Consider the following 96,323-nt stretch of genomic DNA (forward strand, 5'->3'; position numbering starts at 1 on the left):
GCACAGGAAGAGGTCCGTAACCATGGCCACCCGAAGAAACAGCGCTGAGGACACCGATTCCGCAAACCGCATCAGCGGTTGTAACTGTTTGTTTTTAAAAATCGAGAGACTTATCTTAGTGCCATTCGGGCCAAACCCCCATTTGCTATCTATTATTGAATGAGATCCGTGCGGATCATCACCCGTATCATGAACAATTCCAGTGTGCATGGGATTTCCCTTTTTGTCAAAATACACTACGAGATCGCCTGGCATAATGTTCCAGTTATTTGGTAAGTGTAAAGAACCGTTTATCTCATCCCAAATCGAGTTATCCCACCCATGGGTGACTTGTATCCAATCGGTCAAGGTGTTATCGATAATATCGATCAAGCTATCCTTATCCCCCATTCCGCCATGCCATGCATATGAAATACAATTTCCACCCGTAGCTGGCCCAATCTCTTCTTTAAGGCCAGAAGAATCAACAAAGTTGACCCCATCATTATGCGAATAAACGTAAATACTGCTATTTTCCCCGCCAAATAATATGGGATCTTTCTCCAACCATCTCCCTAAGTCCGGGTTATAATCTCTCGCCCCAAACCTCACCAACCCCGTCTCCCGGTCATACAACCCACCCGCAAACCCAAACGGCTGGAACCCCGGATTGGTATCGACAAGTACATTTCCGAATTCGTCATAAGCCATCTCCTGCGCGACCGTATTGTTCGTCACATCCACGACCAGTCGCGGACTCCCGAGATGATCCTTGATGATCCGATAAGTCACCCCACCCTTGACCATGTAATCCGGCACATTAACCCCGGTCGCATAGACAAAGCGGCTGACGACATTTCCGCTACCGTCCAGCTCGGCGATGGGCTGTAGCTGCCCTTGCCAGAGGAAGCCCTGGGTCAGGACGCCGTTGACCTTCTTGCAGACCCGACGATTGCGCCCGTCGGTCAGGTAGTCGATAACGGTGCCATTGGGCAAGACGACCTGTTTTAGATTGCCGAGCACGTCGTAAGCGTACTGGGTGGTCTGACCGCCCTCGGTCTTGGTCGCCAGCTCGCCGTTTGCGGTGTAGTCATAGCTCGCATCGCCGTAGGTCAGCAGCCGATCCTGGGCGTCGTAGGTTCCCGACTGAGTGCCGGTCGGAGTCGTCCGGCTCAACCGGTTGCCGTTGTCGTCGTAGACGTAGCTCGATTGCAGGGCGCCATCGTGCTTGACCTCGATCAGGCGGCCAGTGGTGTCATAGCTGTAGTCGAAGGTGTGCAGCGCCATGCTGCGGGTCTCCTGCTTCTGGGTGATCCGCCCCAGCTTGTCCCGGGTATAGCCAAGCGTCAGAAGTGCGTTTGCCCCTGACGTGGCTTCATAAGCAGACAGTTCACCGAAGCCGGTGTAACTGTAGGTTTCGGAGACTTGACCCAGACTGGTCCCGGTCAGGAGGCCATTCTGCGCATTGCGCGTCAGCGTCAGATTACCCGCCTTGGTCAGAAGACTGTCCGCATCGTAGCCGTAGGTCACGGGATCGGTCCCGTTGAGGCTGACCGAGGTGACGCGGAAGTCGTTGTCGTAGCCATAGCCGACACGGCCGCTGACCACGCCGGTCCATTGGGTACCGGTCAGCAGGGCGCCATGATAGTTATAGGTCAGACCGCCATCGGGCACGTCGATGCCGATCAGCTTGCCGGTGGTCGGCTCATAGGCATAGCTGGAGAGGATCTGGTTGCCGGGCTGCAAGGTCAGGGAAGACGCCCGCCCAACCGTGTCGTAGTGGATCGCCACCGTCTGACCATCGGGTCGGGCGACTGAGGTCAGTTTCTTGTCCAGATCGTAGGTATAGAGGGTGTCATTAGTGCCGGCACCGACGTCCGGGGGTACATAGTCAGCCGTCTGATCGATGGCCGTGTAACGGAAGCGATGCGCCGGCTGTCCAGGCGGTGTGAGCGAGGTCAGATTGCCATAGGCGTCGTAGCCATAGAGGATCTGCCGCCCGTCGGGCAGGGTCTGGGTGGTGACACGGCCGGCGAGGTCGTACTGGAAACTCGCCTCGCGCCCGAGCGGATCGGTCACGCTGGCGAGATAGCCGTTCGCGTCATAGGCATAGCTCAGTGCGCGCGCGTCCGCCCCGGTGCCTTGACTGACCGAAGCGAGGCGCCCCTGCGCGTCATAGGCCGCGTTGAGTGGGACAATCCCCGGCATCTGTGCCTCGACAACTCGACCGAGTGGATCGAGCCGCGCACTGGATGAGCGTCCGGCAGGACTCGTCGACGTCAAGGTTCGGCTCGTCGCGTCATAGTGGCTGATTGCCGGGCGGCCGTTGAGTGTGCTCGTTTCGGTGAGGCTGAGCAGACTTAAAGGATCACCCGCTGTCGCCAGCGATACGGCCCGACTGGCGGTGCTGGTGGCGGTCAAGCCCCCGGTGCTCAGGCTGGTTTCCGTCATTACTGGCGATTGCATCCCAAAGCGGGGATCTGGTCCCTGCTTAACCACGGTGGCCGTCCCATCGGGCAGGGTCGTCTGGACCCCGCCGTTGGTCCCATTCAGGGTGATCGTCGTGGTTCCATCCGGGTAAAGATGGGTGCGGCGTTGCTCCCCGGTGGTGAGCGTCTCCACCCGATGGGTACTGGCAAGGCCAAGACCCGAGGTGACCGTCGACTCGTGGCCCTGGGTGACCGTCGCACTGCTGTTGATCTCCGTGCGGGCCAACGAAAAACTACCGCCGACGGCATTGGTATCGCGTAGCAGTCGGCCCATGGCGTCGTAGCTCATGGTGGAACGATTGCCTTTGGGATCGATGAATTGGGTCAGTAAGCCATCGGCTGTGTAGGCAATGCGATATGCCTCGCCAGCAGGATTGGTGACGCTGGCGAGATAGCCGTTGGGATCCACCGTTAAGGTCGTCCTCTGACCGAACGGTCCCAGGATCGCTCTTGGCGTATTCGTGGCATCCCGTTCGATGGTCGTGACGTTACGGTTGGCGTCGGTGATGGCCGCGAGCTGACCCGAGGCGGTATAGGCGAATTGGTATAGCACTGCACCGGTCAGCGTGCTGCGCGTCTCCCGATGGCGACCGGTGGAATCGAAGCGATAGATCTCGGCCCCATCATCGGAAGTCACCGCCATGTCGTTAATCGAAAACCCAGGCATGCCAGGATCGATTTTCCGGAGACGGGCGTTGCCGGCGTCCGCGACGTAAAGGCTTGATCCGTTCGGACCCATGGCAACACTGAGTGGATTGACTCCAGCCAGGGTAGCCGGTCCAGCGTCACCGCTGAATGCGACCGTTCCGACGCCCGCCACGGTGGTGATGATTCCGTCCGTGCCGATCTGGCGGATGCGTTGGTTACCGTAATCGGCGATGTAAAGACTGCCGTCCCGACCGATGGCAAGGCCGCTCGGCGAACTCAGCAACGCGGAAACCGCTGGGCCACCGTCACCGCTATAACCGGCGTTGTTGCTCCCGGCGACCGTGGAAATGATCCCATCCGGCCCAACTTTCCGGACACGGAAACTACGAACATATTGATTGCTGGAATCCAATGATTCGGCTATGTAGAGGCTGCCATCAGCCCCCAACGCGATCGCGCTTGGTCCCATCAGACTTGCCGAGGTGGCGGGGCCGCCGTCACCGCCCCAATATCCTGCTCCATTGCCGGCCACCGTGGTGATGATGCCATCCGGTCCCACCTTGCGAACGCGACCAGCGCTGGCGTCCGCGATGTAGAGGCTGCCGTCAGGGCTCACGGCAACGCCGACAGGCCGACCGAGGCTCACGGCTATCGCCGGGCCGCCATCGCCATTGCTGCCACTTCCTCCGGAGCCATTGCCCGCCACTGTGGTGATCATCCCGTCCGGTGTGACTTTGCGGACGCTAGCGTTTTCGCTGTCTGCGATGTAGAGGCTACCGTCAGGCCCAATCGCAATACCGGCGGGATGATAAAGTTTGGCGGCAGTCGCCGCGCCTCCGTCGCCGCTATACCCGCGAGTGCCATTTCCAGCAATCGTGGTGATCACACCATCCGGTCCGATTCGACGAATGCGGGGATAATTAACGGAGTCCGACATATAGAGGCTGCCGTCCGGTCCGACGGCGATCCCATACGGTGAATCGATCTTTGCCGACGTGGCCGGTCCTCCGTCACCACTGAATCCTCGGATGCCGGTACCCGCTTGGGTCGCGATTTGATTTCCAATGAAGTCATTGGTACTGCGACGTTCCCCTGACCCGAGATAGAGCACGCGCTCCACTGGATCATAGCGATGATGCGGCAAGAGACTCCATCCGCCCACGGGTTGGGAACCCATGCCCCAGCTCCCGAGAATGACTGTCTGTTCATTCCACTGCGTCAGGTCTTGCCTGGCTCTGACATTGCCCGGCACGGGCTTGCCACTCGAAGAGCCAAAGCTTGCGGACATGCTCGGCGGCAAATTGTAATAGGCCGGATACACGTAACCAATTCTTATCAAGGCGGGCGTTGTACCGTGGACAGGTCGACCGTAAGCGTCCAGTCCATCCCAAGCGAAGGTGTGGCTCAAGTCAGGTGTAGGTGCAAAACTCTGCTGCGTGATCGTCCGTCCGGCGACTTTTATCTCAAGATCGATACGCAGCAGGTTGGCGGGAACCGTGGCATTCGTGAGCGGGATGACGACGCGTCGAGACGACAGGCGACCCGGCACACGGTCACTGCGGTAATTGAGAGTCAAGGGCGTGCCGTTGATCCCGATACTTTCACCCAGGATCTGGTTTTCGTTTTCGATGATGGAACCGAAACTCGTCGTCGGAGCCCCACCACATCCCCCGCAGAGCTTGCCTCCATCATCGCTCTTGGCGGGATCTGGTTGTGCTACCGGACAGGTTTGCCCTTCACCACACCCGATGCCGTAGTTCGGATCATGGGTCGAGAAATGGTAGACGGGAACACGCTCCAGGCTTTGCCCAGCGGCATAAAGACCGGCAAGCTGCTGACGCTCCGCCTCCGTGATCCCTAACTCAGCACCATTGTCCACGACGTTATCGCCGTTGGTGTCGAGTTCAGCGAGGCCGCCCGTGACGCTCAGAATCTTGATGATGCGTCCGTCCGGTGAAGGGATCCATGCGGCCTTGTCGCGATCGTAATAGGCGATTGGCACTTGAATGCCGGTCGGGAAACCGAGGAAATTTTCGAGGTAGAGATAGACCGGTTGGTTGAAGAGGACATCCTTGCCCGCGATCTTGACGGGTGCCTCGTCGGCGCTTAACTCCACCGCATAGGTATAACCGCTCGTCGGCGGCAAGGGCGCAGGCATCGACTCAGGGCCGTTTTCACCCACGGTATATTCCGTCAAACGGACATGGAGCGCGCTGACGGTGCGTGTCGTGCCGTCGGCGTTATAGACTTGTGCGGTGGTTCCGGGTGGGATCACCAGTGTCGCCCGTCTCGCCCCACTGTCATCCGTGACAGCACTGCCTCGCGCAACCTGAATGGAAGCGGGGTCATTGAACGTGACCGTTGATACGCCGGGATCCTTGCCAATCATGACCGCATCGTCGATGGCGACATAGTCCTGCCATGGCACATTCTCCTGCCGTTGCACTTGCAAGTAGCTGTCTTTCACATAATTGATGGTCAGCAGCCCGCCACCATTAACCGCCAAATCGAACATGCCGTCCGTCCGGCTCAACGTCTGCCCCAATTCCGGATGATCCAGGACTGAAATCGTGACACCCGGAAGGGGACGATTCTCCTTGTCCAGCACCCTGCCACGGAGAATCGCGACGCGTTGTGCCTCGATTGTTCCGGGTGCGACCCCGGTTTGGATTGGGTTGCTGCCGGTGTAGAGGAACTCGGTGCTCGCATCGATGGTGGTGGCCACGGTCGGATCGATCGCTGGCGCCACGCTGGCGGGATCTGGCGGCAGGTCGCCGATCGACGGGCCGAGCGAAAGCACGAGATCCACTGCCGTCTGGGCGGGGACACTGGCGCCGCTGTCGGGAACCTGACTGATGACCGCGCCGAGCGGCACGCTATCGCTGTTGGCTTGGGTGACGTTGCCGAGCACCAGGCCGACGTTCGTCAGGGCGGCGGTGGCGTCGGCTTGGCTCAGACCGGTGACAGTGGGCACGCCGACCATCGCGGCCGCTTCGAGCTGAATGACGAAGCTCTGCGTGACCAGGCTACCGGCACCATTGCCGACGTTGACACTGACATTGGCGTCATCTGGGCTGGTTGGAGTCCAGGCGATGAGGCCGGAGGCGGGATCGATATTCATCCCGACGGGAGCCACCATCAAGCTGTAACTAAGGGAGCGCCCCAGGGTATCGGTGGCCTCGACGTCGTACTGGTAGGGCTGACCGACGGTGGCGCTGGTAGGCGGTGTAGAGATGATCCGCACGGCGTCATTCGGCGGCGGGGCAACAGTGACCAGGGCGCTATCGGGGTCACTTGGAAGCTGGCCGTCGTTGACGATCAACTGGGCGACATAGTCGCCGACCAGATCCGGGGTCAGGCCGGTTTGAACCTGTTCCAGATCGCTAAGAAACGCGGTGCTGCCGGGGGGCTGGCTGATCAGGCTCCAGCGGAAACTGAGCAGGTCTCCATCGGCATCGCTCGATTCGCCTCCATCGAAGATGACGGACTGTCCGAGGCTGATGGCCTGATCGGCACCGGCATTGGCTACTGGGCGGCTGTTGAGTGTGCTGAGGATGACCAGATCGGGAATGCTGTCGAGTTCCCCGTCATTGACGATGAGCCGGGCGGTGTAATTGCCTGGGCGATCAAGGGTGAGCGAGGGGGTGGGACTGTGCGGATCACTGAGACTCGCCATGCTGCTCGCCGGGCGGGCGATGAGGCTCCAGAGATAGGTCAGCGGATCCCGTCATCGTCGTAGGAGTCCCCGCCATCGAGACTGAGCATGCTGCCGACAGTGCCGGTCCGATCGGATCCGGCATTGGACACTGGAGCGACGTTCAGGGTCGAGAGATTGACCGTGGCGGGATCACTGACGAGCTGGCCGTCGCTGACCACCAGCTCGATGCGGTAATCGCCAGGGACGTCGAGACGCAGCGTCGGTGTAACACTGGTGGAGTCATTCAGGGTCGCTTGGCTGCCCGCGGGTTGGCTGTCGATGCTCCAGTCGTAGCTCAGAGAATCGCCATCGATGTCACTTGAGGCGATGCCATCGAGGGCGACCAGGGTGCTGACCGACACCGCGCGATCAGCGCCAGCATTGGCGATGGGGCGGGCGTTGGGCCGTACCGCGAAGACCTCGTGCGTGAAACTGAACTTGAGGTTCGCGGGATTGCGAAAGCGCAGGATCACGTTGGTGACCGACGCACCGGGGCTAAGACGGCCGTTGTTCAAGGGAACGGTCACGAACGGATGGCCATCGCCAGCGGTGCTGGTGGCATTCTGTAGCGTCACACCGCTGGCACTGATGGTGGCGATATGCAGTTCCATCGGCACCAGGAGAGACGCCGAAGAGGTATTGGTTAGGGTGGCAATCGTGTCGTAGGTCTGAGTCGCGCGGTTGAAACGCAGCCCGGAGTAGCTCACCGTCAACTGCGCGCTGACATTGGTCGTCGCCTCCGTGGCCACCGCTGCGGCTGAGACCGAAAGCGTCCTCGCCATTCCCACACCCAACGCCAGTGCCAGCAGACTGGCGAGCCAAAACCACTTTACCGACCAAGCAACCCGTCCCATATCACCACTCCTGATCACTAAACTTGCCCGTTATCGCTATTGTCACCAACTCATGTAGGGAAACCGCCCAGATCTGCCATTCAGGCGTCAAGAGCCAGCGTATTTTTCTTGAAGTCCTGAAGCCGCAAATAGCGACCCCTTGCGTCGCCAGCGTCCTGCAGCTAGCGCCCCAAGAAACGCCGAGCCGAAGAGCCAGATTGTCCCGGGCAAAGGCACTGGGCTTGGCGCTTGTACCTTCCATGTCACAGTGTTGGAGTTGGTGTCAGTGGCCGAAAAAACCTGCAAACGCCCCGTCGCTGTTCCATCAATGTCGACGGCGAACAAGGCATTGGTGCCTATGGGGTCCGTGGTCGCAAAGAGAGGTATCTGATCATTGTCGAGCCAGAAGAAAGAGCAAGGAATCCGGGACAGGGCTACCAAGGCCTTGCTGAGTGAGATCGAGCGTGAAGCTGATCCAGGTTCCGAAACGAATCTGCTGTGACAGGGAGTTGTAGAACTCAGCGTCGGACAGCGTGAGCGCATCGGGAGAGAAGACGGAGCCGCTGACAGATCCACTGGGCGCTGCGCTTCCCAGCGTACCGTCGGTGTAAAAATCACTGACTGTAACGCTGTTGTTGGCTAGCTCATCTCCATCAAGAAAGTCGAAAGCCAGAAAGCCAGACGTTCCGTTGTAGGCTGTCGTATCGATCGACACATCCAGCAGGGTCGCGTACCCAACTACCGGCGTGATGGCTAGTAGGGCTGCAAAAGTGCTGGAGGCAGATAACGGGGAACGGAAGGCATGTGAAAGGAAATGAGACAAATAGTCCATGGAGTACCTGCTGCATGCTGAGAGCATTGAAGAAAGCTATGCTTAAACGCAAAAATTACGCCATTGCTTGCCTTTAAAGCCAGAAAAGACAAATTCATGTTGATATACAATCGTTTGCTGCGGACCTCACCCGATATGTTCCAGACGTGATGCCGAAGCCAGATGCCAAAATATTACACAATAAGTGCGTAAATAGAAACCGGACAGGCTTTTAGTGATGCTTCTTCCCGTGTCATCTAAGGGTGAGGCTTTCGAAGTAGACGCGAATCCCAGGCGGGCGCCGTCGATCCAGTCGCCGCCGGAGTATCGCGTTAGCGCTCGTGATACCCGGCGGGTCGATCCCTAGCGGCCGGGAGGGGAGTCGTGCTATGGCGACAACCGATTACGCCCGGGTTCGTCCCGCTCCGGTTCGCCGCTTGGCCTCGCGGGGCGCCCATAGGGCGAGCGCGGGGATTCAGGAGGCATCCAGCCAGTGCGGGATGAGCGTCCAGGCGTCACGCATCTGGCGGCGGATCGATTCGAGGTCGGGCTCGTGTTGGCGCACCAGCGCCCAATAGGCCGGGGAATGGTTGAGTTCGCGGGTATGGCAGAGTTCATGGAGCATGACGTACCGAACCTGTGGACGCGGCAGGAACAGCAGCTTGGCGTTGAGACTGATGTGGCCCTGACGGGTGCAACTGCCCCAGCGGGAACGCTGAGTCCGCACGCTGAGCCGCGTGTAGTTAAGACCCGTCTCGCGCGCGAGTTCTTCGAGCCAGGGCGCGAATGCCTCCCTGGCACGAGACATCAGCCAGCGTCGCAAGGCCGCGCGACACACCTTGGGGTCGCCGGGCGCGCCCCTGACCAGGAGCCGACCCGCGCACTGGATCCGGACGCTCGCCGAGCCGTGGTCCGTCTCCTGGTACTCCAGCGTCCAGGACTCGTCGATGGCGCGCAGTTCCAATCGGTCGGGCCGCGAACCGACCGAGTTGGCCTGACGGCTCCGGATCCCATCGAGTACCGGCCACTGCCTGGCGATCCAGTCGCTCCGGCCATGCACCAGATCCATCAGGGCTTCCAGGCCGATGTCCTTGGGCGCGGTGACGACCAGGCCCTCATGTGGATTCACTCGCAGCCAGACGGCGCGCGCCCGTGCCGAACGGCGGATCTTGAAGTCCACCGCCCGACCGTCGGGCAACTGGACGCGAAAGGCGCCGGACATCAAAAGACCCAGGCGATCAGCAGAGTCAGAATGAGAAAGAAGGAGAAAAAGCCCCCCAGCATGAACTGAAGCTCGCCGATCAGACCGTCCCCCGCCACCAGCGCGAACAGCACTAGGAGTCCAACGCTCAGACCGAAGCCCCAGGGAACGGACTCCCGAATCCCCAGCCCCTCGCCCAGGGTCGCCAGCACCGGCGTGGCGGCGGGCAGGAACACCAGGAGCAAAACCGCCAGGAGCAGCACCGCGACCAGGATGGACACCGCCAGCAGCTTGAGGTCGCCACGATTTCCCGAGGCCACGGTGCTCAGGCCCCGGACTGGGGATTGGCCTTGACCAGTTCGCGGATCTGGCCGGGATCGGGCAGACCGCGCACCACCAGTTCGGGGGTGTCGCCGGCGGTGAAAATCGTGACGTCCCCGGCGTTCATGATCCGTTGAAACAGGGTTTGGGAGACGCGGACCGTGCGCACCGAGGCCATGCTGATCTCGGTGTACTGCTTGCTGAGCAGACCGTGGGTCCAGAGCAATTCGTCTGGCGTGATCTCCAGGTGATCGGCGCGCGCCGTGACCCACCAGACCAGAAGCTGGAGGGTCGAGAGCGCGAAGAGGGCGATCCCGATCATTTGCACCATCTTGCCGTCGACTTGAGCGCCGACCTGGGCGGCGATCTGCGGGGGCAGCACCTGTTCACCGAGCACCGCGACCAGAATACCGCCCAGCATCAGCAGGAGCGTCAGCAGGGTTCCGAAGGGACGCATGCGCGGCAGCGATGGGTGGGCGTCGTAGAGGATCTCGGGCATCTGGGACTCCATGAAACCGGCGTCGACCAAAGCCGAGGCACGGCCGAAATTGTCTGAAATTCTTGTGACTTAGCCAGCGTTTCCAAGCGCGCCTGGCGGCGATCGCGGATCCGTGAGGGATACTAACAGCCCGGACGGGGGTTAGAAAGCCAAGGGACGGGCCGACATTCCCCGCCGGACGGCGCGGCCCCGTATAATCGCGCGGATGAAATCCAACCCCGCCTTCGCCTTCACGACAGGACCCATTCGCGGCCGGCTGCTGCGCGACCTTGTCCTGCTCGTCGCCTTCACCGTCGGTCTGCTGGCGATGATCAACGTGCTCCTGATCGAGGACATCAAGCGCGACCTGGCCGACAACCGGATCGCCTCCGCCACCGCCCTGGTGCGCGACGAGGTGCGTGGCCTGCTGCTGCCGGTCCAGCAACAGCTCCTCATCATCCGCGACGGTCTGCGCGGCGCCGCGCTCGATCCATCGGCGGAATCGGCATTGAATCAGCGCCTGATTCCGACCCTTGCTCACATGCGCCAGATCGCGGGCGTCATCGACGTGACGGCGGACGGCCGGGAATACTTCCTGAGACGCGACGGCGACGGCTGGGTGACGCGGTTGCGCGAACCCGGCGAGCCTGGACGCCTTCGGGTCACCCGCTGGAACGGCGATCTGGAGCGGCTGGACAGCCATGAGGAAACGACGGACCAGGATCCGCGTCGGCGGCCCTGGTTCACCGAGGCCCTGGCGCATCCCGAACGGCTGGTCTGGAGCGCGCCCTATGTCTTCGCCACGCTCGGCGTGCCCGGCGTCACCGCCGCCATTGCCTGGACTCACAAGGGCCAGGAGCGGGTCACGGCGCTGGATGTCACGCTCCAGGTCATCCTCGACGGCATCGACCGGCTCGAGATCGGAACCGATGGCCAGGGCTTTCTCTTCAGCGGCGCGGGCGGCGTCTTCGTGCCGCCCGAGAGCACGGACTCCGGGACCAGCGACCACGGCACCAGCGCCTTCTTCTCGGCGCAGAACCGACTTGGCGGTCCGCTCCAGTTCGATGCCGTCGCGGCCTGGAACGCGGCGGGCCAGACCAGCGATTCGCTGGTGCGTTTCCACAGCGGCGGTCAGGACTGGTGGGGCGGCTTCAAGCCCCTGACCCAGGATCCGAGCGGGGCCTGGATCGCGGTCACCCTGCCGGTCTCGGCCACCCTGGCCATCCTCCAGAGCCGCTGGCACATCATCCTCATGACCACGCTCGGGATCCTGGGCGCCAGCCTGGGTCTGGCGCTCCTGGTGGTGCGCAAATACAGCCATCAACTGCGTGATCTGCCCAAGCTCACCATCGACCGGCGGCAACCGGAGCCAGACCTCAGATATCTGATCGCCGCCGGCGAGGGTCCGCACCTGGAGTTCAAATCCACCATGCGGATGAATCTCCACGCCAAGACGCCCGGCAAGGAGATCGAGCTGGCCTGGCTCAAGGGCGTGGCGGCCTTCCTGAACACCGAGGGCGGCATCCTGCTGATGGGCATCGACGACCGGGGGCTCACCCTGGGACTCGACGCGGACAAGTTCGAGAACGAGGACAAGTGCCAGCTCCACTTCAAGAATCTGCTCAACCAGCACCTGGGTCCGGAATACGCCCGACTGGTCCGCTTCTTCCTGCTCGACCTGGACGGGCGACGCATCGGCGCGGTGGAGTGCGAGCGCTCGGACGCGCCGGTCATCCTGCGCGACGACAAGCAACGCGAGCTCTTCATCATCCGCAGCGGTCCATCCAACATGGAACTCCCGATCAGCCGGGCGCTCAAGTACATCCGCGGTCACTTCTGAGGGTTGGCCACTCGGCCCCCGCCCCATCCACGAGTTGCACCGTCTTTGCCGTTTCGCTGCACGGCCACTGCATCTTGACTCGCTAACCTGGTCAGCGTCGGAGCCCATGCGCTCCCAAACCTCCGGTGGCCATCGGCTAGTCGCCCAGGAACGGCGAAATCCCGAGACGCCAACCGCATCCATGCAAAAACCGCGGAGAGAGCAAATCACCATGAACGAGCGAGCCTTCACAACCAAGACGACCCGCCGCGCCACCGCGTTCGGGCTGCTGTTGTCCGCGTCGCTCCTCGGCGCCACATCGGTCCAGGCGCGACCGGACACTCATTGGGGGCCAGGTCATCAGATGGATCTCGAAACCCGCGTCGAGCGCATGACGCAGGACTTCAACCTCACCGAGGCCCAGCAGGAGCAGGTGCGCGCCATCCTGGAGAACAGCCGAAAGGAACAGGCACGCCTGCGCCAGGCGAGTCGCGAGCAGATCGACGCCATCCTCACCGAGGAGCAGAAGACGCGCCGCGAAGCCCTGATGCAAGAACGCCAGGATCACCGCCTAGAACGTCTGACCGCCAAGCTCGACCTCACGACCGATCAGACCGCTAGGATCAAGGAGGTCTTCGATGAGCAGAGAAAGAACCCCGAACTGACGCCCACCCTGGTCCGCGAGCGGATCTCCGGGATCCTGAGCGCCGAACAGCGCGAGGCGTTCGAACGGGGACCCATGCGCCGTCCGGACTCCGACCGGCGCGACTCCAGGGATGGATCGGACGGCGAGCGACGCGACGGATGAGGCGCGCGGTCTGAGCTTGGAGGATGGGTTTCGCTTCGTTCTACCCATCCTTGTATCTTGGGCCTCGGAGCGTACAGGATGGGCATCGCTCTCGCTCTGCCCATCCTACGCGCCGGCGAAGAGCACCAGATGGCTCATCGCCGGCCGAATCCCGATCCGGTCACCGATGTTGTGATCCTCGTGGCTCGGGGCCAGACTCAGAACCTCCGCGCCACTCGGCAGCCGCAGTCGATAGAGAAAGGCCGCGCCGCGAAAGTCGCGCTCCAGGATGACCGCCCGAATCGGACTCGTCGGGTCATGCATCAGATCGTCGGGGCGGATCAGCAATTCCGCCGCCTGGCCTGGCGCGAGTCCGTGCGGCTTGGCGCCCTGGATCTCGCCCAACTCGGTCGCGACCCGCCGCGGATCGATAACCGTCGCGGGCAACCGCGCGCCCTGTCCGATGAAGTCGGCGACGAAACGATCGGCCGGCTCGTGATAGAGATCGAAACCAGACCCCCATTGCCGGATCCGCCCCTCACTCATGACGCCGATCTCGTCGGCCATGGCGAAGGCTTCGAGCTGATCGTGCGTGACCAGAACCGCCGTCATCCGCTCGCGCTTGAGCATCTCGCGGACCTCGCGGGCGAGTTGCTCGCGCCGCTCCGGGTCCAGGCTGGAGAAGGGTTCGTCGAGCAGTAGCGCTTGTGGCCGGGGCGCGATGGCGCGCGCTAGGGCGACGCGCTGCTGCATGCCGCCCGAGAGTTCGTGCGGATAGCGATGCTGGGCGTCCCGCAGCCCGATCAGCTCCAGCAGTTCGTCGATCCGCGCCCGGCGCGCCGGACCGGACCGGTCGCGCAGACCGAACCCCAGGTTCCCTGCCACGCTCAGGTGCGGAAAGAGCGCGAAGTCCTGGAACAGCATGCCGATGTGTCGACGCTCCGGCGGAAGGGTTTCACCGGGCCGGGACACCGTTGAACCGTGCAGCCGGATCTCTCCCGAGGCGATGGGCTCGAAGCCCGCGATGGCGCGCAGGAGCGTCGTCTTGCCGCAACCGCTCGGACCCAGCAGACAGGCGATGCTCCCGGTCTGGAGCGAGAAATCGATGTCGCGCACGATGGTCCGGTCGCCGAGGGCGACGCTAACATCTCGAAGCTCAAGCTGAATGGACATGACGTGATCGGCTGATGGATCGACTGAGAAGAATGACCGGCAGCAGGCCGGCCGCGACGATGGCGAGCGCGGCGGGACCGGCCTCGGCCAGGCGCTCGTCGGAGGCCAGCTCATAGGCGCGAACCGCGAGCGTATTGAAGTTGAAGGGTCGCAGGACCAGGGTCGCCGGCAGTTCCTTGATCACATCGACGAAGACCAGGAGCAGGGCCGTCAAGAGACTGCCGCGCAGCATGGGGACGTGGACGCGCCACAACACCTGATGGGGACGCAGGCCGAGCGACCGGGCCGCCTCGTCCATCGCCGGACGGATCCTGGTCAGACCGGACTCCAGGGTCTGGAGCGATACCGAGAGGAACCGTGCCAGATAGGCGAACAGTAGGGCGAACAGGGTTCCGCTGAGCAGCAGTCCGCTGGACACCCCGAAGGTCGCACGCATCCAGCCATCGAAACCGTTATCCAGCCAGGCGAAGGGGATCATGACTCCGATCGCGATCACGGTACCCGGCACGGCGTACCCCATGCCGGCCAGGCGCGCGCCAAGCTGGACCGTCCGCGAGGGGTCGAGCCGCTGGGCATAAGCGAAGAGGAGCGCGACCACCAGGGCCAGTAGCGAGGCGCCGGCCGCGAGTCCGACACTATGGAGCGTCAGCCGCATGAATCCGGCGTCCAGCCCGGTCCCGGCGACGCTCAGGGACCAGGCGCCGAGCTGCGCGGCGGGCAGGAGGAAACCGAGCAGCAGCGGGACCAGACAGAAAACGAAGGCGCCCAGGGCGCGCCAGCCGCTGAGCCGGTAACCGCGAATCGGCTGATGGCGCTGGCCCGCCTGATGGTAGCGGGCTTGCCGGCGCGACCAGCGCTCCAGCAGGATCAGGGTCAGCACGAAGGTCAGCAGCAGCGCCGAGAGTTGCGCCGCGGCGACCGGATTGCCGAGCCCCAGCCAGGTGCGAAAGATACCGGTCGTGAAGGTCGAGACGCCGAAATACTGCACCGCGCCATAATCGGCCAGGGTTTCCATCAGCGCCAGCGTCAGACCCGCGACAATGGCCGGTCGCGCCAGCGGCAAAGCGACCCTGAGGAAGGTCCGCCAAGCCCCATTACCAAGGGTTCGGCTGACCTCGAGCACGGCGAGCGACTGACTCAGAAAGGCCGCGCGGGTGAGCAGATAGACATAGGGATAGAGCACCAGCGTCAGCATGAGCACCGCGCCCGGCAGCGAACGGATGGTCGGAAACCAATAGTCCCCGTGACCCCAGCCGGTCCAGGCGCGCAGCGTGGTCTGGACCGGACCGGCGAAGTCCAGCAGGCCGGTATAGGTATAGGCGATGATATAGGCTGGCATCGCCATCGGCAGCAGCAAGGCCCACTCGAACAGCCGACGTCCAGGAAACCGGCACATGGTCGTGAGCCAGGCCGCGCCGACCCCGATGACCAGCGTACCCAGTCCGACTCCGAGCATGAGCAGGAGCGAATTGGCAACATAGTCCGGCAGCACGGTTGCCGCCAGGTGACGCCACGCCTCCGCGTCCGGTGCCAGCAGGGAACCCAGCACCACCAGAACCGGCAGCGACAGCAGCAGGGCGAGCCCGCCGATCAGCAGACGCGGGCCAGGGCCGCCGAGCGGGATGGCGACGCGCCGCCCGGTCTCGGCCGGCGCGCCGCTCAGGGCTATTTCCACCCGGCGCGATCCATGACGCGAACGGCCTCGCCGTTCAGTTCGCCGAGCCGGCCCAGGTTCAGGGTGTCCGCCTTGAAGTCACCCCAGCCTGCCAGGGTCGGACTGATATCGATGCCCTCGCGCACCGGATACTCGCCATTGGCCTCGGCGTACCAAGCCTGCGACTCGGGCGCGAGCAGGAAGGCGATCAGTCTGATCGCCTCGGCCGGATGCCGGGCCGCTTTGGTCAGCGCCACGCCGCTGACATTGACATGGACCCCGCGTCCATCGCCCTGCCCTTCCTGATTCGGCCAGAATACGCCCATGGCGCGCGCCGGATCCCGCTCGGCCGGATCCTCGGAGTCCAGCATCCCGGCCAGATAATAGGTATTGGCGATCGCCAGGTCGCACTGACCCAGGGCCGCCGCCTTGATCTGATCCCGGTCGCCACCCTGGGGCGGACGGGCCAGGTTGGCGACCAGCCCGCTGGTCCAGCGCTCGGCCGACTCGACGCCATCGGCGGCGATCATGGAGGCGACCATCGACTGGTTGTAGAGGTTGTCCGAGGAGCGGATGCAGATCCGGCCCTTCCAGCGTGGATCGGCCAGATCCTCGTAGGTCGAGAGCTGGCCGGGCTCGACCCGATCCCTGGCATAGAGAATCGGCCGCGCCCGCAGCGACAGCCCCACCCAATGCCCCTCGGGATCGCGATAGGACTCCGACACGCCGGCCATGGCCTCCGACGACAGCGCCTGGGTCACCCCCGCCTCCTTGGCGCGATGCAGATTGCCGGCATCCACCGTGATCAAGAGGTCGGCCGGGCTGTTGATTCCCTCGCTCTGGAGACGTTGCAACAGGGCCTCCGCGTTGCCGGTCACCAGATTCACCCGGATACCCGTCCGGTCGGTGAAACGATCGAGAAGCGGCTTGATCAGTTCCTCCTTGCGCGCGGAGTAGAGATTGACCTCGCCTTCCTCCGGCTTCGCGGCGCCGGCGGGCCAGGACAGGGTCAGGGCCAGAGCGGCGGAGAGGGCGAGGACGAACGGGCTGGACGGTTGCGAAACGGACAAGGGCGTGCTCCTCATGGCGGAATGATCGGGGGAATCGGGTCCACGAAAAACCAGGACGCCGCCGAGCGGCCATCCGAGCATTAGGATCGGATATCAGCTTAATGCGAATGGTTTGTGTTGGCAAGAATCACGGATGGCCCGATCGTCAACGACCGAGGCTTTCCGAAGCGATGGAGAATCGAGCCAGGGGATCTACCTACCCTGGCCCAGAACCCCCGCCGACCGATTCGACGGCCTTGTTCGGCAGCAGAAACGCCAGCGCGCCGAGGATGAGGGTACTGCCGAGCAGGAAGAGATGCAGATTGACCGCGCCGGCCAGGGCGAGTTTGGCATCGACGCCGAGCGGCACCAGCGCCGCGACGGCGGCCAGTTCGTAACTGCCGCTGCCGGCGATGCCGTGGAAGGGCAGGACGCTGGACAGCTCGGCGCCCATGACGCCGGCGAGGAGGCGCCAAATGTCGGTCGGCAGGAAGAACTTGAGCAGGCTGGTGAAGGCCGCGAACTTGAGGCTCCAGATGAGGATCGTCCAGCCATAGACGCGCGCGATCCGCCGGGGATCGCGCGGGGCGGCCAGGAGCAGACGGCGCGCGATCGAGCGGATCCGTCCCTCTCCGGCCAGCCATGCGCCCTGCCCCATCGCGCCGAGGATCGCCAGCGTCCCCAGGCCCGCGAGCCAGAGCGCCGCCGCCAGCCACCAGAGCCAGGAGGGATGGCTGAGATAGAGGATGAGGAGGCCGATCAGGGCGAGGAAATGCAGATCCAGCAGCCGGATCCAGAGCAGCGCGGCGGCGGCGTCCAGGAATCCATGTCCGAAATAGCGCCGCATCAGCCAGGGAAAGACCAGCTCGCCGCTACGCATGGGCATCAAATTATTGGCCGTGTTGTGCAGGATGGTCAGGCGCAGCATGACCGGGAACTGACCGTCGAAGCGGGGGCGGAAATAGTCGCTGACCCGAACCGCGCGCAACGCATAGCTCAAGGCTGTCAGCAGGAACAGCCAGGCAAGCAGCCAGGGCGAGAGGTCGCGCCAAGGCGCGAGCAGCGGCCCCCAACCGACGCTTATTTGCACCGCGACGATGAGCGCCAGCAGCAGCGAGCCGCCCAGGATCCAGTCGCGCGGGCGACCGAGCCTCGGGCCGCCGTTCTGGCCCGATTCACCTCCGGCCCGATTCATTTTTTACGACGCTTCCGCTTGGGTGGATAGATCGACGGCTCGCCGGGCGGACGGGTCTTGAAGCGCCGATGGACCCAGAAATACTGTTCCGGCATGGTCTGGAGACGCTCCTCGATGACCCGGTTCATGCGTGCCGTATCCGCCGCCGGATCGCCGCTCGGAAAATCCGCCAGCGGTGGGGCGAAGACGAGTTCCAAGCCACGCCCCCAGGGCAGGAAGCGGGCGAAGGTGGGAATCACGACCGCCCCCGCCAGGCCCGCGAAACGTCCGAGCATGGGGATGGTGGAGGCCGGAATCCCGCAAAAGGGCACGAAGAGACCGCGCCGGCCGCCATCCTGATCGGGCAGATAGAAAAAAGGGGTGCCCTGTTTCATCTCGCGGATCAGACCACGCAGATCGTCCTGGCGCTCGACCGAGATCCCACCGAACCGCCGACGTGCCTGGCGCACCTGACGATCCACGATCGGATCGCGAATCTTCTGGTACATGTAGACACCGGAATGCACCAGGGCGGTAAAGGCCGCGCCGCCCAGCTCAAGCCCGACGAAGTGCGGCACCAGCACGATGACCGGCCGTCCCTCGGCGATCAGGGCGTCGATGCGCTCGCGATCGCGAATCCGCACCAGGCGAGCGAGCCGTTCGCGCGAGGCGCCCCAACCGACGCCCTGGCAGAGCGCGGCGACCCCGAGCCAGCCGAAATGGGCCAGCAACAGCCGTTCGCGGCTGAATCGACTGGCCTTGGGAAGACAGATCTCCAGGTTACGCCGGGCGACCGCCCGACGTGAACCGGCGAGCAGATAACCAGCCCGGCCCAGCAGCGAACCGAGCGCCCAAAGCAGCGGAAAGGGCAGTCGACCCAGCGCCTGGACCAGACCCACGGCCAGCCAACTGGGCCAGAAACCTGGGTACCAGAGGGGTCGCTCAGTTTTCGAACTTGAGGAAGACGTCCGCACCTTGACTTTCACCGGTCTCGGTTTGCAACTCGATATGCTTGGAGAGGTCGTACCGCAGCTTGATCTTGTTGGCCTCGTCCCCGAGCCCGCTTTCATATTCCATGTAGATCTTGGGGGCGATGTAGGTACCGACGGCGAGCCCGGCCTGATCCGTCTTATCATTGGCCGAGGGTGGGATGCCCGTCATGAGGTACTTGGTGATGTCGGCCTGGGTCATGCCGGGGTCGTTTTCGGAAAAGAAGGTCATCTTGGGATTGCGCAGGGTGCCGACCAAACGCACCCCGGCCGCCGTGTCGCCACCCTCGCGCTCGGCCTGGAGCAGCAGACCGGGGTTGCCGATCGGGCTCTTGGCATAGATCAGGCGACCCTGGGTGATGGTGAGCGGGGCACCCAACTCGGCGGCGATACCCAGGCCCCCGGTGAGCCGATACTCGCCGTCCGTGATTTGCAACTGACCGTCGCCCAGCATCTCCTTTCCGGGGGACTGCAAGACCGCCAGGCTCCCGGACAGACGTCCACGCACCCCGAAGGCGTCGATCGTGACCTCGTCGCCGAGCACCAGGCGCATGTCGATCAGGAGCGGAAACGCCGCTTTCGGGTCCGTCTCCCTGAGCACCACGTCGCTCGACGGCGAGACGGTCCCCGCCGGGACGGATTTAGGCCGGATACGCGCCTCCGGGACGCGGATCTCGCCGCGCACGACGGCTCCCTCGGACCCCAGCTCGATATCGACGCGGGGCGACACCAGGGCGAAATATTCCTTGGTATTGGCGACCTTGAGCTTGTCGCCCTCGATACGCAACTGGACGTGCTGGCCGTCGGCATCGAGACGGCTGGCGCCGGTCAGATCCAGCGTGCCACCCCCAACCTCGGCCTGGCCGCGAATGTCGAAGCGACCGAGCGCGGGCGCCTCGGCGGTGAGGTTCAGATTCTTGACCCCGAGAGCGATCAGGGGCACCTGAAAATTCACGTCCCGCACCCGAAGCTGGCCCGTGACACCCGGCCGCCCCAGTGTTCCAACCAGGTTGAGATCGCTGTCAATGCCTCCGGTCAGGCCCGAGATGTCGGGCACCAGGGTCGACACCCGCGAGAGATTCTTGAGATCGGCCCGCAGACCGCCGCGCAGGGTCTGATTCGGGCTGGCGGGGGCCTTGAGATTCCAGCCGGGAAGATTCAGATCGCCATCAACCCGTCCCAGATCCTTGAGCGGAAGGCCAAGCCGGGCGGACAGGCCATTGGCACCCGTCTCCAGCGTCAGGCGCGTACTGGAGAAATCCAGTTCCTCCCTCGCCTTCCTGCCGGTGTCGAGCCAGATCCGGCCTTGCGGGATCTCGACCGAGGCCGTGCCGGTCAGGGTGGCGCCCTCGGCGCGGAAGCGACCCTTGACCCGACCCGCGCCCTCGGCGGTCAGGTTCTCGGGCAGGAATCCCTTGAGCAGCGCGAAGTCGAGCCGGTCCAGATCCACGACGGCGTTCCACTGTCCGGCCTTGGTCTGGTCGAACTCCAGGCAGCCACCCGAGCCCTGGGTCTGGCGCAGACAGAGCGGACCGGCGGCGAGGCGCGCTCCCTCCAGGCTCAACGAAGCGGGACGCTGCAAGGACCAGTCGCCGAGATCCTTGGAACCGATATTCAGGGTCGCCAGCCGACCGGCATAGCCGCCACCCTCCCGGAGTCCGCCGGAGGCGGCGAGCTTGATCGAGAGCGGCTCGCCGCTCAGGGAGGCCGAGAGCTGGTGATCGGCCATGACGCCCTCGCCACGCAGTTCCACCTGTTCCCAGCGCATGGCACCGGCGGCCAGGGTCTTGCCGTCCAGCCGCGCCGAGAAACGGCCATTCGTGGCCAGATCCAGATCCGCCGTACCGGCCAGCTCCGCGATCCCGTTCTCCTCGAAGGCGACATCCCTGGCCTCGAAATCGAGCTTGATCTTGGGCGAGGCGGACGCCCCCTGGACCTGCCCCTTGGCCGTGAGACGCCCCCTGGCCTTGGGCAGCAGACTGGCCAGGTCGGGCGACTCCAGGTCGAACCGCAGATCCAGGGTTTCGGCGACCTGACCCTCGACCCGCGCCTGACTGGGTCCGGAGGCGGCGGTCAGACCCTCGATCCGGGCGGTCTGGCCTTGCATCAGGAACTTGCCGGTGGCGGCGATCGGATAACCGCGCAGGGTGCCCTTGAGATCCTCGATGACCGCCGTCAGCGTCGGCCCGGCCTCCTCCAGAAAGCCCTGGCTCGTCAGCCGTCCGTCGATGCGCCCCGGCCACTCGGGCGCATAGGCGCCGGGATCGATCCCGGTGATCGCCAGCGTGGCCTCCCAGCCCAACTTGGGAGCCAGGTCCAGAGTCGCCCGGCCCTCGATCCGTCCGTCCAGGATGTCGAGACGCAGACGCTCCAGCTCCGCGCGCTTAAGGTCGCCCTGGCCAGCCAGGGCCAGACTGGCGGGCGGCAGACCGGAACCGGAGCTGGTCGCGGCCAGGTCGTAATCGAAACCGTCCAGATTGCCCTTGGACTTGAGGTCCAGAACCAGCCGGTCGTCCAGCCCCTTGACGAAGACACCTGGATTCAGATCCTTGCCGCGCAGGGTCAGATCCCAGGCCAAGGCGGGTGCCCAGGTGAGATCCCCCTCGCCTTCCACGCGCCCATCCAGGGTGTCGAGGGCGAGCGACTCCAGCCGCGTGCCGCTGGCCGTGCCCTTTCCTCGCAGATCGACCCTGGCGCTCGGGAAGCTGGGGCCAAGCGCCTCGGCGGACAGACGGTAGACGAAGTCCTCGAAGTCACCCGACGCCTTGAGCGAGCCTTGCGGCGACTGGGCCAGAAGTTCACCGCTCAGCGGCCAGCGCAGACGTTTCCAGTCGCCCTCCAGATCGAAGCGACCGGGCGTGGCGGCCAGATCCAGTTCGCCCTTGAGACGCAGGTCGGCCTCGGAGACCTGCTCGGTCATCTCCAGGTCGCGAATGGCGAGCCGGCGTTCCTTCCACAGCAGATCCAGCTTGAGGCCAAGATGGCCGAAATCGGGCAGATTCGGGGCCTTGGCATCGAGCGTACCGGCCAGGGTCGCCTCATCCAGATCGCCGCGCGTCTCAAGCCGGGCGCTGGTCTCGACCTGGGGCAAGTCCGCCTGAAAAGCCGGGAGATCGACCCGTCGGACCTGGATCCGGCCATCCCAGCTCGGCCGGTCGAGCACATTCAGGATCCGGGCCTCCAGATCCGCCTCCACCGAGCCCAGCAGGCGATGCTCCAGATCCATGCGTCGCAGGTCGCCGCTGAGCCGACCCTCGCCGGTCAAACGCGCGTCGGGCGGCAGATTCAGCTCCCAATCGAGATCGAGACCGTGAGGATAGTGACCGACCAGACCCGCGCGACCCTGTGCCCTCAGGCTGAGCGCGGGGTGGCGAAGCCGTGCCGCGAGGCTCTCCAGGCGCAGTTCACTGCCCTCCAATTGGACGGACAGGGCGGCCTGTTCCAGCACGAAACCAGGCGACTCGGATCCCATCTGATGGATCCTCAGCTGATCGAGCTGGGCCTCGCTGATCTCGAAACGCAGAGGCACGACGATCGTCGGCAAGGCCAGGGGTTCCGGATCCTCCTCCGGCGTTGGCGCCAGCGCCACGTCCAGATCCCGGACCGCCAGCCGATTGATCCGCACCAGGCCGGAGAAGAGCGTTGCGGGCGACCAGTCGAGATCCAAGGCGCCCAGCCGCAGCTCCAGCGTCGGCAGCTTGACCGCGACATCCTCCAGATGCAGCGAACCCAGCACCCGGCCATCGGCGCGACCGACGCTCAGCATCCCCGGCGCCAGCCGCTCGGCGAGTTCGATGCCGGCGCGCAATCCGCCCTGGGTTCCAAACACCACTCCCAAGCCACCCAGGACGACCAGGATCAGGGAGAGCAGGACGATCGCCACCCAGCGCAAGGGACGCCAGCCGCGCGCGACGCGCGCGGTCGGCTCGGGTTGTTCCGCCGACAGGGGCGCGGACTCTGGCGTCTCGACCGGCGGGTTCGCCTGCTCCTCGCTCATAGGTCGGGGCCGATCACGATGTGCAATCGGGCGGGCGGCAGCCCATCGTAATCGCCCTGGTCCTTGGAGAGGGCGAAGGCGACATCGAAACGGACCTGCCCGATCGGCGAGGCCCAGCGCAGTCCCAGTCCGACGCTCTGGGCCAGTTCCTGCTCGTAGTCCGGATCGAAGGCGTTACCGAAATCGCCGAAAACGGCGGCACTCCAGGGGCCCTTGATGCGGCGCTCCAGTTCCAGGCTGCCGACGGCCAGATAGCGACCGCCGACCGTCTCGTTGGTGATGGGATCATTCGGACCCAGGGCATCGAAGCCCCAGCCACGAATGGAGCCATCGCCCCCGGCATAGAAGCGTCGGCTCGCGGGCAGGGCGTCCAGGCTATCGGCCCAGGTCGCCCCCAGGTCGGTACGTGTGATGAAACGGTAATCGGTCGCGAAACGGCGGACCCATTTGAACTGCACCAGGCCACTGAGATAGGACTCCTGGGAGATCACCCCATCCATGGCGCCCATGACAGTGTATTTGAGCCGATAGCCGTCACTGGTGTTGACGGGATCGTCCGAGACCGTCTTGGACCAGGAGATGTTGGGAACCAGCTCGTTCATCGCCCCCATCTGGACGTCATTGACGTACAGATCCTCGTATCCGTAGTCGATACCGATGTTGCGACGCCAGCCGCGTGCCGTCAGGGTCGAGTGGGCGACCTGGAGACTCTGGATCCAGCCCGTGCGGGTCGCGGTGTCATAGTGGCTCGAACGCGGCTTGATGATGATGTAGTCGCGGGTTGGATCCTGGATGGGGATGCGGTAGTCCAGCTCCCATTGCGAGAGCGCGGGCGCCAGACTCAGCTCGGTGCGCAGCTTGTGACCGTGGCGGGTCAGGTAGCGCCGACGGTAATCCAGGGTCAGTCGTGGTCCGACGTCAGTCGCATAGCCCAATCCGACGCGGTACTTGTTGGCCTTGTTGCGCTCGGCCACGATTTCGATCGGCACCTCGTGGTTGGGGCCGGCCTGGTCCTTCAGCGGCACGATCTCCACCTCTCCGTAGTATTCGCTGCCGAGCAGACGGCCCTGCAGACCCAGCAGCACGTCCGGGTCATAGACGTCGCCGGGCTTGAAGGTGACATAGCGTCCCAGGAGATCCTCGTCGAGCAAGTCCTGCTTGAAGCTGACGGCGCCGATGCGGTACTCGGGTCCGGTATCCAGATGGAAGAGGACATGCGCCGCGTAGGCGTCCGGATCGATCAGAACCTGATGGCGCGTCAGTTGGTAGTCCAGGTAGCCCTCCGAGGTCGCCGCGTAGCGGATATCGGATTTGGCCTTTTCATAGGCGGAGTGCAGGAGCACATCGCCGGGCTTCATCGGAAAGATCTTGGGAAAGGCGGGATTGGTGGCGCCCTCGCCGCTCACCTGGTAGTCGACACTGAGGATCTTGACCGGCTCGCCCGGCTCGACCCGATAACGCGCGGACCATTTGCCCTCGTCGCCTGGCGGTCGCTCCAGATGGTCCTCGATGTTGACGCGGTAGAGTCCGAAGGGCGCCAGCGCCTCCCGAATCTGTTCGGGGGCCGCCCGGTGCAGCGCCTCCAGCCGCGCCGCGGTCAACTCGGCGTCATCGCGCTCCCGGTGGATGCCGAGCAGGGCCAGGACATTCGCCTCCTGCGCGCCCTTGAGCCCTTCTACCCGCACCTCCAGCTTGAGCGCGAGCGCCGGGGCGGCGACCGCGAGCTGCCCGACCAGGACAAGGGCGGCTAGAACGCGCGACGCGCGCGCCCTCCTGGCGAACACCCCAGTTGGCTTCCGGGTCGTCGGGGAACCCATAAGCGGACAGGGAGAGCGCCTTAAACCGGCTCGACGCCGTAACCGGCGCCTGTCACCGCCGCGACGAGCGCGTCCCGATCGGCCACGCCATCCACCCGCGCGATCCCGGAAGCCAGGTCCACCTCGATCTCGCCCGCGCCCACGACGGCCGCGAGCGCCTCCTTGACCGCGCGCGCGCAGTGCTGACAGCTCATGCCCGAGATTCTCAGTTCGATACTCACGCCCTTACCTCTCGCCCGAAATGGAGCATCCTGATGGTTATTGCGAAGCCATGAAGCGCGCGGCGCCGAGCAGGGGCGTGTGCGGCTGCATGATGACCCGCACCGGCATGCGGCGCATCAGCGAACCCATGCGCCCCTTGTCGAAGAAGCCCTCTAGAAACCCGCCCCGACGCAGACAGGTCAGGTTCTTCAGGGCGATACCGCCGCCCAGATAGACCCCGCCCAGCGCCATGTGCTTCAAGGCGAGGTTCCCGGCCTCCCGTCCGTAGAGCCGCATGAAGAGACCCATGGTCTCGACACAGAGCGGACAGCGCTCGTCCGCGGCGGCCTGGGCCACGGCGGCGGCCGTGTCGCCCCCCTCGTCGATGGCCGATTTCAGCCAGGCGGGAGGCTGGACGCCATGGCGAAACAGCAGGAAGTCGTACAGATTGGCGATCCCCGGACCGGAGACGACCCGCTCCCAACTCACCCGGCCATAGCGTGACTTGAGGTAGGTGAGCAGCGCGAACTCGAGGTCGTCGGCCGGGGCGAAGTCGGTGTGCCCGCCCTCGGTGGCGAAGGCCTGATGACGGATGCCGTCCCAGAAGAGACCGGCCTGGCCGAGCCCCGTCCCGGCCGCGACGACGCAGGCATTACCCTGGCTGAGTGCGTCACCTGGATGGATCTCGGCCAGGTCGCGTGGTTCGAGAACCGGAACACCCCAGGCGACGGCCTCCAGGTCGTTGAGGAGTTCGACACCCGCGAAACCGAAACCGTGCTCCAGGGCATCGGCATCCAGCAGCCAGGGAAGATTGGTGGTTTCGCAGCGCCGGTCGTGAATCGGCCCGGCGACCGCGAAGGCCGCGAAACGGCATTGGGCGCCGGTCTCGACCATGTAATGTTGAACGATCTGGTCGAAGGAACCGAACCCGGCGCTTGGATAGCGTCTGGGTTCGCTGAGAGTCACGGCCCCGCCATCCGTCTCGGCCATGCCGAGAGCCGTCTTGGTGCCACCGATGTCACCTACCAACAAGCGCATATCCAGTCTCCAATCCCCAGACGGCGAACGCCCTATCACCATCGGCCGGAATGATGGGCCGCGATCAGTAGGCGGGGATCATAGCAAGATGCGCGCGCGGCGGCGAAGGTCCAGCGCATTGGGGGTCGATGCGGGCCTTGTCCGGCTCGAAAGACGCGGACAAGGCCCTGGGGATCAAGCCATCGCTGGCTTATTTGGAGACGGTGGGGCTTGGTTGCGCGCTGGTCGCCGGATACGGATAGGCGTAGCCGGGATAGGCATAGCCGGGATACCCATAAACAGGCGCGCCCCAGCCGTAGGGAACCCCAGTGAATCCATAGGGATAACCGCCGTAGGGTCCGTACCAGGGCGAACCCCAGGGACCGCCACCCCAGGGACCATCCCAGGGGCCACCGCCCCAGGGACCGCCCCAACCGAAGGGACTCCAACCCCAGAAGGCGTTGGCGGGCAAGGTGCCGAGCACGGAGACACCGGCAAGGATCGTGGCCAGCAGCAATCGCTTCATCGTCATCTTCATGTCCTCGCTGTCGTCTGTTTTACGAGATGAGCGAAATCAAAGATTAGGAAGGACGCCCAGGTTTCACATTGATCTCCATCAATAATCGCTAATACCGTCGACTTCCCAATCCCTTGTCGGAACAGACGCGAGCAAGTATCGACCGGATCCCCATCCCCAAACCTCCGCCTCGACCCCGCGCGGTCGGCCGAGAGGTCGCGACAACCGACGGTGGATAACGGCCCTTGAGATTCGCTCTCAAGCCCTCACAAAGAGCGCGGTCAATCGAACAGGAGGAGTGCATCGTCCCCGGCTATCGCATCGATCTTTATAATCCATTTATCGGATCGTTTTTTCCAGGATACTCTATCCCCGTCGGCCCCATGCCGGGCCAGCGAATCCCAACCCAATCGAACGACTCTAGCGTCTCAAAAGGAGAATCGAACCATGTTCCAGGACCGTACCGGAAGCCGTATCCCCAGCGTCACCTTCCACACCCGCCAGGGTCATGAGTGGGTCGATGTCACGACCGATGAAATCTTCGCCGGCAAGACCGTCGTCGTCTTCTCGCTGCCAGGCGCCTTCACGCCCACCTGCTCCTCCTCGCATGTGCCGCGTTACAACCAGATGGTTCCAACCTTCAAGCAGCACGGCGTCGACAGCGTGGTCTGCGTCTCGGTCAATGACACCTTCGTCATGAACGAGTGGCAAAAGTCCCAGAATGCCGACAACCTGACCTTCATCCCGGACGGCAATGGTGACTTCACCGCCGGCATGGGCCTGCTGGTCGACAAGGATGCGCTCGGCTTTGGCAAGCGCTCCTGGCGCTACTCCATGCTGGTGCGCGACGGCGTGGTCGAGAAGATGTTCATCGAGCCGGACGTCGAAGGCGACCCCTACGAGGTTTCCGACGCCGACACCATGCTCGCCTACCTGGCGCCCGGCGAGCCCAAGCCGATGGATGTCGCGGTCTTCAGTCGCGATGGATGCCCCTTCTGCGTCAGGGCCAAGGAGGCGCTGCGCAACGCCGGGATCCACTTCGAGGAACTGGTCATGAACAAGGACTACACCGAGCAGTCCCTGCGCGCCGTCGCCAACGCCGCGACCGTTCCGCAGGTCTTTGTCAATGGCAAGCTGATCGGCGGCTCGGACGCGGTCCTGGCCTGGCTGGAAGAACGCAAGTAGGTCCGACACGGCCGCCGCGACGGTCCACGACCGTCACGGGGGCCATGTAACCCACGCATCCCAAAGGGCGCCGCCTCAAACGGCGCCCTCCGCTGTTGGAACACCCACCGGGCGCCAGCCACCGCGATACCAGCAGAGACACTGACAACCTAAGGAATTTCGGTAATTTGGAGATTGACAACTCATGAGTCAGCATTTCGATTTGATCGCCATCGGGGGTGGCAGCGGCGGCCTGGCCGTGGCCGAAAAGGCCGCCCAGCTCGGCAAGCGGGTCGCCCTGATCGAGGCCGGCAAACTGGGTGGCACCTGCGTCAACGCGGGCTGCGTGCCCAAGAAGGTCATGTGGTACGCGGCCAACCTGGCGGCGGCCGTCGCCGACGCCCCGGATTACGGCCTTCGGGCGCATTCGGACGGACTCGACTGGAACAAGCTGATCGAAGGCCGTAACCGTTACATCGGAAACATCAACGACTATTGGGATGGCTATGTCGAGACGCTGGGCATCACCCGCATCGATGGCCTGGCCCGTTTCGTCGACGCCCACACAGTCGCCGTGGGCGAGCAGGAGTACAGCGCCGACCATATCGTGATCGCGACCGGCGGCCGGCCGATCGTGCCGCGCATGCCGGGCGCCGAGCTGGGCATCAGCTCCGACGGCTTCTTCGCCATGGAAAGCCAGCCGAAGCGCGTGGCGATCATCGGCGGCGGCTACATCGGCGTGGAACTGGCGGGCGTCCTGAGCGCCTTCGGCACCGAGATCACCATCGTCGCGCTCGAGGATCGGCTGCTCTGGTTGTTCGATCCGCTCATCAGCGCGACCCTGACCGACAACATGAAGGCACATGGAATGGACATCCATCCGCAATTCGAGGTCTCGGCGCTGGAGCGCGACGACCAGGGACTGGTGCTTGTCGCACGCGACGGCAAGCGCCTGACCGGTTTCGACCAGATCATATGGGCGGTGGGACGCGCGCCGAATACCCGCGATCTCAATCTTGAGGCGGCGGGCGTCGAGGTCGAGCGCAACGGCATCATCCCGACCGACCCCTACCAAAACACCAACGTCCCCGGTATCCACGCGATCGGCGACATCACCGGTCGCGAGCCCCTGACGCCAGTGGCCGTCGCCGCCGGACGTCGGCTTGCCGAGCGTCTCTTCAACAACAAACCGAGCCTCAAGCTCGATTACGAGAACGTCCCGACCGTCGTCTTCGCGCACCCGCCGATCGGCAAGGTCGGCCTGACCGAGCCCGAGGCCCGCGAGCGCTACGGCGACACCCTGACCATCTACGAAACCAGCTTCACACCCATGCGCTACGCCCTCAACGCCCATGGACCCAAGACCGCGATGAAGCTGGTCTGCGCGGGCGCGGAGCAGGTGGTGGTCGGCATCCATCTGATCGGCGACGGCGTCGACGAGATGATGCAAGGCTTCGGCGTGGCGGTGAAAATGGGCGCCACCAAGGCCGATATCGACGCCACGATCGCGATCCACCCCTGTAGCGCCGAGGAACTGGTGACCATGAAGGAGCCGGTCCGGCGTCCAGGCCAGGGCGGCTGAAACCGCCGCCCCGGATCAGGCGATTCAAGGCCCCGCCAGCGCAAAGCTGGCGGAGCCTTTTTTCGTCGGATGATGTGGCGGCATTGGATTCAAGGCCATCACATTAAGAACTACAAGCTTTTTTGCGTGTTTATCCCCACTGCGCTATCGGTTCGCGGCAACCACACTTCAAGCATGCCTTCCAGCGACCTTCATCCCATGCCAAAGCGCGATCCAGCCGAAATTTTCAGTGATCTGGCGATGGACATCCCGGCCTTCGAGGCGATCATCGTTGATAGCGCCCTCGCCCCCAACGGCGGCCTCGCGCTCAAGGATTTCGTCAGGAAACACGCCGAGACCATCCAGCATCACTACGACCATGTCACGGGTTGCCACCTGACTCGGGAAGTCGCCAACCAACTCGCCCGTGGGCTCTGGGGATATTGCCAGCGCCTCCAGCCGGATGAAACGCTCGCGGATCCGCCTCGGATAGGCACGAATCCGCGCTGGCCTGCTCGCCCGCCCCGCCCCGCGCCCACCAGCCGAACGGGCGCGACACACCGCTGACAGCGGCTCGATCGCTCCTGACTCACTCATCCTTAGGCCCCCAGGGGCAGAGAGGGGCTTGGCCGCGGCCTCGCCGTCCAGGAATCCAACCAACGCCTCGACGCCGCGATGGTCGCCTTCGGTTCTGATAGGATGCGCCCAGTCACCATCGGCCTCCTCGCGCCCGACGCGCGTCGGCGACAGTCCCAAGCCCGAAGACCTCACATCAGCCCTTTCGCATGCCCCCATCCCGAGCCGAATTCCCCAGCCCAGCACGGACATCCACGCTGAATCGCCGCTTATCGGTGGCCCCGATGCTGGATCTGACTGACCGCCACTGTCGGTATTTCCTGCGCCTCATCAGTCGCCATACCCTGCTCTACAGCGAGATGATCACCACCGGCGCGCTGATCCACGGGGATCGGGAGCGTTTTTTGCGCCATGACCCCGCGGAGCATCCGATCGCGCTTCAACTCGGCGGCTCGGATCCGGCGGATCTGGCGCGGTGTGCCAGGATGGGAGCGGATTGGGGATACGACGAGATCAACATGAATGTCGGCTGTCCCTCGGATCGGGTCCAGAACGGACGCTTCGGCGCCTGCCTCATGGCCGAGCCCGGACTGGTGGCCGAGGGCGTGGCGGCCATGAAGGAGGCGGTCTCGGTTCCGGTGACGGTGAAGCACCGCATCGGCATTGACGAGCGCGACAGCTATGGCGAACTGGTGGACTTCGTCGGCGCCCTCCGTCAGGTGGGCTGCGACGCGGTGATCGTGCATGCACGCAAGGCGTGGCTCAAGGGGCTGAGCCCGAGGGAGAATCGGGACATCCCGCCGCTGCGCTACGATGTGGTACTCCAGCTCAAGCGGGACTTCCCGGATCTCGCCATCGTCATCAACGGCGGGATCAAGACCCTGGCCGAGGCGTCGGATTTCCTGACGACGCTGGATGGCGTCATGATCGGCCGCGAGGCCTATCACAACCCCTGGATCCTGGCCGAGGCCGATCGGCTCATCCTTGGCGCGGCACCTCCGGCGCCGACGCGCCGGGCGGTGCTGGAGGCGTTCATGCCCTACGCCGAACGCCAGCTCGCCGCCGGCGTTCCACTGAGCGCCATGAGCCGTCATCTGCTCGGGCTTTTCCAGGGCCAGCCCGGCGCCCGCGCCTGGCGGCGGCGGATCAGCGAACAGGCCCACCTTGCCGGTGCGGGTGTCGAGGTTCTGGCGATCGGCGGCCGCGAGCCCATCCCACCCAGCCATGCGCCGGACGCCTAGGCGCGCGTGGCGGGGACCGCGTCCAGCAAGATCCAAGGCGACGCGATCCGGCCCGACCCGCCTCCGCGAGCCTGGGATCGCCGATCCGGGCAGACCACGACGGACTGTCGCGCCCGATGAGTTGGATCGTCCTATCCCTGGTGTGCGCCTTCAGCCTGGCCAGCGCTGACGCGGCGACCAAGGCTTGGTTGCGGGATCTGTCCGCCACCGAGCTGCTGGTGGCGCGCTTCTGCATTCCCGGCCTGCTGATGACTCCCCTGCTGGCCGGTCTCCCGCCGCTGGGCGAGATCCCGCTGGCCTTCTGGGGCTGGATCGCGGTCCTGGTCCCGCTGGAACTGGCCGCCATGTGGCTCTACATGGCGGCGATTCGCGACCACCCACTGTCGCTCACGCTGCCCTATCTCGCCTTTACCCCGGTCTTCGTGATCGCCGTGGCCTGGATCGTCCTGGGCGAGCAGGTCTCGGCGCGCGGCGCGCTGGGCATCCTGCTGGTGGTGGCCGGCGCCTGGCTGCTGAACAGTACCCACACCCATGCGCGCGACTGGCGCGGCTGGGTCGCGCCCTTCGCGGCCATCGTCCATGAACCAGGCTCCCGGATGATGCTCGGCGTCGCGGCCATCTACGCCGTCACGGCCACCCTGGGCAAGGGCGCCATGCGTTATCTGCCGCCCGAGACCTTCGGCGCCTTCTACTTCGCTCTGCTGGGGCTGACGGTGCTGGTGCTGATCGTACTGCCGCGTCCGCGGATGCTGATCAAGCTGGCCAGACGTCCCTGGGCGGTGCTGACGGTCGGCGGTCTGCTCGGTCTCATGGTCTTCACCCACTTCCTGGCGATCCAGGCGGTCGAGGTCGCCTATATGATCGCGGTCAAGCGGGTGAGTCTGCTGTTCGGGATCCTCTACGGGGCGCTGCTGTTTCGCGAGCGCGACATGGCGGCCCGTCTCCCGGCGGGGGTCATCATGGTGTCCGGCGTGGTGGTACTGCTCACCTGAACCAGTTCCATGCGGAGGCTCACTGTTAAGGTGATTTCCGGGAAACCTTGTACCCGCCATCCCCCTCGTCATAGACAGGATTAACAGGATTAACAGGATTTCACAGGATTGACAGGATTTTTAAAGCTCTGTTTTTAATCCTGTAAATCTTGAAGAATCCTGTTAATCCTGTCCATTTCCGGAGCTTTAGACTGGATATGGACTCTCACGGAAATCACCATTGACTCAATGGTCGTGACGCGGAGGCTAGCCGAAACGACTGTGCGAAACCGGCTCAAGATCCTCGGCCGCGGAATCCCGCTCCAGCACGTCCCGAATACGCGCCAGCACCTCGGGGAAGGATGGCTCGCGGCTGGTGTCGACGATCACGGCGTGGGTCCGCTCCCGCTCGCTCAGGCATTGTCGGCTGGCGTGCTGGCGCTCCAGCACGGCCAGACTCGCCTCGGACGCGTCCTCCCCGCACGCCAGCCGCCGCATCACCCGCTCGCGCAGCACATCGAGCGGGGCCTCGAGGGCCAGGATCCCGAAGCCGGCTCGATGCCGGCGCGCGAGGTCATGAAAACGCTCGCGTCTGGGCCGGGCGACGAAGGTCGCGTCGACCAGGACGTCGTAACCGCTGGCCAGGATCCCGTCGGCCAGACGGTGGAGACGGTCGTAGGTCCAATCGGTGGCGCTCGGGAAGTAGATCCCATTGTTGAGGCGGCTCGTCGTTCGGGCCAGTTCGCCCAGCCCGAACAGGCGCTTGCGCTCCACGTCGGAACGCAGGTGGATCAGGGGCAGAACCTCGCGCAAGCGGCAGGAGAGCCGACTCTTGCCCGAGCCGGGCAGACCGCAGGCGATCAGGAGATGCGAGCGTCTCGGCCGGGTATAGGTCTCGGCCAGCGTCAAATAGTGGGTGCAATCGCGTCGGATCGCCGCATCCTCGGCGGGCGTCAGGTCCGCCTGTCCGAGTCGGATCGCCAGCACCTTGGCCCTGACCATGGCGCGGTAGACCTTATAGAAATCCAGCACGGCGAGCGCGCCATAGTCGCCGCTACGCTCCAGGTAACGATTGAGAAAGAGGCGCGCCGCGCCCTCCTCGCCCTCCTGCTCCAGGTCCATGACGAGAAAGGCGATCTCGCTCGCGGTATCGATCCAACGCAGATTGGGGTTGAACTCGATGGCATCGAAGACGTGGATCCGGTCGCCGACCAGGGCGATATTGCCCCGATGCATGTCGCCGTGACACTCGCGCACGAAGCCCTGGGCACGGCGTTGCGCGATCACGGACGTCAGCTCGCGGCAACGTTTGCGCGTCCAAGCCTCAAGGCGCTCCAGACGTCCCAGATTCTCGGGCCGGATGGCCCGCGAGCGAACCTGAGCCAGGTTCTCGAGCATGGGTTCGAGAACCGCCTCGGGCGTACCGAAATCACCCTCGACATCGGCTACGGGAATGCCGGCGTGAAACTCGGCGACCAGTTCGGCCAGACGGATCATGAGTTCGCCGGTCGGCGTCTGGCGGTTCAACAGGGCCGACTGGGGAAAGCGATGCATCCGCACCGCGTATTCCAGAATCGGCCCCTCGCCGCCGATCCGAGGCCGATCGGCGCTCCCGGTCACCGCGACGACGTCCAGGTAAAGCTCGGGGGCCAGACGCCGGTTGAGCCGCAACTCCTCCTCGCAGTAATGGTGACGTCGCTCCAGCGTCGAGAAATCGAGAAATCCCAGATCGATCGGCTTTTTCAGCTTATAGGCGTAATCGCCGGCCAGCAGGACATGCGAGATGTGCGTCTCGATAGGCTCGATGGACTCGGCTGGATGGGGATAGGCCTCGGGTCGCATCAGACCCTCGATCAGCGCTGGAAAATCATCGAGCTTCATGCCGCGGCTACTCGCTTCAGCCTGATGAAACCGCGCGCCATGGCTGGCGTGCGCGGACCGGATACTCTGTACGGGGTCGCGGGTCTGGTGATCCGCTCGGAGTTCGCTCGGTTGAACAAAGCCGCCCTGGCTAAGTAAGATCGGAGCCTCAAGTTCCCCTCAATCATTTAAGTGTAGAGAATTCCATGTCGATCGAACGTATTGTTTTGGCCGTCGCGGGCGGCTTCATCCTGGTGTCCCTGGCCCTGGCCTATTACCTCAGCCCTTACTGGCTCTGGTTCACCGCCTTCGTCGGCGCCAATCTCTTCCAATCGGCCTTCACCGGCTTTTGTCCGCTGGCCGTGATCCTGAAAAAGCTGGGCAAGGAGAGCGGACCGGCATTCTAGGATCGACGGCCGGACCTCGCGGCGACTCCGGCCTTGCGATCAATCCTCGACCGGTATCGCCCATAGATCGTGGTCGCCGGCCTCGGTGACCACGACCTCGATGAAATCTCCCGGATCGATCTCCCAAGCGCCCTCGATGATCACTTCGCCGTCGATCTCGGGCGCGTCCGCGTGGCTGCGCGCGATGATGGCGTCCTCTTCCACCGCGTCCACCAGCACCGTGAGACGCTGCCCGATACGCGCGGCCAGCTTTTCCCGACTGATCCCGGCCTGCACGGCCATGAAACGCTCCAGGCGCTCCTGTTTGACGGATTCCGGAACCGGATCCGGAAGTGCGTTGGCCTCGGCCCCGGCGACGGGCGAATAGGCGAAGCAGCCGACCCGATCGAGCCTGGCCTCGCGCAGGAAATCCAGCAGCTCCTCGAACTCGGACTCGGTCTCCCCCGGGAATCCGACAATGAAGGTGCTGCGCAGAACCAGCTCCGGACACTGCTCGCGCCAGCGCGCGAGCCGCTGGAGCACCTTTTCGGTCGCCGCCGGCCGGCGCATGGCCCGCAGCACGCGCTCGCTGCCATGCTGCAGCGGCATGTCCAGGTAAGGCAGGATGACGCCATCGGCCATCAATGGGATGAGATCATCCACATGCGGATAGGGATAGACATAGTGCAGACGGATCCAGGCCGGTAGTTCCCCCAGACCCCGCGCCAGGTCCGCGATGTGCGTGCGCAGCGGCCGCCCGCCCCAGAAGTCCGGCCGATGCCCCCGGTCCAGGCCGTAGGCACTGGTGTCCTGCGACACGACCAGGATTTCCCGAACCCCGGACTCGACCAGTCGCCGCGCTTCGTCGAGGACATCGCCGATGGGCCGACTGACCAGATCCCCGCGCAGACTGGGGATGATGCAAAAGCGGCATCGGTGATTGCAGCCCTCCGAGATCTTCAGATAGGCATAGTGGCGCGGTGTCAGCCGCACGCCCTGGGGCGGTAGCAAACTGGTGAATGGATCGCGCGGGGCCGGCAGATGCGCGTGGACCGCCGCCATGACCTCATCGAGGGCGTGGGGGCCGGTCACCGCCAGCACCTCGGGATGAGTCTGGCGCACCAGCTCGGCCCGCGCCCCGAGACAGCCCGTGACGACCACCCGTCCGTTCTCGGCCAGAGCCTCGCCGATTGCTTCGAGCGATTCGTCCACCGCCGCGTCGATGAAACCACAGGTGTTGACGATGACCAGATCGGCATCGGCATAGCTCGGTTGGGTCTGGTAACCCTCGGCGCGCAGCTGCGTCAGGATCCTCTCCGAATCGACCGTAGCCTTGGGGCAGCCGAGACTGACGAAACCGATACGGGGGGCTTCCTCAAGCGGAACCTGGGAAGGGCCGGTGGGTTGGACTGGGGTATTCAAGAGACGAAACACCTGAGGTTGAAGTAGGTTGCCTGCTGTTCGAGGCCGTCGGCGTCCGGCGGACCGGATCAGGTTGGCCTGGCCGCCGTGAACTTGATCAAGCGATCCTGATCCAGCCGTGACCTGGATCGGTAGTTTTACTGAAGGCGTAAACAATCATTGATCGGGTTCCGGATATCGGTAAGGATACCTGGCCGTGCGACTCCCGAACTCAATCATCCGATCGGACGGGCCGGTCTTGCTTCACACCAGATGGACGGACAGAGCATGAAAAGCTGTAAACTCTGTAAGTACAGTCGGATCTGTAACGATCTACCGGGTATCTGCATCTTACTCCCTTACGTGGCGATCGCCGTCGTCGTCGTGGCCTTGGGCTACCTGTTCGTGACCCAGGAACTCATCTAGCGCGATACCGTCGCTCCCGAGCCCCGAGCCCACCAAGCCATGCGGCAGTATCTTGAGACGACCCAACCCGAGAGGCCCTCGAACGGGGAGCCCATGATCCAAGACGGCCACGCGATCCAGCTACACCTCGAGGTACGCTTCCAGGATGGCTTAGTGGCCCTGTCCACCTTCGAGGAGGAGCCAATCGCCTGCCGAATCGGCGACGGAACCTTCACGCCCGCCTTCGAGGCGTCCCTCAAGGGGCTCCACGAGGGCGCCGACACACTCCTGCTGGCCAGCGGATCCCTGCTCTTCGGTCCTTACGAGGAATCCAATCGGCACTGGGTCGATCGCGACGAGTTTCCGCAGGGAATCGAGCCCGTGCCGGGGCAGGTACTCGGCTTCGTCACCCCGGCGGGACAGGAGACGAGTGGGATCGTCCTCGATCTGGAGGAACAACGCATCCTGGTCGATTTCAACCACCCCTTCTCCGGGCGCGATCTCTCGCTGCGCATCAAGGTGCTGTCGGTCGCTCCCTAGGGATCCTCCCGGCGTTTCGATCGGCCCGAGGTCTCGCCTCGCCGGACGTCGGTTGGTACCGGCCAGGAAAAAACCCTACTTGAACCATCTGTTTCGACACAGTCCCTTCGCCTATCCTCACCCATATCATGAATATTCAGCTTGCCAATCCCCGCGGATTCTGCGCCGGCGTCGATCGCGCCATCGCCATCGTCGAGCGTGTGCTCGATCTCCACGGCTCCCCCGTCTATGTGCGCCATGAGGTGGTGCACAATCGGTTCGTGGTGGAGGGTCTGCGCCAACGCGGCGCCATCTTCGTCGAGGATGTCGCGGAGGTGCCCGACGGCGCGACCCTCGTCTTCAGCGCCCATGGTGTACCCCAAGCGGTGCGCCGGGAGGCCGAATCCCGTGATCTGCGGGTCTTCGACGCCACCTGTCCGCTGGTCACCAAGGTCCATTTGGAGGTCGCCCGCCACTGCAAGAACGGCACCGACGTCATTCTCATCGGGCATCGCGGACACCCGGAGGTGGAAGGAACGCTGGGACAGTGCGTCGGCGACGGGGGCCGCATGCATCTCGTCGAGACGGCGGCCGATGTCGCCACCCTGGAGATCGCCGACCCCGAGCGGGTCGCCTTCGTCACCCAGACGACCCTCTCGATGGACGACAGCCGCGAGATCATCGCCGCCCTGCAAGCGCGCTTTCCGGCGATTCAGGGCCCCAGGAAAAGCGACATCTGTTACGCCACCCAGAATCGTCAGGACGCGGTCCGGGATCTCACGACGCGCATCGACCTGCTGCTGGTGGTGGGCTCGCCCAACAGCTCCAATTCCAACCGTCTGCGCGAGTTGGCCGAAAAGCAGGGCCGCGCCGCCTATCTGATCGATGGTCCGGAAGACATCCGGCGCGAATGGCTGGATGGACATCCGCGGATCGGCCTAACCGCCGGGGCTTCCGCGCCCGAGGTTCTGGTTGAGCGCGTGGTCGCGCGTCTGCGCGAATGGGGCGCCGCCGGCGTCGAGGAGCAGGACGGCATCCGCGAGCAGGTGGTCTTTCCACTGCCCCGCGAGCTGACCGAGCAGGCGGCCGAGGCGCCGAACTGACGACGCCATCCAAGGCATCGTCCCCGCGACACTGAACGCCGGAGAATCGAGTCGATGAAAGATGTCCTGGTCATAGGCGGCGGAATCATCGGCCTCCTGACCGCGCGCGAGCTCATGCTGGCGGGGGCCAAGGTCACCCTGATCGAAATGGGCGAAACCGGGCGCGAATCCTCCTGGGCCGGCGGCGGTATCATTTCGCCCCTCTACCCCTGGCGCTCACCCGAGGCCGTGACCGTCCTGGCACGTTGGAGTCAGGAGGTCTATCCGGCCCTCGCCGTCGGACTGCTCGACGAGACCGGAACGGATCCGGAGCTGACGCCCAACGGTCTACTGATCCTGGATACCGATGAGCTGGACGTGGCGCTCGCCTGGGGCGCGCGCCATGGCCAAGTCATCGAGATCATCCAGGCGCCGCATATTCACGAGATCGAGCCTGAGCTGGGGCCTCGCCCAGCGCGCGTCCTGCTCTTTCCGGACATCGCACAGGTCCGCCCGCCCCGTCTCGCCAAGGCGATCCGCCACGCACTCGACAAACGCATTGATCTGCGCGAACGCGAGGAGGTCGTCGAGCTGCTGATCGAGGGCGACCGGGCGCTCGGCGTCCGCACACCCAAGGGCCGGTTCGAGGCCGGGCAAATCGTCATCTGCGCCGGCGCCTGGACGGCCAAGCTGCTCGAACAACTGGGCCAGGCCCCGGACATCCAGCCTGTACGCGGCCAGATGCTCCTCTTCCATGCCAGATCCGGCCAGATCAACCACATCACCCTGCACGACGGGCGTTACGTCATTCCACGCCGGGACGGCCGGGTTCTCTTCGGCAGTACGCTGGAACACACCGGGTTCATCAAGACCACGACCGCCGAGGACAAGGAGGCGCTCTACCGGGACGCGATCACTCTCTTCCCGATCCTCAAGCGCACCCCCATCGAGGATCACTGGGCGGGTCTGCGTCCAAGCTCGCCGAGCGGCATTCCCTACATCGGCGCCTACCCGGGTATCGATGGTCTCTACTTCAACGCCGGTCATTTTCGCAACGGCCTGGTCACCGGACCGGCCTCCGCCCGTCTCATCGCCGACATCATGCTTGAGCGTCCGCCCATCCTGGATCCGAGCGTCTACGCACTGAATGCCGCGCGCTGAGATGTTGCGAAACGATTCAACCCAGCCTGGGGTCGGATCCGTGGATAGGCAAAGCGAAGCGTACCCATCCTGTACGCTCCGAGGCTCAACATACAAGGATCGGTAGAGCGCAGCGAAACCCATCTTTCCAGCGGCCAACGTTGACCTAGATCCTGTCGATTAGGGCACCACCATGATGCGTACCGGCCATCATCGGCAGGTTGGGGTAATGGGAGTGAACCCCAGCGTCCCCGCCGCCGGCGGAATGCTGGGGTTCGCTCTCGCTCTCGCTCACCCTCGCTCGCTCCCCCAACCTTGGTGGACGCTGGACGAGGGGGTTGGAGGCGGTATCGACGTGATTTCCTGACCGTCGACATCAGTCATGGTCGCACCCGATCTTGGGCAAACTGGTTTCTTGGGTTATTCTCCCTACCCGGCATACGCGGGCGGCTCCAATCACGGCCAAGTGATGCGTCCCCGCCTTCCGTGGCCTATCGGAGAGGTGGCTGAGCGGTCGAAAGCGGCGGTCTTGAAAACCGTTGACTCGCAAGGGTCCGGGGGTTCGAATCCCTCCCTCTCCGCCAATACTAAGAAGAAAGTCCTTTTTATTCAGCGCCTTGATTGTCTGGCATCTTGATCGCTCCCCAATCAGCCCCCAACTCGACACACCCTTGGTTACGCTGTTTCGTGCGGGTGACGGCATGCGTAATGGCCCCCATGAGTCCGGGGATGTGGGCGGCGTAGACCTGTGTCCCCGGTGGGCAGGTCCACGGTATCGAAGGCGACCCCCAAGGCGACCGCCAGTTGTTCCCCGGTGGTCAGGATGTCGCGGATATCATCCGGCAACTGGACCACGGGGTATCGGGTCGCCGTGATTGAACCGCTCCGGAAATCTCGGAAACTCGTTGGTGTGAGTCACACCGTCAAGGCAGACTCGTCAAGTTGTCGATCATAAGCGGCTTCCGCCTCGGTCGGTGGGACGTCACCGATCGGCTCCAAGAGGCGTCGGTGGTTGAACCAGTCGACCCAGGTGAGGGTGGCCAACTCCACGGCCTCGCGACTCTTCCACGACTGGCGATGGATCACCTCGGCCTTTTACAAGCCATTGATGGTTTCCGCCAGCGCATGGTCGTAGGAGTCTCCCACGCGGCCCACCGATGGCGCCATGCCCGCTTCACCCAAGCGCTCGGCATAGCGGATCGAGACGTACGGCGACCCCCGATCGCTGTGATGGATCAACTTTGCCCTGGCGGGCGGGGCGACGAGCCGCCAAGGCTTGGTCCAGGGCCTCCAGGACGAACGGCGTGCGCATCGAGTTGGAGACGGTCCAGCCCAGAAAGCACCGGGCCAAGACATCGATGACGAAGGCCACGTAGACACAGCCTTGCCCGGTCGAGACATCGGTCAAGTTCGACACCCACAAGGCCTTCGGTCGCTCGGCCTGGAATGGCCGGTTGACCAGATCGTCTGAACAGGCGACGGACGGGCGGGTCGCGGAGCGTTGTTTTAACCGGCGGCCCACGCCCCACCCCTTTCAGGCCCATCTGGCACGCCACCGTGCCGCAGGCGACGGCAAGGCCTTCCGGCACTGCGGCCGCCAGACCTTGCGCACGCCATAGACCTGAACTTTTTCCTCCCAGACCCGCTGGCCCCATCAAGACCGCGTCGCGCTGGGCACGCGCCGAGCGCGGCGCGGGATCGGCCCGCCGAGCGGCCTGCCGGTCGTACGTTGACGGGGCCATCGGCAGGATCTTGCCGATCGGCTCGACCCTGTAGGCTTCGCGGTGTTCATCCATGAAGCCCATCATCGCTTGACGGGGCGGTCGATCTCCGCCTGGATAAAATACGCGGAAGCCTTGCACAGGCTCTCATTGGCTTGGCACCGTTGATGCCCCTCGCGCTCCAGCGCCTTGGGGCGTTCACGCTCGGCGCTAGCCAACCCGTCCCGCTGACCACTGTCCTTCTCGGCTTGGCGCATCCAACGGCGCCGCGTCTCGGCCGTACCGCCGATCTTGCTGGCCATCGACACGATCGCGGCACACTGGCTGTCAGGCTCGCCCTGAGGCTCGCGCACCATCCGAACGGCACGCTCACGGACTTCGGGGAATACGTCGGGGATGTCTTCATGGCTCCATCCTCTCAAAGGTTGGAGCCTCCGAGATTCCCTGAGCGGTTCACTGTCGGTCGCACCCGGCTCGGCGGATCGCTCGGGACCGCCGGCGTTTTGCCGCTACTCCCCGATGGCTTAGAATCCATGCCTCATCTCCGCTCTCCTTGACTCTCGACCGAGCGTCACGCCATTCCGATCACCCTGACGGATTTCAGCCTCATGAACCCCTTCGACGAGACGACCGAGCCCAGCGCCGAGGACGCCGACGACCCGGACAGTCGGCGCCCTCCTGATGCCAAGAGGCTCGCGGCGCCTTTCGGGGATTGGCGCCGGCCGACGGCCAGGAGGAGGCGATATCCATGCTGACCCTCTTCATCGTCGTTGTCCTGATCCTCGTCAATGCCCTCTATGTCGCCGCCGAATTCGCGATCGTCGGCGTGCGGGCCACGCGCGTCGAGCAACTGGCCGCGCGGGGACACCGCCTGGCCATCGCGGTGCTGCCGATCCTGCACGATGCCGCGCGACTGGATCGCTATATCGCCGCCTGCCAGATCGGCATCACGGTCTCCAGCCTGGTGCTCGGCGCCTTCGGACAGGCGACGATCGGTCTGGCCCTGGGCGCCTTCCTGGTCGCGCACACTGGGTTCGAGCCACTTGGGGCCTATTCCCTGTCGGCCCTGATCACGCTTGTCGCGCTGACCGCCACTCAGGTCGTCTTCGGCGAACTCATTCCCAAGACGGTCGCCCTGCAATATCCGATCGGCACGGTCCTGGCAACCTATCCGCCGATGCGTTGGTCGCTCATCCTCTTCGCGCCCTTCATCAGTCTGCTCAATGGCAGCGGCAATCTGGTGCTGAGGCAGTTCGGCGTGACGGCCGAGGGCAGTCACCGCCATGTGCACGCGCCCGACGAGATCGATCTGCTGATCCGCGAGAGCCGCGAGGGCGGGCTGCTGGAGGGCAAGGACAGCGAACGTCTGCGCGAGGCGCTCCAGTTGGGACAGCATCGGGTGCGCCAGCTCATGGTTCCGCGTCGCCAGATCGTCGGCCTCGACCTGAACGCGCCGATGGATCGACTGCTGGCCGAGATCGATGCCTCGCCCTTCACCCGGCTCCTGGTGTATCAGGACGATATCGATGATGTGCGCGGTTATCTGCATGTGAAGGATGTCGCGGTGGCGATCGCGGCCGGGGATGCGCTCCAGAGTCTGCAACCCTTAGTGCGTCCGCTGCTGGCCTTGCCGAGTTCCCTGACCATCGATCGCGCGCTGAGCCAACTGCGCGACCGACGTGCCCGTATCGCGTTGCTGGTCAATGAGTACGGCGATGTGGATGGTCTCATCAGTCTGGAGGACATCATCCGCAAGCTGCTCGGCGAACTGTCCGACGAATTCAAATCCAACGCCGAGCAAACCCCGGTCGCGCTACCGGATGGCCGCTGGCGACTGCCGGGGCGACTACCGCTCGACGCCGCCAGCGCCTGGGCGCAAACACTGGGTGGCCCAGCCTGGGCGCCGAGCCGGGCGGAAACCCTGGCCGGCTGGCTGCTGGAGCAACTCGATGCGATTCCGGAGGGCGGATGCTCTCTCAGGGCGGCCGGTCTTCTCTTCGAGATCGAGCGACTGGATGGCGCGGCCATCGATTCGGTGCTGGCTCGGGTCATCGATAGCCCATCTGGAGGACAGGATGCTTGAGCTGTTGATCGTTTTCATCGTCATCATGGCCCTGGTCGCCCTCAACGGTCTGTTCGTCGCGGCCGAATTCGCCATCATCGGAAGCCCGCGCGCGACCATGGCCGCGCGGGCGGAGGGCGGCGATCGTCTCGCCGGGCGAATCACCGCCATGCTTGATGACCCGACGCGCCTCGATCGCTACGTGGCCACCGCGCAGATCGGCATCACCTTCGCCAGTCTCGGGCTGGGGATGTATGGCGAGCACAGTCTCGCGATCCATTTCGAACAGTGGCTGATCGCGGCCGGATTCGCTGGACTGGGTGCCCAGGCGACGGCCCACGGGCTGGCGATCGTGCTGGCGATCGCAGTCATCACCTATCTGCATATCGTCTTCGGGGAGATGATCCCCAAGGCGCTGGCGCTCAGCCAGGCCGTGCGCGTCGCCCTTTGGGTGACACCGCCGATGCTGATGATCGGGCTGCTGCTCTACCCCTTCGTCCGTGTCCTCAATCTGACGGGCAACGGCCTTCTGCGTCTGGTGGGCGTCAAGCGCCGGCGCAGCACTCAACACTACCTGGACCCCGAGGAGCTGGAATCGGTCGCCCGCGAGAGCGAGCAGGGCGGGCTGCTCAGCGCCGAGAGCGGACGCATCTTTCGCGAGATCGCCGACTTCAGCGAGATCACGGCGGGGCAGGCCATGGTGCCGCGCGTACGCACCCATGGCATTCCATCGGACGCCACCGACGAGGTCTTGCGCGAGATCCTGCGACGGGATCGGCACACCCGCTATCCGGTCTACTCAGGCGACCTCGACCACATCCTTGGCACCGTCCATATCAAGGACATGCTTGGCCTGCTGCGCGAAGGTCGCGGACTCATCCCGGCGGTCTTGCGCGAGACCGCCTACCTGCCGGAAAGCAGTACACTCGACGAGGTTCTGACGGCCATGGAGCGGACGCGCAATCAGATGATCGTGGTGATGGACGAACATGGCGGCACCGCCGGCATCCTGACCATCGAGGATATCTGCGCCGAGGCGGTGGGCGATATCGAGGAAGGCGCGGACGACATCCCCGATGTACTACCGGTCGGACATGGGCGCTTTCAGGTCCAGGGAACGGTGCGTCTGGACAGGCTCGGGGATCTGATCGGATGGGAGCTGGAGCATCCGGAGGTGGACAGCGTCTCGGGCCTGATCCTGAGTGAACTGGGGCGACCGCCGCGAATCGGGGATCGGATTCAATGGCAGGCGCTGACTCTCGTGGTCAGCGCCCTGCACGGTCGCGGGGTGAGCCAGGCCATGGTGACGCTCGCCCCCGATGCTCGCCGGGCGGAGGATCCAGCCTCGAACGCGCCATGATGGGAGGCGACCGAGGAGACAAGCGGATCGAATCGGCTACCCTCGGCTCGCGCGATCCGTCGGCGGCTGATGCTCGGACTGGGTGAAATAGGTCTCCAGGAAGGTATCGAAATCGACCCTGTCGGCGGCCTCGATCCCGAGCTGGCGCTCGACCGACTCGGCCGCCAGACGCTCGAAGAACGCGAGCCGCTCGGGATTCAGGGTCGCGGATCGAAAGGCGCGGCGATGGGTTTCGGATAACCGCCGGGCGAGAGCGAAGAAACCCTCGCCCTCCTCCCGCATCATTTGAAGCATCCGCGCCGAGGGCGTCAGCTCCGGGTGTTCGACCTTTTCCATCTGACGCCGCACGCTGTCCGCGCGCGGCCCATCGGAACATCCATCCAACAGCTCCGCCACCGCGACCATCTCGCCGAGGATCCCGCGCGCCCAGTCGAGGAGCCTGACGGGCTCGCGATCGCGCGCCAGTCGCAGACCGGGCTCGCGTCCACGATGGGCGGTCAGAACCTGATTCTCATCGATGTCCCGGCGTTCGCGCGCATTGATCCGAGGGCTCTCCTGGAGCAGGCAATGGAGCATCAGAACCTCCAGAAACCACAGCTGCTCCAGACCGACGCCCTCGGGATCGAAGAGGTTCACGTCCAGCGAGCGCAGCTCGATATAGCGGACCCCGCGCCGGCGCAGGGCTAGGGTCGGCCGCTCCATCCACTCGGTGATCTGTTTCGGCCTGACCGTGCTGTAGTACTCGTTCTCGATCTGCAGCACATGGGCGTTGAGCTGCTCGTAGCGGTCGCCAACCTTGACCCCGATCTCCTCGTATTGCGGACAAGGCGTTTCAATGGCCCAGGTCAGGCTGCGGACATAGGCATCCAGGCTGTCGTAGCTGGCCTTCATGCCGGTGCCTTCTTCCTGCTTGTTCTGATAGCCGATATCGCCCATGCGTAGCGAGGTCGCGTGAGGATAGTAGAGGGTGTGGGCGTCGAAGCGCTCCAGATCGGCGGCGTGACCCTGGACGAAACTGTCGCAGACCGCCGGCGAGGCGCCGAACAGATAGGGCACGAGCCAGCCGATCCGTTGCAGGTTGCGGGTCATCCCCATCTGCGCCTCGGCGCGGAAACCGAGCGGATCGCCGCTCTCCCCCAGCTGGTCCTGATAGAGATCCCAGAAGGCGTCGGCGAAGGAGAAATTGAAATGGACCCCGGCGATCACCTGCATGATGCGCCCATAGCGATTGCCGAGGCCCCGTCGGTAGACGGTCTTCATGGTCGCGGCGTTCGAGGTGCCGTAGCGGGCCAGGGGGATGCTGGCCGCGCCCTCGATCACGCAGGGCATGCTGGTGGCCCAGAGCAATTCGTCGCCCAGATGCCGATGGACGAAGACGTGGATGTCACGCAGGAAATCCAGGACTTCACGCGGATCGGTGAGTGCCGGGGTGACCAGCTCGATCAGCGCCTCGGAGAAATCGGTCGTGATGTGCGGATGCGTGAGCGCCGACCCCAGACCCGAGGGGTGAGGGGTTCTGGCCAGCCGGCCGTCCGCCGCCACCCGCAAGCCTTCCTTTTCCAGGCCGATCCGATTGCCCTTGAGCCTGTCGGAGGCACCGGCCTCCCGGAGCCGGACCAACGAGCGCTCCAGGGTTCTCGATGTCGCGCTCAAGCTCAATCCCTCATCACGGCGCGGGGGCTGTTGCCCCGCTGCATCTGGAGACCATCGGCCAGGATTCGCGCCGCCTCCTCGACCTCGATGCGCGCGATCACCTTGCGCTGGGCATCGAGCGCGTCCTCGTCGACCTGCTCGGCGTCCTCGTCGACCGGGGCGATTCCGCGCGAGCGCAGGAAATGATCCTGATCCTCCTTGAAGCGTCGATTGCGCAGGTCATCCTCGGCGCGCCGGTCGCGCTCGCGCAGCGAGACCCGCTTCTGTTCCTCGACCTCGCGCACCAGCCGGCTGCGTTCGGTCAGCATCTTGAACCCCTGATCCCCGGCCACCCGATCGGCGGACAGACGCGCCAGCGCGTCGAAACGCATCTCGCCGGCCTTCTTGAAGTTCGCGGGATCGATCCGGGTCCAGGGCAGCGCGTTGTCGAGCGAGCGTTCGCCATGCTCGGTCATGTATTCCGCGCTCGGGAAGCGGATATCCGGCTCCACGCCGCGCAGTTGGGTACTGCCTCCGCTGATCCGGAAGAACTCGGCCATGGTCAGGCGCAGACGCCCCAGATCGGACTGGCCGCCCGGAACATAGCGGTTGAGGTCGATCAGGGTCTGGACCGTGCCCTTGCCGAAAGTCGGCTCGCCGATGACCAGACCGCGTCCGTAATCCTGGATGGCGGCGGCGAAGATTTCGGAGGCCGAGGCGCTCTCGCGATCGACCAGCACCGCCAGCGGACCGGTATAGGCCACGCCGGGATCCGTGTCGGCCTCGAGCTCGATCTTGCCGAAGGCGTCCTTGACCTGAACCACCGGCCCGGTGTCGATGAAGAGCCCGGTGAGCGAGGTCGCCTCGGCCAGCGAGCCGCCCCCGTTGCCGCGCAGGTCGATCAGGATGCCGTCGACCCCGCGCATGACCAGATCATTGATCAGTCGGCGCACATCGCGCGTGGTGCTGCGGAAATCGACGGCCCCGGCGCCCTCGGCGTCGAAATCACGGTAGAAGGCCGGGATCTCGATCACGCCGATCCTGATTCCAGGTCCATTGGTGAGATCCTCCACCAGATCGCTCTTGGCGGCCTGATCCTCCAGCTTGATCTCGTTGCGCACCAGCGACACCTCGCGCGCGTGCCTGGCCGAGCCGCTGGTCTTGGGCAGGAGCTGAAGTCGCACCACCGAGCCCTTGGGGCCACGGATCTTGTCGACCACGTCCTCGAGCCGCCAGCCGACCACGTCCTCCATGGCGCCATCCAGCCCCTGGGCGACCCCGACGATCTGGTCGCCCGCGTGGACCTGCCCCGAGTCGCGCGCCGGACCGCCCGGAACCGTGCTCTGGACGACCGTGTACTCATTGTCCGAGCGCAGCACCGCGCCGATCCCCTCCAGCGACAGCTTCATGCTGATGTCGAAGTTCTCCGAGGTGCTCGGCGACATATAGCTGGTGTGGGGTTCGAGGGTCTCGGTGTAGGCGTTCATGAAGGCTTGAAAGACATCGCCGCCCTTGAACTGATGGATCCGTCGGGCGAGTCCTTCGTAGCGCTTGCGCAGCCGGTCGCGGATCTCCTCGTCCGGCTTGTCGGCGAGCCGCAGCGAGAGGAAATCGTTCTTGACCCGCTTGCGCCAGCGCTCGTCGAGCTCGGCGCTTTCCGCCGCCCAACCGGTCTCCGGGGATTCGAAGACGAAGGTCTCGGCCACGTTGAAGTCGAACTTGCCGTCGAGGAGCTTGAGCGCGTGGGCGACGCGCTCGTCCACGCGCATGCGATAGACACGGAAGATGTCGAAGGCGATATCCAACTCGCCCCGCCGCAGGCTTTCGTCGAGATTGCGCGAGCCGTTCTGGAAACGGTCGACATCGCGCGCCAGGAAAAAGGTGCGGTTCGGGTCCAGTGCCTTCAGATACCTCTCCAGGACGGACTGGGCGAAGGACCGATCGAGCGAGACCTTGCGATAGTGATAGCGCTCCAGAACCTTGTTGATCACGATCGCCGCCCTGGTCTGACCGGGGTTCGGAAAAAGCTCCGACAAAGGCACCGGGTGCGGCGCCGCCAGGGCCGCCGTCGCCATGGTCAGCGCAATGACGAACAGGAGCGGCAACTGGAAAAGACGCTGTCTCATGAGCTGTACTCTTTCAAGGATGGCGATTCCGTCCATGCGGCGCCTGACCAGCGGAATGACGGATAGCTTTGTAAAATAAGGTGCTCGGGAAGCATCTCGGTTGGGTGAGATCGTCTGGGCATCAGGACTTGTAGACCTTGCGCCGATAGAGATCCGTTCTTCGGCTGACCACCCGATCGACGAACAGTAGGCCGTCGAGATGATCCAGTTCATGTTGGACCGCGCGCGCCTCGAATCCTTCCATTTCGTACTCCCGCTCCACGCCCTCGGGATCCTGGGTCTTGAGACGAATCTGGGTCGCGCGGATCACGTTCCCGGTGTAGTCGGGCACGGAGAGACAGCCCTCGCGGCCCATGGCATAGCCCTCCCAATGCACGATCTCCGGGTTCACCAACACCAGATGTCCATGATTGGGCGTCTTGGGCCGACCTGAAAGGTCCAGGATGACGAGGCGCTGAAAACGACCGACCTGAGGCGCCGCGATTCCGACCGCGGCGGGACCGGCGAGGCGCGTCTCCTCCAGGTCGGCGACGAAGTCCCGCAGCTCCTGGTCGAACAGGGTGACCGGCTCGGAGACCTGCTTGAGACGCGGGTCGGGGAGCCTGAGAATATCCAGAATCGCCATGGGTCAACCGATCATCACGTCCACGGGAGAAACATCCACCGAAACATCCCGGCCGGCCAGGACCGCGAGCGCGTCCGTGAGCGACTCAAGCGTCCGATCCGAATAGCCCTGGATGTTCATGATATAGATGGGGCGCTCGTGGCCACCCGCGACGTCGGACTCCAGTTCCAGGATATTGAATCCCTGATTGGCTAGGATCTCGGTCACGTCGGCCACGATCCCGGCGCGGTCGGCCCCCATCACCCGCACCTGATAGTTCGGAACCAGGTGCTGATGCAATCCGCCGCCGAGCGGATCCAGATGCACCCGCAGCCCCAGTTCCTCGGCGACCGGCGCCAGCGCGCCGAGCACCTTCTCGTCCGTGCCGCCGCCACTCACCATCAGCATGATGGTGAAGTTGCCGCCCAGCCGAATCATGGAGGCCTCGCCCAGATTGCAGCCGCTCTGGTAGAGGACACGGGTCACGCGCGAGACGATGCCGGGGCGATCGGCGCCCACCAAGGTCAAGAGATTCCAGTCAGACATGGCTTGAGTTACTCCCGTTCGAGTCGTCCGGGGCGAGCCAGATCAGGCTCGCCATGCGACCGGTCGTACCGTCGCGCCGGTAGGAAAAAAAGCGTCGCGGTTGCGAGAAGGTGCAGTCTCCGCCGCCATGGACGCGCTCGACGCCGAGTCGGGCGAGCCGCCGTCGGGTCAGCAGGAAAAGATCGGCCAGCCAGCGGTCCCGGCCTTCCGCCGCCGGACTTGGACGAAAGGCGGCGGCGCTGTCGGGGTCCGCCGCGACGAAGCGCGCCCGCACCTCGGGGCCGACCTCGAAGGCGTCGGGTCCGATCGCCGGCCCCATCCAGGCGAGCAGACGCTCGGGCGCCACACCCATGGCCAGGACCGCGCTCTCGACGACGCCATCGGCGAGACCGCGCCAGCCGGCGTGAACCGCCGCGACCCGGCTCCCCCGGTCATCGCAGAGCAGTAGCGGCAGACAGTCGGCGGTCATGACCACGCAGACCGCGCCCGACTCGGTCGCGATGGACCCGTCGGCCTCGGGGATCGCCCCGCCCTCCCCGGCCTGGACGACCCTCCGACCATGGACCTGTCGCAGCCAGGCGGGCGTCGCGGGCAATCCGAGGTGGGCGCACAGGGCCTCGCGGTTGCGCTCGACCCGCCGCGGATCGTCGCCGACATGGTCGCCCAGATTCAGGCTTTCGAAGGCGTCGCGGCTGATGCCGCCCGCGCGTTGGGTGGAGCAGGCCCGCACCCGCGCCGGCGCGGGCCAATCAGGCTCGATGAGATCCATCGGCCACCTCGCGTCGAAAGAGATCCAGGAGTCCGGCGAGATCCGACGCCATCGGCGTCTCCCATTGCATCTCCTCGCCGGTCTCGGGGTGGATCAGCCCCAGACGGAGCGCGTGCAGCGCCTGACGCGGAAACCCCTGAAGCGCGGCGGTCAGATCCGGATGACAGCCGCTCGGCGGTCTCGGTCGCGCGCCATAGGTCCGATCACCGACGAGCGGATGATGGATGTGGGCCATGTGCACGCGGATCTGGTGCGTGCGGCCGGTCTCCAGCTCCACCGCCAGCAGACTGTGTCCGGGATAGGACTCCAGGATGCGGTAGTGGCTGACCGCCTCCCGGCCATGGGGAACGACCGCCATCTTGACGCGCTGGGTCGGATGGCGACCGATGGGCGCCTCGATGCGTCCGCCGGCGACCAGGTTTCCCGTCACCAAGGCCCGATATTCCCGATGCACCCGCCGCGCCTGGAGTTGCTCGACCAGCGACTTGTGGGCTCCCAGCGTCTTGGCCACCACCAGCAGACCGCTGGTGTCCTTGTCGAGACGGTGGACGATCCCCGCGCGCGGCAGGGCCGCCAGGCTGGGGGCATGATGCAGGAGGGCATTCTGGAGCGTTCCATCGCGATTTCCGGCGGCCGGATGGACGACCAGCCCCGCGGGCTTGTCGATCACCAGCAGGTGCTCGTCCTCGTGAACCAGATTCAGCGCGATCGCCTGGGGCCGGTGCTCGTCCATGACGACGAGTTCAGCCTGGACACGGATGGATTCACCACCCCAGACCTTGTCGCGACCCCGGCGAGGCCGGTCATCGACCAGAACCTGTCCGGCTTCGATCCAACGCTGCAGCCGACCGCGCGAGAATTCCGGAAGCAGCTTGGCCAGAACCTGATCGAGGCGACCGCCGGCGAGGTCGGGCTGGACCCGGACCAAACGCCTGACGGTTTCGGAGGACATCGGCTTCATTCAATCACGGCCAGCGGTGGCGGGCGTGGACGGGCGACGCATGGCCATGCGCTCGTATTCCGCTGGCTTCGGGTATACTGGGATCGGTTTGAAACAGGTATTCATTCGACATGCCACGAACGTTATCACGATTGCCCGCGCTCTTGCTCGCCATGACGCTCGCCGGATGCGGGATATTCGGCAAGGAAATCGATCCCACCGAGGGCTGGAGCGCCTCCAAGCTTTATTCCGAGGCGGCTTCCGAACTCGATGCCGGATCCTACAAACGTTCCGTCGAGTTGTATCAGAAGCTCGAGGCCAGATATCCCTTCGGCCGTTACGCCATGCAGGCGCAATTGGATGTCGCCTACGCGCACTACCGCGCCGATGAGCCGGAAGACGCCATCGCGGCGGCCGATCGCTTCATCAAGCTCTATCCTCAGAATCCCTATGTGGACTATGCCTACTATCTGAAGGGGATCGTGAATTACAACCGCAGCGTCGGCTTCCTGGACCGCTTCATCCCGACCGACGCCTCGCAGCGCGACCCCGGCTCGGCCCTGGACGCCTTCAAGGATTTCGCGGCGCTCGTCGAACGCTTCCCAAACAGCAAATATTCCGAGGATGCCCGCCAGCGCATGGTCTATCTGCGCGGCAACCTAGCCATGAACGAGGTCAATGTCGCGCGCTACTACATGAAGCGGGGGGCCTATCTGGCGGCGGCCAACCGCGCGAACCATGTCATCGAGCATTATCAGCGAACCAGCGCCGTGGACGACGCGCTCGAGGTGCTGATCGATGCCTACCGCGCGCTGGGGAAGGATGATCTGGCCGCGGATGCCAAGCGCGTACTCGATGCCAATCGTCAGTCCGGTCGTTTCATCGCCGACGAACCCGAGCCCGAGAAACCCGACCTGGCCCGCAAGCTCTGGGATTACCTCAAACTCGACGAGAACTGAGGACTTCCGCCCGAACCTCGGGCGGAGACGCCCCGCCGTCCAGCCCGAAGGTCTCGGGCCGGACGGGACGACGACTCAGATCGCCGCCTCGTCTTCCTCGCCCGTGCGGATGCGCACCACGCGCGTCACGTCCGAGACGAAGATCTTGCCGTCACCGATCTTGCCGGTACGCGCCGCCGCGGTGATGGCGCTGATGCAGCCGTCCACCTGATCGTCCGCCAGCACCAGCTCGATCTTCACCTTGGGCAGGAAATCCACCACGTACTCGGCGCCCCGGTAAAGCTCGGTATGGCCCTTTTGGCGGCCGAAGCCCTTGACCTCGATGGCGGTCATGCCCGTGATGCCGGCCGCCGACAGGGCCTCGCGGACATCGTCGAGTTTGAATGGCTTGATGATCGCTTCGACCTTTTTCATGAATCTCTCCGTACAGGGTCACGACCTAGTCAAACCGAAAGTATAGGTTCGCGACCATATTGATGAACAGCAGCCCAGGTAGGGTACTTAGAAACCGCTGGTGATGGGATAACGCCGATCCCGTCCGAACGCCCGGCGCGAAATGCGCACCCCAGGCGGGGCCTGGCGGCGCTTGTATTCGTTGCGATCCACCAGGCGCGTCACCCGACGCACCACGTCCTCCGGATAACCGAGCGCCACGATCGCTTCGATCCCTTCGTCGTCCTCGATATAGCGCTTGAGGATGGCATCCAAAAGCTCATAGGCGGGAAGGCTATCCTGATCGGTCTGGTCCGGACGCAGCTCGGCGGACGGCGGGCGTGTCAGCACCCGTCGGGGAATCACCTCCGAGCGGGCGTTCCGGTACTCGGCCAGCCGATAGACTAACATCTTGGGCACGTCCTTGATGGGCGCGAAGCCACCCGCCATGTCCCCGTAGAGGGTCGCGTAGCCGACCGCCATCTCGCTCTTGTTGCCCGTGGTCAGCAGGATCCGTCCGGATTTGTTGCTGATCGCCATCAGAATGATCCCGCGACAGCGCGCCTGGATGTTCTCCTCGGTCACGTCCACCGGTTGACCCGCGAAGACCGGCTCCAGCAGGCCGAGGAAGGACTGGAAGGCCGGCTCGATCGGAACGGTCCGGGTTCCGACGCCCATCCGCCTGGCCTGTTCGAGGGCATCCTCGTTGCTCATGTCGGCGGTATAGCGCGAGGGCATGAGCACCGCCTCGACCCGCTCGGCACCCAGGGCGTCCACCGCGACCGCGAGGGTCAGCGCCGAATCGACGCCGCCCGACAGGCCCAGCACGGCCCCGGTGAAGCCGTTCTTGCGGACATAGTCGCGAACCCCGAGCACCAGCGCCTCGTAGATGGCCTCCTCCTCGCCCGGCGCCGCGCCGACCTCGGCCTCCGAGGCGAGTGGCGATCCGCCCTCCTCGACCGTCAGGGTCAGGGTCGTCTCGACGAACCCCGGCGCCCGCGCGACGATCCGCCCCGCCGCGTCGACCACGAAGGAGGCCCCATCGAACACCAGCTCGTCCTGACCGCCGACCAGATTAGCGTAAAGGATCGTCAGTCCATGCTCGCACGCGAGCCGCGACAGCCGGGCCTCGCGCTCCACCGTCTTGCCGGCGTGGAAGGGCGAGGCGTTGAGATTGAGCAGAACCTGGGCACCGGCCGCGGCGGCCTGTCGGGTCGGTGCCTCCTGCCAGATGTCCTCGCAGACACTCAGACCGAACCGGATCCCACGATGCTCGAAGACCGTCGCCGAGGTTCCCGCCTGGAAATAACGCTTCTCGTCGAAAACGCTGTAGTTGGGCAGGGACTGCTTGGCGTACTCGGCGACCACCCGACCATCGCGCAGCACGCCCGCCATATTGAAAAGACCGGCCGGCGCCCGGCTCGGATAGCCCAGGACCAGGGTGATCCCGGAAACCTCCGACTGGATACGCGCCAGGGCGGTCTCGACCCGCGCGATGAATTCGGGACGCAGCAGCAGATCCTCGGGCGGATAGCCGGTCAACACCAGCTCCGGGAACACCACCAGATCGGCGCCCGCCTCGCGCGCCCGTCGGGATTCGGCGATCAGGCGCTCGGCGTTCCCGGCCACGTCCCCGACTAGGGCATTCATCTGCGCGATCTGGATTCGGGAAGCCAAGGTCGGTCGCTCCTTAGGGAGAAAAAGGGAAATGATCGGGATGAGGGAACGGGAATGGCACGCCAAGTCGGCCGGCGCCGGCGTCGTTGCCGGCCAACTCGAGGCCGCGCCTCAGATCCCGAGCCGCTCGGCCATGCGCGCGCCCATCCGGGCCGGTGAGCGCACGGTGACGACCCCGGCCGCCTCCAGCGCCGCATACTTGCCCTCGGCCGTGCCCGCCCCGCCCGTCACGATGGCGCCGGCGTGCCCCATCCGCTTGCCGGCCGGGGCCGTGACGCCGGCGATATAGGCCACCACGGGCTTGGTCAGTTCGGCTCGAATGACCTCGGCGGCCGCCTCCTCGGCACTCCCGCCGATCTCTCCGACCAGGATGATCCCATCGGTATCCGGATCGCGCTCGAACAGCCTCAGACAGTCGACGAAATCCAGTCCCTGGATGGGATCGCCGCCGATCCCGACACAGGTGCTCTGACCCAATCCCGCCTCGGTGGTCTGAAACACCGCCTCGTAGGTCAGGGTTCCCGAGCGCGAGACGATCCCGATCCGGCCCGGCCGATGGATGTTGCCCGGCATGATACCGATTTTGCAGGCGCCGGGGGTAATGACGCCGGGACAGTTCGGGCCGATCAAGACCGTCTCCGTGCCCGAGAGGGCGGCCTTGACCCGCAGCATGTCCAGGACCGGAATCCCCTCCGTGATGCAGACGATGACCCGGATTCCGGCGTCCGCCGCCTCCAGGATGGCATCCGCCGCGAAGCTGGCGGGCACGTAGATCATGGTGGCGTCGGCGCCGGTCTCGCCGACAGCCGCGTGGACGGTGTCGAACACCGGCCGGTCGAGGTGGCGCTGGCCACCCTTGCCGGGGGTCACGCCACCGACGAGGTTGGTTCCGTAGGCGATCGCCTGCTCGCTGTGGAAGGTTCCCTGCCGGCCGGTGAAGCCTTGGCAGATCAGGCGTGTATTCGCGTCGACCAGGATACTCATGCCACGCCCTCCCCCAACGCCCGCCCCTCGGCGCGGCCTGCGGCCACCACCACCTTGTCCGCCGCCTCGCCCAGGCTGCTGGCCGTCTCCAGCGCCAGCCCGCTCTCGGCGAGCATCCGCAAGCCTTGCGGGGCGTTGGTTCCCTCCAGCCTCGCCACGACCGGGACGCTCACATGCACCTCCCGCACCGCCTGGATGAGACCCTCGGCGATCAGGTCGCAGCGCACGATGCCACCGAAGATGTTGACCAGGACCGCCTTGACCTTGGGATCGGAGAGAATGAGCTTGAACGCCTCGGCGACCCTGGCCGCGGTGGTTCCGCCACCCACGTCGAGAAAATTGGCCGGTGCCCCGCCGTGCAGCTTGACCAGATCCATGGTCGCCATCGCCAGTCCAGCCCCATTGACCATGCAGCCGATGTTCCCGTCGAGGCTGATGTAGTTGAGATCGTGCGCCCTGGCCTCGGCCTCGCGCGCATCCTCCTGGCTCGCGTCGCGCAGGGTTTCGAGTTCCGGATGACGATAGAGGGCGTTGTCGTCCAGATTCACCTTGGCGTCGAGCGCGACCAGATCGCCGCGGGTGGTCACCACCAGCGGGTTGATCTCCACCAGACTGGCGTCGCACTCGCGAAACAATCGATAGAGCCCTTCCATCAGGACACCCAGGGCCTTGATCTGACCCGTCTCCAGTCCGAGCCCGTATCCCAGCCGACGCACCTGATAGGACTGAACGCCGACCGCCGGATGCACCCGGACCTTGAGAATGCGCTCGGGCGTCGTGGCCGCCACGGTCTCGATATCCATCCCACCGGCCGCCGAGGCGACGAACAGGACCCGCTCGGAGGCGCGATCCACCAGCAGACTCAGATAGAGTTCGCGGGCGATTTCGGTTGGCTGTTCGATCAGAAGGCGCGTCACCGGCAGACCGTCCGGCCCGCTCTGATGGGTCACCAGGCGTGATCCCAGCAGGCGTCGCGCCTCCGACTCGACCTGATCGGCGCTCTCGACCAGACGGACACCGCCCGCCTTGCCGCGCCCGCCGGCCTGGACCTGGGCCTTGACGACCCAGCGCGAGCCGCCCAGCTCGCCGCAGGCGGCCCGTGCCGCCTCGGGCGTGGTCACCACGACCCCATCGGGGACCGGGATCGCCTCTTGCCTAAAGAGCTGCTTGGCTTGAAATTCGTGTAAATTCATTCGCTCGTCCGAGATCCCAGTGACCGAATTGAGACGCGAGGCGCCGTACCCGCCCGACCCGCGCCAGGGTAAGCATCGATTCGGAGCAACCGCCACAAGCTCGCCGGACTCCGTCGCATGGCCCGGCCAGGCCAATTCTGATCTAATCAAACGGGTATGCCAAAGGGCAATGAACGAGAGGCTCCCGTGAACGCGGATATCGACAGACTCAAGATCGACCAGGAGCCGATGTCCGCCGGCGACGGGTTCGCGCCTCCAACACCACCCGATCTCCAGGGCCGACCCCCGCCACGCCCGAGCGACGACGACACCATCTACCCGACCTGGGGCGCCCTGCGCTGGCTGTTCCTGTTCCGGCTCCTGCTGGTGGTCGGGCTGGTGCTGGCCTTCTCGCCGACCGCCGTCGATCCAGCCCTCGCGCATTCCGACACCCAGCTCGCCTGGAACATCCTGGTCGTCTACGCCCTGATGGTGTTGATGAGCGGACTCGGGCTCTCGCTGCGCCGACCGCGCCGAGCGCGTCAGGTCCAGATCGCCATCTTCGTCGACATCCTCACCTTCACCCTGCTCATGCACACGGCGGGCGGCGTCACCAGCGGACTGGGCATCCTGCTGGCGCTTTCCGTGGCGGCCGGCGCGCTCATGATGGAGGGGCGTCTGTCCCTGCTGTTCGCCGCGCTCGCCTCGCTCGCCGTCATCGCCGAGCAGATTTACGGAACCCTGATAGGCCATGGGCAAAGCGTCTCCTTCACCCAGGCGGGCCTGCTCGGGCTGCTCTTCTTCGCCGTCGCGCTCCTCTCGCATGTGCTCTATCGGCGCGTCCGATCGGCCGAAGCCCTGGCCGCGCGCCGCAAGGTCGACATCGACGATCTCTCCAAGCTCAACGACTTCATCATTCACAGCATCAGCACCGGGATTCTGGCGGCGGACGGCGAGCGTCGGCTGCGGCTGGTCAATCAGGCGGCCCTGGATCTGCTCCAGGCCAAGCGCGTCGGCTCGGGCGCCTCGCTCTCCGAGCTGTCTCCCGAGCTCGGCCGCTGGCTCTCCGGTCAGGTTCAGTCCGCCTTCCCGCGCGATGGGCTCATCCCGATCGGGGAGCGCGAGGTTTGGGCCTCGATCAAGCTCCTCGGTCACTATCGCTCCAGCGGTGTCGTCATCTATCTGCGCGACAGTCAGGAGGCGGCGCGCGAGGCCCAGCAGATCAAGCTGGCGTCGCTCGGCACCCTGACCGCCAGCATCGCGCACAATATCCGCAACCCGCTCAGCGCCATCGGGCATGCCGGGCAGCTGCTGTCGGAAGGCCCCTCGCTGTCGGAGGAAGACCGCCACCTGCTCGCCATCATCGAGCGCAATTGCGCGCGGATCGAGGAGACGGTGCACAGCGTCCTCCAGATCTCCCGCCGCGACCAGATCGAGCCCTGCCTGATCGAGCTTGTCGCCTGGACCGAAGCCTTCGTCGCCGAGTTCCGGGAGGGTCAGGGCGTGAGCCAGCAGCAGCTCCGGCTCCAGGTCGCGGACGCGGCCGAGCCCATCGCCGTGGAGGTCGACCCCCGTCATCTGCATCAGATCCTCGTCAACCTGTGCGATAACGCACTGATTCACGGCACGCGGGCCGGCGAGGAGGCGCGCGTTCAACTGCGCCTCGGCCGTGTTCCCGACCGGGGAGAGGTCCAGCTCGAGATCCGCGACCAGGGTCCGGGGATCGAGGCCGCGACCGCCCGCGACATCTTCAACCCCTTCTTCACGACCAGGAGCCAGGGCACGGGACTCGGGCTCTACATCGCCCGCGAGCTGGCCGAATCGAACGGCATCCGCTTGGTCCACGAGCAGCTCAAGACCCGCGGGAGCTGTTTCAGACTGGTCTTCCAGTCCGGCTGATCCCCGGCCGAACGGAGCGCGATCGCGCGGCGCGCGGCCAGGACTTCCTGTCCGGCGACCGCGCGCGCTATCCTGTGAATGGATACGCGGAAGCTGGAGGCTGGGAGCTGGCCGCCCTTTCCGGGATGATGAGTCCGAACACACCGAGCCTGAGCTGGCGTCCATGAACAAGTCCCAAGCGCTCGTCGTCGACGACGAGCCCGACATTCTCGATCTACTCAAGATCACGCTGGGACGGATGGACGTTCGGGCGGTCACGGCCACGACGGTCGCCGAGGCCAAGCGTCAACTGGAGCGCAACCGCTTCGATCTCTGTCTGACCGACATGAATCTTCCGGACGGCACGGGCTTCGATCTGCTGCGTCATCTCAACGAGCATTATCCCGAGATCCCGGTCGCCATGATCACCGCCCACGGCAATCTGGAGTCCGCCGTCGCCGCCATGAAGGCCGGCGCCTTCGACTTCGTGGCCAAGCCGGTCGACCTCCAGTCGCTGCGCGCCCTGGTCGGCTCCGCCCTCAAGCTGCGCGGACGCGCCCCGGCGAGCGATGAGCGCGCGGGCGTCGGCACGCGTCTGCTCGGAGACTCCCCCGCGATGGAGCGGATCCGGCATCTGATCGCCAAGCTGGCGCGCAACCAGGCCCCGGTCTTCATTACCGGCGAGAGCGGCACCGGGAAGGAACTGGCGGCGCGCCTGATCCACGCCCAGGGACCGCGCGGCGAAGGCCCCTTCATCGCCGTGAACTGCGGCGCCATCCCGCACGATCTGGTGGAAAGCGAGCTGTTCGGCCACAAGAAGGGGAGCTTCACCGGCGCCACCGGCGACAAGGAGGGGCTGTTCCAGGCCGCCGAGGGCGGGACGCTCTTTCTGGACGAGGTGGCGGATCTGCCCTTGCAGGCCCAAGTCAAGCTGCTGCGCGCCATTCAGGAGAAGTGCGTGCGGCCGATCGGAACCCAGCACGAGGTTGCGGTCAATGCCCGCATCATCAGCGCCAGCCACCGTGATCTGAACGCGGAGGTCGAGAAGGGTCATTTCCGCCAGGATCTTTTTTATCGCATCAATGTCATCGAGCTGCGAATGCCCGCCCTGCGCGAGCGACCCGAGGACATCCCGCTACTGGCGGAACAACTCCTGGGACGGCTTGGCCGGGGACAGACGGATGGGACGCCGGCGTCCGGCATGCATTTGTCCGCCGCGGCGATCGAGGCCCTGAAGCGCCATGCGTTTCCGGGCAATGTCCGCGAACTGGAGAACATCCTGGAGCGCGCCACCGCGCTGACCGACGGTCAGCGCATCGAGGTCGCGGATCTCTATCTCACCAAGGGCGAGCCCGCGACCACCAGGCCCAGGGCGGAGGAGCCGGTGGATGACGCGGTGCCGCTCGCGGACTATCCGGGCGAGCTCGAGACGGGGGCCATCCTCGGCGCGCTCGAGAAAGCCCACTGGAACCGCGCGGCGGCGGCCAGGAAGCTGGGCCTGACCCCGAGGTCGCTACGCTATCGTCTCGCCAGGCTCGGAATCGAATAGACTCCAGCCCCTTCCCGATCCCAACGAGGTAACCACGAGTGTCCGATACCAGCCCGGCCCATGACGGCGCCGGTCAGGGCCGCGACCCCTTTGTCGACTGGGTCCGCCAGGCCACACCCTATATTCACGCCCACCGGGGGCGCACCTTCGTCGTCGCCTTCGGCGGCGAGGCGGTCGCCGATGCGCGCTTCCCCGATCTGGTGCATGACATCGCCCTGCTCCACGGGCTCGGCATCCGTCTGGTGCTGGTGCATGGCGCGCGACCGCAGATCGAGGCGCGGCTTCAGGGCCAGGGCGCCGAGCTGCGCTATGTCAACGGACTGCGGGTCACCGACGCCAAGGCGCTCGCCTGCGTCAAGGAGGCCGCCGGCGTGGTGCGGGTCGAGATCGAGGCGCTGCTGTCGCTCGGCCTGGCCAATTCGCCCATGGCCGGGGTCCGCATCCCGGTCGTCTCCGGCAATTTCGTGACGGCGCGCCCGCTCGGTGTCATCGATGGCGTCGACCACGCGCACACCGGCGCGGTGCGCCGGGTCGATCACCGGACCCTGCGGGCGGTGCTTGAACAGGGGGCGGTCGCCCTGATGCCGCCGCTCGGTTACTCGCCCACCGGCGAGGTCTTCAACCTGAGCGCCGCGGATGTCGCGCGCAGCGCGGCGGTCGCCCTGGGCGCGGACAAGCTGATCTTCATGATCGAGAGCGCGACCCGCGCGGACGCCCCAGGGCTTCCCCCGAACCTGCTGGCGCGCGAGGTGGACGCCCTGCTCACCGAGCAGGCCGGCATCCCGGACGAGATCGCGACCTGCCTGCGCGCCGGCGCCGAAGCTTGCCGCGACGGCATCCGGCGCGTCCATCTGGTCGGCCGGCGAGGCGATGGCGCCCTGCTGCGCGAGCTGTTCACCCGCGACGGCAGCGGCACCCTGGTTTCGGCCGAACCCTACGAGGATCTGCGACCGGCCCGGATCGACGACGTGACCGGAATTCTCGAGCTGCTCCGCCCGCTGGAGCAACGGGGGGTGCTGGTGCGTCGCTCACGCGAGCGGTTGGAGACCGAGATCGATCGTTTCCACATCACCGAACGCGACGGTCTGGTCACGGCCTGCGCGGCGCTCTATCCCTACCCGAAGGACGACATGGCCGAGTTGGCCTGTCTGGCGGTCCACCCGGATTACCGGGGCGATCGACGCGGCGACCGTCTGCTCGACCACATCGAGCGACTGGTCCGGGCGCAAGGCATCGGGCGGCTGTTCGTGCTCACCACCCAAACCGCGCACTGGTTCCAGGAGCGCGGGTTCCAGCCGGCCGGGCTCGCCACCCTGCCGATGGAAAAGCGGATCCTCTACAACTTCCAGCGTAACTCCAAGGTTTTTATCAAGACCTTGTGAACGACCCGACCCGATGCGCCCCTGATCCATGCCACCAAGACTCCACCAGCCCATGTCCTTAGAATCCGTTTCCAGATCGCCGTCTCCGGCGACCCCCTCCCGCCAATCCAGACCCAAGCAGCGCGCGCGACGCCCATTCGCCGGTCGACTCGGACGGCTGATCGCCTGTCTCCTGTTCGCGTTCGCGATGGCGCCGACGCCCGTCCTCGGCCAGGGCACCCCGAGCGCCACGCCACTCCCGACCAAATCGCAACTCGACAGCAAGCTTGAGGAGTTGGGGTCGGCGAGCGGGATGGACGAGACGCTGAAGACCTCGCTGAGCGAATCCTATCGGCGCGCCCAGTCGAACCTGGAGGACACGGCCAACTTCGATGCCGAGACGACCAAGCTCGCGGAGATCCTCAAGAGCGCGCCGGAAGAGACCAGGGCGATCCAGAAAACCCTCGAGAAGCTGTCGTCGGAGGCCGCGAACAAGCCGACGCCCGCGCCTCCGGACAACCTGTCGACCGAGGAGATCAGCCAGCGGCTCAACGGGGTGGCCGCGGATGTCGCGGCGCGTGAGACACGGGTGAATGAGCTCGAAAAGCTCATCGACGCCAGCCATGATCAGCCGACCGCCGCGCGGGAACGCCTGCTCGCGATCCGAGCGGCACTCGACGCGCTCGACGGGGAAAGCAAGGGACCATCCGCCGCGGGCGAATCGCCCGAACTCGCCCAGGCCAGGGGCTGGATGTTTGAAACCCGCCGCCAGGCACTCTGGGCCGAGGCGCGGATGCATGAGCAGGCCTTGCTCAGTCAATCCGCCCGAGAGTCACTCTTCAAGGCCCAGCGGGATCTGGCGGCCCTTGAGGTACGCACCCTGAAGGCACGCCAACGCGCGCTCGAGGAGGCCCTGAGCGACCGGCGCAAGGCGCAAGCCGAGGCCGAGCAACTGGCCTCGGAACGGGCGCAACGCGACGCCGAGGACAAACACCCCCTGGTGCGGGAGCTGATCCTGGAAAACGCTCAGATCAGCGACTCGCTCGCGCGCGCCGCCAAGCAGCTCGAGGGGCTCAACGACGAACGGTCCAGGGTAGAGTCGGAACACAAACGCATCGAGGACGACTATCGGGGCGCGAAGCAACGGCTGGAGGCGGTGGGTCTCAGCAAGGCGTTAGGCCAGGTGCTGCTCGATCGCCGCAATCAGCTCCCCGATCCGCGTCAGTATCGCGCCGGCATCCGGGATCGGGAGAACCAGATCGCGGAAGCGACCTTGCGGCAGATTCGCTACCGCGAGGAGGAACGGCTGATGCGCGATCCGAACCGCCACATCGAGGATCTGACCGCCGCGGACGCCAGCGCCCAAACCGACGGGATCCGCGCGCAGATCGGCGCCGCGCTCCAACAGCGCAAGCGCCTGATCACGCAGGCGCTCAAGAGCGAGGAGGATTACATCCGCCATCTCGGCGAACTCAATTATGCCTCCGAGCGCGTCGTCCAGACCGCGGCGGATTACGACACCTTCCTCGCCGAACGTCTGCTGTGGGTGCGCAGCGCGACGGCCCTGGGCGCGGACTCCCTGGCCAGTGTGCCGGCGGCCATTGCCTGGGTCTTCGGCAAGGAAGACTGGAAGGCGATGCCGCTGGCCCTTGGCGAGCGGATTCAAACCTCGTTCCTGTTCTGGACCGGCCTCGCCCTCGGCGGCCTCCTGACCTGGAAAACCTCGGCGATCCGGCGCGCGATCCGTTCCAGGGCGGAGCCACTGCGCCGGGTGCGCACGGACGGCATTGGGTTCACCCTCCAGGCCATCGGCCTGACCCTGCTGCTCGCCCTCCCGCTCCCGCTTCTGCTCGGGCTGGTCGGCCAGCAACTTCAACTCGCGACCGAAGCCACCACCCACACGCGGGCGTTTGGCGCGGCACTCGTTCAGGTCGCGTTCGGGCTCTACTATCTGCGCGCCTTTCGCAACCTCTGCATCAGCGGCGGCGTCGCCGACCGGCATTTTCGCTGGGGCAACGAGGCCCTCGCCCGCATCAGGCGCGACTTCGACTGGTTCACCCTCTATGTCATCCCGATCTCGCTGATCACCGTCGCGGTCTATCACCACAACGATGCCGCCTATACCAGCAGTCTCGGACGCCTGACATTGATCCTGAGCATGCTCGGTTTCGCGGTCTTCTTCGCCCGTCTGCTCAACCCCGGCACCGGCGCCCTCAAGGGCTTCCTCGCCGCGCATCCGCAAGGTTGGCTCAACCGCCTGCGCCACCTCTGGTTCCCCTTGATCGTGGGGGCGCCGCTGGCACTGGCCGCGCTGGCCGTCATCGGCTATGTCTACACGGCCGGCGTACTCTTTCAGTCCCTGGTCTATCAGCTCTGGCTGGTCCTGGCCCTGGTGACCCTGCACCAGACGATCGTGCGCTGGCTGATCCTCACCCGACGCCGTCTCGCCCTCCAGGCCGCGCTCGATCGGCAAGCCGCGCGGCGCGCCCAGGCGGAAGGCGAGCGGAGCGATAGCGCGGCGGTGCCCGACGTCTTTCTCGTGGAGGAGGCGGAGCCGGATCTCGCCGCCCTAGACGAGCGGACCCGACGACTGATCAACACCTCCGTGTTCATCGGAGGCGCCATCGGGCTCTGGGCGACCTGGTCGGAGGTATTGCCGGCCTTCAGCTTTCTGGAACACTTCGCGCTCTGGCATTCCACCCGGATGGTCGATGGCGTCGAGCAGGCGATCCCGGTCACGGTGTCCGACATCGGGCTGGTGCTGGCGGTCGTCTTCGTGGCGACGATCGCGGCCCGCAACCTGCCCGCCCTGCTCGAAATCCTTCTCTTGCAGAGCCCATCCGTCTCGGCGGGCGCCCGCTACACGATCAAGACGCTCTCAAGTTATCTGATCGCGGCGGTCGCCTTCATGCTCGTCTTCAGCACGCTCGGCCTGAGCTGGGGAAAGGTGCAATGGCTGGTCGCCGCGCTCGGTGTCGGCATCGGGTTCGGCCTGCAGGAGATCGTCGCCAACTTCATCAGCGGACTCATCATCCTGTTCGAGCGCCCGGTGCGTGTCGGCGACATCGTGACCATCGGCGACACCACGGGCGTGGTGACCAACATCCGCATCCGCGCGACGACCATCCGCAACTGGGACAAGCAGGAGCTGCTGGTACCCAACAAGGAGTTCATCACCGATCGCCTGCTCAACTGGACCCTGACCGATCAACAAAACCGCATCACCATCAAGGTCGGCATCGAATACGGCAGCGACACCAAAAAGGCCCTGGAACTGCTCGCGGGAATCGCCGAAGCGCACGAACGGGTGCTGGAGGATCCCGAACCCTTGGTGAGTTTCGAAGGCTTCGCCGACAGTTCGTTGAGCCTGGTGCTGCGCTGTTACCTGGATTCGCTGGATGGCCGCATCGGCGTCATCACGGATCTGCACCAGGCGATCTACGAGACCTTCGCCGAGCAGGGCCTTCAGATCGCCTTTCCGCAACGCGATGTCCGGCTCCACACGCAAACGCCGATGGATGTGCGACTGCATCGCGACGAGAGGCCGGGGCGCCAGGACGCGGATGGGGCGGACTCACTGGAGAGGGGTGACGGGGATAGCTGAGACCGGCCAGGAACCGGTGGGTGAAAGGCGGCGTGGACCCACGCCGCCGGAGCTGGGTTCAGCTCAACTCGTCGAAATCCGGGTCATCGAGCAGTTCGCGCAAACGCTTGATCTCGCGCATGTGCTCGATGCGCCGCCGAACGTCCAGACTGGCCGACTGACCGCGCGCATCCTGTGATGGGATGGGAGGGACACGATCGACGACTTCGTCGCCGTAGCCAACTTCGGGATCCAACATCTCCTCTACCTCGGGGATTAAACGAACAACATCGATAGAGGCGGCGTATATCCGAAATCGACCGCGATTGGAAGAGATATTTTGCAATCTTCATAATTAAACCCGAGACCCGTGAACTGGCGCGCACGGTGACACCAACGGCCCGCGCCTTGACAGGTTCGCGCGGATCGCCGAATCGGCGGGCACGAAACCCCGCGCATGGCGTTGGCGCGGACGACCCCGCGATTCTGATACCATTCGCGCCCTCGCCTCCCGCGCTGGATCCGACCCATGCCTGAAGAAGCCATGCAGGCCATCGACCACCCCACCCCAAGGACCGTCGCCGCCATCGATCTGGGCTCCAACAGTTTTCATATGATCGTCGCCCGTATCGACGAGGGGCATGCCCGGATCAACGACCGCCTCAAGGAGATGGTTCGGCTCGGCGAAGGTCTCAACGACGACCGCTCGATCGACCCCGAGGTCGTCGAGCGCGCGCTCGCCTGCCTGGAGCGATTCGGTCAGCGCCTGCGGGATTTCCAACCGGAAGACGTGCGCGCCGTTGGCACCAACACCTTGCGGCAGATGCGCCCCGACACGGATTTCATCGAACGCGCCGAGGCGGCCCTGGGCCATCCCATCGATGTGATCGCCGGCCGCGAGGAGGCCCGGCTCATCTATCTGGGCGTCGCCCATGGCCTGGCCGCCGGCGGGGAACGTCGCCTGGTGGTCGACATCGGCGGCGGCAGCACCGAGATCATCGTCGGCCTGGGCTTCTCGCCGAGATTGCGCGAGAGCCTGCACATGGGCTGCGTCAGCATGTCGCGCAAGCACTTCGCCGATGGTCGCGTCACCGCCAAGGCCATGCAACGGGCGGAATTGACCGGCGCGCTGGAGGTTCGGCCGGTACGCGAGATCTTCCGCCGCGCGCGCTGGCAACAGGCGGTCGGCAGCTCGGGGACCATCCGTGCCATCGCCGCCGTGGTCAACGCCGAGGGCTGGTGCGAGGACGGCATCTCGGCCGAATCCCTGACCCGTCTGCGCGATGCCCTGATCGACGCCGGCAAGGTCTCCACGCTGGGACTCAAAGGCATGACCGAGGAGCGCCAACCGGTCTTCGCCGGCGGCGTCGCCGTGCTGCGCTCGGTGTTCGAGTCGCTCGGTATCCAGCACATGCGGGTCTCCGACTACGCGCTCCGCGAAGGTTTGGTCTACGAGATGATGGGTCGCCACCAGCATGGCGACGTGCGCGAGCGGACCGTCAATACCATCGGTCGCCAGTTCCAGATCGAGCAGGCCCATGGGCAGCGGGTCGAAGCGACCGCTCGCATCCTCTACCGTCAGTTGATGGCGCCTTGGTCGCTGAGTGATCCCGAGCATCCGCTGATGCTTTCCTGGGCCGCGCGGCTGCATGAGATCGGCGTCATGGTGGCCCACAGCCAGTACCAGAAGCACGGCGCCTATCTGCTGCGCCATGCCGACCTGCCCGGCTTCACCCGTCAGGAACAATTGCTGCTCGCGGCCCTGGTGCTCGGGCATCGTCGCAAGTTCCCGGTGCAGGACTTCGCGGCGCTCCCCAAGGACATCCAGAAACAGGCCCGCCGGCTCTGCGTCATCCTGCGCCTGGCGGTACTGATGCACCGCGGACGCTCGGCCGACAACAAGCCCGATCCGCGCCTTCAGGCCGAGGGCGACACCCTGACCCTGAGCTTCCCGGACGACTGGCTCGCCAGCCATCCGCTGACCCAATTGGAGCTGGAACAGGAGGCGGAGCGACTCGCGGCGGCGGGGATTCGCTTGAGCTTCGGCTGAGGCGCCGAACCCTTGCCCGCGCGCCAGGGGCCATCCGGACATGGCGTGGGATCGATATTCTTTTCGCTTATCCTGATAGAATCCAGGGTCACGCGGGCGTGATCCCGCGTCGACATACGACAGACTTCGCCCCGCCGCCGCGATTTCCGCGCCGGTGTTTTGCAGCTCACTCTGGAGGATCCATAAGAATGGCTACACTCTTTTCCGCTGAGTGGATGAACCAACTGAAGGACGCCTGGAACAACGAACCGGAAGTCAGCGACAAGCTGGCCGAGATCGATTTCAACTCCGTCATCTGCTGCGGGTTCAAGGATGACGAGAATCCGCTCGGCGTGTTCGTGGTCGAGAATGGTCGCTGCGTGCGCGCCGGTTCCTGGTCGGAAAGCGAGCCACCCGCCAACTGGGACATGCGCGCCGACAGGAAGGACTGGCTCAAGTGGGTCGAGAACGGCATCGGCATGATGGGCATGGGAACCGCGTTCGCCACCGGCAAGCTCAAGTTCAAGGTCGGTGACTACAAGGCCATCATCAAGGATCCCCGCATGGCCAATCCCTTCGTCAAAAGCTTCGGCCTGATGCAGCAGCTCGACACCGACGAGCTCAAGTAATCGCGCCGACGCACGGCCGGTAACGATCGAAGCCCGCCAATGGCGGGCTTTTTCTTGCCCGCTCGACCCAGGCCGCCCGAAGTTCCAAGCGACTCAGGGGCGGTTTTCGGAACCCGCGGATGGTCGCTTGAGCCGGCGGGCGTATTCGCTCGCGGCCTCCTGATCGCCGGCCTCCTGGTTGAAGGTCACCAGGGCGACCAGAATGTCGCGGTCATCCGGATGCCGCTCAAGGGCGGCTCGCAGGATCCTCAGTGCCTGCGGCAGATCCCCGGCGCCCCGCACGGCCAGTGCCCGTACATAGGCATAGCGCGCGCTCTCGGGCGCGAGCTCGGCAGCCCGCGTCAGGGACTCCACCGCTTTCGCCCTGTCCCCGTTGCGAATCAGCCATAGCCCCAGTGCCTGATGCAGGCTGGCCTCGTCCGGCAGGACAGCCAGGCCCTCGCGCAGCACCGGCTCGCCCTCCGGATCCCGTCCGAGCGAGCGGTAGAGATCGGCGAGATTGACGTAGGCCGGCCCAAAGCGCGGATCGAGCCGCAAGGCGGTACGGTAGGCGCGCTCCGCCGCTTGCGGATCCCGAGCCGCCGTCTCGACCAGACCGATGTTCAGGTGCGACTCCGGCCGTTCGGCGTTCGCGAGCTGGGTGTCCCGATACTCACGCAAGGCGCCCTCCAGGCCCTGCCGCTGTTCATCGGACAGTGGCCAGGCGACGAGCGGCGCCAGGGTTTGGGCCGCCTCCGCGCGCACCGCCAGGATCGGATCCTTGAGCCGCGGGAAGCCGAGATCCAGCCGGGTCTTGGGATCCGTCACATCGAGGTAGCGGACGGCCGCCCCCCGCACCAGGGGATCTCCATCCACGAGCAGGCGCCGTAGGCTAAGCAGATGGCTGGGATCGGGAAAATCGCGCAGCAGATCGAGCGCGGTGGCACGCGCGATCCCCGGCTGGCTCGCGTCGGCGGCGAGGGCGATGAGTCCTGGACCGGCCTCCGGCGCGCCGACGCGACCGGCGTGAAGGGCCTCGCCGTAGTGCGGACGCTGACTCGTCGCCTCGCCATACCATTGACGCGCCGCCTCGGCGGCCCACTGCGCCGTCTGGTCGGCATGGCAGGCGTTGCAGGCGTTGGGAGTGCCGATCTTGAGGGTCAGGTCCGGACGCGGAACACGCAGACTGTGATCCGCCCGTTCGTCGATGACCATGTAATGACGCTGCGGCATGTGGCAGGCCACGCAGGAGGCCCCCGCGGAACCAGGCGCGTGATGATGGTGGGTCTCGACGTCGTAGCGGTCGGCCGCGTGGCACTGGGCACAGACCAGATTGCCAGGCGCCTTAGGCTTGAGGCTATGGGCGTCATGACAGTCGGTACAGGTCACGCCCTTGGCGTACATCCGGCTCTGGATGAAGGAACCATAGTCATAAACCTCGCCCTGGATCTGACCATCGGGGTAATAGAGTTCGGCGTCGAGCAGGGCGAGCCGGTGGCTGTCACCGAGCGGTCGTCCATGCTCGTAGATTTCGTTGATCTGGCCGCGCCGCGAATGACAGCGGGCGCACACATCCACCTGGGTATGCCGCTCGCGCGGCACGGAGCGCGCCGGTAGGCCGGTCTTCGCGTCGACCGTCCAGACGCCCCCATCGCGATCGGCGAGATCGACCACCAGCCCCTTGCCGGCGTCCCAGGCCGGCGGCCGATCCGCCGTCGCCGCTCCGGCCTGTTCGACATGGCGAGACGCCGGCCCGTGGCAGGCCTCGCAGGCGACGTCGATCTCCGACCAGGTGGTGTCGTAGCTGTCGGTCGCGAGGTCGTAGCCCTTTTTCAGATTGGTGGCATGACACTCGGCGCACTGGTAGTTCCAGTTCTGATCGCGGCCGGTCCAGTGCAGTCGATGGCCGTGGTCGACCCGCTCGTCCGGATAGAGATGGAACCAGCGCTGACCGCCCTCCTCCGCCGCGCGGCTGTCCCAGGCGATCCCCAGGCTCTGAAAACGCCCACCGGGAAACTCGATGAGGTACTGCTGAAGCGGCCACCAACCGAAGGTGTAGCGGATCTCATAGTCCCGCAAGCGTCCGTCGGGGCCATCGGTGCGGACCAGATAGGCGCCGTCGCGACGGAAGAACCGCGAGGTCACGCCATGGGCGGTGAATTCGGCATCGCGGAAGTCGCCGAGGACGGTCGCCTCGGTCACCTCGGTGATCGCCAGATCGTGGTGGGATCCACGCCACCGTTCGAACTCGGCCGGATGACAGGTCGCGCAGGACTGGCTACCGGCATAGTCGGCCGGTCGGGGAGACCCGGCCCCGGCGATCGCCGCTCCGGAGAACGCCAGACTCACGAGCAGGAACAGGACGAAGCGCATCGGATTCATGGGCAGGCTTCTCGATTATCCTAAAAAAAGAGCCTCCAGCCTCCAGCTATTGGGAATCAGCCACTTGGCCATTGACCGAGACCGACCGAGGCTCACCCATTGGGTGAAGCCCGCAAGCCGCGAACACCTCGGCCATACAACGGCTGGAGGCGGATCGCTGGCGGCTGGCGGCTGGCGGCTGTCCCACCGGGCAGGCTGAATATCCTATTCCCCATCAACCCGCTCTGGCACCGATCAGTTCGATCGGGTAGCCGTCGGGATCCTCGACAAAGGCAATGATGGTACTTCCCGCATTCATCGGGCCGGCATCACGCAGGATCTTGCCGCCCTGGGCCTTGATCCGGGCGGTGGCCTGGTGGACATCATCCACCTCGATGGCGATGTGGCCGTATCCGCTGCCCAAGGTGTATTGCTCCACGCCCCAGTTGTAGGTCAGCTCGATCACGGTCTGTTCGGACTCGTCTCCATAACCGAGAAAGGCCAGGGTGAATTCGCCGTCGGGATAGTCCTTGCGACGCAGCAGCTTCATCCCAAGGATCTGGGTGTAGAAGTCGATGGAGCGTTGCAGATCGCCGGTGCGCAGCATGGTGTGGAGGATTCTCATGGATCGGACCCTTTGGTTGCGAGAGACATGGACAAGGTAGCCGGGCGCACCTGCAAGGTCGGGCGCCGTCAGGGTGACGGACATCCTTCCGGAATCGACGCCGCCGGTCATCAAGCGCCCAGCTTGCTTCCCCCAAGACCGAAGCGGGCCATGAGGCGCGGCAACTCCTGATGCGGGTCGCCGGCGTGCAGCAAGCCCGCGATCCGCATGACGATCGGCTCTCTCTTCACGTTTCCCGACGGGAGCAGTTCAACGGCGCCGATACGTTCCCGGATGGGTTGAGGGAGCGTCCATTGAGCCTGGAGCTGATCGCCCGCGCGGGCCGCATTCTTGCTTAGAACGGACGCGCATGTCGCCTCGTCCAGGACGTGTCCATCGTCGATCCAGGCCTGCATGAGTTGCAGCAGGGACAATTCGCCAACCCGATAGAGCAGACAGGCACTCCGGCAGGCCGCCACATCGAACTCAAGGTGCTGCCTCAACTTCGAGACGACCCCGATCAGCGACATGGCATCACGTTGACAATCCAGGTATTTGGCCTTTAGAAAATCCTGTTTGAGATGGCTCCCCGCGAACAATGACAGCTCCATGGCCAGGTTGATGAAACCATCCACGCCGATTTGCCGGAGCGCCGCGTCGAATGTCTCGACGAGATCCGTTCCACCCATGTAGTGATGGCTATTCGCCAGACTCAAAAGGCGAAAGAGCAAGGCCGAGTCGGCCTGGCATCGACGCATGATGTTGATGCGCTCATCGGCCTCCATCTCGCGGATCCGCGCGATGGATTCGACGAGATCCGGATCGATCGGCAGACCGAGCGCGCCCTCTGTCACCTGGCGCTTGATGAAGTCGTCGATCGAGTCCTCCGCGACCTCGGATCCCGAAGGCTCATGGTGCGAGGTCATGATCCGCGACAGACTCGCCATGACCTGCTTGGCGTCGAAGGGTTTCGTGATATAGGCGTCTACCTGACAGGCCCGGGCGGCCAGTACCTTGTCCCGATCCGAGTAAGCGGTAATCATCACGCACACCGCTTTCTTGTCGGATCGCCGGATCTGTTTCAGCAGATCGAGTCCGCTCATCCTGGGAAGACCCCAGTCGAGCAGGATCAGATCCGCGCCCACGGTTCTCCAGTGCTCCAGCGCCGAACGGGGATCCGCCTCCAGAATCACCGAGACATCCGACCAGGTTCGCTTGACCATGCGCATCAGTAAGGCGCCTGTCGGCGGATCGTCCTCGACGATCATTACGCGAATCACGAATGGTCTCCAAACATCGGATTTAGGCGATTTCCGGGACAGTCCGTACCCGACCGAAAGCTCCGGAATGGGACAGGATCAACAGCTCGGCCGGCGCCGATGATAACTCGGTCGCCCGCCTGGCGAATCGCCGGGGAAGTAAGAAAATGAACTGACGGGAGTTCACCCGAGAATGGTCAGCCAAGGGTGTAACCGGCATCGACATTGAGTATCGCGCCCGTCACGAGCCGCGCGCGCGAGGAGACGAGAAACATCACGGCGTCCGCGACGTCGGCCGGCGTGACGACCTCCTGGCGCAGGACGTGACGACGGGCGCTGATCTCTTGCATCAGATCCGTCGCGCCTCCCCACATCGCCGTATCCACCACGCCGGGGGCGACGCCATTGACACGGATCCCGCGCGGCCCAAGGGCCAGGGCGAGCCGCCGGGTCAGCATGTCGAGACCGGCCTTGCTCACGGAATAACTGGTGGAGGTGCAGGTGACGAAGGGGTGCTGGGCGCAGGCGGAAGAGAGATTGATCACCACCGGAGCGGCGGCGCGCCCGAGCAGACCGACACAGGATTGGGTCAGGGCGAAGGGGGCGATCAGGTTGATCTCGATGGTCTCGCGCCAGTGCTCCAGACTCTCCTCCAGCGTTCCGGAGTCACGGATGACCCCGGCGTTGTTGACCAGGATGTCGAGCCGACCCACGTCGGCCGCCAGTCTCTCGACCAGCCGGCGGCGAAAGCCGTCATCGGTGACATCGCCTTCCAGCGCGACCAGCGCGTCCTCGTCCACCGCGTCCGCCCAACGCGATCTCAGGGCCGCGAGCCTGGCGGGATCTCGACCGAAGGTGTAGACGCGATCGCCGGCATCCAGGAACGCCTCGACCAATCCGGCCCCAATGCCCGAGGTGCCGCCGCTGACGCAGACGATTCGAGCGGATTCGCCCAGTTCTTCCATCAACGTTCCCTCTGCCCGAGATTGGCATGGATCAGGGCGCCGTTGAGCACCGGCGCCTGGGCGGCGAAGGCGACCGCCTCGGCGATTTCCTCCGGCTCGATCAGACGATCGAAGGCACTGAGTCCGGTGATGGCGGCCAGGGTTTGGGGATCCTCGCCGATGAGCCGGCGCAGCTGCTCGGTATCCGTGAAGCCGGGGCAGATCATGCAGGTATGGACGCCGCGCCCCGCCAGATCCTGACAGGTCGCGCGCATCATTCCGGCCAGGGCATGCTTGGCGATCACGTAGCTGGCCACCCCCGGCACGGCCTTCTCGGCGAGCGTCGAACCGATATAGATGACGCTCGACCCTGGTTTCATGCCAGGCAGAATCAGTCGGTTGAGCGTGTTGGCGGCGACGATGTTGAGTTCCAGCACGGCGCGCAGATCCGTGTTTTCGAGCGCATCGACGCGATCCATGCGCATCGTCGAGGCGTTGTGGACGAGACAGAGACGCTCGGCGGCGGCGAACCGGCTCGACCAATCGGCGCTCAGGGCGTCAAGAACACCGGGGTCGGAGAGATCGCAAGCGAGATTCTCGACCCCGCGCTCGGGACAAGGCCGCCGCGAGAGGTTGGCGACGTCCCAGCCATCGACCAGGAAGCGGGTGGCGATCGCACGCCCGATTCCGGAACTGGCGCCCGTGATGATCAATTGATTCATGATGCGAACTCCCACTGGGCGATGGCCCATTGACCCTGGCCCGAGGAGACCCCCAGCTCGATCGCGCGGATCTCCATCGCGGCGACTTCCGAACGCTCCCGCAGCCGCGCGAGCAGCAGCGGCGCCAGTTCCTCGATGGTGACATTGCGGATGGGCAGCAACAAGACATCGCGCTCCAGAAAGGGAATGCGCTCATCGGCGAAATACGCGAAAACCAGACCATCCTGGCGCTCGATACGCAGATAGGGCGACGACAAGGGCAGGAGCACGCGCTCATCGAGCCCGTCGCAGAGTTCCTTGAGCAGACGCTTGAGAATCACATAGTCGAAGGTGAGACCGCTGTCTCCCACCAGGGCCGTGACCAGGCAACGCACGCGAAAGTTGTGCCCATGCAGATTCTCCCGCTCGGTGGCCGAGAAGATGGTGAAGTGCCCGGCACTGAAGTTCAGATAGTCCTTGCTGATCTCAAGACGGGTCAGGGTCGCGTCTGCCACCGAAGTCCTCCGGATGTCGCGGCCCCACTCGAAGTTCGCGTGGCCACTGGTTCTTTCACGCAAAGATGAGGGTCATTGTCCCGGATCAAACCCTCTCGGGGACCGGCCTCGTTCGCTCCAGGGTCTGGATCAATCCGGAAGCTGTTTCCTCGGGGATCGAAAGAGGCTGACCCCGATCGCCAGCAGGGTCAAGGGAATCACGAAGCCCAGCATCGCGACCTCGAACTCGCGGGTGAACGAGGCATCGGTCGAGCGCATCAGGACGTAGCCGATATAGGCGAGGAAATAGGCAAGGAAGACGGCGCCCTCGAGACGATCGATCCGACGCCCCGTGAAGAAGATCGGCAGACAGAGCAGCGCCGTGGCGATCATGATGGGCATGTCGAGGGTCAGCAGGTCGCGCGAAACGGGAATTCCGCCCGGCGCCACCAGGGCGCCGATTCCGAGCACGCCCAGGATGTTGAAGAGATTGCTGCCGACGACGTTGCCCACGGCGATATCCCGGTTCCCCCGCAGGCTGGCGATCACCGAGGTCATCAACTCGGGCAAGGATGTCCCGACCGCCACCAGGGTCAGGCCGATCACCAGCTCATCGACACCCAGGGCCAGCGCGATGTCCACCGCGCCCATCACCAGCAGCCGCGCCCCAACCGCCAGCAGGACCAGCCCGGTCAGCAGCCAGCCGACCTGGATCAAGAGATGAGTCGGCCTGATCCCGCCATCGCCCCCAAGGGCCTGGGCGAACTCCTCCCGCACCTCGGCCGCCTCGCGCTGGCCCTGCCTCACGGACCAGGCCACGTAGGCGACGAGCAGCAGAAACAGCAGACCAGCATCCAGATGACCGATCCCGTGGCGCGAAGCCATGAACCAGAGACCGACCGAGGCGACGATCACCAGCGGCACGTCGATACGCACGATGCGGCTGTGCACCGCCAGGGGCGCGATGACCGCGGACAGGCCGAGCACCAGCAGAACATTGGCGATATTACTGCCCACGACATTGCCGAGGGCGATATCGGCGGCGCCGGACCAGGCGGACTGGACCGTTACCGCCAGTTCGGGCGCGCTGGTGCCGAAGGCGACCACCGTGAGCCCGATGACCAGCGGACTGACACGCATGGCCGAGGCCAGCGCCGAGGCCGATCGGACCAGATACTCGCCGCCGCCGACGAGCCCCAGGAAGCCGATGATCACCAGGATTAGGGACAGGATCCATTCAGGCATGGGCGCGATCGCTCCTCGTGACGTTGGCCTTCAGAAAGGCACGAAGCTGACCACGGGGTTGCCGCGTGTCAACTCGGCCGCGCCCTGACCGTCGGGCGTGACATAGCGGACCAGTACCCGCTCCAGGGCTGGAAATCCGTTGAAGAGCCCGAGCGCGGCCGAATCCAGATCCTGGGGTTGCTCGCATCGGAAGCGATAGCGCGCGCCAAGACGCGCCGGCCCCTTCCCGACTGGCTTCGATGACGAGTCTTCCCCCGTGGCGGGCGTGACGCCGGACAGCTCCGTCTCGACCCTGGCGTCCTGGAGCCGGCAGGCGGCGCGGGTGTTGAAGCGGATCATGGCCTCGCCCGCGGCGAGATTCCCGCGGGCCAGTCGCAGGATCTCGCGTTCGTCATCGGTGCGCGGCGCCCGATCGAAGCCGATCAGGGTCGCCGCCGGGGCGAGCCATTCGACCCGCGCCTCGGAGCCCTCGATGGTCAGTGAAAGACGCGCGGTCCCCTGACCAGGGACGCGGGAGTCGAGGCTTCCCGGTTCATCCGCGCCGGCCAGCGCGACGAGGCCGAACGCGAGGGCCAGCGTCAACCATCGGCCGAACCGGATCGGGAGACGTCTCACCTCGGCCCCTCCTTGACCGAGCAGGCCGCGCAGGTTCCGATCAACTCGACCACGGGACGGCGCGGCTCGAAACCGCTCTCGCTGGCCGCGCTCTTGAGACTGCGTGCGATCGCGTCGTTCTCCAGTTCGGTGACCAGACCGCAATCGGCGCAGATCAGGAACTGACTGGAATGCGGATGATCCGGATGGGTGCAGCCGACGAAGGCATGCAGGCTCTCCAGCTTGTGCGCCAAACCCTGCTCCACGAGGAAATCCAGGGCGCGATAGACGGTCGGCGGGGCCAGGGCGCGCGCGCCATCGCGCATCGCCTCAAGAATCTCATAGGCCCCGAGCGGGCGATCCGAGGCGCGCAGGATCGCCAGCACCCGACGACGCTGGGGCGTGAGTCGCACACCGAGCCGTCGACAGAGACTGTCGGCCCCTTCCAGCACAGCTTCGTCCGGTTCGTCATCCATCGATACGTCCTCCCGATCAGGCGGCCGTCACCCGCCGCAGGGCGCGGTGGCGCGCCAGCCGATGGCTCAACAGGGCCGACGCCAGATAGACACCCCCGGCGAGCAGGATCATGGTCGGCCCGGCCGGCAGATCCGGGCCGAAGGACAGAGCCAGTCCCAATGAGGTGAAAAGCCCGCCGAGCAGTGTCGCGACCAGCATCATGACACCGAGCGAACGGACATAGTGACCCGCGATCGCGGCCGGCAGGGTCAGCAGGGCGATGACCAGAATCAGCCCCACCACCTGGATCAGCAGCACCACGGTCACGGCCACCAGGCACAGCAGCAGCAGATAGAAGAAGGTCACCGGCACGCCACGCAGCCGCGCGAACTCCTCGTCGAAGGTCACGGCGAGGAACTGACGATAGAAGAGCGCGACGGTCAGGATCAGCACCAGATCCAACCCTGCCATCAGCCACAGCTCGCGCGTCGGGACCAGGAGGATATTGCCGAAGAGAAAGCTCATGAGATCCGAGGCATAACCGGGCGTCTTGGCGATGAAAAGGACACCGATGGCCATCCCGATCGCCCAGAGCGCGCCGATCATGGTGTCTTCCTGGGTCTTCCAGGCCAGACGCACGGCCCCGATCAAGAGGGCCGAGAGGATCGCCGCGACCAGGGCGCCGGCGAAGGGATCGAGCCCGAAATAGAGCGCCGCCCCCATCCCGCCAAGCACCGAGTGGGCGATACCGCCGGCCATGAAGGCGATGCGCTTGACGACCACGAAGGTTCCGATCACGCCGCAGCCGACACTGGCCAAGAGCCCCGCGAGCAGGGCGGTCTGGAGAAAGGCGTAGTCGCCGAGGGCGGTCAGGAATTCACTCATGCTTCAATGCCGGTGGGCTACCTGACGCACATGGCCGCCGTAAAGTCGTTGGATGGTATCCCCATCGATCGCGGTGGTGCCATGACAGGTCAGGGTTCGGTTGAGACAGGCCACCCGGCTGACATACTCCGAGATGAAGGCGATGTCATGCGAGACCAGCAGGATGGTCAGGCGCCGATTCAGCTCCGCGAGCAGATCGAAGACGTCGTCCTCGGCGCGCTGATCGATGTTGGCGGTCGGCTCGTCGAGGATCAGGATTCGCGGCTCGCCCACCAGCGCCCGCGCCAGCAGCACCCGCTGCAACTGACCGCCGGAGAGCTTGCCGATCGGACGGCGCGCCAGGTCGGACGCCGCCACCTCATCCAGGGCGCGGCGCGCGGCCTGCCGATCCGCCGCGCGATACCAGCCGAATCGCGGACCGATCCCCAGCCGACCCATGGCCACCACATCCTCCACATGGATCGGAAAATCGCGGGGAAAGCTGGGGAACTGAGGTACGTAGCCGATACGGCGCGCGGCCTGGCGCGGAGCCTGGTCGAGCACGCGGATCCGCCCCGTCTGTGGCTCAAGCAAACCGAGAATCAGTTTCAGCAGGGTGCTCTTGCCCCCGGCGTTAGGTCCGACCAGGCCAACGAACTCACCCGGCTCGATCGCCAGATCGACATGCTCCAGAACCAGCGCGTCCCCATAGGAGAAGCCGACATCCTCGACGCGGATCACGGGCGACAGGGATTGGTTGCTCGGCATGGACATCCTGAGAAAATCGGCTCGGGGAAAGGGTCGGTCCATTTGGCTGGACACGCCACCAAAAGAGGCCGGCGCGATCCGGTAACAGTATAACGTAAACCGCCGCGCGCCCCGTCGACATGCGGGAGGGAGGATTTACGGCGCGAACCGCATTAGGATGACGGGACCCACGAATCCTCCAACGAACCGACCCCGATGACCCTTGCCTCGCAATTCCAATGGGCCACTGGCCTGAGCTTCTATGTCCTGGCCGTGCTCCTGCTGACCCGAATCCCCTATCGCGCCATGGTGAGCCGGGGCATGGAACCGATCCGCGCGGTCTATTACAACCGCAAGATCGTCCACATGCTGGCGGGCGGCGTCGGATCCCTGATGGTCCCGCTGGTGTTCGCCAGTCCCTGGTTTCCGCTGGTCACCGGGCTCCTGCTGACGCTCCTCACCTATCTGGCCCACGCGAGCGGGTTTCGGATGTACTGGTTCCAGACCGAAGACAACCGCAACGACGTGAAATTCGCCCTCATGTGGGCCTGCTCGGTCTCGGCGCTCTGGTGGATCCTGGACAACCCCTGGCTCGCCATTCTGCCCGCACTTTACATGGCCTTCGGCGACGGGGTCACGGGCGTCGTGCGCAACGCACTGATCCGCAAACGTTCCAAGAGCCCAATCGGCAATGTCTTCATGCTGCTGCTGTGCGCGCCCCTGGGCTGGTACGTCGGCGGCCTGGCCGACCCGCCCATCCCGCTCTGGGGCCTGCTCTCGGCCGTGGTGGCGACGGTCATCGAACGCTACGAGATCGGCCCGATCGACGACAACATCCTGATCACCATCTCGGCGTCCGGGGTGCTCCTCTTGGGGGTTTATCTGGGACCCTTGATCTGATGGATCGGCCTCGGACAGGGCGATCGACTCCCCCCGATGGTCATGCGATTCAGTGAGCCGGGGCGTCCCCCAAATCCAGTTCCGGCGTGAAGAAGCGATAGGTGCCTCGGCCTTGATGCTTGGCGCGATAGAGCGCCATGTCGGCACGGCTGACCAGCAGATCGAAGTCATCGCCGTCGCTCGGGTAGAGGCTGATGCCGATGCTGCACCCGACCTGAACCAGGTTGCCCGCGATCTCGACGGGTGTGCTCAGCGATTGGATGAGACGCTCCGCCACGCCGGAGACCTTGGCGCGATCGGCGGCGGTGGGCATGACGAGCAGGAACTCGTCGCCCCCGTGGCGGCATACCGAGTCCCCTTCGCGCAGAAGGGCGCGCAGACGCTCCGCCAGGGCGTTCAGAAGGGCGTCTCCCGTGGGGTGTCCAAGGGTGTCGTTGACCTGCTTGAAGCGGTCGAGATCCACGAAGAGGATCGCCGCCGCGCCACCGCCGCGCGCGACCTGGGCGACGGCTCCAGCGAAATGGTCCTTCTGCATGCGCCGATTGGGCAGACCGGTCAGGGCGTCGTGCGAGGCGAGGAACTCACTGCGCGCCTCGGCGCGCCGACGCTCCTCGATCTCGTGCCCGAGACTCCGGTTCGCCGCGGTCAGGGACTCGACCAGATGCTCGTTCTGCAGCCGCAGCTCGATGTCGTGGCCGACGATCTCGCTCACCTTCTTGACCGTTCCGATCATGGTGAGCTCGAAAGCGACCGTGAACGCGGCCATGAAAAGCGCGTCGTAGCCGCCCCGCCAGATCAGCCCGATGATGAGACCGCTGACGATCGGCAGCGTGAAGCTCATGTAGGCCGATTTCAGTGGACCCAGCGTCGCGACCGAGGCGGCGACCATGCCCCCGACGACGAAGGGGCCAAAGCCGACCTGGATTGGATTGGCGTAGACCAGCATGAGGATGGCGAAAGCGCCCCAGCCGAGACCGTTCAGGGTCACCACGACCAAAAGCCGCCTGACCCAGAGATCGACCGAGTCCAGCCGGTCCGTCGTGAGTCGAGCATAGGCGCGCTCGAGCGACCAGCGGACCGTGACGATGCCGAGAAAAACAAGGATCCAGGTCAGCGAGGCCAGGGTTGGCGCGACCGGGAAGAGGATGACCATGCCCAGGGCGGCGACCAGGAGGTTGCCGAACAGCGCTGGCCCGGTGCTGGCGTAGGCCATGGCGACCCGCCTGGCCCGAATCCGAGCCTGGAGGTCGAGGGCCGCATCGGTGGTGCTAGCGTTCATGGGCGCGTCTCCAATGCGCGGGCGGACCGGGGAGCTGACTCGCCCACCGAGCGAGGATCATGTCTGCCGGCACGGGGATGATCCATCACCCCAGTTTACTCCGGTTAGGTGGAGAACCCGGAGCCGCTAAAAGACCTTGGTCAGGGCCAGCCCGGCGAGGATCAGGAAAAGGACTCCGCTGAATTGGTGCAGGCGTCGCAGCGGCAGGGTCCGCAAGAGCTGGCAGCCGATGGTGACGCCCAGGGCGGAGGTCAGGCCCAGCGCCAGCGTCGCGCCGATCCACACCGAGATCGCGGACCAATGACTCGCCAGCCCGGCCACGGCGAGTTGGGTCTTGTCCCCCATCTCGGCGAGCAGGATCATCATGAAGGTGGTCAGGAAGATGCCGCGCCCCCCGAGTTCGCGCACATCCGCGTCCTCGTCTTCCGCCGAGGCGCGCAGGGAGAGGATGCCGAAGACCCCGAACAGGATGGCGACAAGCCCCGCCAGCACCGACTCGGGGATCCATCGCGCCAGTCCGACGCCGAAGACCACCGCCAGGGTGTTCAGGACCATGAAGGCGCCGATGGCGCCACCCAGCACGGGTCCATGCCGATGGCGCGCGGCCAGCGTGATACAGACCAACTGGGATTTATCGCCCAGTTCGGCGAGGAAGATGAGGCCGAATGTCGTGGCCACCGGCGTCAGCCAGGCCCAGGTCGTGCCATCGGCGAATAGGGTCAAGATGAGATACTCCAGGGAACAAGGCCGATCAGCGTAGAGGCCGCCCACCGGGGCTGTCAATCGCCCCTGAAACAGCGCCCCATGCGTCCGACGTCAGGGTCGGTCTCGCCGAAAACGGCCACTCAAAAGCTGACGGCGACTGATGCCGGGCGCGAGCCTGTCGCCGGAGCACTCCCCGGTTCTCGGCGACTGGTCCGCGTCCGCCACGAAGAGCGTCCGCATGATGGTCTCGGCGGTGGCGACCGCCGAGGCCTGATCGGGAAAATCGCCCATGGGCGAGAACAACGAACAGGCGCAAAAGGGGCCAAGCTCGGCCTCCTCGGAGGCGAGGAATTCAAAGTCTCCGGCCGGAAACCCGATGGACGGCTTGGTTCCCAGCGGTCCAGGCCGATGCGCCGAATCCGGACCCGGAATCAGGACCAGATTCATGCACCAGGGCGTGATCAGGATCCCCACCCAATCGCCTGCGTGAAACCGCCCGTCCACCACCTGCACGAAGAGGTTCGGGTTCAGGATGGGCAGTCCGTGCATGCGGGTTTCCTGGATCCGCCGAAAGACCCTCGACAGCCGCTCGGCCGTCTCGTCCTTATTCAAAGGCATCGAGATCCCCCGCGTCAGGATGGAAGTCGCCTCCCTTTGGGAGAATGCGCGGTGATGCGGACCCATGGCCGCCGCGTCTCACAAAGCCTTCACGCAGTCGACGAAATAGCCGGTCCCGCCATCGATCTTCTCCTTGACCAGGCCGTGGATGTCGGTCTCGAAGCCGGGGAAGCGGGTGTTGAATTCGCGGGCGAACTGAAGATAGCGGACGATGGTGGCGTTGAAACGCTCGCCCGGAATGAGCAGCGGGATGCCGGGCGGATAGGGGGTGAGCAGGACACTGGTGATGCGACCCTCGAGATCGTCGATCGCGACGCGGTCGATCTCGCGGTGCGCCATCCTGGCGAAGGCGACCGCCGGCTTCATGGCGGGAACGAAGTCGGAGAGATACATGTCCGTGGTCAGTCGGGCGACATCATTCTGCTTATAGATGCCGTGGATCTGGTGACAGAGGTCGCGCAGCCCGATCTTTTCGTAGCAGGGATAGGCCTGGATGAACTCGGGCAGCACGCGCCACAGGGGCTGATTGCGGTCGTAGTCGGCTTTGAACTGCTGCAGCTCGGTCACCATGGTGTTCCAGCGGCCCTTGGTGATGCCGATGGTGAACATGATGAAGAACGAATAGAGCCCGGTCTTTTCGACCACGACGCCGTGCTCGGCCAGATACTTGGTGACGATGGCAGCGGGGATGCCGGAGTCGGCGAATTCGCCGTCGACATTCAGACCGGGGTTGATGACGGTCGCCTTGATCGGGTCCAGCATGTTGAAGCCGGGGGCCAGATCGCCGAAGCCATGCCAGCGGTCGTTCGCGCGCAGCACCCAGTCGTCGCGGTCGCCGATGCCTTCTTCCGCCAGATCGTCCGGACCCCAGACTTTGAACCACCAGTCCGCCCCGAACTCGGCGTCGACCTTGCGCATGGCGCGCCGGAAGTCGAGTGCCTCCAGGATGGATTCATGCACCAGGGCGGTTCCGCCGGGCGGTTCCATCATGGCGGCGGCGACGTCGCAGGAGGCGATGATGGCGTACTGCGGACTGGTCGAGGAGTGCATCAGGTAGGCTTCGTTGAACGTGTACCGATCCAGGGTGCGGGTGCCCGACTCCTGGACCAGGATCTGCGAGGCTTGGGACAGACCGGCGAGCAGCTTGTGGGTCGACTGGGTGGCGAACACCATGGAGTCCTGGCAGCGCGGTCGATCGGTGCCGATGGCGTGCATACCCACGTAGAAGTCGTGGAAGGTCGCATGCGGCAGCCAGGCTTCGTCGAACAGCAGTGTATTGATCTCGCCATCCAGCAGCGATTTGATGCTGTCCACGTTGTAGAGGACGCCGTCGTAGGTGCTCTGGGTGATGGTCAGAATGCGCGGTCTGGCATGGCCCTCCTTGGTGAAGGGATTGGCCTCGATCTTTCGCCGAATGTTCTCCGGACGGAATTCGTCGAGCGGGATCGGCCCGATCAGCCCGTAATGATTGCGCGTCGGCATCAGAAAGACGGGGATGGCGCCGGTCATGATGATGGCATGCAGAATCGACACATGGCAGTTGCGATCCACCACCACGATGTCGTCCGGCGCCACCGTCGAATGCCAGACGATCTTGTTCGAGGTCGAGGTGCCGTTGGTGACGAAAAAGAGATGGTCGCAGTTGAAGATGCGCGCCGCGTTGCGCTCCGAGGCGGCCACCGGCCCGGAGTGGTCGAGCAGTTGTCCAAGCTCGTCGACCGCGTTGCAGACGTCCGCGCGCAGCATGTTCTCGCCGAAGAACTGGTGGAACATCTGCCCGACCGGGCTCTTGAGGAAGGCCACGCCGCCCGAGTGTCCCGGGCAGTGCCAGGAGTAGGAGCTGTCCGCCGCGTAGTGGGTCAGGGCGCGGAAGAAGGGCGGGGCGAGGCTGTCGAGATAGGCCCGGCACTCGCGCACCACATAGCGCGCGATGAACTCCGGCGTGTCCTCGAACATATGAATGAAGCCGTGCAGCTCCTTGAGCACGTCGTTCGGGATGTGCCGCGAGGTGCGTGTCTCGCCATAGAGAAAGATCGGGATGTCCTCGTTACGGACGCGGACCTCCTTGACGAAGGCGCGCAGCCTGGAGAGGACCTCCTCGACCTCTTCCGGCAGGCCGGTCCCGAATTCCTCGTCGTCGATGGAGAGGATGAAGCAGGAGGCGCGGCTCTGCTGCTGGGCGAAGGAGGCGAGATCGCCATAACTGGTGACGCCGAGCACCTCCAGCCCCTCGTTTTCGAGGGCCTTGGCGAGGGCGCGAATGCCAAAACCGCTCGCGTTCTCGGAGCGGAAGTCCTCGTCGATGATGACGACTGGGAAGCGGAAGCGCATCGCGTACTCCTCGGGAACAAATCGCTGGGGCGCTTGACCGGGGCGTGATGGGATCTTGCCAAGCGCGGAGATGAATGAGCGGCAGGTGCCAGGATCGATCTGGGTGTCGGTTGCGAATGGTACCAGACGCCATTGGCTGTCTGGCGCCATGTTCGCGAGCCGTCCGAAGGGCGGCCCGCGCGGGGCCGCCGGCAAGGATCAGCGCGGTTTGGGCGCGACGGCGATCATGGGATTGGCGGCGGAGACAGTGACGGTCGCCGTCGACTCGGCCAGTTCCTGCTCCAGGTCGCGCACCGTGCCGTCGAAGGTCGCGTCGCGGCCGGGCTCGATCTCCTTGACCTCGGTCGGCAGCCCGATCCGGTCGAGGATCGCGATGAAGGGTTCCGGATCCAGTTCCTCGACATTGACCATGGTCCCAGTATCCCAGGTGCCGTCAGCGACCAGCATGGCCGCCGCGACCGGAGGCACCCCCGCCGTGTAGCTGATGCCCTGCGATTCCACCTCTTCGTAGCAGGCGTGGTGGTCGGACACCTGGTAGATGAAGACCTCCCGGCGCTTCCCGTCCTTCCAGCCCTTGACGATGTTGCCGATGCAGGTGTTGCCGGTGTAGCCGGGCGCCAGCGTCATGGGATCGGGCAGCAGGGCCTTGACGACCTTGAGCGGCACGACCTCCTGACCGTCGGCGAGCTTGACCGGCAGGTGGTTGAGGAAGCCAAGCGTGCGCAGGACGGTGAAGACGTTGATGTAATGATCGCCAAAGCCCATCCAGAAACGGATGCTGTCGGCGTCGATGTTCTTGGACAGCGAATGCAACTCGTCGTGCCCATTCAGATAGACCGGGCAGGGTCCGACGACCGGGAAATCATAGGTGCGCTTGACGGAATGCGTGGGGTATTCCTTCCACTCCCGGTCGATCCAGGTCCAGACCTTGACGAACTCGCGGAAATTGATCTCGGGATCGAAATTGGTCGCGAAGTATTTGCCGTGACTGCCAGCATTGACGTCGAGGATGTCGATGGTCTCGATCTTGTCGAAATAGCGCTTGGCCGCCAGCGCGCAATAGGCATTGACGACACCAGGATCGAATCCCGCGCCCAGGATGGCCGTCACGCCTTTTTCGGCGCAACGGTCCTTGCGTTTCCATTCGTAGTTGGCATACCAGGGCGGGGTCTCACAGACCTTGTCCGGATCCTCGTGAATGGCGGTATCGATATAGGCGACGCCCGCTTCGAGACAGGCTTCCAGGATCGACATGTTCAGGAAGGCTTGCCCCAGGTTGACGACGATTTCGGAATGGGTCTCCTGGATGAGCTTGACGGTCGCCGGAATGTCCAGCGCATCGATCTGACGCGAATAGAGCCTCTGGGACGGATCCTTGATGTGTCCCTTGCGCTTGATGCTCTCGATGATGTCATCGCACTTGGACTGGGTGCGCGAGGCGATGCAGATATCGCCCAACAGGTCATTGTGCATGGCGGCCTTGTGGGCGGCCACGTGTGCCACGCCTCCGGCGCCGATGATGAGTAGGTTTTTCTTCATGATCTCTCTTCTCACTCAGGAAAGACTGCGTTTGAAATCTTCGTATCCGAAGGAACGGATGATCTCGGTTGTTCCGTTCAGGCGGCGGACGACGATCGATGGCATGGCGACACCATTGAACCAGTTGGTCTTGACCATGGTGTAGCCGCCGGCATCGGCGATGCGGACCTCGCGGCCGATCTCCAAAGGCTCCGCCAGTCGGAATTCGCCAAAGACGTCACCCGCCAGACAGGTGCGCCCCGCGATCATCACCGGATGCTCACCGGCCCCAGGCGAGGCGATCGCGGGGGTGGTCCGATAGACCAGGTGGTCGAGCATATGCGCCTCAAGCGAGGCGTCGATGATGGCGATGTCGACCTCGTTATGAACCAGGTCGATCACGGTCGTCACCAATTCCGTGCTCTGGGTGACGGCGGCCTCGCCGGGCTCAAGATAGACCTGGATGTCGAATTCACGGGCAAAATCGCGCAAGGCCGCGCAGAAGGGCTCCAGCGGATATCCGGGCTTGGTGAAGGAAAGACCGCCGCCGAGGCTCACCCATTCCATCCTGCGGAGCAGATCTCCGTAGTCGCGTCCGATGAAGTTGAGCGAGCGGACGAAGCTCTCGACGTCATCGTTCTCGCAATTGAAGTGGAACATGAGCCCCTTGAGCCGGGAGGACGCCTCCGCGAGCGCGCCCCTGTCGGTGACACCCAGGCGCGAATAGCGGCGCGCGGGATCGGCGAGATCGAAATGCGAATGGCTGATCCCCGGATTGACGCGCAGCCCGAGGTTTGCGCCACTCACGTCCTGGTAATGCAGATTCAACTGGGAGAGCGAATTGAAAATGATCTTGTCCGCGAATTCACGCACCGCCCGGACGTCGTCCCTGGAGAATCCAACGCTATAGGCGTGGACCTCCTTGCCGAACTCCTCGTGCCCCAGACGAGCCTCGAACAGCGAGCTGCTGGTGGTCCCGTCCAGGTACTGGCGCATCAGATCGAAGACGCACCAGGTGGAGAAGCACTTGAGCGCGAGGACCGATTTGGCGCCCGAGCGCTCGCGCACCTGCTGGATGATCTCAAGGTTCTGTTGCAGCCTGGTCTCATCGATCAGGTAATAGGGCGTCGGCAGGTCTTTCATGAAATCGTTCGGCACTCGTCTGGGATCGAGCCGCGCATTTTAGCCGAAACCGCGCGGCCGGCGGTCATCCTTGCAGGCTCGGGCCATGTCTTTGGGGCGCGCGGGCCTGGTTGCGGCGCTTGCCAAATCTGGCTGGTCAATTGAGATCGGGCGTCTCACCCGTCGCGACGAACACCAGCCGCTCGGCGATATTGGTGGCGCGGTCGGCGACGCGCTCGTAGTGGTGGGCGATCCAGACCAGTTCGATGCCGACAAGCGATGCCCCCGGATGCTGGCAGAGCCAGGCGGTGATTACCTCGACGGCCTGCTGTTCCTGACGGTCGACCGACGCCTCGCTAGCCACGGCGGAGCGGGCGAGCGCCGCGTCCGCTCCCTGATCGTAGATATCCATCACCTCGGCGAACATGGTGGCGGCGAGTTCGCCCATGGCGACGATGCGTGCCACCGGGTCTTCCGGCAGTGACCGCCCCTCGGCGCGCAGGAGGATACGCGCCACGTCCGCCGCGTGGTCGGCGATGCGCTCCATCTCCGTGATGATGTCGAGCGAGGCGCCGATCAGACGCAGATCCGGCCCGGCCGGTTGATGCGCGGCCAGGACCACCAGCGCCTCCTGCTCCAGGGCGCGGCGCTCCTGGTTGATGGCGGCGTCGGCGGCGACGATGGTACGCGCCAGGTCGAGATCCTGTCGGCGCAGGGCGTCGAGCGAGCCATTCAGGGCCGTCTTGACCAGCTCGGCCATGGCGACGAGGCCCTGCCGCAGGGCGTCGCGTTTCTTCTCGACCAGGGAATGACTCTGGGTCATGGATGTCTGCCTTGGGGATGTTCGATGGACCCGGCCGATGGGGCACGGGCGGTTTTCCCGCCCACTTTACCGATGCGATTTGACGGTTGTGTGACGGAAGGCCACGACCGGCTCGGCCTGGCCATGGCGTCGTCGGAGATAAAGAGGCGCCATCCGCCGCCGCTGATGGCCCTGGTGGGCGCGGCCGTCCCACTCGTGTAGGGCGTGCCAGACGCCCTTGTCCCAGAGGACGCGGCTCGGATGACGATTGTTGTCAGGGAGGTACTGGGTCGAGGCGTGGAAATAGATCAGCTCATCGCGGTGCCCGTCGAGGTCGTGCCTCGATTCGTAGGATGACGATAAACGAGCACACCCGTGGGAGCGGCTTGCAGCCGCGAAAAACCTCGCGTCGGCGCTCATCGCGGCTAAAAGCCACTCCCACGAAATCCTATCGATTGGGGCGCTACCCTGTCGAAAAGATCGCGGAAGCTCTCGACGTTCAGGCCGAGGTCGTAGCGACCTGAAAACCGGCCGGTACGCATCACTTTTTGGTCACACTCGGAAAACCCTGAAACAGGATCGGGCGAATCGTGGGTACGAAGCGTCTCGGAAGTCGCCTTATTCCGCCAACCTGGGGTTTCTCAAAGCCTCCACCGCGAGCACCTGATACTGGGCCTTCTCGACCAGTTCGAGCAGGAATTCGGGCTGGATGCCAAAACGGACCAGGACTTGTGGCTCCACCGGTGGGGCGTCGTGGAGATCCCTGGAGTCGAGTTCGGCGAGATGGGCGCCGGTGTTGGCGACATGGACCAGAGCGACCCCCAGTTGACGCTCCTCGGGCGCCTCGAGCGGGTCATGGTGGTAACGCAGACAAGCGGCGAGGCTGTCCGGCAGACCCCAATGGTCCGCCAGGGCGCCACCCAACTGAGCGTGATCGAACCCCAGCTCGGCGCGCTCGGCGTCCTGCGGGGAGAAGGTCTCGGGCTCGCCCAAAGACCGGAGAAAGGCTTGGTGAGCGGCCTCGGGCTCCTGGGTGAAGAGAATCAGTTGACCCAGATCGTGCAGCAGTCCGCCCAGAAAGACCATGCCGGCCAGATCCGGCGAGATCCGCTCGGCGAGCAGTCGCGCGATCACCGCGCAGTAGGAGGAATGACGCCAGAAGACCTCCAGGGGAAGCATCTCCTGGGTTGGCAGACGCTCCGACGCCTGCGTGACCGCGCCGGCGATCACCAGCCGCCGCAGATGCTCCCGACCCAGCAGCATCACGGCGCGCTCGACCGAGTCCACGGTGCGGGCCGGGGCGAAGGCCGGACTGTTGGCCAGGCGCAGCAGAATGGCCACCAGCGCCGGATCCTGCTCCAGGAGCTTGGCGATATCGATTTGACGGCTGTTGGAGTTATCCAGCAGCCGAAGTACCTCGCCCACCACCCGAGGAATCGCCAGCAGGCGACCGGTCCTTTTCACCAGAGTCTCGATGGTCGGTAAGGACACGCGACAGTGCTCCCAAGCCAGGAAAGGTTACGGATGACCGATGTGGCCGTCGGCCCGCGCACGCACGGGCATCGGCCAGCGTCACAAATTGAACATGGACTTCAGGGACTCCAGCACCTCGCCGCTCTCCGCCAGCTCCGCGATTGGCTCACCGGGCGGTGGCGGCATCAGCCCAAGGGTCTTGAACGCCGGAACCTCGGCGGCATTCGGCGTTTCACGGCCCTCGCTTTGCAGGGCGGCCCAACGGGCCAGCATGGCGATGCTCGTATAGTCGGGCGCCGGCGCTTGATAACCCCAGTCGCCGAAATGCTCCGCCACCGATACGAGATCGTCGCCCAGGCCCCAGTAGTTGATCACCAGGACGCCGGTAATGCCCGAAAGCTTGTCGACGAGCGACTGAACCAGCGGCAGTTGGGGGTTCGGCTCGCGCATCTCGACGAACTGGATGATGGGCACGGCGCCGATCCCGGACACCAGTCCAGCCAGCAGCGCCCGCTCACGATTGAGACATTTACGGATGTCCGAGATGATGTAGCCGAAGGCGGAGCAGAGCACGCTCTCCGCCCAGGCGGCCTCCATGGCGGTTCGGGTGACCTCGTGCTTGGCCAGGAAGGCCTGACGCAGCGCCAGATTCACCGCCAGCATCCGGGTGTTGCGAAAACCCAGCCGCACGACGGCGTCGCGAATCGTCTTGATCTCCTTCGAGGCCCGGAACAGCGGGCTGTTGGTGGCGTGCAGCAAGGCACCGGCGATGGTGCCGTCGCGCTGGATGATCTCGGTCAGCGCATCCAGACCGGCATCCGGATCGTTGGTGATTTCCTGGATCTTCAGGGCCACCTCGGGCCGCGCCGGAAGCACCAGCCGATTGTTGGTGATCAGGTGATAGAGCTCGGCCAGGAATTCGCCCTCGGTGGAGTCGAGATCGATATCACTCACCTCCAGGCTGGCCGAGAGCGCCTCCCCCAGCTTGGCCGCCGGGATTTTCATGAGCAGGCAGGGGGTTTCGGTGACCAGGCAGGCATCGGGCGCCGGGGCCTCGCCGAAGAGATCGATCGGCTCGCTGAGTCCCTGAAACGCCTGTAGCCGCTCGCCGGAGCCATTGGCCAGAAGCACCACATGCCCATCGACCAGGAAGGATCGGTCGGTCCGGACATCGACGGCCTTGACCCGCCGCTTGGGCGGAATCTCCTCGAACCGACAGATCCCCGAGAGCGTCGCTCGGGTGTCCTCGGCCAGATCCCGTGTCAGCTCGATTTCAGCCAGGAGGGAGAGTGCGTCCGATGTCTGCTGCATGGATGAATGGATTCCTTAGGAGAATTGGGCCGCTCGCATGCCTTAGTCTAGCAGCATCGATTCCCATTCTGGCGGCAATGCGACCGCCCCTTGTCGGGGATGTGACCAGGCCGACACATCGCCTCGGCGGCCCCATCCCGCCCATCGGATCAGGCGAGGTCGCGATACGCCAGCAGGACATCCGCCGCCTCGCCCTGGGTTCCATCGGCGCGGGTGAAACGCCCGCTCTGGGCCACCTGATCGTAGAGATCGAGCGCCTTGCGGACATTCTGATGGCCCAGCTCGATCGCGGTCACATTGGCCTCGGCCAACGACTGGCTGACTTGCGAGCCTTCGGCCCCGACTTGAACCAGCCGCAAGCGCGCGAAAACCTCGTCGCCCTCGTCGATGCGGTTGTCGCCGTTCGAGTCGTGGCGTGCCAGCTCGGCGAAGCCATGGGCGGCGCCGTTCTGATCGCCGAACAACTCACGCCCATCGTCGATGCGACCGTTGTCGTTCCAGTCCAGCGCCAGAAACCAGCTATCGCCGCTGACCGTGCTCATCCGCTCGCTCCGGCCATCGCCATTGAGATCGAAGATGACCCCGGCCTCGATCCCCGTCGTCGCGATCCCGCCACCACCGAGATCGAGCACCAGGGGGTCGCCAACCTGGACCGGCGCCGCGCCCCGGCTCATCTCCAGCGTCTGACCCTGGAAGCCCGTGAACGCGATACTCGCGTCTGTGCCACGCGCGGAGAATTCGAGGCGACTCGCCGAGACCTGGGTCCAGGAGACCTGAAGATCGGATGTCCCGGCCGCCATGACGGCCGGATCCGGCTGGAGGTCGAGCGCGTCCGACACGAAGCCCTGGGAGGCATCGAGCCGCGCCGAGGATCCGGACGCCTGCCCACCGACCTGGACCTCCTCGGAATCCAGGGCGAAGGTCTTGCGCAGGATCTGATAGTCCAGATCATTTTCAAGCGCAATGGCGATTGCCGCCCCCAGATCCAGGGTATCGGCACTCTCCGGCACCGATTGAGGGGGACTGTCCGGGCGTCGGATATGGCGATCCCGGACTTCGTCCGACTGACCCGAGGTCCGGGTCGCGGTCATCAGGGACATTCGGCTGGAGGAGGCTGTCAGGAACATCTTTGGTTACCTCGTTGAACTCGACGCACCAGGTTTCGCAAGCCCGCCCGTCAGGAGGCCGGCGTCTCGTCGAACCGTATCGCGACTCCATCGTCGGTGTGGCGAACCACGGTGGCATCGACCAGGGGGGCGCCGTCGTCCCCGCCCAGTGGAATCGAGACCCTTACCCGCACCTGGGTGCCGATCGCCGGCCGATCGGTTGCCTCGAGCAGCAGCAAGACGCCGCCATTGCTCAAATCCTCGGTCCGCACCACGCACGTTGGACAGTCCGGCCGATAGAGTTCGACCTCGACCTCGAAGGGAAGACGCGGATGGAGTCGTCTGTCGCTCACTAGGTTCATCATTCGCCGCCGCGTTCCGTCATTGACCTTGACCGAAAAACGCACTGAACCAAAAAACCCGGACAACCGACGCTTTCGGTTATCTGGCCTGGCCGTGACCCTCGGCCAGCGGATGGACGCTTGACCGAAAACCGTGCTCCGTCGATGGACTCCCGCGCGCCCTTGCGATTCCAGCGACGCGCATCCAGGCTCGTGAACCAGGCGCCCCCCATCGCGATCCCGCCGGCCAGTCATCCGTCCAGCACTGGATGCGTCAAGTTTTCCAGGTTCCAGAATTCAATGCCACGCAGGAATCCCGGCTCGACGGCGGTCACCAGGATCGTTGGCCGACCCCTGGCGTCACGCTCCAGGATCCAATGGTCGGGCAGGGAATCCAGGAGATGCCCACGGGAAAGCCCTCCGTCTTCCTGCCGGCACAGCCGGATTTCGCCTGTTTCCAGATGCCGGAAGGCCGGGAGGAACCCACTCACGAGACAGGCGGGATCCACTCCCCGCGATCCCGCGGCCATTGAATTTGGAAGGGTGACTGAAATGTCCCGGCTGAGCCGCATGGCCAAAATCTCCTGATAGGATATATCGGGGTAACGGCCTCGCCATCCAGAACTTGAATTCGAACCGTAACGGAGGTAGACAGACTCGATGAGAGAAGGATTTTTTTAAACCGTGGCCTGGTCCACAATAGAGGACGCGCGATCTGTACTAGGCTGTGAATGGGTAAGGACGTTCTGGTCAGCCTCCAGTTCCTTCCGGTTCCACTTGCATTCCAAGGGTGTCGTGGAAAAACATAGGCGAGTCCCCTGTCCACGGGCGCGCACGACAAGATTTCCGAGGCCAACCCTTCAGATGAAACGCGAGGTCACTCGATGGACGTATCATCCACATCGGCCGTTGCCGGCTATGCCAGCGCCATGTCCGGCAGCAAAAGCGCGACCGACGTCGGTATCGCCATGCTGAACAAATCGCTGGACAACCAGGCCAAAACAGCGGAACAACTGATTGGAAGCGTCACCGAGACGTCCCAATCGCTCCAGGATCACCTGGGTCAGACCATCAACGTCACGGCTTGACCTTCGCTTCTGAACGGATCGCCGCTCAAGGCGAATCGACTCAGGCGAATCGACTCAGGCGAATCGACTCAGACCAGTCGCGATCGGAGCGGCGAAGAAACCGGCGATCCGCTCTTCCAGACGTTCCCGCGCTCCATTAATCCCACTGGCGTCCGCGCCGACCTGACCGGAGGACGCCTCGACGGCGCCCTCCCGCTCGACGTCCCGTGAGCCGGGCGTCTTTTGTTGCGTCATCGCCTCACTCACTGCGTCCCGCTCCTCCCGGAGCGCCTGTTGCGCGTCTGCCTCCATGGATTGGGCCGCGGCCGCGACACTCTGGTCCTGCCCCGAGGGATTGGCCGGCGCCATGGCGGCCCGGATGATGGCGCGCGCCTTTTGAAGATTGCCGGCGGGGTCGCCCGAGTCCATTGAGGTATCGATGCCGACCTCGCCGCCAATCGCGTAGCGCTTGCCGTCCGGACCCTGCTGATAGCTGTAGCTCGGACCGCTGGTGATATGTCCCCCGCCAGCCGCGAGATGCGCCTGTTCATGGGCGCGCACCTCGGCATCGCGCACCTTCAACTGGGCGATCACGTTTTGCTCTTCCGACGAGAGCGCCTGCTCGCCTCCACCCTCGGTCGCGGCTCCATCACCCTCGGCCGCTTCCGTCTCGGCGACGGCCCTCGGTTCCTCGACGTCGCGCTCCGGATCGAGATCGGACGTGGGCGCCGAAGTGGGCACGGCCTCGCCCGACACGTCCGGGCGGCGCATCTGGAGATGGGGTGTCGTGCTGATGACGGAATGAATTTCCACGAGAAAAGCCTTGCTTCTTTCTCCCTATGGAGAGCGGTCAGCCATCCGCGGCCAGCCGCTTAGGTGCACGAGCAACAACGGCCCAATCCGTCCAATCGCCGACGGATCCTGGTTGGACTCATGCACAAGTCTAGCGGCTAACGCAAGCCAGTACCGGACGAGGATCTGGCTTTGTGACCCATGTCCCAGCATCGACCCGGCCGGCCATGACAGGCGCTCTTGGCCCACTACCGCGACGGCGCCACGCCACGCAGCGCGGCCAGGCGCTCGGCGGTCAGTGCCGACCACTTGTCGAAGGCGTTTCTCGCATAGGACCAGCTCTGGAACGAGTTGACGTACCCGCTCGCCCAGGTCTGGGCCGCGCCCGCGGCCCCCGAATCCAGGTCCGCCGCGTATTTGCGTCCGATCTGGGTATCGCGGCACTCGGCGAGAATGGCCCCGTTCGCCGTGTCGATGAGCTGCATTTCCATGCCGGTCTCGCCAAGATAGGGCGTGGATCCGGCGGGTCGACCCGTGGCCACGCCGGAACCGGCTTCAGCCACGAAGGCGTAGGGGATCACCGTGCCGGTCACGCTTCGGGTGACATCGGTCGGAACGAGATTCGTCAGCGCGATGCGTAGCCCAAGCACCCCCGGCCCCGGTTTCTCGACCACCTGCATGCGCGGCTTGAGCGCCTTCGTCATCGAGTCGTGGAAATAGTCGGTCAGCGTCTTGAGATCGGTCGGATCGATCCCCTGCTGCTGACCGGGCTTGAGGCTCACCCGCATGCGCGCGATCAGCACCTTGTCGAATTTCTTGGCATCGAGGTCGGGCTGGCGCCAGCACTGGACGCCCTCGGTCCAGGGCACGGGCGCCAGTCGCGCATAATTCGTCAGGAATCCGCTCTGGGTCAGACGGGTTGGATCACTGGCGGTCACGCTCGCGCCGCTGCCAAAGAGCGCGGGGTTCGTCGAAGCGCAGCCGCCGACGAGAACGGCCGAGGCCAGGGCAAGGCCCCGAAGCAAACGGGTGGTATTGGCATGCTGATCTGTCATGGTCATGGCTCTTGGAGTTGAAATCGTCGGGTCTTCTGGTGTCGTTCAAATCGTGCGCCCGGTCGCGTCTGGATGAACCGGTCGCGGCTCACTTCAGCGCCTGGCCTCCAGCCTGCCCATCGGCCGGAAACCGCCAGGTGACCGGCCCGGTCTTGATCAGCTCGCGTCCCGGCGCTCCCAACGGTCTGCCGAAGCGTACCAACTGGATCAGGTCCGAGCTGACCGTGGAATTGGTGGTGAAGTAGGAATGACCGAAGAGATCGGTGCGCTTGCCTTCGTAGGAAATCAGGTCGATCCGCCCGATCGTTTCGAAGTAACGTTGGGCCTTTTCGGAGATATCCTCGGGGCGCAGTTGCCCCACCCGGTTGCGACTGCGGAAGAGGATCCGCGAGACCAGGAGCGCCCGGTCATCCGGGGAGGCATAGATGGTCAGTCGCCCATTCAGGATGCGCGGCAGTCGTCCCTCCGGCCACACGGTGACCAGATCCGGATCCGACAGCAGGCCCGTGATCTGCTGACCGGCAATATCCACGTCGATGTCCGGGGAGAGCAGGACCAGGTTGTCGATATGGTAGAGATTCACCGGCTCCTTGCCGGCGGCGATGGCCTCCAGCGCCAGCTCGCGCACGGCCTTGAGGGTGAGCGCGGTGCCGCGACTATGGGCCAGGATTTGCAGCCGTTCCAGTCCGGGGGTCGCCGCGATGGTGCGAATGGCCCGCTTGAGATGCTCGACCGCGTAATCCGCGGACTCGGTGGTTGTGGTATAGGAGGTCAGGAAGTTGCCGGTCGTGGAAGCGGGCCAGGTGAAGAAGGCGCAGACGTGCTCCCGGCCCAAAAAATGGCATAGCTCCGCCGTGGTGAAGGCGGCGGTGTCGAAGGTCTCGTTGAACCCATGTACGTAGAGCAGAACTTCTTTCCTCGGTGCCGCCGCGAGTCGGCGCTGGACCTCGCCCTGAAGGTTCGCCTTGATCGCGGCATGGCGTTCAAGCTCGGCCCGGTCGCGCAGGAGCACCCCATCCGCAATCCGATTCAATCGATAGGGCTCGTCGGGAAAGACCCCCAGCTCCCGCACCTGGCCCAACTCCAGATCGATGACCTGGGTACGCTTGGCGAGCTGGCTCTGCGCGCGCAGCGTCTCCCAATCGAGCGTCGGTACCAGACGCACCTGGGCGGTGCCGAAGCTGATGTGGCGCGCCCGTTCCTGGCCATAGAGCGAGGTGCTCTCAGGCATCGTCTCCTGGGCGCGGTCGGTGATGTAGAGCAGGTCCACATCCGGATTCATTCGTGCCTGCGTGGACGGGTCGAAGAGCGTTTTTCCGCCAGGGAGCTGGTAAAGCAAGGGCGTGGGCATCAGCGGGCGGCCGCCGGAGGCGCAGCCACCGAGCAGAACCAGGGCAAACAGGATGGCGGCGGTGTCGAGGAGTCGGCGCGGCATGATGTGGATACCTGGGGTTTAGGGTCAGAGTCATGGCTCGGTGTGTCGCGACAGGCTGGGCGGACGATGCCCCGCTAGAGTCCGCCACCCCATCGGTACTGCCAGGCGATTCCGATCAGATCATAGTTGTTTCCCGTGAGCGCGGACACCCCGCTGCTCGCGTACAGCTTGATCGAATGACGGGGGTCGATGGGCAGCGCCAGTGTCCCGCCCACGCGCCAGTTTTCCTGCCGATCATCGTTCTGGATACCGTTCAGCGTGGTGCGACCACCGCTGAAATGCGTGGCGTCGAGCGAGGCCCAAAGGCCCGACCTGAAGCCATAAATCAGATGCGCCTGCGCGGAATAGAGCGGATCCTGCGTCCGCCGGTTGCCGCCGTAAAAATCCCGGTTCTCCGTGAACAGCGTGGCCGCCGCGCTCAGTTCGAGTGTCCAGGAGCCGATCGCCTTGGAGACGCCGAACTCCGGTTTGAGGCTCCAGCGGCTCATGCCGATATTGATCAGCCGGCTCGCGTCATATTGACCCCAGGGCACCGACACTTGCAGGCTCGCGCCGACAATCACGTCCTGCCGGTACGCCTTGAATTCCTTGAGCCTGAGCGCGGGCGCCCCGTACAGATTCACCGAGAAGCGTAACTTGGGATCGGCGAATCCATCGACGACGCGCTCCAGCGGTTGGTCGCGATAGTCCGCCGATCCGGAGAGCCAGGCGTGGGGAACGATGGCATCGAACTTCGCGGATTTGCCCCAGACGTCGAGCACGCGGGCGTAGGCGAGGACCATGCTGGAGGTTTCGAGCCGCGGGTTCTTGACCGGCAACGCCGGATCGAAGGCGATACCGCCGCGCGTATAGGCGTAACCCGCGATCAGAAAATTCACGCCGACCGGCGCGTTCGAGAAGGCGCGCGGCTCGATGTCCTGGGCCGGCGCGGGGCTGATCCCCAAGAGCAGGACGCTCCCGCCGGCGATACCCAGCCGGCGGGGTCTTGACTGAATGTGTCGGCCAGACCAGTCCATGCATCGATCACTCTTAAACCGCGTCGGCGCCGACGTTCGTCGGTCGCCCTGCGGTTGAAAATGAGCACGGTTCCATCGCGATCGTCTCCCGGTGTTCGTGGGCAGTCGCCGCCTCAATGCCCGCCCAGGACCAGGGTCTGGATTGGCAGCAGCAGGGCCTGGATGCGCAGGATCATGGCATGCACCAGGCCGACCGTGTCGATGGCATGCAGCCCGAAGCGGCGCCAGAAACCG

Annotated in this window: 80 protein-coding genes, 1 tRNA gene, 1 pseudogene and 1 other annotated feature; of the genes and pseudogenes, 24 read left to right on the forward strand and 58 right to left on the reverse strand. The window is 64.8% G+C overall.

The window, feature by feature from the left end:
• The 7 genes from CKO27_RS08670 to CKO27_RS08695 all read right to left on the reverse strand — a co-directional run.
• Positions 1–6,792, reverse strand: a 6,792-nt coding sequence (locus CKO27_RS08670) for an NHL domain-containing protein (protein WP_200374487.1), incomplete at its 3' end; no start/stop codon positions are given.
• Between the two features lie 38 nt (positions 6,793–6,830).
• Complete coding sequence (locus CKO27_RS08675) at positions 6,831–7,595, reverse strand: PKD domain-containing protein (protein ID WP_200374488.1); 765 nt, start codon at positions 7,593–7,595, stop codon at positions 6,831–6,833.
• Between the two features lie 159 nt (positions 7,596–7,754).
• Complete coding sequence (locus CKO27_RS25460) at positions 7,755–7,913, reverse strand: PEP-CTERM sorting domain-containing protein (protein WP_476718498.1); 159 nt, start codon at positions 7,911–7,913, stop codon at positions 7,755–7,757.
• A gap of 124 nt (positions 7,914–8,037) precedes the next feature.
• Positions 8,038–8,478 carry a hypothetical protein gene (locus CKO27_RS08680; RefSeq protein ID WP_200374489.1) on the reverse strand — a complete coding sequence of 147 codons (441 nt, stop codon included), beginning with the start codon at positions 8,476–8,478 and terminating at the stop codon, positions 8,038–8,040.
• 454 nt (positions 8,479–8,932) lie between these two features.
• Positions 8,933–9,679: a M48 family metallopeptidase gene (locus CKO27_RS08685; protein WP_200374490.1), complete on the reverse strand. Its 747-nt coding sequence runs from the start codon at positions 9,677–9,679 to the stop codon at positions 8,933–8,935.
• Complete coding sequence (locus tag CKO27_RS08690) at positions 9,679–9,978, reverse strand: hypothetical protein (protein ID WP_200374491.1); 300 nt, start codon at positions 9,976–9,978, stop codon at positions 9,679–9,681. The genes CKO27_RS08685 and CKO27_RS08690 overlap by 1 nt, the downstream gene beginning before the upstream one ends.
• 5 nt (positions 9,979–9,983) lie before the next feature.
• Positions 9,984–10,478 (reverse strand): PH domain-containing protein, encoded by a 495-nt coding sequence (locus CKO27_RS08695; RefSeq protein WP_200374492.1) that lies wholly within the window; start codon positions 10,476–10,478, stop codon positions 9,984–9,986.
• A 205-nt stretch (positions 10,479–10,683) separates the two neighbouring features.
• Between CKO27_RS08695 and CKO27_RS08700 the strand changes: the two genes are divergently transcribed.
• Complete coding sequence (locus CKO27_RS08700) at positions 10,684–12,297, forward strand: RNA-binding domain-containing protein (protein WP_200374493.1); 1,614 nt, start codon at positions 10,684–10,686, stop codon at positions 12,295–12,297.
• Between the two features lie 211 nt (positions 12,298–12,508).
• Positions 12,509–13,084 (forward strand): pilus assembly protein, encoded by a 576-nt coding sequence (locus CKO27_RS08705; protein WP_200374494.1) that lies wholly within the window; start codon positions 12,509–12,511, stop codon positions 13,082–13,084.
• A 105-nt stretch (positions 13,085–13,189) separates the two neighbouring features.
• Here CKO27_RS08705 and CKO27_RS08710 read toward each other — a convergent pair whose 3' ends face one another.
• From CKO27_RS08710 to CKO27_RS08750, 10 genes are all read right to left on the reverse strand, one after another.
• On the reverse strand, positions 13,190–14,236 hold the full coding sequence (locus CKO27_RS08710) for an ABC transporter ATP-binding protein (protein WP_200374495.1): 1,047 nt from the start codon (positions 14,234–14,236) through the stop codon (positions 13,190–13,192).
• A complete protein-coding gene (locus CKO27_RS08715) occupies positions 14,220–15,899 on the reverse strand; it encodes an ABC transporter permease (RefSeq protein ID WP_200374558.1) in 1,680 nt (559 codons plus the stop codon). The genes CKO27_RS08710 and CKO27_RS08715 overlap by 17 nt, the downstream gene beginning before the upstream one ends.
• A 2-nt stretch (positions 15,900–15,901) precedes the next feature.
• Positions 15,902–16,975 carry a Fe(3+) ABC transporter substrate-binding protein gene (locus CKO27_RS08720; protein ID WP_200374496.1) on the reverse strand — a complete coding sequence of 358 codons (1,074 nt, stop codon included), beginning with the start codon at positions 16,973–16,975 and terminating at the stop codon, positions 15,902–15,904.
• 181 nt (positions 16,976–17,156) lie between these two features.
• On the reverse strand, positions 17,157–18,134 hold the full coding sequence (locus CKO27_RS08725) for a lysylphosphatidylglycerol synthase transmembrane domain-containing protein (RefSeq protein ID WP_200374497.1): 978 nt from the start codon (positions 18,132–18,134) through the stop codon (positions 17,157–17,159).
• Positions 18,131–19,099 (reverse strand): lysophospholipid acyltransferase family protein, encoded by a 969-nt coding sequence (locus CKO27_RS08730; RefSeq protein ID WP_476718497.1) that lies wholly within the window; start codon positions 19,097–19,099, stop codon positions 18,131–18,133. Before CKO27_RS08730 ends, CKO27_RS08725 begins: the two co-directional genes overlap by 4 nt.
• Positions 19,056–23,099: a translocation/assembly module TamB domain-containing protein gene (locus CKO27_RS24490; protein WP_242470806.1), complete on the reverse strand. Its 4,044-nt coding sequence runs from the start codon at positions 23,097–23,099 to the stop codon at positions 19,056–19,058. The genes CKO27_RS08730 and CKO27_RS24490 overlap by 44 nt, the downstream gene beginning before the upstream one ends.
• Positions 23,096–24,916, reverse strand: coding sequence for an autotransporter assembly complex protein TamA (locus CKO27_RS08735; protein ID WP_200374499.1), 1,821 nt, complete (start codon positions 24,914–24,916; stop codon positions 23,096–23,098). Before CKO27_RS08735 ends, CKO27_RS24490 begins: the two co-directional genes overlap by 4 nt.
• A 20-nt stretch (positions 24,917–24,936) precedes the next feature.
• Positions 24,937–25,137 carry a cation transporter gene (locus CKO27_RS08740; protein WP_200374500.1) on the reverse strand — a complete coding sequence of 67 codons (201 nt, stop codon included), beginning with the start codon at positions 25,135–25,137 and terminating at the stop codon, positions 24,937–24,939.
• A 37-nt stretch (positions 25,138–25,174) separates the two neighbouring features.
• Entirely contained in the window at positions 25,175–26,155 is a 981-nt protein-coding gene (gene glk, locus CKO27_RS08745; RefSeq protein WP_200374501.1) for a glucokinase, read from the reverse strand.
• 190 nt (positions 26,156–26,345) lie between these two features.
• A complete protein-coding gene (locus CKO27_RS08750) occupies positions 26,346–26,666 on the reverse strand; it encodes a sulfur globule protein CV3 (RefSeq protein WP_200374502.1) in 321 nt (106 codons plus the stop codon).
• A gap of 432 nt (positions 26,667–27,098) precedes the next feature.
• Here CKO27_RS08750 and CKO27_RS08755 point away from each other — a divergent pair, with 432 nt between their 5' ends.
• The 5 genes from CKO27_RS08755 (at position 27,099) to CKO27_RS08775 (ending at position 32,185) form a co-directional block, all read left to right on the forward strand.
• Positions 27,099–27,836 (forward strand): glutathione peroxidase, encoded by a 738-nt coding sequence (locus CKO27_RS08755; protein ID WP_200374503.1) that lies wholly within the window; start codon positions 27,099–27,101, stop codon positions 27,834–27,836.
• Between the two features lie 184 nt (positions 27,837–28,020).
• Positions 28,021–29,397: a glutathione-disulfide reductase gene (gene gorA, locus CKO27_RS08760; protein ID WP_200374504.1), complete on the forward strand. Its 1,377-nt coding sequence runs from the start codon at positions 28,021–28,023 to the stop codon at positions 29,395–29,397.
• Positions 29,398–29,466: 69 nt separating this feature from the next.
• Entirely contained in the window at positions 29,467–29,943 is a 477-nt protein-coding gene (locus CKO27_RS24240) for a hypothetical protein (protein WP_207280695.1), read from the forward strand.
• A 218-nt stretch (positions 29,944–30,161) separates the two neighbouring features.
• Positions 30,162–31,193, forward strand: a complete 1,032-nt coding sequence (gene dusA / locus CKO27_RS08770; RefSeq protein WP_200374505.1) for a tRNA dihydrouridine(20/20a) synthase DusA — start codon at positions 30,162–30,164, stop codon at positions 31,191–31,193.
• 116 nt (positions 31,194–31,309) lie between these two features.
• On the forward strand, positions 31,310–32,185 hold the full coding sequence (locus CKO27_RS08775; protein WP_200374506.1) for a DMT family transporter: 876 nt from the start codon (positions 31,310–31,312) through the stop codon (positions 32,183–32,185).
• Between the two features lie 246 nt (positions 32,186–32,431).
• On the opposite strand, the gene CKO27_RS08780 is transcribed toward CKO27_RS08775, so the two are convergent.
• Positions 32,432–34,045, reverse strand: coding sequence for a bifunctional aminoglycoside phosphotransferase/ATP-binding protein (locus CKO27_RS08780; protein ID WP_200374507.1), 1,614 nt, complete (start codon positions 34,043–34,045; stop codon positions 32,432–32,434).
• A gap of 185 nt (positions 34,046–34,230) precedes the next feature.
• On the opposite strand from CKO27_RS08780, the gene CKO27_RS08785 reads away from it, so the two are divergent.
• A complete protein-coding gene (locus CKO27_RS08785) occupies positions 34,231–34,431 on the forward strand; it encodes a YgaP family membrane protein (protein WP_200374508.1) in 201 nt (66 codons plus the stop codon).
• A 39-nt stretch (positions 34,432–34,470) separates the two neighbouring features.
• Here CKO27_RS08785 and rimO read toward each other — a convergent pair whose 3' ends face one another.
• The gene (gene rimO / locus CKO27_RS08790) at positions 34,471–35,832 is read right to left on the reverse strand and encodes a 30S ribosomal protein S12 methylthiotransferase RimO (RefSeq protein WP_207280696.1); all 1,362 of its coding nucleotides are present in this window, start codon (positions 35,830–35,832) and stop codon (positions 34,471–34,473) included.
• 267 nt (positions 35,833–36,099) lie between these two features.
• Here rimO and CKO27_RS08795 point away from each other — a divergent pair, with 267 nt between their 5' ends.
• The 5 genes from CKO27_RS08795 to CKO27_RS08815 all read left to right on the forward strand — a co-directional run bounded on the left by CKO27_RS08795 (position 36,100) and on the right by CKO27_RS08815 (position 39,541).
• Entirely contained in the window at positions 36,100–36,237 is a 138-nt protein-coding gene (locus CKO27_RS08795) for a hypothetical protein (RefSeq protein WP_200374509.1), read from the forward strand.
• Positions 36,238–36,276: 39 nt separating this feature from the next.
• Complete coding sequence (locus tag CKO27_RS08800; protein WP_200374510.1) at positions 36,277–36,756, forward strand: FKBP-type peptidyl-prolyl cis-trans isomerase; 480 nt, start codon at positions 36,277–36,279, stop codon at positions 36,754–36,756.
• A 128-nt stretch (positions 36,757–36,884) separates the two neighbouring features.
• A complete protein-coding gene (gene ispH, locus CKO27_RS08805; RefSeq protein ID WP_200374511.1) occupies positions 36,885–37,838 on the forward strand; it encodes a 4-hydroxy-3-methylbut-2-enyl diphosphate reductase in 954 nt (317 codons plus the stop codon).
• Positions 37,839–37,892: 54 nt separating this feature from the next.
• Positions 37,893–38,978, forward strand: a complete 1,086-nt coding sequence (thiO, locus tag CKO27_RS08810; protein ID WP_200374512.1) for a glycine oxidase ThiO — start codon at positions 37,893–37,895, stop codon at positions 38,976–38,978.
• 475 nt (positions 38,979–39,453) lie between these two features.
• Positions 39,454–39,541: transfer RNA gene (locus CKO27_RS08815), tRNA-Ser, on the forward strand.
• A gap of 331 nt (positions 39,542–39,872) precedes the next feature.
• On the opposite strand, the pseudogene CKO27_RS08820 reads toward CKO27_RS08815, so the two are convergent.
• Positions 39,873–41,034, reverse strand: a pseudogene (locus tag CKO27_RS08820) (IS3 family transposase).
• Positions 40,691–40,807, reverse strand: a sequence feature (AL1L pseudoknot). It overlaps the preceding pseudogene by 117 nt.
• 392 nt (positions 41,035–41,426) lie before the next feature.
• Here CKO27_RS08820 and CKO27_RS08825 point away from each other — a divergent pair.
• The gene (locus CKO27_RS08825; protein ID WP_200374513.1) at positions 41,427–42,761 is read left to right on the forward strand and encodes a hemolysin family protein; all 1,335 of its coding nucleotides are present in this window, start codon (positions 41,427–41,429) and stop codon (positions 42,759–42,761) included.
• A complete protein-coding gene (locus tag CKO27_RS08830; RefSeq protein WP_200374514.1) occupies positions 42,754–44,100 on the forward strand; it encodes a hemolysin family protein in 1,347 nt (448 codons plus the stop codon). Before CKO27_RS08825 ends, CKO27_RS08830 begins: the two co-directional genes overlap by 8 nt.
• 36 nt (positions 44,101–44,136) lie before the next feature.
• On the opposite strand, the gene gshA is transcribed toward CKO27_RS08830, so the two are convergent.
• The 6 genes from gshA to rluD form a co-directional block, all read right to left on the reverse strand.
• Entirely contained in the window at positions 44,137–45,753 is a 1,617-nt protein-coding gene (gene gshA, locus CKO27_RS08835) for a glutamate--cysteine ligase (protein WP_200374515.1), read from the reverse strand.
• A 2-nt stretch (positions 45,754–45,755) separates the two neighbouring features.
• Entirely contained in the window at positions 45,756–47,858 is a 2,103-nt protein-coding gene (locus CKO27_RS08840) for a carboxy terminal-processing peptidase (RefSeq protein ID WP_200374516.1), read from the reverse strand.
• Positions 47,859–47,979: 121 nt separating this feature from the next.
• Entirely contained in the window at positions 47,980–48,483 is a 504-nt protein-coding gene (gene def / locus CKO27_RS08845) for a peptide deformylase (RefSeq protein ID WP_200374517.1), read from the reverse strand.
• 3 nt (positions 48,484–48,486) lie between these two features.
• Positions 48,487–49,008 carry a glycine cleavage system transcriptional repressor gene (locus CKO27_RS08850; protein ID WP_200374518.1) on the reverse strand — a complete coding sequence of 174 codons (522 nt, stop codon included), beginning with the start codon at positions 49,006–49,008 and terminating at the stop codon, positions 48,487–48,489.
• Positions 49,001–49,777, reverse strand: a complete 777-nt coding sequence (pgeF, locus tag CKO27_RS08855) for a peptidoglycan editing factor PgeF (RefSeq protein ID WP_200374519.1) — start codon at positions 49,775–49,777, stop codon at positions 49,001–49,003. The genes CKO27_RS08850 and pgeF overlap by 8 nt, the downstream gene beginning before the upstream one ends.
• Positions 49,758–50,738 carry a 23S rRNA pseudouridine(1911/1915/1917) synthase RluD gene (gene rluD / locus CKO27_RS08860; protein WP_200374520.1) on the reverse strand — a complete coding sequence of 327 codons (981 nt, stop codon included), beginning with the start codon at positions 50,736–50,738 and terminating at the stop codon, positions 49,758–49,760. The genes pgeF and rluD overlap by 20 nt, the downstream gene beginning before the upstream one ends.
• Positions 50,739–50,848: 110 nt before the next feature.
• Between rluD and CKO27_RS08865 the strand changes: the two genes are divergently transcribed.
• Positions 50,849–51,676, forward strand: a complete 828-nt coding sequence (locus CKO27_RS08865; RefSeq protein WP_200374521.1) for an outer membrane protein assembly factor BamD — start codon at positions 50,849–50,851, stop codon at positions 51,674–51,676.
• Between the two features lie 75 nt (positions 51,677–51,751).
• Here CKO27_RS08865 and CKO27_RS08870 read toward each other — a convergent pair whose 3' ends face one another.
• The 4 genes from CKO27_RS08870 to sucC all read right to left on the reverse strand — a co-directional run bounded on the left by CKO27_RS08870 (position 51,752) and on the right by sucC (position 55,962).
• The gene (locus CKO27_RS08870) at positions 51,752–52,090 is read right to left on the reverse strand and encodes a P-II family nitrogen regulator (protein WP_200374522.1); all 339 of its coding nucleotides are present in this window, start codon (positions 52,088–52,090) and stop codon (positions 51,752–51,754) included.
• Positions 52,091–52,177: 87 nt separating this feature from the next.
• Positions 52,178–53,785 carry an NAD+ synthase gene (locus CKO27_RS08875; RefSeq protein WP_200374523.1) on the reverse strand — a complete coding sequence of 536 codons (1,608 nt, stop codon included), beginning with the start codon at positions 53,783–53,785 and terminating at the stop codon, positions 52,178–52,180.
• A 111-nt stretch (positions 53,786–53,896) separates the two neighbouring features.
• Entirely contained in the window at positions 53,897–54,769 is an 873-nt protein-coding gene (gene sucD / locus CKO27_RS08880; RefSeq protein ID WP_200374524.1) for a succinate--CoA ligase subunit alpha, read from the reverse strand.
• Entirely contained in the window at positions 54,766–55,962 is a 1,197-nt protein-coding gene (gene sucC, locus CKO27_RS08885) for an ADP-forming succinate--CoA ligase subunit beta (protein WP_200374525.1), read from the reverse strand. Before sucC ends, sucD begins: the two co-directional genes overlap by 4 nt.
• A 186-nt stretch (positions 55,963–56,148) precedes the next feature.
• Here sucC and CKO27_RS08890 point away from each other — a divergent pair, with 186 nt between their 5' ends.
• From CKO27_RS08890 to CKO27_RS08905, 4 genes are all read left to right on the forward strand, one after another.
• Positions 56,149–57,840, forward strand: a complete 1,692-nt coding sequence (locus tag CKO27_RS08890; protein WP_338115949.1) for a sensor histidine kinase — start codon at positions 56,149–56,151, stop codon at positions 57,838–57,840.
• 163 nt (positions 57,841–58,003) lie between these two features.
• Positions 58,004–59,368, forward strand: a complete 1,365-nt coding sequence (locus CKO27_RS08895) for a sigma-54-dependent transcriptional regulator (protein WP_200374526.1) — start codon at positions 58,004–58,006, stop codon at positions 59,366–59,368.
• A 38-nt stretch (positions 59,369–59,406) separates the two neighbouring features.
• Positions 59,407–60,750 carry an amino-acid N-acetyltransferase gene (argA, locus tag CKO27_RS08900; RefSeq protein WP_200374527.1) on the forward strand — a complete coding sequence of 448 codons (1,344 nt, stop codon included), beginning with the start codon at positions 59,407–59,409 and terminating at the stop codon, positions 60,748–60,750.
• Positions 60,751–60,802: 52 nt separating this feature from the next.
• On the forward strand, positions 60,803–64,333 hold the full coding sequence (locus tag CKO27_RS08905) for a mechanosensitive ion channel domain-containing protein (RefSeq protein ID WP_242470808.1): 3,531 nt from the start codon (positions 60,803–60,805) through the stop codon (positions 64,331–64,333).
• A 58-nt stretch (positions 64,334–64,391) separates the two neighbouring features.
• Here CKO27_RS08905 and CKO27_RS08910 read toward each other — a convergent pair whose 3' ends face one another.
• On the reverse strand, positions 64,392–64,571 hold the full coding sequence (locus CKO27_RS08910) for a PA3496 family putative envelope integrity protein (RefSeq protein WP_200374528.1): 180 nt from the start codon (positions 64,569–64,571) through the stop codon (positions 64,392–64,394).
• Positions 64,572–64,841: 270 nt separating this feature from the next.
• Between CKO27_RS08910 and ppx the strand changes: the two genes are divergently transcribed.
• Together ppx and CKO27_RS08920 are read left to right on the forward strand one after the other, a co-directional pair.
• Positions 64,842–66,362, forward strand: coding sequence for an exopolyphosphatase (gene ppx, locus CKO27_RS08915; protein ID WP_200374529.1), 1,521 nt, complete (start codon positions 64,842–64,844; stop codon positions 66,360–66,362).
• A gap of 188 nt (positions 66,363–66,550) precedes the next feature.
• Complete coding sequence (locus CKO27_RS08920; protein ID WP_200374530.1) at positions 66,551–66,970, forward strand: SCP2 sterol-binding domain-containing protein; 420 nt, start codon at positions 66,551–66,553, stop codon at positions 66,968–66,970.
• A gap of 93 nt (positions 66,971–67,063) precedes the next feature.
• Here the strand turns inward: CKO27_RS08920 and CKO27_RS08925 are convergent, their stop codons facing one another.
• From CKO27_RS08925 to CKO27_RS08975, 11 genes are all read right to left on the reverse strand, one after another.
• A complete protein-coding gene (locus CKO27_RS08925; RefSeq protein ID WP_200374531.1) occupies positions 67,064–69,331 on the reverse strand; it encodes a tetratricopeptide repeat protein in 2,268 nt (755 codons plus the stop codon).
• A gap of 214 nt (positions 69,332–69,545) precedes the next feature.
• Complete coding sequence (gloA, locus tag CKO27_RS08930; RefSeq protein WP_242470809.1) at positions 69,546–69,935, reverse strand: lactoylglutathione lyase; 390 nt, start codon at positions 69,933–69,935, stop codon at positions 69,546–69,548.
• 110 nt (positions 69,936–70,045) lie between these two features.
• Positions 70,046–71,194, reverse strand: coding sequence for a response regulator (locus CKO27_RS08935; protein WP_338115951.1), 1,149 nt, complete (start codon positions 71,192–71,194; stop codon positions 70,046–70,048).
• A 176-nt stretch (positions 71,195–71,370) separates the two neighbouring features.
• Positions 71,371–72,138 carry an SDR family NAD(P)-dependent oxidoreductase gene (locus CKO27_RS08940; protein WP_200374533.1) on the reverse strand — a complete coding sequence of 256 codons (768 nt, stop codon included), beginning with the start codon at positions 72,136–72,138 and terminating at the stop codon, positions 71,371–71,373.
• Positions 72,138–72,839: an SDR family NAD(P)-dependent oxidoreductase gene (locus CKO27_RS08945; RefSeq protein ID WP_200374534.1), complete on the reverse strand. Its 702-nt coding sequence runs from the start codon at positions 72,837–72,839 to the stop codon at positions 72,138–72,140. Before CKO27_RS08945 ends, CKO27_RS08940 begins: the two co-directional genes overlap by 1 nt.
• Entirely contained in the window at positions 72,836–73,333 is a 498-nt protein-coding gene (locus CKO27_RS08950; protein ID WP_200374535.1) for a 6-carboxytetrahydropterin synthase, read from the reverse strand. Before CKO27_RS08950 ends, CKO27_RS08945 begins: the two co-directional genes overlap by 4 nt.
• 129 nt (positions 73,334–73,462) lie before the next feature.
• Positions 73,463–74,557: a calcium/sodium antiporter gene (locus CKO27_RS08955; RefSeq protein ID WP_200374536.1), complete on the reverse strand. Its 1,095-nt coding sequence runs from the start codon at positions 74,555–74,557 to the stop codon at positions 73,463–73,465.
• 30 nt (positions 74,558–74,587) lie between these two features.
• Positions 74,588–75,172, reverse strand: a complete 585-nt coding sequence (locus tag CKO27_RS08960; RefSeq protein ID WP_200374537.1) for a ZrgA family zinc uptake protein — start codon at positions 75,170–75,172, stop codon at positions 74,588–74,590.
• Positions 75,169–75,627 (reverse strand): Fur family transcriptional regulator, encoded by a 459-nt coding sequence (locus CKO27_RS08965; protein WP_200374538.1) that lies wholly within the window; start codon positions 75,625–75,627, stop codon positions 75,169–75,171. Before CKO27_RS08965 ends, CKO27_RS08960 begins: the two co-directional genes overlap by 4 nt.
• 16 nt (positions 75,628–75,643) lie before the next feature.
• Positions 75,644–76,492 (reverse strand): metal ABC transporter permease, encoded by an 849-nt coding sequence (locus CKO27_RS08970; protein ID WP_200374539.1) that lies wholly within the window; start codon positions 76,490–76,492, stop codon positions 75,644–75,646.
• A gap of 3 nt (positions 76,493–76,495) precedes the next feature.
• On the reverse strand, positions 76,496–77,239 hold the full coding sequence (locus CKO27_RS08975; protein ID WP_242470810.1) for a metal ABC transporter ATP-binding protein: 744 nt from the start codon (positions 77,237–77,239) through the stop codon (positions 76,496–76,498).
• Positions 77,240–77,434: 195 nt separating this feature from the next.
• Between CKO27_RS08975 and CKO27_RS08980 the strand changes: the two genes are divergently transcribed.
• Complete coding sequence (locus CKO27_RS08980; protein WP_200374541.1) at positions 77,435–78,118, forward strand: hypothetical protein; 684 nt, start codon at positions 77,435–77,437, stop codon at positions 78,116–78,118.
• Positions 78,119–78,167: 49 nt separating this feature from the next.
• Here the strand turns inward: CKO27_RS08980 and CKO27_RS08985 are convergent, their stop codons facing one another.
• The 12 genes from CKO27_RS08985 to CKO27_RS09040 all read right to left on the reverse strand — a co-directional run bounded on the left by CKO27_RS08985 (position 78,168) and on the right by CKO27_RS09040 (position 91,215).
• Positions 78,168–79,397 carry a GGDEF domain-containing protein gene (locus CKO27_RS08985; protein ID WP_200374542.1) on the reverse strand — a complete coding sequence of 410 codons (1,230 nt, stop codon included), beginning with the start codon at positions 79,395–79,397 and terminating at the stop codon, positions 78,168–78,170.
• A gap of 126 nt (positions 79,398–79,523) precedes the next feature.
• Positions 79,524–80,120: a TMEM165/GDT1 family protein gene (locus tag CKO27_RS08990; RefSeq protein WP_200374543.1), complete on the reverse strand. Its 597-nt coding sequence runs from the start codon at positions 80,118–80,120 to the stop codon at positions 79,524–79,526.
• A 93-nt stretch (positions 80,121–80,213) separates the two neighbouring features.
• Positions 80,214–80,720 (reverse strand): [NiFe]-hydrogenase assembly chaperone HybE, encoded by a 507-nt coding sequence (gene hybE / locus CKO27_RS08995; protein ID WP_200374544.1) that lies wholly within the window; start codon positions 80,718–80,720, stop codon positions 80,214–80,216.
• Positions 80,721–80,798: 78 nt separating this feature from the next.
• Positions 80,799–83,051, reverse strand: coding sequence for an arginine/lysine/ornithine decarboxylase (locus tag CKO27_RS09000; protein WP_200374545.1), 2,253 nt, complete (start codon positions 83,049–83,051; stop codon positions 80,799–80,801).
• A gap of 198 nt (positions 83,052–83,249) precedes the next feature.
• Positions 83,250–84,590 (reverse strand): saccharopine dehydrogenase family protein, encoded by a 1,341-nt coding sequence (locus CKO27_RS09005; RefSeq protein ID WP_200374546.1) that lies wholly within the window; start codon positions 84,588–84,590, stop codon positions 83,250–83,252.
• A 15-nt stretch (positions 84,591–84,605) separates the two neighbouring features.
• Entirely contained in the window at positions 84,606–85,712 is a 1,107-nt protein-coding gene (nspC, locus tag CKO27_RS09010) for a carboxynorspermidine decarboxylase (protein WP_200374547.1), read from the reverse strand.
• A 136-nt stretch (positions 85,713–85,848) separates the two neighbouring features.
• Positions 85,849–86,514, reverse strand: a complete 666-nt coding sequence (phoU, locus tag CKO27_RS09015; RefSeq protein WP_200374548.1) for a phosphate signaling complex protein PhoU — start codon at positions 86,512–86,514, stop codon at positions 85,849–85,851.
• Between the two features lie 597 nt (positions 86,515–87,111).
• On the reverse strand, positions 87,112–87,984 hold the full coding sequence (locus CKO27_RS09020; RefSeq protein ID WP_200374549.1) for an HDOD domain-containing protein: 873 nt from the start codon (positions 87,982–87,984) through the stop codon (positions 87,112–87,114).
• A gap of 81 nt (positions 87,985–88,065) precedes the next feature.
• Positions 88,066–89,277, reverse strand: a complete 1,212-nt coding sequence (locus CKO27_RS09025) for an HDOD domain-containing protein (RefSeq protein WP_200374550.1) — start codon at positions 89,275–89,277, stop codon at positions 88,066–88,068.
• Positions 89,278–89,426: 149 nt separating this feature from the next.
• Positions 89,427–90,404, reverse strand: coding sequence for a hypothetical protein (locus tag CKO27_RS09030; RefSeq protein WP_200374551.1), 978 nt, complete (start codon positions 90,402–90,404; stop codon positions 89,427–89,429).
• A gap of 50 nt (positions 90,405–90,454) precedes the next feature.
• Positions 90,455–90,736: a PilZ domain-containing protein gene (locus CKO27_RS09035; RefSeq protein ID WP_420825823.1), complete on the reverse strand. Its 282-nt coding sequence runs from the start codon at positions 90,734–90,736 to the stop codon at positions 90,455–90,457.
• A 239-nt stretch (positions 90,737–90,975) separates the two neighbouring features.
• Positions 90,976–91,215, reverse strand: a complete 240-nt coding sequence (locus tag CKO27_RS09040) for a hypothetical protein (RefSeq protein ID WP_200374552.1) — start codon at positions 91,213–91,215, stop codon at positions 90,976–90,978.
• Between the two features lie 393 nt (positions 91,216–91,608).
• On the opposite strand from CKO27_RS09040, the gene CKO27_RS09045 reads away from it, so the two are divergent.
• Positions 91,609–91,812, forward strand: a complete 204-nt coding sequence (locus CKO27_RS09045; protein WP_200374553.1) for a YjfB family protein — start codon at positions 91,609–91,611, stop codon at positions 91,810–91,812.
• A gap of 54 nt (positions 91,813–91,866) precedes the next feature.
• Here CKO27_RS09045 and CKO27_RS09050 read toward each other — a convergent pair whose 3' ends face one another.
• From CKO27_RS09050 to CKO27_RS09065, 4 genes are all read right to left on the reverse strand, one after another.
• Positions 91,867–92,604, reverse strand: coding sequence for a putative metalloprotease CJM1_0395 family protein (locus CKO27_RS09050; RefSeq protein WP_200374554.1), 738 nt, complete (start codon positions 92,602–92,604; stop codon positions 91,867–91,869).
• Between the two features lie 227 nt (positions 92,605–92,831).
• The gene (locus CKO27_RS09055) at positions 92,832–93,638 is read right to left on the reverse strand and encodes a DUF3313 domain-containing protein (protein WP_242470811.1); all 807 of its coding nucleotides are present in this window, start codon (positions 93,636–93,638) and stop codon (positions 92,832–92,834) included.
• 88 nt (positions 93,639–93,726) lie between these two features.
• The gene (locus CKO27_RS09060) at positions 93,727–95,073 is read right to left on the reverse strand and encodes an alpha/beta hydrolase (protein WP_200374556.1); all 1,347 of its coding nucleotides are present in this window, start codon (positions 95,071–95,073) and stop codon (positions 93,727–93,729) included.
• A 74-nt stretch (positions 95,074–95,147) separates the two neighbouring features.
• The gene (locus CKO27_RS09065; protein WP_200374557.1) at positions 95,148–96,089 is read right to left on the reverse strand and encodes a transporter; all 942 of its coding nucleotides are present in this window, start codon (positions 96,087–96,089) and stop codon (positions 95,148–95,150) included.
• Positions 96,090–96,323: the final 234 nt, after the last annotated feature.

The organism is Thiocystis violacea, assembly GCF_016583575.1.
Taxonomy (GTDB): domain Bacteria; phylum Pseudomonadota; class Gammaproteobacteria; order Chromatiales; family Chromatiaceae; genus Thiocystis; species Thiocystis violacea.

Coding starts and splice junctions, on each gene's coding strand:
- CKO27_RS08675 (WP_200374488.1), bottom strand. CDS start 7,595: ATGGCGAGGACGCTTTCGGTCTCAGCCGCAGCGGTGGCCACGGAGGCG.
- CKO27_RS08680 (WP_200374489.1), bottom strand. CDS start 8,478: ATGGACTATTTGTCTCATTTCCTTTCACATGCCTTCCGTTCCCCGTTA.
- CKO27_RS08685 (WP_200374490.1), bottom strand. CDS start 9,679: ATGTCCGGCGCCTTTCGCGTCCAGTTGCCCGACGGTCGGGCGGTGGAC.
- CKO27_RS08695 (WP_200374492.1), bottom strand. CDS start 10,478: ATGCCCGAGATCCTCTACGACGCCCACCCATCGCTGCCGCGCATGCGT.
- CKO27_RS08700 (WP_200374493.1), top strand. CDS start 10,684: ATGAAATCCAACCCCGCCTTCGCCTTCACGACAGGACCCATTCGCGGC.
- CKO27_RS08705 (WP_200374494.1), top strand. CDS start 12,509: ATGAACGAGCGAGCCTTCACAACCAAGACGACCCGCCGCGCCACCGCG.
- CKO27_RS08710 (WP_200374495.1), bottom strand. CDS start 14,236: ATGTCCATTCAGCTTGAGCTTCGAGATGTTAGCGTCGCCCTCGGCGAC.
- CKO27_RS08720 (WP_200374496.1), bottom strand. CDS start 16,975: ATGAGGAGCACGCCCTTGTCCGTTTCGCAACCGTCCAGCCCGTTCGTC.
- CKO27_RS08725 (WP_200374497.1), bottom strand. CDS start 18,134: ATGAATCGGGCCGGAGGTGAATCGGGCCAGAACGGCGGCCCGAGGCTC.
- CKO27_RS24490 (WP_242470806.1), bottom strand. CDS start 23,099: ATGAGCGAGGAGCAGGCGAACCCGCCGGTCGAGACGCCAGAGTCCGCG.
- CKO27_RS08735 (WP_200374499.1), bottom strand. CDS start 24,916: ATGGGTTCCCCGACGACCCGGAAGCCAACTGGGGTGTTCGCCAGGAGG.
- glk (WP_200374501.1), bottom strand. CDS start 26,155: ATGCGCTTGTTGGTAGGTGACATCGGTGGCACCAAGACGGCTCTCGGC.
- CKO27_RS08750 (WP_200374502.1), bottom strand. CDS start 26,666: ATGACGATGAAGCGATTGCTGCTGGCCACGATCCTTGCCGGTGTCTCC.
- CKO27_RS08755 (WP_200374503.1), top strand. CDS start 27,099: ATGTTCCAGGACCGTACCGGAAGCCGTATCCCCAGCGTCACCTTCCAC.
- gorA (WP_200374504.1), top strand. CDS start 28,021: ATGAGTCAGCATTTCGATTTGATCGCCATCGGGGGTGGCAGCGGCGGC.
- CKO27_RS24240 (WP_207280695.1), top strand. CDS start 29,467: ATGATGTGGCGGCATTGGATTCAAGGCCATCACATTAAGAACTACAAG.
- dusA (WP_200374505.1), top strand. CDS start 30,162: ATGCCCCCATCCCGAGCCGAATTCCCCAGCCCAGCACGGACATCCACG.
- CKO27_RS08775 (WP_200374506.1), top strand. CDS start 31,310: ATGAGTTGGATCGTCCTATCCCTGGTGTGCGCCTTCAGCCTGGCCAGC.
- CKO27_RS08780 (WP_200374507.1), bottom strand. CDS start 34,045: ATGAAGCTCGATGATTTTCCAGCGCTGATCGAGGGTCTGATGCGACCC.
- CKO27_RS08785 (WP_200374508.1), top strand. CDS start 34,231: ATGTCGATCGAACGTATTGTTTTGGCCGTCGCGGGCGGCTTCATCCTG.
- CKO27_RS08795 (WP_200374509.1), top strand. CDS start 36,100: ATGAAAAGCTGTAAACTCTGTAAGTACAGTCGGATCTGTAACGATCTA.
- CKO27_RS08800 (WP_200374510.1), top strand. CDS start 36,277: ATGCGGCAGTATCTTGAGACGACCCAACCCGAGAGGCCCTCGAACGGG.
- ispH (WP_200374511.1), top strand. CDS start 36,885: ATGAATATTCAGCTTGCCAATCCCCGCGGATTCTGCGCCGGCGTCGAT.
- thiO (WP_200374512.1), top strand. CDS start 37,893: ATGAAAGATGTCCTGGTCATAGGCGGCGGAATCATCGGCCTCCTGACC.
- CKO27_RS08825 (WP_200374513.1), top strand. CDS start 41,427: ATGCTGACCCTCTTCATCGTCGTTGTCCTGATCCTCGTCAATGCCCTC.
- CKO27_RS08830 (WP_200374514.1), top strand. CDS start 42,754: ATGCTTGAGCTGTTGATCGTTTTCATCGTCATCATGGCCCTGGTCGCC.
- CKO27_RS08840 (WP_200374516.1), bottom strand. CDS start 47,858: ATGAGACAGCGTCTTTTCCAGTTGCCGCTCCTGTTCGTCATTGCGCTG.
- def (WP_200374517.1), bottom strand. CDS start 48,483: ATGGCGATTCTGGATATTCTCAGGCTCCCCGACCCGCGTCTCAAGCAG.
- CKO27_RS08850 (WP_200374518.1), bottom strand. CDS start 49,008: ATGTCTGACTGGAATCTCTTGACCTTGGTGGGCGCCGATCGCCCCGGC.
- pgeF (WP_200374519.1), bottom strand. CDS start 49,777: ATGGATCTCATCGAGCCTGATTGGCCCGCGCCGGCGCGGGTGCGGGCC.
- rluD (WP_200374520.1), bottom strand. CDS start 50,738: ATGAAGCCGATGTCCTCCGAAACCGTCAGGCGTTTGGTCCGGGTCCAG.
- CKO27_RS08865 (WP_200374521.1), top strand. CDS start 50,849: ATGCCACGAACGTTATCACGATTGCCCGCGCTCTTGCTCGCCATGACG.
- CKO27_RS08870 (WP_200374522.1), bottom strand. CDS start 52,090: ATGAAAAAGGTCGAAGCGATCATCAAGCCATTCAAACTCGACGATGTC.
- sucD (WP_200374524.1), bottom strand. CDS start 54,769: ATGAGTATCCTGGTCGACGCGAATACACGCCTGATCTGCCAAGGCTTC.
- sucC (WP_200374525.1), bottom strand. CDS start 55,962: ATGAATTTACACGAATTTCAAGCCAAGCAGCTCTTTAGGCAAGAGGCG.
- CKO27_RS08895 (WP_200374526.1), top strand. CDS start 58,004: ATGAACAAGTCCCAAGCGCTCGTCGTCGACGACGAGCCCGACATTCTC.
- CKO27_RS08905 (WP_242470808.1), top strand. CDS start 60,803: ATGTCCTTAGAATCCGTTTCCAGATCGCCGTCTCCGGCGACCCCCTCC.
- CKO27_RS08910 (WP_200374528.1), bottom strand. CDS start 64,571: ATGTTGGATCCCGAAGTTGGCTACGGCGACGAAGTCGTCGATCGTGTC.
- ppx (WP_200374529.1), top strand. CDS start 64,842: ATGCCTGAAGAAGCCATGCAGGCCATCGACCACCCCACCCCAAGGACC.
- CKO27_RS08920 (WP_200374530.1), top strand. CDS start 66,551: ATGGCTACACTCTTTTCCGCTGAGTGGATGAACCAACTGAAGGACGCC.
- CKO27_RS08925 (WP_200374531.1), bottom strand. CDS start 69,331: ATGAATCCGATGCGCTTCGTCCTGTTCCTGCTCGTGAGTCTGGCGTTC.
- gloA (WP_242470809.1), bottom strand. CDS start 69,935: ATGAGAATCCTCCACACCATGCTGCGCACCGGCGATCTGCAACGCTCC.
- CKO27_RS08940 (WP_200374533.1), bottom strand. CDS start 72,138: ATGGAAGAACTGGGCGAATCCGCTCGAATCGTCTGCGTCAGCGGCGGC.
- CKO27_RS08945 (WP_200374534.1), bottom strand. CDS start 72,839: ATGAATCAATTGATCATCACGGGCGCCAGTTCCGGAATCGGGCGTGCG.
- CKO27_RS08955 (WP_200374536.1), bottom strand. CDS start 74,557: ATGCCTGAATGGATCCTGTCCCTAATCCTGGTGATCATCGGCTTCCTG.
- CKO27_RS08965 (WP_200374538.1), bottom strand. CDS start 75,627: ATGGATGACGAACCGGACGAAGCTGTGCTGGAAGGGGCCGACAGTCTC.
- CKO27_RS08970 (WP_200374539.1), bottom strand. CDS start 76,492: ATGAGTGAATTCCTGACCGCCCTCGGCGACTACGCCTTTCTCCAGACC.
- CKO27_RS08975 (WP_242470810.1), bottom strand. CDS start 77,239: ATGCCGAGCAACCAATCCCTGTCGCCCGTGATCCGCGTCGAGGATGTC.
- CKO27_RS08980 (WP_200374541.1), top strand. CDS start 77,435: ATGACCCTTGCCTCGCAATTCCAATGGGCCACTGGCCTGAGCTTCTAT.
- CKO27_RS08985 (WP_200374542.1), bottom strand. CDS start 79,397: ATGAACGCTAGCACCACCGATGCGGCCCTCGACCTCCAGGCTCGGATT.
- hybE (WP_200374544.1), bottom strand. CDS start 80,720: ATGCCTTTGAATAAGGACGAGACGGCCGAGCGGCTGTCGAGGGTCTTT.
- CKO27_RS09000 (WP_200374545.1), bottom strand. CDS start 83,051: ATGCGCTTCCGCTTCCCAGTCGTCATCATCGACGAGGACTTCCGCTCC.
- CKO27_RS09005 (WP_200374546.1), bottom strand. CDS start 84,590: ATGAAGAAAAACCTACTCATCATCGGCGCCGGAGGCGTGGCACACGTG.
- nspC (WP_200374547.1), bottom strand. CDS start 85,712: ATGAAAGACCTGCCGACGCCCTATTACCTGATCGATGAGACCAGGCTG.
- phoU (WP_200374548.1), bottom strand. CDS start 86,514: ATGACCCAGAGTCATTCCCTGGTCGAGAAGAAACGCGACGCCCTGCGG.
- CKO27_RS09025 (WP_200374550.1), bottom strand. CDS start 89,277: ATGCAGCAGACATCGGACGCACTCTCCCTCCTGGCTGAAATCGAGCTG.
- CKO27_RS09030 (WP_200374551.1), bottom strand. CDS start 90,404: ATGTTCCTGACAGCCTCCTCCAGCCGAATGTCCCTGATGACCGCGACC.
- CKO27_RS09045 (WP_200374553.1), top strand. CDS start 91,609: ATGGACGTATCATCCACATCGGCCGTTGCCGGCTATGCCAGCGCCATG.
- CKO27_RS09055 (WP_242470811.1), bottom strand. CDS start 93,638: ATGACAGATCAGCATGCCAATACCACCCGTTTGCTTCGGGGCCTTGCC.
- CKO27_RS09060 (WP_200374556.1), bottom strand. CDS start 95,073: ATGCCGCGCCGACTCCTCGACACCGCCGCCATCCTGTTTGCCCTGGTT.
- CKO27_RS09065 (WP_200374557.1), bottom strand. CDS start 96,089: ATGGACTGGTCTGGCCGACACATTCAGTCAAGACCCCGCCGGCTGGGT.